Source organism: Providencia sp. PROV174, assembly GCF_028480685.1.
In the GTDB taxonomy this organism is placed as follows: domain Bacteria; phylum Pseudomonadota; class Gammaproteobacteria; order Enterobacterales; family Enterobacteriaceae; genus Providencia; species Providencia rettgeri.
In genome coordinates, this window is sequence record NZ_JAMPOT010000013.1 from 1 (window position 1) to 115,343 (window position 115,343).

General features: G+C 40.9%; 97 protein-coding genes, 2 tRNA genes and 1 other annotated feature (1 of these 100 running past the window's edge). Of the genes, 34 read left to right on the forward strand and 65 right to left on the reverse strand.

Annotation, left to right across the window (positions count from 1 at the left end):
• Positions 1-63 precede the first annotated feature (63 nt).
• Positions 64-969, reverse strand: coding sequence for a fructokinase (mak, locus tag PSE60_RS12480; protein ID WP_272665610.1), 906 nt, complete (start codon positions 967-969; stop codon positions 64-66).
• Between the two features lie 189 nt (positions 970-1,158).
• Between mak and rdgC the strand changes: the two genes are divergently transcribed.
• The gene (rdgC, locus tag PSE60_RS12485; RefSeq protein WP_004914657.1) at positions 1,159-2,064 is read left to right on the forward strand and encodes a recombination-associated protein RdgC; all 906 of its coding nucleotides are present in this window, start codon (positions 1,159-1,161) and stop codon (positions 2,062-2,064) included.
• 234 nt (positions 2,065-2,298) lie between these two features.
• Complete coding sequence (locus PSE60_RS12490; protein ID WP_272665611.1) at positions 2,299-2,814, forward strand: GNAT family N-acetyltransferase; 516 nt, start codon at positions 2,299-2,301, stop codon at positions 2,812-2,814.
• Between the two features lie 322 nt (positions 2,815-3,136).
• Here PSE60_RS12490 and yedF read toward each other — a convergent pair whose 3' ends face one another.
• The 4 genes from yedF to exbB all read right to left on the reverse strand — a co-directional run bounded on the left by yedF (position 3,137) and on the right by exbB (position 7,489).
• The gene (gene yedF / locus PSE60_RS12495) at positions 3,137-3,376 is read right to left on the reverse strand and encodes a sulfurtransferase-like selenium metabolism protein YedF (protein WP_004914660.1); all 240 of its coding nucleotides are present in this window, start codon (positions 3,374-3,376) and stop codon (positions 3,137-3,139) included.
• Entirely contained in the window at positions 3,373-4,587 is a 1,215-nt protein-coding gene (gene yedE, locus PSE60_RS12500) for a selenium metabolism membrane protein YedE/FdhT (protein ID WP_109911866.1), read from the reverse strand. The genes yedF and yedE overlap by 4 nt, the downstream gene beginning before the upstream one ends.
• Before the next feature lie 1,529 nt (positions 4,588-6,116).
• The gene (gene exbD / locus PSE60_RS12505; RefSeq protein ID WP_272665612.1) at positions 6,117-6,542 is read right to left on the reverse strand and encodes a TonB system transport protein ExbD; all 426 of its coding nucleotides are present in this window, start codon (positions 6,540-6,542) and stop codon (positions 6,117-6,119) included.
• A 5-nt stretch (positions 6,543-6,547) separates the two neighbouring features.
• Positions 6,548-7,489, reverse strand: coding sequence for a tonB-system energizer ExbB (gene exbB / locus PSE60_RS12510; RefSeq protein ID WP_210836653.1), 942 nt, complete (start codon positions 7,487-7,489; stop codon positions 6,548-6,550).
• Positions 7,490-7,903: 414 nt separating this feature from the next.
• On the opposite strand from exbB, the gene metC reads away from it, so the two are divergent.
• Positions 7,904-9,088: a cystathionine beta-lyase gene (gene metC / locus PSE60_RS12515; RefSeq protein WP_272665613.1), complete on the forward strand. Its 1,185-nt coding sequence runs from the start codon at positions 7,904-7,906 to the stop codon at positions 9,086-9,088.
• Positions 9,089-9,251: 163 nt separating this feature from the next.
• Positions 9,252-9,929, forward strand: coding sequence for a DedA family protein (locus PSE60_RS12520; protein ID WP_210836649.1), 678 nt, complete (start codon positions 9,252-9,254; stop codon positions 9,927-9,929).
• 39 nt (positions 9,930-9,968) lie between these two features.
• On the opposite strand, the gene PSE60_RS12525 is transcribed toward PSE60_RS12520, so the two are convergent.
• The 9 genes from PSE60_RS12525 to ribF form a co-directional block, all read right to left on the reverse strand.
• Entirely contained in the window at positions 9,969-10,994 is a 1,026-nt protein-coding gene (locus tag PSE60_RS12525) for a MerR family transcriptional regulator (RefSeq protein ID WP_272665614.1), read from the reverse strand.
• A 202-nt stretch (positions 10,995-11,196) separates the two neighbouring features.
• Positions 11,197-14,418 (reverse strand): carbamoyl-phosphate synthase large subunit, encoded by a 3,222-nt coding sequence (carB, locus tag PSE60_RS12530; protein ID WP_272665615.1) that lies wholly within the window; start codon positions 14,416-14,418, stop codon positions 11,197-11,199.
• A gap of 15 nt (positions 14,419-14,433) precedes the next feature.
• Positions 14,434-15,597 carry a glutamine-hydrolyzing carbamoyl-phosphate synthase small subunit gene (gene carA, locus PSE60_RS12535; RefSeq protein ID WP_272665616.1) on the reverse strand — a complete coding sequence of 388 codons (1,164 nt, stop codon included), beginning with the start codon at positions 15,595-15,597 and terminating at the stop codon, positions 14,434-14,436.
• 445 nt (positions 15,598-16,042) lie between these two features.
• Entirely contained in the window at positions 16,043-16,864 is an 822-nt protein-coding gene (dapB, locus tag PSE60_RS12540) for a 4-hydroxy-tetrahydrodipicolinate reductase (RefSeq protein WP_272665617.1), read from the reverse strand.
• A gap of 290 nt (positions 16,865-17,154) precedes the next feature.
• Positions 17,155-18,108, reverse strand: a complete 954-nt coding sequence (gene ispH / locus PSE60_RS12545) for a 4-hydroxy-3-methylbut-2-enyl diphosphate reductase (RefSeq protein WP_210836637.1) — start codon at positions 18,106-18,108, stop codon at positions 17,155-17,157.
• On the reverse strand, positions 18,089-18,559 hold the full coding sequence (fkpB, locus tag PSE60_RS12550) for an FKBP-type peptidyl-prolyl cis-trans isomerase (RefSeq protein WP_272665618.1): 471 nt from the start codon (positions 18,557-18,559) through the stop codon (positions 18,089-18,091). Before fkpB ends, ispH begins: the two co-directional genes overlap by 20 nt.
• 82 nt (positions 18,560-18,641) lie before the next feature.
• Complete coding sequence (gene lspA / locus PSE60_RS12555) at positions 18,642-19,145, reverse strand: signal peptidase II (protein ID WP_272665619.1); 504 nt, start codon at positions 19,143-19,145, stop codon at positions 18,642-18,644.
• Positions 19,145-21,955 carry an isoleucine--tRNA ligase gene (ileS, locus tag PSE60_RS12560; RefSeq protein ID WP_272665620.1) on the reverse strand — a complete coding sequence of 937 codons (2,811 nt, stop codon included), beginning with the start codon at positions 21,953-21,955 and terminating at the stop codon, positions 19,145-19,147. The genes lspA and ileS overlap by 1 nt, the downstream gene beginning before the upstream one ends.
• 28 nt (positions 21,956-21,983) lie before the next feature.
• The gene (gene ribF / locus PSE60_RS12565; RefSeq protein WP_210836632.1) at positions 21,984-22,922 is read right to left on the reverse strand and encodes a bifunctional riboflavin kinase/FAD synthetase; all 939 of its coding nucleotides are present in this window, start codon (positions 22,920-22,922) and stop codon (positions 21,984-21,986) included.
• Between the two features lie 589 nt (positions 22,923-23,511).
• Here ribF and rpsT point away from each other — a divergent pair.
• The gene (rpsT, locus tag PSE60_RS12570) at positions 23,512-23,772 is read left to right on the forward strand and encodes a 30S ribosomal protein S20 (RefSeq protein WP_004914688.1); all 261 of its coding nucleotides are present in this window, start codon (positions 23,512-23,514) and stop codon (positions 23,770-23,772) included.
• 54 nt (positions 23,773-23,826) lie between these two features.
• On the opposite strand, the gene nhaR is transcribed toward rpsT, so the two are convergent.
• Both nhaR and nhaA read right to left on the reverse strand, forming a co-directional pair.
• Entirely contained in the window at positions 23,827-24,747 is a 921-nt protein-coding gene (nhaR, locus tag PSE60_RS12575; RefSeq protein WP_004914690.1) for a transcriptional activator NhaR, read from the reverse strand.
• A 190-nt stretch (positions 24,748-24,937) separates the two neighbouring features.
• Positions 24,938-26,113, reverse strand: a complete 1,176-nt coding sequence (gene nhaA / locus PSE60_RS12580; RefSeq protein ID WP_210836629.1) for a Na+/H+ antiporter NhaA — start codon at positions 26,111-26,113, stop codon at positions 24,938-24,940.
• 391 nt (positions 26,114-26,504) lie between these two features.
• Between nhaA and PSE60_RS12585 the strand changes: the two genes are divergently transcribed.
• Positions 26,505-27,353: an EamA family transporter gene (locus PSE60_RS12585; RefSeq protein ID WP_272665621.1), complete on the forward strand. Its 849-nt coding sequence runs from the start codon at positions 26,505-26,507 to the stop codon at positions 27,351-27,353.
• Between the two features lie 122 nt (positions 27,354-27,475).
• Positions 27,476-28,876 (forward strand): amidohydrolase, encoded by a 1,401-nt coding sequence (locus PSE60_RS12590; RefSeq protein WP_272665622.1) that lies wholly within the window; start codon positions 27,476-27,478, stop codon positions 28,874-28,876.
• A 63-nt stretch (positions 28,877-28,939) separates the two neighbouring features.
• Here the strand turns inward: PSE60_RS12590 and dnaJ are convergent, their stop codons facing one another.
• Positions 28,940-30,076, reverse strand: a complete 1,137-nt coding sequence (gene dnaJ, locus PSE60_RS12595; RefSeq protein WP_272665623.1) for a molecular chaperone DnaJ — start codon at positions 30,074-30,076, stop codon at positions 28,940-28,942.
• Between the two features lie 110 nt (positions 30,077-30,186).
• Positions 30,187-32,097 (reverse strand): molecular chaperone DnaK, encoded by a 1,911-nt coding sequence (gene dnaK / locus PSE60_RS12600; RefSeq protein ID WP_272665624.1) that lies wholly within the window; start codon positions 32,095-32,097, stop codon positions 30,187-30,189.
• Between the two features lie 335 nt (positions 32,098-32,432).
• On the opposite strand from dnaK, the gene satP reads away from it, so the two are divergent.
• Positions 32,433-32,999 carry an acetate uptake transporter gene (gene satP, locus PSE60_RS12605; protein ID WP_272665625.1) on the forward strand — a complete coding sequence of 189 codons (567 nt, stop codon included), beginning with the start codon at positions 32,433-32,435 and terminating at the stop codon, positions 32,997-32,999.
• Between the two features lie 79 nt (positions 33,000-33,078).
• On the opposite strand, the gene mog is transcribed toward satP, so the two are convergent.
• Positions 33,079-33,660, reverse strand: a complete 582-nt coding sequence (gene mog, locus PSE60_RS12610) for a molybdopterin adenylyltransferase (RefSeq protein ID WP_004914701.1) — start codon at positions 33,658-33,660, stop codon at positions 33,079-33,081.
• Between the two features lie 191 nt (positions 33,661-33,851).
• Positions 33,852-34,805, reverse strand: a complete 954-nt coding sequence (gene tal / locus PSE60_RS12615) for a transaldolase (protein ID WP_210836618.1) — start codon at positions 34,803-34,805, stop codon at positions 33,852-33,854.
• Between the two features lie 384 nt (positions 34,806-35,189).
• Between tal and yaaA the strand changes: the two genes are divergently transcribed.
• Positions 35,190-35,966 (forward strand): peroxide stress protein YaaA, encoded by a 777-nt coding sequence (yaaA, locus tag PSE60_RS12620; protein ID WP_272665626.1) that lies wholly within the window; start codon positions 35,190-35,192, stop codon positions 35,964-35,966.
• Between the two features lie 191 nt (positions 35,967-36,157).
• A complete protein-coding gene (locus tag PSE60_RS12625; protein WP_004914707.1) occupies positions 36,158-37,147 on the forward strand; it encodes an aldo/keto reductase in 990 nt (329 codons plus the stop codon).
• A gap of 51 nt (positions 37,148-37,198) precedes the next feature.
• On the opposite strand, the gene PSE60_RS12630 is transcribed toward PSE60_RS12625, so the two are convergent.
• Genes PSE60_RS12630 through PSE60_RS12650 form a run of 5 tightly spaced genes read right to left on the reverse strand, consistent with a single transcriptional unit; the run spans position 37,199 to position 43,834 of the window.
• The gene (locus tag PSE60_RS12630; protein WP_272665627.1) at positions 37,199-37,621 is read right to left on the reverse strand and encodes a DUF411 domain-containing protein; all 423 of its coding nucleotides are present in this window, start codon (positions 37,619-37,621) and stop codon (positions 37,199-37,201) included.
• Positions 37,622-37,662: 41 nt separating this feature from the next.
• Positions 37,663-40,800, reverse strand: coding sequence for an efflux RND transporter permease subunit (locus PSE60_RS12635; protein WP_272665628.1), 3,138 nt, complete (start codon positions 40,798-40,800; stop codon positions 37,663-37,665).
• A gap of 3 nt (positions 40,801-40,803) precedes the next feature.
• Entirely contained in the window at positions 40,804-42,072 is a 1,269-nt protein-coding gene (locus PSE60_RS12640; RefSeq protein ID WP_272665629.1) for an efflux RND transporter periplasmic adaptor subunit, read from the reverse strand.
• A 17-nt stretch (positions 42,073-42,089) separates the two neighbouring features.
• The gene (locus PSE60_RS12645; RefSeq protein WP_272665630.1) at positions 42,090-42,431 is read right to left on the reverse strand and encodes a copper-binding protein; all 342 of its coding nucleotides are present in this window, start codon (positions 42,429-42,431) and stop codon (positions 42,090-42,092) included.
• A gap of 8 nt (positions 42,432-42,439) precedes the next feature.
• Positions 42,440-43,834 carry an efflux transporter outer membrane subunit gene (locus tag PSE60_RS12650; RefSeq protein ID WP_272665631.1) on the reverse strand — a complete coding sequence of 465 codons (1,395 nt, stop codon included), beginning with the start codon at positions 43,832-43,834 and terminating at the stop codon, positions 42,440-42,442.
• Positions 43,835-43,988: 154 nt separating this feature from the next.
• On the opposite strand from PSE60_RS12650, the gene PSE60_RS12655 reads away from it, so the two are divergent.
• From PSE60_RS12655 to PSE60_RS12675, 5 genes are all read left to right on the forward strand, one after another.
• Positions 43,989-44,672, forward strand: a complete 684-nt coding sequence (locus PSE60_RS12655; protein WP_210836600.1) for a heavy metal response regulator transcription factor — start codon at positions 43,989-43,991, stop codon at positions 44,670-44,672.
• The gene (locus PSE60_RS12660) at positions 44,665-46,050 is read left to right on the forward strand and encodes a Cu(+)/Ag(+) sensor histidine kinase (RefSeq protein WP_272665632.1); all 1,386 of its coding nucleotides are present in this window, start codon (positions 44,665-44,667) and stop codon (positions 46,048-46,050) included. Before PSE60_RS12655 ends, PSE60_RS12660 begins: the two co-directional genes overlap by 8 nt.
• A 113-nt stretch (positions 46,051-46,163) precedes the next feature.
• Complete coding sequence (locus PSE60_RS12665; RefSeq protein ID WP_272665633.1) at positions 46,164-46,631, forward strand: hypothetical protein; 468 nt, start codon at positions 46,164-46,166, stop codon at positions 46,629-46,631.
• 214 nt (positions 46,632-46,845) lie between these two features.
• A complete protein-coding gene (locus tag PSE60_RS12670) occupies positions 46,846-47,064 on the forward strand; it encodes a hypothetical protein (protein ID WP_272665634.1) in 219 nt (72 codons plus the stop codon).
• Between the two features lie 56 nt (positions 47,065-47,120).
• The gene (locus PSE60_RS12675) at positions 47,121-47,765 is read left to right on the forward strand and encodes a hypothetical protein (protein WP_272665635.1); all 645 of its coding nucleotides are present in this window, start codon (positions 47,121-47,123) and stop codon (positions 47,763-47,765) included.
• 126 nt (positions 47,766-47,891) lie between these two features.
• On the opposite strand, the gene thrC is transcribed toward PSE60_RS12675, so the two are convergent.
• The 4 genes from thrC to thrL all read right to left on the reverse strand — a co-directional run bounded on the left by thrC (position 47,892) and on the right by thrL (position 52,736).
• Positions 47,892-49,187 (reverse strand): threonine synthase, encoded by a 1,296-nt coding sequence (gene thrC / locus PSE60_RS12680; RefSeq protein WP_272665636.1) that lies wholly within the window; start codon positions 49,185-49,187, stop codon positions 47,892-47,894.
• A 3-nt stretch (positions 49,188-49,190) separates the two neighbouring features.
• Positions 49,191-50,120 (reverse strand): homoserine kinase, encoded by a 930-nt coding sequence (gene thrB, locus PSE60_RS12685; protein ID WP_210840276.1) that lies wholly within the window; start codon positions 50,118-50,120, stop codon positions 49,191-49,193.
• A 3-nt stretch (positions 50,121-50,123) separates the two neighbouring features.
• On the reverse strand, positions 50,124-52,583 hold the full coding sequence (thrA, locus tag PSE60_RS12690) for a bifunctional aspartate kinase/homoserine dehydrogenase I (RefSeq protein ID WP_272665637.1): 2,460 nt from the start codon (positions 52,581-52,583) through the stop codon (positions 50,124-50,126).
• A 24-nt stretch (positions 52,584-52,607) separates the two neighbouring features.
• Positions 52,608-52,729, reverse strand: a sequence feature (Thr leader region).
• Positions 52,668-52,736: a thr operon leader peptide gene (thrL, locus tag PSE60_RS20640; protein ID WP_071548816.1), complete on the reverse strand. Its 69-nt coding sequence runs from the start codon at positions 52,734-52,736 to the stop codon at positions 52,668-52,670. (Overlaps the previous feature by 62 nt.)
• 1,090 nt (positions 52,737-53,826) lie before the next feature.
• Between thrL and arcA the strand changes: the two genes are divergently transcribed.
• A complete protein-coding gene (arcA, locus tag PSE60_RS12695) occupies positions 53,827-54,543 on the forward strand; it encodes a two-component system response regulator ArcA (RefSeq protein WP_004905684.1) in 717 nt (238 codons plus the stop codon).
• A gap of 111 nt (positions 54,544-54,654) precedes the next feature.
• Here the strand turns inward: arcA and creA are convergent, their stop codons facing one another.
• On the reverse strand, positions 54,655-55,131 hold the full coding sequence (gene creA, locus PSE60_RS12700; RefSeq protein ID WP_004914737.1) for a protein CreA: 477 nt from the start codon (positions 55,129-55,131) through the stop codon (positions 54,655-54,657).
• 185 nt (positions 55,132-55,316) lie between these two features.
• Between creA and robA the strand changes: the two genes are divergently transcribed.
• Complete coding sequence (robA, locus tag PSE60_RS12705) at positions 55,317-56,231, forward strand: MDR efflux pump AcrAB transcriptional activator RobA (protein ID WP_004914738.1); 915 nt, start codon at positions 55,317-55,319, stop codon at positions 56,229-56,231.
• A gap of 43 nt (positions 56,232-56,274) precedes the next feature.
• Here the strand turns inward: robA and gpmB are convergent, their stop codons facing one another.
• On the reverse strand, positions 56,275-56,922 hold the full coding sequence (gene gpmB, locus PSE60_RS12710) for a 2,3-diphosphoglycerate-dependent phosphoglycerate mutase GpmB (RefSeq protein WP_102138956.1): 648 nt from the start codon (positions 56,920-56,922) through the stop codon (positions 56,275-56,277).
• Between the two features lie 52 nt (positions 56,923-56,974).
• Between gpmB and yjjX the strand changes: the two genes are divergently transcribed.
• Positions 56,975-57,511 (forward strand): inosine/xanthosine triphosphatase, encoded by a 537-nt coding sequence (yjjX, locus tag PSE60_RS12715; protein WP_004914743.1) that lies wholly within the window; start codon positions 56,975-56,977, stop codon positions 57,509-57,511.
• Positions 57,512-57,751: 240 nt separating this feature from the next.
• On the opposite strand, the gene trpR is transcribed toward yjjX, so the two are convergent.
• The gene (trpR, locus tag PSE60_RS12720; protein ID WP_004914745.1) at positions 57,752-58,069 is read right to left on the reverse strand and encodes a trp operon repressor; all 318 of its coding nucleotides are present in this window, start codon (positions 58,067-58,069) and stop codon (positions 57,752-57,754) included.
• A gap of 325 nt (positions 58,070-58,394) precedes the next feature.
• Positions 58,395-60,308, reverse strand: coding sequence for a murein transglycosylase (gene sltY / locus PSE60_RS12725; RefSeq protein ID WP_272665638.1), 1,914 nt, complete (start codon positions 60,306-60,308; stop codon positions 58,395-58,397).
• Positions 60,309-60,753: 445 nt separating this feature from the next.
• Here sltY and ettA point away from each other — a divergent pair, with 445 nt between their 5' ends.
• On the forward strand, positions 60,754-62,421 hold the full coding sequence (gene ettA / locus PSE60_RS12730) for an energy-dependent translational throttle protein EttA (RefSeq protein ID WP_004914750.1): 1,668 nt from the start codon (positions 60,754-60,756) through the stop codon (positions 62,419-62,421).
• A gap of 192 nt (positions 62,422-62,613) precedes the next feature.
• Here ettA and nadR read toward each other — a convergent pair whose 3' ends face one another.
• From nadR to serB, 3 genes are all read right to left on the reverse strand, one after another.
• Positions 62,614-63,849 (reverse strand): multifunctional transcriptional regulator/nicotinamide-nucleotide adenylyltransferase/ribosylnicotinamide kinase NadR, encoded by a 1,236-nt coding sequence (nadR, locus tag PSE60_RS12735; RefSeq protein ID WP_210838172.1) that lies wholly within the window; start codon positions 63,847-63,849, stop codon positions 62,614-62,616.
• 29 nt (positions 63,850-63,878) lie between these two features.
• Positions 63,879-65,264, reverse strand: coding sequence for a DNA repair protein RadA (gene radA / locus PSE60_RS12740; protein ID WP_004914753.1), 1,386 nt, complete (start codon positions 65,262-65,264; stop codon positions 63,879-63,881).
• A gap of 216 nt (positions 65,265-65,480) precedes the next feature.
• Complete coding sequence (gene serB, locus PSE60_RS12745; protein WP_272665639.1) at positions 65,481-66,458, reverse strand: phosphoserine phosphatase; 978 nt, start codon at positions 66,456-66,458, stop codon at positions 65,481-65,483.
• A 222-nt stretch (positions 66,459-66,680) separates the two neighbouring features.
• On the opposite strand from serB, the gene PSE60_RS12750 reads away from it, so the two are divergent.
• Positions 66,681-67,424: an AhpA/YtjB family protein gene (locus PSE60_RS12750; RefSeq protein ID WP_442959779.1), complete on the forward strand. Its 744-nt coding sequence runs from the start codon at positions 66,681-66,683 to the stop codon at positions 67,422-67,424.
• Positions 67,425-67,450: 26 nt separating this feature from the next.
• On the opposite strand, the gene PSE60_RS12755 is transcribed toward PSE60_RS12750, so the two are convergent.
• Positions 67,451-68,233: an energy transducer TonB gene (locus PSE60_RS12755; protein ID WP_210838162.1), complete on the reverse strand. Its 783-nt coding sequence runs from the start codon at positions 68,231-68,233 to the stop codon at positions 67,451-67,453.
• Between the two features lie 179 nt (positions 68,234-68,412).
• Between PSE60_RS12755 and PSE60_RS12760 the strand changes: the two genes are divergently transcribed.
• From PSE60_RS12760 to PSE60_RS12780, 5 genes are all read left to right on the forward strand, one after another.
• The gene (locus PSE60_RS12760) at positions 68,413-68,949 is read left to right on the forward strand and encodes an RNA polymerase sigma factor (RefSeq protein ID WP_096864546.1); all 537 of its coding nucleotides are present in this window, start codon (positions 68,413-68,415) and stop codon (positions 68,947-68,949) included.
• Positions 68,949-69,935: a FecR family protein gene (locus PSE60_RS12765; protein WP_272665640.1), complete on the forward strand. Its 987-nt coding sequence runs from the start codon at positions 68,949-68,951 to the stop codon at positions 69,933-69,935. The genes PSE60_RS12760 and PSE60_RS12765 overlap by 1 nt, the downstream gene beginning before the upstream one ends.
• Before the next feature lie 117 nt (positions 69,936-70,052).
• Complete coding sequence (locus PSE60_RS12770) at positions 70,053-72,824, forward strand: secretin and TonB N-terminal domain-containing protein (protein ID WP_272665641.1); 2,772 nt, start codon at positions 70,053-70,055, stop codon at positions 72,822-72,824.
• 69 nt (positions 72,825-72,893) lie between these two features.
• The gene (locus tag PSE60_RS12775) at positions 72,894-74,600 is read left to right on the forward strand and encodes an ABC transporter ATP-binding protein/permease (RefSeq protein ID WP_272665642.1); all 1,707 of its coding nucleotides are present in this window, start codon (positions 72,894-72,896) and stop codon (positions 74,598-74,600) included.
• A complete protein-coding gene (locus tag PSE60_RS12780) occupies positions 74,590-77,379 on the forward strand; it encodes a M16 family metallopeptidase (protein ID WP_272665643.1) in 2,790 nt (929 codons plus the stop codon). Before PSE60_RS12775 ends, PSE60_RS12780 begins: the two co-directional genes overlap by 11 nt.
• A gap of 71 nt (positions 77,380-77,450) precedes the next feature.
• Here the strand turns inward: PSE60_RS12780 and PSE60_RS12785 are convergent, their stop codons facing one another.
• Entirely contained in the window at positions 77,451-78,470 is a 1,020-nt protein-coding gene (locus tag PSE60_RS12785) for a hypothetical protein (RefSeq protein ID WP_209102715.1), read from the reverse strand.
• A 205-nt stretch (positions 78,471-78,675) separates the two neighbouring features.
• Between PSE60_RS12785 and PSE60_RS12790 the strand changes: the two genes are divergently transcribed.
• On the forward strand, positions 78,676-79,170 hold the full coding sequence (locus tag PSE60_RS12790) for a GNAT family N-acetyltransferase (protein WP_109911839.1): 495 nt from the start codon (positions 78,676-78,678) through the stop codon (positions 79,168-79,170).
• 59 nt (positions 79,171-79,229) lie between these two features.
• Here PSE60_RS12790 and deoD read toward each other — a convergent pair whose 3' ends face one another.
• The 10 genes from deoD to PSE60_RS12840 all read right to left on the reverse strand — a co-directional run bounded on the left by deoD (position 79,230) and on the right by PSE60_RS12840 (position 91,148).
• Positions 79,230-79,946, reverse strand: coding sequence for a purine-nucleoside phosphorylase (deoD, locus tag PSE60_RS12795; RefSeq protein WP_004914779.1), 717 nt, complete (start codon positions 79,944-79,946; stop codon positions 79,230-79,232).
• A gap of 245 nt (positions 79,947-80,191) precedes the next feature.
• Positions 80,192-81,415, reverse strand: a complete 1,224-nt coding sequence (gene deoB, locus PSE60_RS12800) for a phosphopentomutase (RefSeq protein WP_272665644.1) — start codon at positions 81,413-81,415, stop codon at positions 80,192-80,194.
• 52 nt (positions 81,416-81,467) lie between these two features.
• Positions 81,468-82,790 (reverse strand): thymidine phosphorylase, encoded by a 1,323-nt coding sequence (gene deoA / locus PSE60_RS12805; protein ID WP_272665645.1) that lies wholly within the window; start codon positions 82,788-82,790, stop codon positions 81,468-81,470.
• Positions 82,791-82,838: 48 nt separating this feature from the next.
• Complete coding sequence (gene deoC / locus PSE60_RS12810) at positions 82,839-83,618, reverse strand: deoxyribose-phosphate aldolase (protein ID WP_112307952.1); 780 nt, start codon at positions 83,616-83,618, stop codon at positions 82,839-82,841.
• Between the two features lie 473 nt (positions 83,619-84,091).
• The gene (locus tag PSE60_RS12815; RefSeq protein WP_272665677.1) at positions 84,092-85,375 is read right to left on the reverse strand and encodes a NupC/NupG family nucleoside CNT transporter; all 1,284 of its coding nucleotides are present in this window, start codon (positions 85,373-85,375) and stop codon (positions 84,092-84,094) included.
• Positions 85,376-85,680: 305 nt separating this feature from the next.
• Positions 85,681-86,466 (reverse strand): TatD family hydrolase, encoded by a 786-nt coding sequence (locus tag PSE60_RS12820; protein ID WP_272665646.1) that lies wholly within the window; start codon positions 86,464-86,466, stop codon positions 85,681-85,683.
• Positions 86,459-87,556: a patatin-like phospholipase family protein gene (locus tag PSE60_RS12825; RefSeq protein WP_272665648.1), complete on the reverse strand. Its 1,098-nt coding sequence runs from the start codon at positions 87,554-87,556 to the stop codon at positions 86,459-86,461. Before PSE60_RS12825 ends, PSE60_RS12820 begins: the two co-directional genes overlap by 8 nt.
• Positions 87,557-87,688: 132 nt before the next feature.
• Positions 87,689-88,099: a BON domain-containing protein gene (locus tag PSE60_RS12830; RefSeq protein ID WP_115166591.1), complete on the reverse strand. Its 411-nt coding sequence runs from the start codon at positions 88,097-88,099 to the stop codon at positions 87,689-87,691.
• Between the two features lie 192 nt (positions 88,100-88,291).
• A complete protein-coding gene (prfC, locus tag PSE60_RS12835; RefSeq protein ID WP_272665650.1) occupies positions 88,292-89,881 on the reverse strand; it encodes a peptide chain release factor 3 in 1,590 nt (529 codons plus the stop codon).
• 202 nt (positions 89,882-90,083) lie between these two features.
• Positions 90,084-91,148, reverse strand: a complete 1,065-nt coding sequence (locus tag PSE60_RS12840; RefSeq protein WP_004914795.1) for a tartrate dehydrogenase — start codon at positions 91,146-91,148, stop codon at positions 90,084-90,086.
• 102 nt (positions 91,149-91,250) lie between these two features.
• Here PSE60_RS12840 and PSE60_RS12845 point away from each other — a divergent pair, with 102 nt between their 5' ends.
• Complete coding sequence (locus PSE60_RS12845; protein WP_272665652.1) at positions 91,251-92,165, forward strand: LysR substrate-binding domain-containing protein; 915 nt, start codon at positions 91,251-91,253, stop codon at positions 92,163-92,165.
• 34 nt (positions 92,166-92,199) lie between these two features.
• Positions 92,200-93,105 (forward strand): helix-turn-helix domain-containing protein, encoded by a 906-nt coding sequence (locus PSE60_RS12850; protein WP_272665654.1) that lies wholly within the window; start codon positions 92,200-92,202, stop codon positions 93,103-93,105.
• A gap of 45 nt (positions 93,106-93,150) precedes the next feature.
• Here the strand turns inward: PSE60_RS12850 and PSE60_RS12855 are convergent, their stop codons facing one another.
• Genes PSE60_RS12855 through PSE60_RS12865 form a run of 3 tightly spaced genes read right to left on the reverse strand, consistent with a single transcriptional unit; the run spans position 93,151 to position 96,734 of the window.
• The gene (locus PSE60_RS12855; RefSeq protein ID WP_210837046.1) at positions 93,151-94,104 is read right to left on the reverse strand and encodes a PDR/VanB family oxidoreductase; all 954 of its coding nucleotides are present in this window, start codon (positions 94,102-94,104) and stop codon (positions 93,151-93,153) included.
• 16 nt (positions 94,105-94,120) lie between these two features.
• Entirely contained in the window at positions 94,121-95,569 is a 1,449-nt protein-coding gene (locus PSE60_RS12860) for an NAD-dependent succinate-semialdehyde dehydrogenase (RefSeq protein ID WP_272665656.1), read from the reverse strand.
• Positions 95,570-95,606: 37 nt separating this feature from the next.
• Positions 95,607-96,734: an aromatic ring-hydroxylating oxygenase subunit alpha gene (locus tag PSE60_RS12865; protein ID WP_210837044.1), complete on the reverse strand. Its 1,128-nt coding sequence runs from the start codon at positions 96,732-96,734 to the stop codon at positions 95,607-95,609.
• A 320-nt stretch (positions 96,735-97,054) separates the two neighbouring features.
• Here PSE60_RS12865 and PSE60_RS12870 point away from each other — a divergent pair, with 320 nt between their 5' ends.
• Positions 97,055-98,614, forward strand: coding sequence for a BCCT family transporter (locus tag PSE60_RS12870; RefSeq protein WP_210837043.1), 1,560 nt, complete (start codon positions 97,055-97,057; stop codon positions 98,612-98,614).
• A gap of 86 nt (positions 98,615-98,700) precedes the next feature.
• Here PSE60_RS12870 and rimI read toward each other — a convergent pair whose 3' ends face one another.
• Together rimI and PSE60_RS12880 are read right to left on the reverse strand one after the other, a co-directional pair.
• Entirely contained in the window at positions 98,701-99,153 is a 453-nt protein-coding gene (gene rimI / locus PSE60_RS12875) for a ribosomal protein S18-alanine N-acetyltransferase (RefSeq protein WP_196718586.1), read from the reverse strand.
• Positions 99,122-99,532: a DNA polymerase III subunit psi gene (locus PSE60_RS12880; RefSeq protein WP_210837042.1), complete on the reverse strand. Its 411-nt coding sequence runs from the start codon at positions 99,530-99,532 to the stop codon at positions 99,122-99,124. The genes rimI and PSE60_RS12880 overlap by 32 nt, the downstream gene beginning before the upstream one ends.
• A 133-nt stretch (positions 99,533-99,665) precedes the next feature.
• On the opposite strand from PSE60_RS12880, the gene rsmC reads away from it, so the two are divergent.
• The 3 genes from rsmC to PSE60_RS12895 all read left to right on the forward strand — a co-directional run bounded on the left by rsmC (position 99,666) and on the right by PSE60_RS12895 (position 101,093).
• Positions 99,666-100,679, forward strand: coding sequence for a 16S rRNA (guanine(1207)-N(2))-methyltransferase RsmC (gene rsmC / locus PSE60_RS12885; protein ID WP_272665660.1), 1,014 nt, complete (start codon positions 99,666-99,668; stop codon positions 100,677-100,679).
• A gap of 195 nt (positions 100,680-100,874) precedes the next feature.
• Positions 100,875-100,960 (forward strand) — tRNA-Leu (locus PSE60_RS12890).
• Between the two features lie 47 nt (positions 100,961-101,007).
• A tRNA-Leu gene (locus PSE60_RS12895) sits at positions 101,008-101,093 on the forward strand.
• A gap of 108 nt (positions 101,094-101,201) precedes the next feature.
• On the opposite strand, the gene PSE60_RS12900 is transcribed toward PSE60_RS12895, so the two are convergent.
• The 6 genes from PSE60_RS12900 to PSE60_RS12925 all read right to left on the reverse strand — a co-directional run bounded on the left by PSE60_RS12900 (position 101,202) and on the right by PSE60_RS12925 (position 107,636).
• Positions 101,202-101,456 (reverse strand): DUF1435 family protein, encoded by a 255-nt coding sequence (locus tag PSE60_RS12900; protein ID WP_272665662.1) that lies wholly within the window; start codon positions 101,454-101,456, stop codon positions 101,202-101,204.
• Between the two features lie 118 nt (positions 101,457-101,574).
• Positions 101,575-102,105 (reverse strand): GNAT family N-acetyltransferase, encoded by a 531-nt coding sequence (locus PSE60_RS12905; RefSeq protein ID WP_272665664.1) that lies wholly within the window; start codon positions 102,103-102,105, stop codon positions 101,575-101,577.
• A 203-nt stretch (positions 102,106-102,308) separates the two neighbouring features.
• Positions 102,309-103,748 carry an alkaline phosphatase gene (gene phoA / locus PSE60_RS12910; RefSeq protein ID WP_272665666.1) on the reverse strand — a complete coding sequence of 480 codons (1,440 nt, stop codon included), beginning with the start codon at positions 103,746-103,748 and terminating at the stop codon, positions 102,309-102,311.
• 181 nt (positions 103,749-103,929) lie between these two features.
• Positions 103,930-105,498, reverse strand: a complete 1,569-nt coding sequence (locus PSE60_RS12915) for an alpha/beta hydrolase-fold protein (protein WP_272665668.1) — start codon at positions 105,496-105,498, stop codon at positions 103,930-103,932.
• A 58-nt stretch (positions 105,499-105,556) separates the two neighbouring features.
• Positions 105,557-106,171 carry a DUF3156 family protein gene (locus tag PSE60_RS12920; protein WP_272665669.1) on the reverse strand — a complete coding sequence of 205 codons (615 nt, stop codon included), beginning with the start codon at positions 106,169-106,171 and terminating at the stop codon, positions 105,557-105,559.
• Positions 106,146-107,636, reverse strand: coding sequence for an APC family permease (locus tag PSE60_RS12925; RefSeq protein ID WP_198642066.1), 1,491 nt, complete (start codon positions 107,634-107,636; stop codon positions 106,146-106,148). Before PSE60_RS12925 ends, PSE60_RS12920 begins: the two co-directional genes overlap by 26 nt.
• Positions 107,637-108,033: 397 nt before the next feature.
• On the opposite strand from PSE60_RS12925, the gene PSE60_RS12930 reads away from it, so the two are divergent.
• Positions 108,034-108,696, forward strand: a complete 663-nt coding sequence (locus tag PSE60_RS12930; protein ID WP_210837032.1) for a helix-turn-helix domain-containing protein — start codon at positions 108,034-108,036, stop codon at positions 108,694-108,696.
• A gap of 8 nt (positions 108,697-108,704) precedes the next feature.
• Here the strand turns inward: PSE60_RS12930 and PSE60_RS12935 are convergent, their stop codons facing one another.
• The 5 genes from PSE60_RS12935 to PSE60_RS12955 form a co-directional block, all read right to left on the reverse strand.
• Positions 108,705-109,448, reverse strand: a complete 744-nt coding sequence (locus tag PSE60_RS12935; protein ID WP_272665670.1) for an SDR family oxidoreductase — start codon at positions 109,446-109,448, stop codon at positions 108,705-108,707.
• Between the two features lie 128 nt (positions 109,449-109,576).
• On the reverse strand, positions 109,577-111,070 hold the full coding sequence (locus PSE60_RS12940; protein ID WP_272665671.1) for an aldehyde dehydrogenase family protein: 1,494 nt from the start codon (positions 111,068-111,070) through the stop codon (positions 109,577-109,579).
• 28 nt (positions 111,071-111,098) lie between these two features.
• Positions 111,099-111,467 (reverse strand): cupin domain-containing protein, encoded by a 369-nt coding sequence (locus PSE60_RS12945; protein ID WP_096865186.1) that lies wholly within the window; start codon positions 111,465-111,467, stop codon positions 111,099-111,101.
• A 49-nt stretch (positions 111,468-111,516) separates the two neighbouring features.
• Complete coding sequence (locus PSE60_RS12950) at positions 111,517-112,821, reverse strand: NAD(P)/FAD-dependent oxidoreductase (RefSeq protein ID WP_272665672.1); 1,305 nt, start codon at positions 112,819-112,821, stop codon at positions 111,517-111,519.
• Positions 112,822-113,161: 340 nt separating this feature from the next.
• Positions 113,162-113,905 (reverse strand): helix-turn-helix transcriptional regulator, encoded by a 744-nt coding sequence (locus PSE60_RS12955; RefSeq protein ID WP_272665673.1) that lies wholly within the window; start codon positions 113,903-113,905, stop codon positions 113,162-113,164.
• Between the two features lie 265 nt (positions 113,906-114,170).
• On the opposite strand from PSE60_RS12955, the gene uriH reads away from it, so the two are divergent.
• Complete coding sequence (gene uriH, locus PSE60_RS12960; protein ID WP_272665674.1) at positions 114,171-115,115, forward strand: uridine-preferring nucleoside hydrolase UriH; 945 nt, start codon at positions 114,171-114,173, stop codon at positions 115,113-115,115.
• Between the two features lie 43 nt (positions 115,116-115,158).
• Here uriH and PSE60_RS12965 read toward each other — a convergent pair whose 3' ends face one another.
• Positions 115,159-115,343 carry the end of a glycosyltransferase gene (locus PSE60_RS12965; protein WP_004914830.1) on the reverse strand. The gene runs 802 nt beyond the window's last position, so the window shows 185 of its 987 coding nt (coding positions 803-987); its start codon lies off the right edge, out of view — the gene reads right to left on this strand; the stop codon is at positions 115,159-115,161.

The following is a 115,343-nucleotide window of genomic DNA, read 5'->3' on the forward strand; positions in this document are numbered from 1 at the left end:
GGGGAGCATACACAAGTATGTGACCCGAGTAGCCGAGCACAGCCAACAACGCTACAGCGTAAATTAGGACGAAAATAGCCAAGCGGCTCCGCGAACCCCACTCGAATCCCCATGCACCGCTTTACGAATTGGCGTATCACACTCCCTACCAAATACCCATTGGCGGATCCTTGCTGGCAACGCTTCATATAAGTAATCTACATTGCTCATTCCGCCCCCTAGCACTATCACGTCTGGGTCTAACATATTAATGGCTTGTCCGAGGGCTTTTGCGAGGCGATTGAGGTAATTTTCCAGTGCAATGGTGGCATGTTTATCACCTGATTGTGCTAATTCGACAATTTCCATCCCCGTTTTCTGGCTTCCTGACATTTTCGCGTAATCCGCCATAAATCCTGTACCTGAGACAAACAATTCCGTACAACCTGTCAGCCCGCAATAGCAGTTTTCTGTTACTAAAAATTGCCTATCTTGCTCATCTTGCCATGGTAGAGGGTTATGACCCCATTCCCCTGCAACCCCATTCCCCCCTGAGTGCACTTGCCCATTTATTGCAATTCCTGCACCACATCCAGTTCCGATAATTACGGCAAACACGACTTTCTCGCCAGCCCCTGCACCATCAACTGCCTCAGAGACGGCTAGGCAATTAGCGTCATTTGCCATTTTTACTTCACGATTTAATAAATGACTTAAATCGGCATCGAATGGTTTGCCATTAAGCCATGTGGAATTGGCGTTTTTAACTTTTCCAGTCACTGGAGACAAGGTTCCAGGGATCCCTATGCCAACACTGCCTGACAACCCTGTTGCCGTTTCTGCATCCGTCACTAAATTCACTATCGCTTTAAGTGTCGCATCATAATCACCACGGGGTGTTGGAATACGCTTACGAAACAAAGTATTACCACTGTCATTCAATGCAATAACTTCGATTTTGGTTCCACCAAGGTCAATACCTATTCTCATTATGATGCTCTCTACTATTCAGGGGTTCTATGGTTATCATGGCTTGATTTGAGGAGTATTATCAATAGTTAGCTAATGAAATGATAGCAGCCCTCAACAACAACGTATTTTTTTTCGCTTAATAACAGACAATTCGCTATCATAGCCCCCTGCTCTAACTGGCTATTTATCAACAAAGGTAGGTTTTTCATGTGGTTCAAGAATATATTGGTCTATCGCCTAAATCGGGATTTGGCACTCTCCGCAGATGATTTAGAGAAACAGCTTGCCGCCCTCGCCTATCATCCTTGTGGTAGCCAAGACATGATGCAAACTGGCTGGGTTTCCCCTATGAATGGTGGTGATGCCTTGACGCATGCTGCGGGTAATCAAATTCTTATTTGTGCTAAAAAAGAAGAAAAAATGCTGCCATCTCCTGTAATAAAGCAAGAACTACAGGATAAAATTGAAAAACTAGAAGCTGAACAAGGGCGTAAGTTAAAAAAAACCGAAAAAGACTCCTTAAAAGATGAAGTCGTCCATGCTTTACTCCCTCGCGCATTTAGTAAATTCAGTAAAACCTACATTTGGATTGATACTGTAAATCAATTAATTATTGTTGATGCCGCAAGTGCAAAACGCGCTGAAGACAATTTAGCCTTACTCCGCAAAAGCTTAGGTTCTTTACCTGTCGTTCCTCTGACTTTTAAAGACCCTATAGAGCTAACACTTACTGAGTGGATCCGCTCAGGCTCATTACCACAAGGCTTTGCTGTCATGGATGAAGCAGAGCTAAAAGCTATCTTAGAAGAAGGTGGTATTATCCGCTGTAAGAAGCAAGACCTAATTTCTGATGAAATCGCAAACCACATTGAAGCAGGCAAGCTCGTTACCAAACTGGCCTTAGATTGGGAAGAGCGTATCCAGTTCATGTTATCTGACGATGGTTCCCTGAAACGCCTTAAATTTAGTGATACATTAAAAGATCAAAATGATGACATCGCCAAAGAAGACTACGCTCAAAAATTTGATGCTGATTACGTCTTAATGACCGGTGAACTCAGTGCGTTAATCGCTCGCTTGATTGATGTCTTAGGTGGTGAAGCCGAACACTAAATTTGTTTCCATATCCTCTATTGCTCTCACAATGGCAACTCACACTTAAGTAAGTTGCCATCACTTTTTAGATCCCGCTTACATAGCCACAATTAAGTCATTGACTGGTTGTGAAATCTCTGGTTGATTGATTTATATCCATATCGCAAATTTCTGATATTTAATTATGTTTAACAATAATAAAAATAACCCATCACTGATGATTATGGTCAATATTCTGTCGAAGGAAATGTTATGAAAGAGCTCATCGAACCTGAATTGGATGAAAATTCACTGGTTACCCTACAAAAAGTCACTGCAGAAAATTTTTCTGAAATTTGCTTACTAAGTCATACACTTAGTGAAGCACAGCGTAATATGGTAGCAGATAACGCCTATTCCATAGTGGAAGCACAATTTTCTGATTGCGCATGGTATCGAGGCATTTACGCTGATGATGTCCCTGTTGGTTTTATCATGCTGCATTCAGGGCTAGATGACGATGAGTTAGAATATGACGGCATTATGCTTTGGCGCTTTATGATTGCAGAACCCTACCAAAAACTGGGGTTTGGCCGAGAAGCCTTAGTTCAAGTCATCCAGTATTTAAAAAGAAAAGGTTATCCACGCCTTTATAATAGCTGTGGTGAAGGGGAAGAAAGCCCATTTGAGTTCTACAAAAAGCTTGGTTTTGTTCCAACAGGCGCTTATATGGATGATGAATGTGAGCTGGTTTTAGATATTACTAATTGGCAAGAACAAGAAGAGTAACCGAACTACTACCTATACTAACCGTGTTCAATTTCCCGATTTACCGACCGCTTTAATATATGTAGGGTATCACCAAGATACCCTACATTATTTGGGGTGTAGCTAGGCGACAATTGAATAAGCTCTGGGTATCGTGTGACTAGAGCTTGTGAGAGCAGTCAACAACGCTACAGCACGAAGCATGACCAATACCAATACGCTAAATAGTTTGTGCTGTCGCAAGGCGGCAAATGCGTTAGACCCTAGGAGCATACACAAGTATGTGACTAGGGCTAACGCATGAAGCCAACACCTCGACAGTGCAAAATATGACGCGTATCTGTTATTTTTGGATAAGATAACGAATAGTCGGCCCATCTTGCTGAATATCCAACACAGTATAACCATAGTTTTTCGCATCCAGAGGAATATTATTGATCGACTGCGGGCAATCACTTACTACCTCTAATATTTCGCCTTTTTTCAGCGATGGCATTGCTTCTAATGTTGCCACCGCTGGGTATGGACAAGGTTCCCCGACCATATCTAACCGGTAATCAGGGATAATGTCTTTCTTACTCATACTACCTCCACGGATACATTAGATGCTTTTTGAGAACGTTTACGAAAAAAATGTTTTTCCCAGACCAACATCAGTACAAATGCGACCGCTAATAACCCATAAGTGACTAGTAATCCACCTTCTGGACCAAAAGTTTCGAGTAGATTAACTTTGTCAAAATCAGTCGCTAGCCAAGGGCCTAAGTCATCCCAGTAGTAAGCCAGTACTGTAGCACCAATAATATTACCAAAGCCTACCCACCAATAATGAACCTGGCCTTCTACGGCACGGTACATCCAGCCCGTTTCACAGCCACCAGCGAGTACAATACCGAAGCCAAACAGCAATCCACCAATAACAGCATTCGGCCCAGCCCATAAAATTTTTGGCGTTGCACCTAACTGCACATAGCTGAAAATACCAATCGCACTGACCGCCATACCAATAATGATAGCTTTCGCCATATGAGTACGTCCGGTGATCCACAGGTCACGAAATGCAGAGGTAAAACAAATTTGTGCTCTTTCAATCAGTAGCCCGAAACCAATACCACATAAAATGGCAAACCCCATCACTGGGGAGTCTAATAAGGTATAAAAGCCCCAAGCCAGTGCTAAAGTGAAAATCACCATTCCCAGTTTAAAGCGCCTTTTCGCCACATTATGATTTTGTGTTAACGGCGATGCGGTACTGACTTTTTTCAGTTTCACAGGAATGCGAAACATTGGCATTAGTGTGAATTTCGCACCAAAGTATGACCCTGCCGCAGTAGCAACAGCAAAATACCATGCGTGTAATGAAAATTGAGGGATACCAGTAAAGAATGCAGCTAAATTACATCCCATCGCCAAACGAGCACCAAATCCAGCGATAATACCGCCTAAAATAGCTTGAAAAATACGTATCCGATGCTGAGGCATTCGTAATTTAATGTTATTGGCCCATAATGCAGCGGCAAAACACCCGGCAAACATACCAATGATCATTACGCCATCAATGCGATCCAGTGGTGTGCCTTCAAAGCCAATAACTTTGAAATAGCCCCATGTCTCTGGCTCAGCACCAAACAACTGCATGATGTGCCCGCCCCAACGCGTAAACTCACCCGTGACAGCCCAGAATGTGCCCGTCAAGCCAAAGTAATAGGTTGATAAGATACCTGCTGCAATAACTGCAGGTAATGGTTTCCAAAAACCGATGAGATAGCGAGATTTAAAATCAGACCAAGTCATTGTTACTTCCAATTCATTCACGCCAGACCTTGGCAGAGAAATTCGCCGTTGTATAATTATCGTTATAAGTATTTATATCGACCCCCACAGCGAAGTGGCAACATCATACTCCGAAAAATTTTTTCGTGAAGTTATTTCATCATAAAACGAGAGACAGATTGATCTTGAGCACACTCAGATTTGAAGAAATAGACTGAAATAAAAAAAAAGCGCTATCTTAATGATAACGCTGGAAGTGTAGTCTTATTTTATCTATAGAAGAGTATAATATGAAATTGCCGTATTACGGCGACGCTTGCTATGCGTAGTCTGTAGTCAGCCCATTTGACTCCAGTAATAACACTTATCTCACGGTATAAATACGTTCACTTAGCTGACCTACCTGTTAAGTAATTATATCTATTTTTAATGCAAAGGCCTAAACGTTCACTAACTTTATATTATTCCCAAATTAGCATTGGCCTTATTGATTCCCTAGCATAAGTAAATTATAAAAATAGATAACGCAGTATAATAAAGTATTTAAAAGTGTTTCTAAATGTTATTGATTGCATTATAGCGCAACACTTTTGTTGCGCAAGTGTTTTTTCATTTTCATGATAAGATACAAAAAAATCAAATAAAACAATTAGAATCAAATGGATACATTAAAAAAGTCAAAATAGGGCAAAATATTTAACCTATAGTTAAGATATTACAAACAATTTACATTTTTTATAGAAAATAATTCATTTAAAATTTAAAAGTAAATTTAATATTAATTAATATATATCACATAGCTTTACAAATATATTTTCTGGAATAATAAAATCTTTTGAACATTAATAAAATTTACATATTTTTCAATTATAAATATTAATGATATTTACGTAATTAAAATTTATTAAACTACGAATTAAATATAAAAACAATCAGGGTCATGATAAATAATCACTTTTCTGATGAATCCTTCCCTTACAAAATAACCACCAACTTAATAAGGAATTAGGCCAAATAGGTTAAAAATGATCTCTATACAAACCCTTACTTATAATATGGTTTATTTTTCATTAAGTTTTACATCGCTATTGCATTACTTTTGATAAAATAATCAGCATTAATATGCTATTTAACTCGCATTTAAAAATTAAAAAACCAAGAAAATGAATCAATGTAACTAATAGATAAATAGTAAAAAAGGTAAAATCAATAGACATTACTGTGATAAGAAAGAAAAAACAAACAATGATTCATTATAAAAATTAATAAAATGCTTCATTGCTTATAGAAAATACAAGCAAAAATATCCTAAATAGAGTGAAACAATGAGTACAATAGCCACCCCAGCCTACTAAATTACAAATATAAAACGTCAAGTAAGAATAAAATTCTTAAAAAGAAATTTAATTAGCAAAATAAATGTGATGAGATAGACAAAAACGGAGTTAACGGGAAATTAGAACGCTACAGACTTACCTTAAGGCACAGTTAGATAATAAAAAACGCGTTTTACCCTTAATGATAAAACGCGTTTATACGATGTAATTCGCTTATTTTGAGGATGTTGCTTCCATACCCACTAAACCAATCTTCAAGTACCCTGATTGACGCAATGCATTCATTACATCCATCATAGTTTCATAATCAACACTCTTATCCGCTTGGAAAAAGATTGTCGTTTTCTTATTAGAACTTGTTGCTTGGTCAAGTGTAGAAGCAAGCTGTTCTTTTGTCACAGCTTGGTCACCAATAAAAAGCTGGTTGTCCGATTTCACCGTTAGAAATACGGGTTTTTCTGGACGCGGCTGCGGCTTCGCTGTCGAAGCGGGTAGGTCGACTTTAATATCAACTGTTGCCAATGGTGCCGCAACCATAAAGATAATCAATAAAACCAACATAACATCAATAAAAGGTGTTACGTTAATTTCATGCATTTCACCGCTATCGTCTTGTTCGTCACCTAAACGCATTGCCATAATAATTACCTTGCTTTGCTATTTGCCAGATCAAGATCACGCCCCAGTAACAATGCGGACTGAGCAGCGGCATCCCCTACTTGACCACGATAGTTGTTGATCATACGAGCAAAAATATTATAAATCACAACCGCAGGGATAGCGGCAATAAGACCAATTGCTGTCGCTAATAGTGCTTCTGCAATGCCTGGCGCAACAACAGCAAGGTTAGTTGTTTGTGAGTGGGCAATCCCGATAAAGCTATTCATGATCCCCCAAACAGTTCCAAATAAACCGACGAATGGAGAAATCGCACCAATAGTAGCCAAATAACCATTGCCACGGCCCATATAACGGCTAATAGCAGCAACTGCCCTTTCTAGACGGAATGCAGTACGCTCTTTTGTTCCTGATAAATCAGAGCTATTGGCTGATAACGCCCGCTCAGTAACGGCTTCATTTAATAACATACGAGTAATGCTATTTGCTTTGAAGCCTTCTGCGATACTGACTGCTTCATCGAGTGATTTCACCTCAGCAATCGCTTTCGCTTCTTCTTTTAAGCGACGGCGAGCAACTAAAATCTCTAAACCTTTTGAGAAAAACAGTGCCCATGTAATAACAGAAGCAATCACTAAACCAATCATAACGGTTTTAACCACGTTATCTGCATTTTGGTACATTCCCCAAACAGATAAGTCTTGATCAAAGCCCCCTGTTGGTGCTTCTGTTGCAATTTCAATATTTTCATTAACAACTGTTGTGTTCACTGTTTCGCCTTGTACAGGCACAGCGGGTACTGATGCAACTTCAGCACTTGGTGTTGTTGGTGGTGCAGCCGGATTTACTGCCGGTTGTGTTGATGGTGTATTTTGAGACGCAGCTGGTGTTGTTGCAGGTGTGGTTTCAGCGACTGCCGTACCCATCAAGCCGAACGCCAATAGAATAGAAGCTGTTAGTTTACGCATCAGTTGGCCTTTACTCTCTTTTTAGTGTTGTATAATAAAATTCATATCGATGATTGTGCCATTCATCGACTAACCTTTAAAAGCGAAATTTGACTCGCGCTGTCCGTCTCTTTTCAAAAAGACGGTGCTGATGATATCAAACACAGCGCGAATTGATAGTAATTATCATTAGTATTCGCGATTTTTTTATATTTTTTTGCGTTTAGACAAACATGCCCTTCTCTATTATGCGGTTATTTTCCTTAATAATTCATCGCTCAATTAAGTGATCATACGCAACCTGACAAAATGAAACTTACCTATGATTTGAAAGTTGAAGAATACTCAAGTTACATTTCTATCAGGATCATTTAACGTCTTAGTATAAATCACCTCTAAATTTAACCAGCTCACATTCTGTGTAGGGAAAAAATCATGGCAGACATAAAACCTGAAACACAATTAGTCCATATTGGGCGGAACCCTAAGTACACACAAAAAGGGGTAAACCCCGTTATTCAGCGAGCTTCTTCTATTATTTTTGATACGCTTGAAGAGAAACGACATGCAACTCGCCATCGTGCAAATAACGTACTATTTTATGGACGCCGTGGTACACAAACACATTTTGCTTTTCAAGAAGCCATGACAGAATTAGAAGCGGGTGCCGGTTGTGTCCTTTACCCTTCTGGTGCTGCCGCAATTACCAATGCCATTTTGTCCTTTATTTCTGCAGGCGAACATATCCTTGTTACCGGTTCAGCTTATGATCCAACCCAAAATTTTTGTGACAATATTCTCACTAAGTTAAATGTTCAAACCACGTATTTTGATCCCCTAATCGGAACGGGAATTGCTGATTTAATCCAATCCAATACACGTATTGTATTCTTAGAATCCCCCGGCTCCATCACCATGGAAGTTCATGACTTACCTGCAATCGTAAAAGCTATACGTGCTAAATCGCCTGAAATTGTAATTATGATCGATAACACTTGGGCTGCAGGCGTCTTACTTAAACCATTACTATTTGATGTTGACGTTTCAATCCAATCAGCAACTAAATATATCAATGGCCATTCCGACGGAATGCTCGGCCTTGCTGTGGCTAACCAACGCTGTATTGAAACATTACGTGAAAATTCCTATCTCTTAGGCCAAACAGCTGACCCAGACACTGTTTATATGGCTAATCGTGGCCTGCATACATTGCCGACTCGATTAAAACAGCATCAGATTAATAGCTTACAAGTTGCTAATTGGTTACAGCAACGCCCTGAAGTTGAACAGGTTTTTCACCCAGCACTTGAAAATTCTCCGGGTCATAAATTCTTTATTCGTGATTTTACAGGCTCGAATGGTCTGTTCTCTTTCCAACTAAAATCACGCTTAACCACGGAGCAATTTACCGCTTTTCTTGATAATTTTAATCATTTTAAAATGGGCTATTCATGGGGCGGTTTTGAATCGCTGATTTTGGGATACCAAAAAGAAGATTTGCTCAGTATGCGGCAGTATGATTTTTCACCAAAAGAAGGTACCTTCTTCCGAGTGCATATCGGTTTAGAGCACACCGATGATTTAATTCACGACTTACAATTAGCTTTTGAGCGAATTTAATTTGTAACTTAAATCAATATGTTAATTGCAGGATAATTATTAAATATTTCCTGCAATTTATCCACTCAATGATTAATTCATCAAACAAATCAAACTTGAGCCCTTTTTTTCCTGTAATATAGATGATAAAGAAATTCGCTTTTACGCAGATACAGGAATGATTATGGAAGTCCTACGCGAAATCGTACTGGCACTTTGGCACCACGATTTCCTTAAACTCTCCAACCCTGAAGTGCTTTGGGTTATATATACCGTACTTTTTGTTGTCATTGTTTTAGAAAATGGCGTTCTTCCCGCCGCTTTCCTACCCGGTGATACCTTGTTGATCCTTTCAGGTGCATTAATTGCCAAAGGAGTCTTACACTTTGTTCCCACAATACTCTTACTGACAACAGCAGCCAGTTTAGGTTGCTGGCTAGGCTTTCTACAAGGCCGATGGTTAAGTGAAACCAAGGTTGTGAAACGCTGGTTAGCGCAAATTCCTGAGGAATATCACACCAAAGCAAATAATATGTTTAATAAGCAAGGATTATACGCCCTACTTATTGGCCGCTTCCTTGCATTTGTCAGAACAATATTACCTTTGCTCGCTGGGTTATCTGAATTAAGTCACCGCCGTTTCCAATTTTTTAACTGGCTAAGTGGCTTGTTATGGGTTGGCTTAATAGTCACCTTGGGGTATGCCTTAAACCAAATTCCTTTTGTGAAAGAACATGAGCAAATTGTTATTAGTGCACTGATGATTATCCCTGTCATCTTACTAATTAGTGGGCTAATTGGTTCAATTGTAATGTATTGGAAACACCGAAAGGCACTCTCTGGTAACAAAGAAAAACCATAGTATGACCGAGTAATGGCCGCTAATTAGCGGCCATTTGGCTTATTTGTCCATCAAGATACTAATAGCAGAAAACAAGTACTGGCCAATTTCTACTGTCATCCATGTTCCTTGCGAAATCTTGGGTTCCTCTCGATAAATTGCCCGAATTCTCTCTTGTAGCTCAGGATCTCCCCCCGTAAACTGGTTGAACATCGTTAACCATGTTTTCGCTAATTGTTGTACTTCGGGTGAATCTGGGGATTTATGTGCTTTTAATGCATTATATAAACCCGCAATGAGTTCTGGCCATACCTGGCCTGAAGCAAAATAATGTTGCTGAACAAAAGCAAATTGCTCTGTGGTTAAATGAGGTTTAAACAGTGATAATTGGTACTCACTAAAACCCTCTGCAACAAATTGGATCATTGCAACAGAAATACCCGATGAATAGGCTAACGTGTTATCCGATAAATGAATTTGATTCAGCCGTGCAAAGAAATCCGGGTTGCCCCCAGTATCTCGTTCTAACGCCGTCATCCATTCATGTGCAATTTGTTGCACCTCGATAGATTGAGGTATAGCGCCTTGTTCCATCAGCTTGTTTACCGTTGCTACCCGCTGTTGCCACTCTTGATTTTTCAGCGTGTGCGCCGTATAGAGTGGCAATTGTTCCAACTCTTGAGGGGTAAAATATTTATCAAACATCGACATCATCTCCAATACAGAAAACCAATCAGCCTGAGTTAAAGTATTACCTGTTTGCATTTGCTTGTGTAATTGCTCTAATCGATAACGCAATGTCGCCATTTGCTCCATTTGTTCCGTTAATAATGCAATTCGTTCTTGCAACAAACTCGTCATATCCCCACTCTGGCCATCCAGTAATTCACCGATGTTTTTTAGTTTGACTCCAACCTGCCGTAGCAATTGAATTTGCGTTAAACGCTCTATGCATTGCATGTTGTAAAGCCGATAACCCGCATCGGTTCTTGCAGTTGGTACCAATAAGCCAATTTCTTCATAATGATGCAGTGTACGGATGGTTAATCCTGTTTTTTCCGCAATCTCACCAACTTGAAATAGCATAGGTTCCTCCTGTAATTGCGACCAAGGTTAGTGCCTCACGTTACGTGAGAGTCAATCTCAATTTTGCATTTTTTATTGGAATTATATTTTACCCACAATATCACCAGACAATTATTTTCTCGCTAGCGATAATTTAAAAGTAGCCATAAAAAAGCCCCAGTAAATTGAATACTGAGGCTTATATAAGTAATTTATTAAATAATTACTTTATTAATGCATGCATTTCTTGTACGGAGATTACCGTATCTGTTGGATCTGCACTGAGCGACATCGTGGTGGCAAAACCGCCATTCAACGTCGTGTCATAGTGAACCTTGTAACGCAATGCACTGCGGCGAATTAATTTTGAGTCTTCAATGGCTTGACGACCTGCTGTGGTATTCACGATGTAATCATATTCACCATTCTTAATTCTATCTTGAATGTGTGGGCGACCTTCATGAACTTTATTGACAAGGCGCGGGTTAATCCCAGCCTCTCCTAACACAATCGCTGTACCGTGAGTGGCATCTAACTCAAAGCCGTGCTTTAACAGCTTAGCGGCTAAATCAACCACACGTGTTTTATCCCCTTCACGCACGGATAACAGTGCACGGCCTGATTTTTTCATCGTCGAGCTACTGCCTAACATCGCTTTAGCAAATGCTTCTGCAAATGTCCGGCCGACTCCCATTACTTCACCTGTTGAACGCATTTCAGGCCCAAGAATTGGGTCAACCCCAGGGAATTTATTAAATGGTAATACGACCTCTTTTACAGAGTAGTATGGTGGAATAACTTCTTCCGTTACTCCTTGCTGTGTCAAGGTTTGCCCCACCATCACTCGCGCTGCAACCTTCGCTAATGGCACACCAGTTGCTTTAGAAACAAAAGGCACAGTCCTTGCCGCACGTGGGTTGACTTCAATTAAATAAACTTCGTTATTTTTGACGGCAAACTGCACGTTCATCAAGCCACGTACACGTAACTCGAAGGCAAGGTTGCGGACTTGTTCGCGCATCACATCTTGGATTTCTTGGCTAAGTGTATATGCAGGTAGTGAACATGCAGAGTCACCAGAGTGCACGCCAGCTTGCTCAATGTGCTCCATGATACCGCCAATCAGCACCATCTCTCCGTCACAAATTGCATCTACGTCAACTTCAACTGCGTCGTCTAAGAAGCGGTCAAGTAACACTGGCGCATCGTTAGAAACGCTTACCGCCGTTTGGAAATAACGACGCAAATCGATTTCATCATATACGATTTCCATTGCTCGACCACCTAACACATAGGATGGGCGAACAACCAGTGGATAACCAATAACAGCTGCTTTTTCAACTGCTTGCTCAATAGCAGTGACAGTTGCGTTCTGTGGCTGCTTTAAGTTCAAACGATTAACAGCCTGCTGGAAACGTTCACGGTCTTCTGCGCGGTCAATGGCATCTGGGCTCGTACCAATAACAGGAACACCTGCAGCTTCCAACGCTCTAGCTAATTTTAATGGTGTTTGACCACCATACTGCACAATCACACCTTTTGGCTGCTCGATACGTACAATTTCCAACACATCTTCAAGAGTGACAGGTTCGAAATAGAGGCGGTCTGACGTGTCGTAATCGGTTGAAACAGTTTCTGGGTTACAATTCACCATAATGGTTTCATAGCCGTCTTCACGTAACGCTAAAGATGCATGTACACAACAATAGTCAAATTCAATCCCTTGCCCAATTCGGTTTGGCCCACCGCCTAACACCATCACCTTCGGTTTAGCATTATTTGGGTTGGACTCACACTCATCTTCATAAGTGGAATACATATAAGCCGTGTCTGTTGCAAACTCTGCCGCACAAGTATCAACACGTTTATATACTGGATGTAAATCATAGCCTTGGCGTAGTTTGCGTAATTCTGCTTCAGAAACACCGACTAAACTTGCCAGACGTGCATCTGCGAAGCCTTTACGCTTAAGTACACGCAAGAAGTCCTTAGTGAGGCCATTGATACCTAATTCAGCCACTTCTTCTTCTAAACGCACCAGTTCTTCGATTTGCACTAAGAACCAGCGGTCAATATTGGTTAAATTGAAAACACCATCAACAGAAAGACCGGCACGGAATGCATCCGCGATAAACCAGATACGTTCTCCACCTGCATCTTTTAATTCACGACGGATGCGAGTTAGTGCTTCAGGGTCTTCTTGAGCCACTTTCGGATCGAAGCCTGTTGCGCCTACTTCTAAGCCACGTAATGCTTTTTGCATTGATTCTTGGAATGTGCGACCAATAGCCATCACTTCGCCGACAGATTTCATTTGCGTTGTTAGTCGGTCATTCGTGCCCGCAAATTTTTCAAAGTTAAAACGTGGAATTTTTGTCACAACATAGTCAATGGAAGGCTCAAATGATGCCGGAGTACGGCCACCAGTGATGTCATTCATTAACTCATCAAGGGTATAACCCACCGCTAATTTTGCCGCAATTTTTGCAATTGGGAAGCCAGTCGCTTTAGAAGCAAGTGCTGATGAGCGCGAAACCCGCGGGTTCATTTCAATAACAATTAAACGCCCATCTTTAGGGTTTACCGCAAATTGAACGTTAGAGCCGCCCGTTTCAACACCGATTTCACGTAATACTGCCATCGATGCATCACGCATGATTTGATATTCTTTATCGGTTAATGTCTGAGCAGGAGCTACAGTGATAGAATCACCCGTGTGGATCCCCATGGCATCGAAATTTTCAATTGAACAAACAATAATACAGTTGTCTTTTTTATCGCGGACAACTTCCATTTCGTATTCTTTCCAGCCAATTAACGATTCATCAATCAATAATTCATTAGTGGGGGACAAATCTAAACCGCGAGTACAGATTTCTTCAAACTCTTCACGGTTATAGGCAATACCACCACCGGTGCCTCCCATCGTAAATGATGGGCGAATAATACAGGGAAAGCCGACCGCATCTGCAACGGCATATGCCTCTTCCATATTATGTGCAATACCTGAGCGTGCAGTGCCCAAGCCGATTTTTTTCATTGCTTTATCAAAACGTTGGCGATCTTCAGCTTTATCGATTGCATCTGCCGTTGCCCCAATCATAGTGACACCGAACTCGGCTAAAACGCCTTTACGCTCTAATTCAAGCGCACAGTTCAGTGCGGTTTGGCCCCCCATGGTTGGTAATACTGCATCTGGGCGCTCTTTTTCGATGATTTTACGCACAACTTCCCAGTGAATCGGCTCGATGTAAGTTGCATCTGCCATTTCTGGGTCAGTCATTATTGTCGCAGGGTTCGAGTTAACTAAGATTACGCGGTAGCCTTCTTCACGCAGTGCTTTACATGCTTGAGCACCTGAGTAGTCAAATTCACATGCTTGGCCAATCACAATCGGGCCAGCACCTAAAATCAGAATGCTTTTTATATCAGTACGTTTTGCCATTTCTTTTGCTCCCGATTATTGTGCGTTTTGACGAGGTGTGTTCTGACGGTATTCATTAATTAATTCAATGAAATGGTCGAATAAATTTGCCGCATCATGTGGCCCTGAACTTGCTTCTGGGTGGCCTTGAAAACTGAATGCTGGTTTATCCGTACGGTGAATACCTTGCAATGTTCCATCAAACAGCGACTTGTGGGTCACTCGCAGTGTGTCGGGAAGTGTCGATTCATCAACAGCAAAACCATGGTTTTGCGCTGTGATCATCACCACATCTTTATCTAAATCTTTAACTGGATGGTTAGCACCATGATGGCCAAACTTCATTTTTATGGTATTAGCGCCACTTGCCAGGGCAAGTAACTGGTGCCCTAAACAGATACCAAATACTGGAATTTCTGTGGTTAAAAATGTTTCAATGGCCTTGATGGCGTAATCGCATGGGGCTGGGTCACCAGGGCCATTTGATAAGAAAATACCATCAGGATTCATCGCCAATACAGTTTCTGCGGGTGTTGTTGCTGGTACCACAGTTAAACGGCAGCCACGGTCAACTAACATACGTAAGATATTGCGCTTCGCACCGAAATCATAAGCGACAACATGTAAAGGGAGTTCATCCGCAGTTTTTGCGCCTTGCTGGCCATTTTCCAGCGTCCATGAACCTTGGGACCAGTTATAAATCTCTTTAGTGCAGACTTCTTTTGCTAAATCCAACCCATTCAAACCTGAAAAACTATGCGCTTTTTCCAATGCCAGTGCAACATCTGGGTTATCACCCGCAATGATACAACCGTTTTGAGCGCCTTTTTCTCTCAGTAAACGTGTCAATTTACGTGTATCGATATCTGCAATCGCCACCACATTATGGCGTTTTAGATATTCAGATAACCCTTCTTGCCCGCGGAAGTTACTGTATACCAATGGTAAGTCACGAATGATTAAGCCTTGTGCATGAACATTTGGAGATTCTTCGTCATCAGCATTAGTGCCGATATTACCAATATGGGGATAAGTGAGAGTAACAATTTGGCGGGAATAGGAAGGGTCTGTAATTATTTCTTGATATCCGGTCATCGACGTGTTGAAAACGACTTCTCCAACAGCAGCGCCTTCTGCACCGATAGCACGCCCGTGGAATTGGGTTCCGTCTTCCAGAACCAATATAGCTGACTTAATCAAAACACCCTCCGGAGAATAATAAATCACGTTTTTTGCATATTAATTCAGATTTTACGATCTAAATCAATGCCAAAATGAGTTTTTAAGCAAATTTTTGGCAAATTGCGCGCATTCTAATGATGAGATAGGGTCTTGTCTAGAAAAAAATGCATTTTTTTCACTTTTATCTTACTTTTTTACTCAACTACCTCACTTTTAGTTGGATGAGCAGTATAAATCATAGTAAAAATGAATTAGTAAACGGTTGCAAAGTAAGATAACTAGTTTATTGATAATAACTCAGCTAAAAGAAGGAGGAAAGGATAATTAACGAGCAAAATTGGAGATAAAAACAATAAAAACATAAGTTAATGTTGATTTGAATGCAAATAATTCAAATCAACATCAAATAAACAGTTATTAATTATAATTAATTGATTTATAATTAAAAAAACAAATAAAAATACTACAAATCATCAAGACTTAACACATCTTTCATATCATATAACCCACTATTTCTAGCGCAAACCCAACCTGATGCCTTAATTGCACCATTTGCAAAGGTCATGCGGCTAGAGGCTTTGTGAGTAATTTCAACTCGCTCTCCGATATCCGCAAACATGGCGGTATGTTCACCCACAATATCCCCAGCTCGGATAGTTGCAAAACCAATAGTTCCAGGTTCTCGCTCTCCGGTGTAGCCTTCACGGGTGTATACAGCACACTCTTTTAAATTTTTACCCAGCGCGCTAGCAATAGATTCCCCCATGGCTAAAGCAGTACCTGATGGCGCATCCACTTTATGGCGGTGATGAGCTTCAACAATTTCAATATCTGTGTAATTTCCCATTACTTTTGCTGCTTTTTCCAGTAATTTCAGTACTACATTGACGCCGACACTGAAATTTGCTGCAAAGACAATAGGAATAGATTTCGCAGCTTCGGCAATGGCTTGCTTCCCTTGCTCATCAAACCCTGTCGTACCAATGACCATGGCTTTTTGGTTGGCTTTACAAAATGCTAAGTAATGCAATGTGCCTTCTGGACGCGTAAAATCAATAACCACATCAAAATCATTAACAACCTGGTCAAGTGAATCAACAATAGAGATACCTAACTTACCGATACCTGCAAGTTCACCTGCATCGGTTCCGATAAGTGACGAGCCTTCACGCTCAATCGCTGCTCCCAATTGAATTCCATCTTGTTGTTGTGCGGCTTGGATTAGCTGGCGTCCCATACGTCCACCTGCACCAACTATTGCGACACGTACCACTGAATTTGCCATGGTTTATCCTTTTTTAATTAATGCAAATATATAAATTTGAACTGTTGTTTAGGATAAAAAGGCTATTTTTACCCACAGTTTAGAAATGATTGTGATACAGATTAACTATCCTGACTGTATTCTGCTAGCAAAAATGCAGAGTTATTAACAAAAGCGTAGAAAGCATAAAGATTATCAGTAAAAGTTTTAATTGAGAGAAAATGCGAAGGGAACAACTTGAATAAAAAGGTTAAAACAGCCGCAAAGATAGGAATGATAAAGCGGCTGTTCCTGTAATTAAAACCAAATGATTAATTAATCTCTTTGACCTCAACTCTTAATTCTTTAGGGACTTCAAAGACGATATTTTCTTCACGCCCTTGCAACTCAACAACCGAGTCGGCTCCTAACTCTTTAAGTCGATCAATGACTTGCCTAACTAAGATGTCTGGCGCTGATGCCCCCGCAGTTAAGCCAATAATGTTTTTATCTGCTAACCATTCCGTTTTAATATCTTCTGCACCATCAATTAAAAATGCAGGTTTTTGCATGCGCGAAGCTAATTCCGCTAGACGATTTGAGTTTGATGAGTTTTTAGAACCGACGACTAAAACAATATCAGCGCGTTCTGCAAGTTCTCTCGCTGCCTCTTGGCGGTTAGTCGTTGCATAGCAAATATCGTCTTTACGAGGCCCTACAATGCTTGGAAAGCGAGAGGTCAGTGCATCAATAACATCAGAGGTATCATCAACAGAAAGTGTTGTTTGTGTCATGAAAGAGAGATTATTTTCATCTTTCACTTTTAATTTCCAAACATCTTCAGGGCTTTCAACAAGATACATCCCGCCTTCAGGGTTACTGTATTGACCCATCGTGCCTTCGACTTCTGGATGCCCTGCATGCCCAATTAAAATGGCTTCTTTGCCTTTACGGCTCGCTCGTGCAACTTCCATATGAACTTTCGTCACCAAAGGACAAGTGGCATCAAATAACATCGTTAGATCGCGAGAACGCGCTTCTTGGCGAATGGCTTGAGAAACGCCATGCGCAGAAAAAATCAAGATTGACCCATCAGGTACTTCTGAGATTTCTTCAATAAAAATAGCACCACGTTGACGTAAATCATCAACAACATAACGGTTATGAACCACTTCGTGACGAACGTAAATCGGAGCACCATATAGTTCTAATGCCCTTTCTACGATGCTAATTGCGCGGTCTACGCCAGCACAAAACCCACGAGGGTTAGCCATTAATATTTGCATTGTGATTCTCCAATTGCGGGTCTACTTCAAGCACTTCGATATCAAAACTAATCTGCTGCTCAGCGAGAGGGTGGTTAAAATCAATAGTAATCGACTCACCTTCAATTGATTTTACTACACCTGGCATTTCACTGCCATTCATCGCGGTAAATAGCATTATCGTACCAATTTCAGGAATGCCTGTTTCTATAAAGTCACGCAATGAAAAATATTGAACTAAGTCAGGATTATGTTTCCCAAAAACAGTGTCTCCGGGCAGCGAAAAACTTTTCTTTTCACCTTCATTAAGGCCAATCAATTGAGCTTCAAGTTCTGGCGATAAGGAGTTATTCCCTAAAACAAACAACGCAGGCTTTCCTTGTGCATGCGAGGAATCAGCCGTAGAGCCATCTTCCAATTTCAGTGTGAAATGCAGTAAAACAGAGCTCTGCGCCTGTATTTGAGTAGACATAAACCAAACCTATTTATCATAAAATTCAGCCCAGAAAATCTGGGCTGTGAGTTATTACATTCTAACCTAGTGCGCTGCCATTTTATTTGGCTTTTTCTTGCTTAGACTTATCTGGCAAGAAACCTTCAATAATAACTAAAGCAGCACCGATACAAATCGCCATATCCGCTAAGTTAAATGTTGGCCAATGCCAATTACCAACGTAAAAATCAAGGTAATCGATAACGAAGCCATGGACTAAACGGTCGCTTAAATTACCGATAGCACCACCAATAATCAATGCATATGCAATGTTAGATAGGCGTTTTTGTGCACTTTGGCGATACATCATAACCATTAAGATAACGGAGATCCCAATTGCAATACCCGCAAAGAACCAACGTTGCCACCCGCCTTCATCAGCCAAGAAACTAAATGCCGCACCAAAATTTTGCGCGTACATTATGTTAAAAAATGGCATTATCGGATGCGGTTCGTACAAATTTAGGTCACTAAGCACTAATTGCTTAATGCCTAAATCCGCAACGATGATCACAATGGTTAACCATAACCAACGCAAACCGGTAGAACAAACTGGCGTCTTCATTAAGCAAACTTACGTGTTTCGCCGTTACCGGCTACGTTAGTGACACAGCGACCACAGATTTCAGGTTGCTCGCTTGAAGAACCGATATCGCTTGCATAGTGCCAGCAACGTGGGCATTTTTCACCCGCTGCTTTACTGAAAGCAATTTTCAGGCCTTTCAATTCACTTTCTTGTGCATCTGCTGGAGCTGTTGCAATATCAGCAACATGAGCTTGTGATGTCAGTAAAACAAAGCGTAATTCATCACCCAGGCTTTGCAGTTTTTCTGCCAAAGTTTTATCTGCATACAATGTCACTGCAGCTTCTAATGAGCCTCCGATGAGCTTATCAGTACGCGCTTGTTCTAAGACCTTATTCACTTCACCACGAACCGCCAATAGCTCAGTCCAGAAGCTGTTGTTCATTTCATTTGATTCATCTAAACCAAATAAACCGTCATACCATTCTTCGGTAAGAACAAATTGAGCGCGTTTTCCTGGTAACTCATTCCAAATTTCATCGGAAGTGAAGGACAGAACTGGAGCCATCCAACGCACTAGCGCTTCAACAATATGGAATAACGCAGTTTGGCAGCTACGACGCGCTAAGCTATCACTTTTCGCGGTATACTGACGGTCTTTGATGATATCCAGATAGAATGACCCCATTTCAATGGAGCAAAAATGCATTAATCTCTGGATAACAGACAAGAAGTCATATTCATCATAGGCTTTAGCAATTTCTTGCTGAGCTTCTAACGCACGACTTACCGCCCAACGGTCTAAAACCACCATATCTTCTGGTTTCACCATGTCGGTTTCAGGATTGAAACCACTCAGGTTAGCCAGTAAGAAACGTGCAGTATTACGAATACGGCGATATGAATCAGCAGCACGTTTTAAAATTTCATCTGAAACTGCGATTTCGCCAGTATAATCCGTTGATGCAACCCATAAACGTAAGATATCTGCACCCAGTTTATTCATTACATCTTGTGGGCTTACTGTGTTGCCTAAAGATTTAGACATTTTGCGGCCTTGGCCATCAACAGTAAAACCATGTGTCAACACTTGGCGATAAGGTGCTTTCCCTTTCATTGCTGTTGATAACATCAATGATGACATAAACCAGCCACGATGTTGATCCGACCCTTCAAGATACATATCCGCTGAATTACCATGGAATTCAGGACGAGCATCCACAACCGCAAAGTGCGTTGAGCCAGAATCAAACCACACGTCTAAGGTATCAGGTACTTTACGATATATTTCAGCTTCATCACCCAACAGCTCAGCAGGGTCAAGATCCCACCATGCTTGGATGCCATCCACTTCAACACGCTTAGCCACTTCTTCCATTAATTCTAATGTGCGAGGATGTAGCTCTTCAGTGTCTTTATGAACAAACAACGACATTGGGGTACCCCAAGTACGTTGACGAGAAATACACCAGTCAGGGCGGTTTTCAACCATAGATTCAATTCGTGCACGTCCCCAACCCGGGATCCATTGAACAATATCAATTTCTTTCAGAGATTGTTCACGTAAGCCGTTTTTATCCATGCCGATAAACCACTGTGGCGTAGCACGGAAGATAACTGGAGTCTTATGGCGCCAACAACATGGGTAGCTGTGTTGAATCGCTTGTTTGTACAGTAACGCGCCTTTTTCGTTCAATAATTCAACGATAAGATCGTTAGCTTTAAAAATAAATACGCCATCTAATGTTGGGTAAGTATTTGGTAAGAAGCAGCCATCTGGGCCCACAGGGTTAGCCGTTTCTAAGCCATATTTCTGGCCGACAATATAGTCTTCAGGACCGTGGCCTGGTGCGGTATGAACAGCCCCCGTACCTGCGTCTAATGTCACATGATCGCCCAAAATAGCAGGAACATCAAAGCCCATAAATGGGTGCTGGAAGCGCAACAATTCTAATGCTGAACCTTCGCATTCACCAAGAACTTCCCATACGGAGATACCCGCAGTTTTCATCACGTCTTCAACGAGGTCTGCGGCTAAAATGACTAACTCGCCATTTGCATCGACCAAGTTATATTTGAATTCAGGATTTAATGAAATTGCGCGGTTTGCTGGCAATGTCCAAGGTGTCGTTGTCCAAATAACCAGCGACGGAGTTTTGTCACTTACCACACCAAATTTTTCACACACGGCCTCGCTATCTACAGCTGGAAAGCGAACGTAGATAGACGGTGATGTTTTGTCGTAGTATTCAACTTCAGCTTCCGCTAATGAAGAACCGCAAGCTGTACACCAGTGAACAGGCTTTGCTCCTTTCACTAAATGGCCGTTTGCAATAGTTTTCGCCAACGCTCGAATAATGTGAGCCTCGGTTTTAAAATCCATTGTTAGATAAGGTTTATCCCACTCACCTAAAACACCAAGACGCATGAAATCAGCTTTTTGGCCTTCAATTTGCTCTTTAGCGTATTGGCGGCATTGTGCACGAAATTCAGCGGCGGAAACTTTTTCCCCTGGCTTACCAACGATTTGTTCAACTTTATGTTCAATCGGTAATCCATGGCAGTCCCAACCCGGGATGTATGGGGAATCATAACCCGCCAACCCTTTGGACTTAATAATAATATCTTTGAGAATTTTGTTAACTGAGTGACCAATATGAATACTGCCGTTAGCATACGGAGGGCCATCGTGCAGAATAAAAGTTTTCTTGCCCGATTTTGCTTTACGGATTGCCTGATACAAACCTTCTTTGTACCAGCGCTCTAACATCTGTGGTTCGCGTTTAGCGAGATCGCCACGCATTGGGAACCCTGTTTCTGGTAGATTCAGGGTATTTTTATAGTCACTCATCGATTCTCAGTTCCAATTTTCCGCTAAATTATCTGATTCCTATTGCAGTAAGATACTCTCTCGCTGCAATTACATCATTAGCAATTTGCTCCTTAAGCGCTTCCAACGAAGCAAACCGCTGCTCATCACGTAATTTCTTACGTAACACTACATCGATATGACGCCCATATAAATCCATATTTGCATCAATCAGATGAACTTCTAACTGTGTTCCTTTTCCAGATACAGTCGGACGTGTGCCAATATTTGCCACACCAGGTAGAGGCTTATCACCTAAACCGTAAACTTCTACAGCATACACACCAGTAACTGGTGTGACTAAACGTTTTAACGGTAGGTTTGCTGTTGGAAAACCTATTGTTCTGCCAAGTTGATTACCATGAACCACTCGCCCGCTAATACGATAAGAGTGCCCTAATAGGCTTTCCGCTAATTCAAGATTGTTTTCTTGAATCGCTTTTCGTATCGCTGTACTGCTAATACGAAGCCCTGAATCACAGAAGCTTTCTGTATCTGCAACTTCAAAACCAAATTCATCACCTGCTTGCTGTAAAAAAGCAAAGTCCCCCATGCGATTTTTCCCAAAGCGGAAATCATCGCCAATAGCGAGATACTTTACCCCAAGCTTACTGACAAGTAAGTCAGCAACAAACTCAGCGGGTGTTAATGATGCAAAGTGCTGGTTAAATTCAACACATAAGAGGTAATCAATACCACTGTCTGCAAGATATTTAACTTTGTCTCGCAAACGCGTCAAACGCGCAGGCGCTTTGTCACCAATAAAAAATTCAAGGGGCTGAGGCTCAAATATCATCACGACAGTTGGTAACCCTAACTGCGCTCCCTTAAGTTTCAAATTTTGAAGTAAAACCTGATGCCCACGATGGACACCATCAAAATTACCGATAGTCAGCACGCTACCATGATGGCACGCCCGGATATTCTGTATACCGCGAATTAGCTCCATAACAGGCTCAATACCGAGGAAATTGTAGGATTATACCTTGTACGACGCATAAGGTTAACCTTAGTTCGCAAAAGGTTTCATTAAACCCTATTTTTTTGATCTCTACACGATTTATTAACCACTATTTTTATGTAATTAGTGGGTTATTACGCTCCCCAAACAGAGCAATTGGATTCGAACATCAAAAACTTTGGGGTAACCAATGGATTATCAATACAACAAATTTGTTCCAAGGTCTCTAAAAATATTATATTTTTATGTTTTATACTTCAATGGTTATAACCAAACGGTCAAAAAGAACAAAAAACAGCCATAACATGCTTGATTTTCATACTACCCACTGATTGATAGACTAAAAAACATTTTTCATCTTAATTCTTTTTAAATTTCTGCCATCAATTACGCATTTTTTCACGCTAAGATCTGTATTCTTCTTATATTTGCTGATAGAATCTTGCACCATTCACAGCGCATGAGCATCGAAGTACACGATGTTTATTTGCACAAATCCATTGACAAATGAAGGGCGAAAGGGCATATTCCTCGACCTTTGAATTGTCCTCAATAGAATACATTTGGGAGTTGGACCTTGGCTAATATCAAATCAGCTAAGAAACGTGCCGTTCAGTCAGAGAAACGTCGTCAGCATAACGCTAGCCGTCGCTCTATGGTACGTACTTTTATCAAGAAAGTTTACCTTGCTATCGCTGCAGGCGATAAAGAAGCTGCTCAGAAAGCATTCAATGACATGCAACCTATTGTTGATCGCCATGCTACTAAAGGCCTGATCCACAAAAATAAAGCAGCACGTCATAAAGCTAACTTAGTTGCTCAAATCAAAGCAATGTAATTTTGCTTCTTGATTAGCTTAAAAAACCGGCTTATGCCGGTTTTTTATTTGTCGCTATTTTTTATCTAAGCTATCAAGCGGCACTGAAAATAAATCTGAAAAATCTTTATTACACACTCGCTGTACTGCTGGGTGCTGAATCATTCTCTCTGCAAAAATAACGTAATACTCTTCTTTTACGCTCTCTAAACGGCCTAACTCTACAATATCTTCGCCACCTAGAAGATCAGGTGTATACTGCGATGGAGCTACAAAAATCGCGTTATAATGCATACCAAATGCTTTCATAAGTGCCGCATCATCAAACTCACCTAACACTTCAACTTGTAGATTTTTATTTCGTATCCAAGCTAAGATATGCCTACCTAATAAATATCGCCGCCCAGGAATTAATAAACGACGTTCCTCTAAACACTCAGGAAATGGCTTTTTAGGGATCGGCTGACGGCAAAAGAAACTCATATTACACTCGCCCAATTTCACCGAAAACAAGCCTTCTTGCTGCGATGAGTCAACTGGGCAATCAGACAAAATCATGTCTAATTTATGTTGGCTGAGCTGTTCTAATAGCAATTCATGTGTTGATTCAAAACAACGCAAATGAATTTGTTCATGCTCTACAACTGTAGTTTCTAATATTTTACTAACTAACTGTTTTGATAGCGTATCCGCAACCCCGACATCAAACAGTAGATTGGATTCGCGGCTATAATTAACAATATCTAGCATTTCTTGGCTAAGCATGAACATTTTATCTGCATAGCGAAAAATTAATTGCCCAAGCTCAGATGGCACCAGACCTCGCCCCTGCCTTTTGAATAATTTTCCACCTAATCGTTCTTCCAATGCTTTTATTTGCCCTGTAATTGTCTGAGGAGTCAGGTAAAGCGCTTCTGCTGCTCCAACGACAGAGCCTTCTTTACATACATGCCAGAAGTAGTAAAGATGGTTAAAATTAAGATGTGAAACCCGCATATCGATTCCTTTTGTACCATCACTAGCTAGACAAACGACTATTGACCATACACATTTACCCGCAGCTCATATTTCTCAGAGCCTTTAAAATGAATACCGTAGTGTATTTAAAAACACACTACGGTATATCATAGATTATTAGTTCGGAAATTCTTACTAATAATTTACAAAATTAAATGTTGAGCTGGTACTAAGTTAGTTCTTTTTGTTTCGGTAACACAACTCTTAACATAAAGTAACCTAAAAATGCAGCTAACGTAGAGCCAAGCAAAATACCTAGGCGTGAATAGGTACTATACACCTCATCGAGTCCATCAAATGCGAGGCCGGTTATAAAAATAGACATAGTAAAACCGATCCCACACAATACAGAAACGGCAAAAACTTGTTTTAAGTTAATCGACTCAGGCAACTTTGCGAACCCAAGTTTTACCGAAATCCAACTAAACAGAAAAATCCCAATGGGTTTACCCAAAATTAGCCCTGCGGCAACGCCTAATGGCAGTGGGCTTAATAAACCTTCTAATGTTACACCTTGAAGCTGTACACCCGAATTAGCAAACGCAAAAATAGGTAGAATTAAGTAAACAACCCATGGGTGTAAAACGTGTTCCAATTCTTCTGAAGGCTTGGTCTGGTTAGTACCATGTAAAGGAATTAAGAAGCCAACAATGACCCCAGCTAATGTGGCATGAACCCCAGATTTCAAAATACACACCCATAATATTAACCCAATAACTAAGTAAGCAGCTGTATTCTCTACTCTACGCCAATTCATCATACAGAGAATGGCAATACACAGTGCTGAAAGCCCCAATGCAACCAAAGAAACAGAACTTGTGTAGAAAAAGGCAATAATCACGATAACACCAAGGTCATCAATAATAGCCAATGCTAATAAGAACACCTTAAGTTCTGTTGGCACCCGCTTACCTAATAACGCCATCACACCTAAAGCAAATGCAATATCTGTCGCTGCAGGTATTGCCCAGCCTTGCTGAGTAACTGCATCTCCTCCGTTGAATAACAGATAAATTAGTGCAGGGGCAATCATTCCCCCTAATGCCGCAATTGCTGGAAATATCGCTTTATCACGCCCCGCAAGGGATCCTTCCAATAACTCACGTTTTACTTCAAGGCCGACCACCAAAAAGAAAATCGCCATTAAGAAGTCATTAATCCATAATATCAGAGGCTTATCTAAACCAAATTCTGATATCTTAATTGATACAGGAATATCTAAAAATTGCTGATAAGCCCCTTGTAATGGCGAGTTAGCCATCATTAAAGCGACTATGGCAGCAATAATCAGGAGTAAGCCCCCTGCTGCTTCTAACCTTAAAAATTTACGAATAATTGCTGTCATATAGTTAACCCCAATATATTTTTGAATGTTAATACTATGCTAATCATTAATTCGTAAAAAGTCGTTTATTCATCAGAGACGAATCGGAATTATCGAGCAATTTAAGTTAAGCGTCACAGAGAATGATAAAGAAACGTTAATTTTACTATAGACAACTTTTATAAAAACAAATAACAAATTTTGTTAAAAATGGACTTTATAATTTCAATTTTTTATTACAGTACCCAACCTACATTTTTCAACCACCACAAAATAATTATGCATCTTCTTTTCTCGATACCTTTCATGAAGATTTTAAATGTGGGAGACTACTTGCAAGATATTTGCAAAGCGCTTCGCAAAAAAAATGCGATTAGATTGCCAATAAAAAACTCAAGATTACAATTCACTAATGACAACTCACGTACTCTTTGCCGTACTTTTTGCCGCTTTTTGCCATGCAAGCTGGAATGCCATTGTTAAATTTGGCAATGACCGCTTTTTCGGTTTAGTCATGATTTCTGTTTTTTCTGGCATCTTAACGCTACCAGCAATATTTTGGTTAGGCCTGCCATCACCAGAAGCCATCCATTGGCTAGCTTTATCGGTATTATTTCATATTGGCTATACCTATTTTTTAAGCCAGGCTTATACACATGGTGATTTAAGCCAGATATACCCCATATCACGAGGGTCTGCGCCATTAATGACTGCACTACTCGGTGCTTTGCTATTTAGTGAGCTAATTCCATTAATGGGCCTTATTGGTGTTTTATTTATCATTTCTGGCGTAGTGCTTATTGCCTTTGCAGGGAAGAAATTCACTTTAAATATCAAAGGAAAAGCTCTGGCTTTTGCCATATCAACTGCCTTTTTTACTGCCTGCTATACCTTATCTGATGGCTATGGTGCCAGAGCAAGTGAAGACCCTGTGGTGTATACACTTTGGTTATTTCTATTGAATGGGATTGTGTTAGCTGTACCTGGCTTTATCAAATATCGTGGTACCCTAGTTGTTGGAATTCAACAATACTGGCGCTCTGGGTTACTTGGTGGGTTAATGCAACTGATTAGCTATGGTATTGCCATATGGGCGATGAGCCAAGCCCCCATTGTCATGGTCGCTGCAATTAGAGAAACTAGTGTGCTATTCGCTATGTTCCTATCTATTGCTTTTCTTAAAGAAAAATTCAACGTCATGCGAGTCGTTGCCTGTGTTGTTATTGTTTTTGGTGTTTTATTAGCAAAATTAAGTCATTAATAAAATTATTATTATTTAAATGTTCAGTTACCAAGCAATCAATTTTGTTTTAATTAAAAATAGTATTATTTCTTTTTATTTACCTATAGTTTTTATATTTTCTCACCAGATATGAGGCCAAAATGTCGCTTTTAAAATCTTTACTAGCTATTTCCATTATTAGTGCTTCTTTTTCTAGCTTTGCAGCTACACCCGCTGACATCATAATTGTAGATGGCACCATCTTAACAATGAATGCTCAAAAACAGGTTATTGACCATGGTACGGTTGTCATCAAAGGCAATAAAATTATTGCCGTTGGTGGCCCTGAGCTTACTCAACGTTACCAAGCACCTAATGTACTAAATGTTGATGGTGATATTGTCATGCCAGGGCTAATTAATACGCATACACATGCATCTATGACCGTATTTCGTTCTTTAGCCGATGACGTACCAGACCGTTTACACCGTTATATCTTCCCATTAGAAAATAAAATGGTCTCCCGTGAAATGGTTCGAGTCGGAGCAAACCTTGCTAATGTAGAAATGATTAAAGGCGGTGTCACAACTTACGTTGATATGTATTATTTTGAAGATGAAGTGGCTAAAACCGTTGATAAAATTGGTTTAAGAGCTGTCCTTGGTGAATCTGTTATTCAATTTCCTGTCGCTGATGCAAAAAATGCAGATGAAGGCATCAATTATGCCGTAAACTTTATCAATCAATACAAAGATCACCCACGTATCACTCCTGCTTTTGCACCCCATGCACCCTATACTAACACAACAGAGCATTTACAAAAAATAGCAAAATTATCTCAAGAACTTGATGTTCCCGTGATGATCCATCTAGCAGAAACCGATCGTGAGCAAGAAGAGATCGCCAAACGCACTGGTGGCAAAAGCCCGGTTCAATATATGGCAGACATAGGTGCACTGAACAATAAAGTAATAGCTGCCCATGCCATTATGGTTGATGAAAAAGATATGGATTTGCTCAAACAATATGATGTTGGTGTTGCACATAATATCAGTGCGAATACTAAGTCAGCTAAGGGTGTTGCCCCTGTGACAACCATGCTTGAAAAAGGGATCCGTGTTGGCTTGGGAACAGATGGACCAATGTCGAGTAATACGTTAACGACGTTAAATGAGCTGAATTTAGTGGGTAAAATTCACAAACTAGCAAATAAAGATAGAGCGGCGATGCCACCAATTACTGTTGTTGATATGGCGACAATGGGCTCTGCGCGCGTGTTACACATGGAAGATAAACTGGGCTCTCTCGAACCTGGGAAATTAGCTGATCTTATTGTTATTGATACCAAATCACCAAATATGGTTCCTATGTATAGCCCATACGCTGCGCTGGTATATGGGGCTAATGGAGCCAATGTCCGCCATACCATAGTTGATGGCAAAGTATTGATGCAAGACCGTAAAATACTGACTGCTGATGAAAATTCAATTATCAAAGAAGCTCAAGATTTTGCCAATAAAGTCCGCGAAACCGTGGTTGCTAGCGGTGAAGTTGTAAAATAAGATAAAAAAATGGCTGACTTGGCAATATGCTCAGTCAGCCATTCTCGTTTAATTAGCCACTCATTATTTATTTGTTAAATCATCGAAGAATTTTTTCACACCATCTAAAAAGCTTTTAGAGCGTGGGCTGTTTTTCTCACCGCTCTTTCCACCTAATGATTCACCAAATTCTTTGAGTAACTCTTTTTGTTTCTCATTCAGCTTAACGGGTGTTTCAACAACAATATGGCACATTAAATCACCTTGCAGACCACCACGTACCGATTTCACACCTTTCCCTTTCATGCGGAAAATTTTACCAGTTTGAGTTTCTTCTGGGATTTTCAGTTTTACACGCCCATCGAGGGTTGGCACTTCAATTTCGCCGCCCAGTGCTGCATCAGCAAAGTTAATCGGCACCTCACAGTGCAGGTTATTACCATCACGCTCAAAAATATTATGAGGTAACACATGAACCTGAACGAATAAATCTCCTGCTGGTGCTCCGTTTTCTCCGGCCTCACCTTCCCCTGATAAACGAACACGGTCCCCCGTATCGACACCCGCTGGAATTTTAACTGACAGTGTTTTATATCTCTCAACACGGCCATGACCATGACATTTGTTGCATGGATCTTTGATTACTTTACCGCGACCATGGCAAGTTGGACAAGGCTGTTGTACAGAGAAAAAGCCTTGGCGCATATGGACTTGGCCCATACCGTGACAGGTTGAGCATGTATCCGCACTGGTTCCCGGTTTCGCACCATTACCATGACAAACGTCACAGGTTTCTAAGGTCGGAATACGGATTTCTTTGGTCACTCCACGGACAGCCTCTTCAAGAGTCAGTTCCATGTTGTACTGTAGGTCAGAACCACGGCTTGGGCGCTGCTGTCTGCGGCCGCCTCCAAAAATATCACCGAAGACGTCACCAAAGATATCACTAAAGTCAGCGCCACCACCAAAGCCACCGCCGCCGCCCATTCCGCCTTGTTCAAACGCAGCATGACCATATTGGTCATAAGCGGCGCGTTTTTGCTCGTCAGAAAGAACTTCGTAAGCTTCTTTAATTTCTTTAAATTTATCTTCCGAGTCTTTATCACCCTGATTACGGTCGGGGTGATGCTTCATCGCTAAACGCTTATAAGCACGCTTAATATCTTTCTCAGAAGCATTTCTTTCGAGGCCTAACACCTCATAAAAATCTCTTTTCGCCATTCTCATTACCCTTAACATGCGGAACGGGCGTAGAGTTCCCTCGACGCCCGTATCCGGTATCAGTAACCATTAACTATCATTTGCTACAGCTACTGCGCCCGCTAAGGGCTTTATTTTTTGTCTTTGTCGTTAACTTCTTCAAATTCAGCGTCAACAACATCATCATCTTTCTTCGCTTCTGCGCCAGCTGCACCGCCCGCTTGAGCTTGTTGCTGTGCAATTTCCAGAAGTTTTGCAGATGCAGTGACTAAAGCTTGGATTTTCGCTTCGATATCTGCTTTATCTTCACCTTTTGCTGCCACTTCTAACTCAGAAGTTGCTTTTTCGATATTCGCTTTATCTTCAGCTGGTAATTTATCACCGGCTTCTTCAATTTGTTTACGAGTACCGTGAACTAATTGGTCAGCTTGGTTACGAACCTGAACTAACTCTTCAAATTTACGGTCAGCTTCAGCGTTTGCTTCTGCGTCACGTACCATTTTTTCGATTTCCTCGTCATTCAGACCTGAAGAAGCCTTAATGGTGATGTTTTGCTCACGTCCGCTATTTTTATCTTTCGCAGAAACATGCAAGATACCATCCGCATCGATATCAAAAGTCACTTCGATTTGTGGCATACCACGTGGTGCAGCTTGAATACCATCTAAGTTAAACTGACCCAGTGATTTGTTGTCACTCGCACGTTTACGCTCACCCTGCAGAACATGGATAGTTACCGCAGCTTGATTGTCTTCCGCTGTTGAGAACACTTGGCTGTGTTTTGTTGGGATAGTGGTGTTCTTCGAAATTAACGAAGTCATCACACCGCCCATGGTTTCGATACCTAAAGACAGAGGCGTTACGTCAAGTAACAGAACGTCTTTAACATCGCCCGCTAAAACACCACCTTGTACTGCCGCACCCATTGCAACTGCTTCGTCTGGGTTCACGTCTTTACGTGGTTCTTTACCAAAGAAATCAGCAACAACTTTTTGAACCATTGGCATACGTGTTTGGCCACCAACTAAGATAACGTCGTTGATTTCGCTCACGCTTAAGCCTGCGTCTTGCAGAGCAACTTTAACTGGCTCCATTGAACGCTTAACTAAATCTTCTACCAGTGACTCTAATTTCGCACGAGTCACTTTAATATTCATGTGTTTAGGACCTGTTGCATCCGCTGTAATGTACGGCAGGTTAACGTCTGTTTGTTGTGCAGAAGACAGCTCAATTTTTGCTTTTTCTGCAGCTTCTTTCAGACGTTGCATCGCTAACGGGTCGTTACGTAGGTCAACACCTTGTTCTTTCTTAAACTCTTCAACTAAGTAGTTGATTAAACGAGTATCGAAGTCTTCACCACCTAAGTGAGTATCACCATTGGTTGCCAAAACTTCATAGGTTTTTTCGCCATCAACTTCATCAATTTCGATGATTGATAAGTCAAATGTACCACCACCTAAGTCATAAACCGCAATAGTACGGTTACCCACTTCTCTATCTAAACCATATGCTAATGCAGCAGCTGTTGGTTCGTTAATGATACGTTTTACTTCTAAACCAGCGATACGGCCCGCATCTTTAGTCGCTTGACGCTGAGCATCGTTAAAGTAAGCAGGTACAGTAATAACCGCTTCTGTTACAGGCTCACCTAAATAGTCTTCAGCTGTTTTCTTCATTTTTTTCAGAACTTCAGCTGAAACTTGTGGTGGAGCCATTTTTTGGCCTTTCACATCTAACCATGCATCGCCGTTATCAGCCGCAATGATTTTATATGGCATGATAGAAACGTCACGCTGAACTTCTTCGTCTTGGAAACGACGACCAATCAAACGTTTGATTGCAAATAAAGTATTTTCTGGGTTAGTCACAGCCTGACGTTTTGCTGGCTGACCAACTAAAATTTCACCATCTTGAGTGTACGCAATGATGGAAGGAGTCGTTCTATCACCTTCGCTGTTCTCTAGAACACGAGCTGTAGTACCATCCATAATTGCAACGCATGAGTTAGTTGTACCCAAGTCGATACCAATGATTTTACCCATCTAAAACGCCTCCAAAGGAATTCTTTTCACTATGATTTCGATATCAATCTATATGAGGCTCAATATTTCATTTTCAAGGGAGTTTTCACTCTGAGCCTAAATTATTTTTCAATACGCAATAATTTGGATTGATATCAGTTGATGCTTTTAAGATGGGGTCACAAATTCATTCATCAAGGGGGAGAATCAAAAAAAATTGCATTTATTGCAAAAAAACCTGTCTTGTGATCATGGTTTAAACAATCAAAACTGCGTATGATGCGCCGCCGCTGTTACTTTGGCAAAACTTTTTGTTTTTTATCTATTTGAATTTTATATATTTTACCAGAGGTTATATGCAGTCTAGCTCTCTTGCAAATCCAGGCCCACTTGGTTTACTAGGCTTTGGTATGACAACCATCCTGCTAAATATTCATAACGCAGGTTTTTTCCCTCTTTCATCCGTTATTTTAAGTATGGGCATTTTTTATGGTGGTATTGCTCAATTTATTGCGGGCCTGATTGAATACAAAAAAGGCAATACATTCGGTGCAACCGCATTTACTTCTTACGGAATGTTTTGGGTTGCATTAGTTGGTCTATTATTTTTACCTTCAATGGGATTAGCCGAAGCAACCTCACCTGAATTTTTAGGTATTTTCCTCGCTATTTGGGGAATTTTTACCTTTTTCATGTTCTTGGGAACATTCAAAGCTAATTTTGTTTTGCAATTTGTCTTTGGTAGCTTAACTGTATTATTCGCTTTATTAGCGATTGGTAATATCACGGGAAATGCGGTATTACTAAAATTTGCAGGTTTTGAAGGAATTATCTGTGGTGCTAGCGCATTTTATTTAGCGGTTGCGGAAATATTAAATGAGCAATATGGCAAAACAGTATTACCGATTGGCCAACGTGGTTAAGTTTGACTAACGTATGTGATTTTATGCATTAAATATTATTAATCAGGTGAGTCAATGCTCACCTGATTATATTGAAATACTACTCAGAACGAATTGCTGATTTAGGTCTAAATGCCTTCACAACCGTAGGATCTGTTTCCACATATGGGCCATCAAGCAATTGAATACAATAAGGAACACTGGCGAAAATACCAGAAACAACTACATTCCCTTCTTTGTCTTTTAAGCCTTCTAGTGTTTCCGCAATTGCTTTAGGCTGCCCTGGTAAATTTAAAATCAAGGCCTGATTGCGTATTACTCCAACTTGCCGTGATAATATCGCAGTAGGTACAAATTTTAGGCTAATTTGCCGCATTTGTTCACCAAACCCCGGCATCTCACGGTCTGCAATCGCAAGGGTTGCGTCAGGTGTGACATCGCGACGAGCGGGGCCTGTGCCCCCAGTAGTTAGGACTAAATGGCAAGCAAATTCATCCACCAGCTCACATAATGTTTGCTCTATCATGATTTGCTCATCAGGGATCAGGCGAGTTTCGATGCGAAAAGGTGTTGTCAGCGTTTTGGCTAACCACTCCTCTAATGCAGGAATGCCTTTATCTTCATAAATACCGCTCGAAGCACGATCAGAAACAGAAACCAGACCTATGCGCAATTCATCCATACAAACCTCAAAGAAATTATTCAATCAAAAACTGTTCACTTAAGAATAAACAGGAGCGATATCATATCATGATGAATGATTGCATGCAGTGCCGAGGTGTTTTTATCTTTAAATTGAGAACTAACTCAATGAAAAATGGATATAAAAAAACCCAACCAACCGGCTGGGTTTTAACGAAAAAAAGAAATAAATTACAGTAAATCTGCAATCATTTTTTCCAGTTTCTCTTGGTCTACTGCAAACTTACGAATACCGTCAGACAGTTTATCAACCGCCATTGGATCTTGATTGTGCTGCCAGTAGAACTCTGCTTCTGTCAACTTAGCGCCTGGCTCTTGAGTTTTACCTGCATCTGTCAGTTTACGTACTAATTCACCCTGTGATTCTGACAGCTCTTTCAATAACCCTGGAGAGATAGTTAAGCGGTCACAACCTGCTAGTTCAATGATTTCACCCACGTTACGGAAGCTTGCGCCCATAACCACCGTTTTATAACCGTGAGCTTTGTAGTAATTGTAGATTTCAGTAACAGAAACCACACCTGGATCTTCATGTGGCGCGAATTCTTTTTTATCTGTATTCGCTTTGTACCAGTCAAGAATACGGCCCACAAATGGAGAAATCAGGTATACACCCGCTTCCGCACAAGCACGTGCTTGAGCAAAAGAGAATAATAAAGTCAGGTTACAGTTAATGCCTTCTTTTTCCAGTTTCTCAGCAGCACGGATACCCTGCCAAGTCGAAGCCAGTTTAATCAGAATACGGTCATTACTGATGCCTGCATCGTTGTACATTTTGATTAAGTGACGCGCTTTAGCAATACAAGCTTCTTCATCATAAGAAAGGCGTGCATCAACTTCAGTAGAAATACGACCCGGAACTAATTTCAGAATTTCCAGACCGATATTAACAGCCAGCTTGTCACAAGCATCAACGATTTGTTGCTCGCGATTATTGCTTTGCTTACGTGCCCATTCTACCGCTTCATCAATTAATTTACGGTACTCAGGAATTTGTGCAGCATTTAAGATCAGCGATGGATTTGTGGTCGCGTCTTGTGGCTTGTAAAGCTTCATCGCTTCGATGTCGCCAGTATCAGCAACAACAGTTGTCAGACTACGTAATGAGGTTAGTTTATCGGTCATTTCTTTAATCTCGTTGTTATACCCGTCATATTCCAAGTTGTAGCGATGTTGGCTACTTACAATTCTTGCGAATGTAGTTGCGTTGGCTAACAAACTGCAACTTGAATTACTTTGCGTATTATAAAGGAATTGTGGCTATCGCCGCACCGTCTACAGATAATATCATGCATCCATATTGCTGCAAGCAAGTAAATCTAGTCAAAAGCAACTATTTGATTGGCAATCGATTTCGCTAACCAATTAGAAACTGAATCCTTTTAGCAAGTTATATTGTGCTGTTATTGTAATAAAGAATAATATTGGTTTGGCTTATCGTATCAATTAGCCAATTAGGCAGAATTTTTGCTAAAGTAAGCAGTATCATTCTTTATTAAGGGTCAAGTCATGCTTATTACAATTTCACCTGCAAAAACATTAGACTACGAAAGCCCACTTGCAACACAGCAATTTACTCAGCCTGAATTACTCTCTGAGTCTCAAAAATTAATTAATGTCTGTCGTAAGTTAACCCCCGCGGATATCGCCAGTTTAATGAAAATTAGTGACAAACTTGCAGGGCTCAATGCCGCTCGTTTTGCAGAGTGGCATGCGGACTTTACCCCAGAAAATGCACGCCAAGCGATCCTCGCCTTCAAAGGTGATGTATATACGGGTATGCAAGCAGAAACGTTTTCTCAAAACGATTTTGAGTTTGCTCAATCCCATTTACGTATATTATCAGGCCTTTATGGTGTTTTAAGACCGCTAGATTTAATGCAGCCTTATCGCTTAGAAATGGGAATTCGTTTAAAAAACACCCGTGGAAAAGATTTGTATGAGTTTTGGGGAGACATTATCACCAAGCAATTAAATCATGCATTAGCAGAGCAAAAAGACCAAGTATTGGTCAATCTTGCCTCAGATGAATATTTCAAATCAGTAAATACAAAAAAACTGGATGGCCAAATTATCAAGCCTATTTTTCTGGATGAAAAAAATGGTAAATATAAAGTTATCAGCTTTTATGCAAAAAAAGCTCGGGGTTTAATGAGCCGCTTTATCATCCAAAACAAATTAACGAAAACAGACCAACTAGCTGATTTTAATTTAGAAGGCTATCAATTTAATGAAAGCCAATCTAAAGGTAGCGAGTTAGTATTTACACGCCCAGAACAAGCTTAATGCACAAAACGTGGGAACTGACACACAACAGACACCCACGTATTTCAAAATACTTCATTCTTTTTTCGGGCTCAATCACAATTTACTCATAAACCTTCTCACTAAGCACGAATTAGCATTGATTCCTCAGCCTACTTTTTAGCTTTATGACAGTATAAATTGAGTTTTACCCACTATTTTGGAGGTGAAGTATGCCTTATGTCGCATCATCAAAACGCTATACTGAAATGGAATATCGTTTATGTGGCCGTAGCGGATTGCGCTTACCACTGATTTCATTAGGGTTATGGCACAACTTTGGCGATAACAAACCCTTTGATAATTGCCAAGCCATGCTTCGCCATGCTTTTGACCTTGGGATCACCCATTTCGATCTTGCGAATAATTATGGGCCACCGCCAGGATCTGCCGAAAGTACATTTGGTAGGATCATGCAACAGGATTTTCTACCTTATCGAGATGAAATGATCATTTCATCAAAAGCTGGTTTCACTATGTGGGATGGCCCTTATGGCGACTGGGGAAGTAAAAAATACTTGGTTGCAAGCCTAAATCAAAGTTTAAAACGCATGGGTTTAGATTATGTGGATATCTTTTATCATCATCGACCTGACCCCAATACTCCATTAGAAGAAACCATGGGAGCACTAGATCTCATTGTTCGCCAAGGAAAAGCGCTGTATGTGGGAATTTCTAATTACCCAACAAATTTAGCTAAAGAAGCTATTAATATTCTCAATGAATTAGGAACCCCTTGCCTGATTCACCAACCTAGATATTCCATGCTAGAACGCACTCCTGAAGAAGATTTACTCGATTTACTGGAAGAAGAAGGTGTCGGCTCTATCGCATACTCTCCGTTAGCAGGTGGGATTTTAACTGATCGCTATCTTAATGGTATTCCTGCGGATTCACGCGCTGCGGGTAACCCTTCTTTACCGCCAGAAAGACTCACATCCAACGTTTTATCAAAGGTTAAACAGCTGAACGAACTGGCGGTAAAAAGAGGACAGAAGCTAAATCAAATGGCCTTAGCATGGTTACTGAGACATGATAGGATCACTTCAGTGCTCATCGGCGCAAGCCGTATCAGCCAAATTGATGATGCGATGGGGATCCTAAAAAATCGTAATTTTACGCAAGAAGAGCTCAAAGCTATCGAATTAATATTAGAAAGCTAATGAAATACATAAGTTGCAGGAAATCCTGCAACTTAATGAAATACATATTAATTAACGATATTCACCATTTGCTTTAAACTGCACCACAGAATAAGGCTGAGTACGGCCATCTGGCTGCTCCATACCTAAGCTACCAATTGGCATACCCGGAACAGAAATTCCCACCACATCTGCCGGTAAAGCACCAATCGCATCAAGGCTACTCACAGGAACATGTCCAACAATCACTTTGCCTTTGTATTTAGCTATGTGGCAGCTGCGTAAGTTATAAGGGACCTTCAATTCATCATTGAGTTGATTTAATTCATCATAACTGATTTCGTTCACTTCAACGTTATATCCCGCTTTTTTGATCCCTTCGCCCCACAATTCACAGCAACCACAGTTTGCATCTTTATACAATTGCACGCTCTGGTTTTGAGAAAATGCAGAGAATGACAGTAATAACATTCCACTCAACATTAATTTTTTCATCTTTAATTTACCTTCAAAATAGTCATGGTGAATATTCATCATTATTTATTATGACGTAACTGGCAGATTAATTTATAAGCTGCAGGAATAATAAATAGGGATAATAACGGTGCGGTGATCATGCCGCCAATCATCGGTGCCGCGATACGGCTCATCACTTCGGAACCAACGCCTGTTCCAAGTAATATGGGTAATAAACCCGCTAAAATTACAGCAACCGTCATGGCTTTAGGACGAACACGCAAAACAGCCCCTTCATATAATGCACGGTCTAAATCTTTATCTGATAAGCTGCTTATTCCTTGCTGTTTTTCTTTATCTTCGATTGCATGGCGTAAATAAATCAACATAACCACACCAAATTCAGCTGCTACACCTGCTAATGCAATAAATCCAGTTCCTGTCGCAACCGATAAATTAAAGTTCATCCAGTAAAGGAACCAAATAGCCCCAACCAAAGCAAAAGGTAAGCTTAATAAAATCAGCAAAGCCTCACTAAATCGTCTGAATGCTAAATAAAGCAATACAAAAATAATCATGATGGTAGCGGGAACCATTAACATTAACTTTTGATTAGCCCTTTCAAGTAATTCAAATTGCCCTGTAAAGGAATAGCTAAGACCCGGCTTCATTTGGATGTTATCTTTTATTGCTGCATCAATATCTTTAATAACAGAGACCATATCGCGATCGCGTGCATCAATATAAATCCAGCTAGTCGGTCTTGCATTCTCCGTTTTCAACATTGGAGCGCCCATATTCACGGATACATCCGCAACATCACTAAGCACAATTTGCTGTTTACTCGGCGTTAAAATTGGCAACAATTTCATCGCAGATACACTATTTCGGTAATCTTGAGGATATCTTATGCTAATTGGATAACGCTCAATCCCTTCAACTGTTTCCCCAATCATTTCCCCGCCAGTCGCCATTGAAATATAAACTTGTACGTCACTGATGCTCATACCAAAACGCGCTGCTTTTTCTCTATCGATTTTGACATCAATATAGCGCCCACCAACTAATCGCTCGGCTAAAACAGAAACAACCCCGGGCACCGATTTTGTAACTTTTTCAATTTCTTGGGCTAATGCATCAATTTCTTCGAGATCTCTGCCCGATACTTTGATACCTATAGGGCTTTTAACTCCCGTAGACAACATATCAATACGATTGCGAATAGGTGGAACCCATAAGTTTGCAACTCCAGGTAAACGCACAGTTTCATCCAGCTCATCAATAATTTGTTCGAGAGTCATGCCGTCTCGCCACTGTGCTTGCGGCTTCAAACGTATCGTTGTTTCAATCATTTCCATCGGAGCTGAATCCGTAGCTGTTTCAGCTTTACCGACTTTTCCAAATACCGTATCCACCTCAGGAATAGTTTTGATTAACTTATCTGTATTTTGTAGTAAAAATGCCGCTTGTGCAGGAGAAACCCCCGGTAGCGTTGAAGGCATATAAAGTAAGTCACCTTCATTAATCGCAGGAAGAAATTCACCACCTAAATGTTTTAATGGCCATATCACGGTAAATAAAGATAAGAAACCAATTAACAAGGTTGTTTTTGGCCATGCCAATACCTTCGTTAAAATAGGGCTGTAGAGTGAAATCAACCAACGATTCAGTGGATTTTTATTTTCATTTGGAATATTACCGCGGATCCAATACCCCATTAGAATTGGAATAACAATTAATGCTAGCGCTGCAGCCCCCGCCATGGCATAGGTTTTTGTAAATGCGAGTGGACCGAATAAACGGCCTTCTTGCCCCTCCAACGTAAAGATAGGAATAAAAGACAATGTGATAATTAATAAGCTGATAAATAATGCGGGTCCAACCTCAACAGCAGAGTCCGTAATAACTTTCCAACGCTGGGCATTATCAATGACTTTACCTTCATTTTCATACTGCCACTTTTCTAATTTTTTATGCGCATTTTCTATCATAACAATGGCGGCATCCACCATGGCCCCAATCGCAATTGCAATGCCCCCTAATGACATTATATTTGCATTTATTCCTTGGTAGCGCATGACGATAAAGGCAATAAATAATCCAAGAGGCAAGGAAATAATAGCCACTAACGCAGAACGGAAATGCCATAAAAAAACAGCACATACTAATGCGACAACAATAAATTCTTCCAGTAACTTATAACTCAAATTATCAATCGCGTTATCAATAAGAATACTTCTATCATAAGTAGTGATAATTTCGATGCCTTCCGGCAAGCTAGCACTTAAATCTTCAAGCTTTTGTTTTACATCATGAATCACATTACGTGCATTTTCACCTGAACGAAGCAAAATAATACCACCCACAACCTCGCCTTCTCCATTTAGCTCAGCAACCCCACGGCGCATTTCGGGGCCTTCCTGTATTCGAGCAACATCTTGCAGGTAAATGGGTACGCCATTTTCTGGTGTTTTTAGGTAGATTTTATTAAAGTCATCAATAGATTGAAGGTAACCACTTGCTCTAACCATATATTCAGCTTCAGCAATTTCAATCGATGAACCACCCGCTTCTTGGTTAGCCATTTCAACTGCCTGCTTTATTTCAGGTAATGTCACTGAAAATTGGCTAAGCTTGAGTGGGTCAACTAAGATTTGGTAGGATTTAACCACACCACCGACGGTTGCAACTTCTGAAACATTCGGCAACGCCTTCAATTCATATTTCAAAAACCAATCTTGTAACGAACGCAGTTCCGCTAAATTATGCTTTCCCGTTTTATCCACTAAAGCATATTCAAAAATCCAACCAACACCTGTCGCATCAGGCCCAATGGATGCCACTGCACCTTTAGGTAATTGGTTTTGAACTTGGTTTAAATATTCTAAAACTCGTGAACGAGCCCAGTATAAATCGGTATTATCTTCAAAAATAACATAAACATATGAGTCACCAAAGGCAGAGAAACCACGCACCGTTTTTGCTCCCGGCACAGATAACATTGTCGTCGTTATCGGGTATGTGACTTGGTTTTCGACTAGTTGTGGCGCTTGCCCTGGATAAGTGGTTTTGATGATCACTTGTACATCAGATAAGTCAGGTAATGCATCAACAGGTGTACTGCGAATGCTCCAAATACCTGCAATAACTAAAAATACGACTCCCATTAGCACTAAAAACCGGTTAGCAACTGAGCGTCTTATAATCCATTCCAACATACTCTACTCCTGAGATTTATGTGATGAATGATTAGATGACACCGATGGTTCGGGAAGCGCTTCCATCTTGGCTAATGCCCCAGCAATATTCGCTTCAGAATCAATCAGGAAAATCCCCTGAGTCACTATATGCTCGCCCACTTGTAAGCCTTCAGATATTGCCGTCATTTGTTGGGATTCACTCAGCACTCGCACCCTTTTCGGAATAAATTCACCATTCTCACCAACAGCAATAACATGCTGTTCTTTCCCTGAATCCACAATGGCTTGTGAAGGGATCAATAAACTTTCCGTACCTTCTGCAATTAGATTTAAATACGCCGTCATGCCCGGTTTTAATAAATGGTTGGGATCCGCAATTTCCGTGCGAATATTAATGGTGCGGCTTGCTTGATCCGCACTGGGTAATATCAACCAGTTTTTCACTATAAATAACTGTGAAGGATAGGCAGGAATAGAAACTGTAAATTGTGTTTGTTGATTAAGTAATTCAGCGACAGACTGAGGAACTGATGCATTAATCCACAATGGATCAGTTCCTTGAATTTGTGCAATAACGACTTCTTTGGATACATTCATTCCTAAACGCAGATTAAGTGCAGTAATTACCCCAGAAATAGGGGCTTGAACAGTAAAACGTGTTTGCACTTTTCCTGTTTTAATAAACTGAGAAAGCGCGCCTTCTGGCATGCCATTTAAACGTAAACGCTCAATGACGCTATTAAGATCTTGTTGGCTCGCATTCATTTGCTTAAGTGCGAGGTATTCGCTTTGTGCTTCAACCCATGCTGGGATCGTTAGCTCAGCAATAGGAACGCCTTTTTGGATCCTCTCACCGACTGTGAATGGATAAACTTTTTCAACAAAACCATTTTCTCGTGCTTGTACGATAGCAAATTGGTGATCATTAAACACAATTTCAGCTGGAAATGTTAAGTCATAGTTTAGTTTTCCCCACTTTACATCCACCGTTTTAAGCCCTAAATTTTGTGTCTGTGTTGGGTTAATTGTTATCCCCTTGCTATCCGCTGAAGCCAAGTTTTCATCCGCATATTTAGGGACAAGGTCCATGTCCATAAAAGGAGATTTTCCTGGTTGATCAAATTTAGTATTGGGATACATTGGGTCATACCAATACAATACGGTGCGTTCTTGTTTTTCAACTGATTGGCTATTATTTTCTACAACGAAAAAATAACGATAAAATAAAATTGAAATAACGCTCGATAAAATAATTACCAATAGCAATTTGGTCAGGTTAACTAATGACATAACATCTCTCTATCTATTTAGTTTATCTTTTCGACGGATTTCAACATTGAAAGATTACCTTGTTGTACAAATGAAAATTTTAATTCATCATTTTCTTGTAAGCCGTTGATCATATTTTCATTTTCATAAGTAAAACGCATCGTCATTGGTGGCCAGCCAATGCTTTCAATTTCTTTATGATTTATCGTTAATTTCTTGTTCTCTTTATCAATCGAAATGAGCTTTCCTTCTGTATTGATTGTCGGTTCTGCGACTTTTTCTGGATAAATAGAGTGGTTATGTTCAGCGCCGTTTGCATAGCCAGTTGCTGTTAACATCGCCATTGAAATTGCAAAAAATACTGTATTTAATTTTTTCATTTTTACCTTCATGATTTTATTAGTCCGCCACCTAGTGCAGAGAATAAATTTATTTCATTCTTCTGCTGTTCTATTTTCAACATCAATAAATTTTGCTGTTCAGTAAATAAGCTACGCTGTGCTTCAAGAACATCGAGATAACTCAAACCACCATATCGATAACTGGCTTGTTTCTGTATTAAGACGTTTTGCAGCGTGTTGACATATTGCTCTTGGGATATAAGTTGTTTTTCTAAACTCGATTTGATCACTAAGGCATCTTTCACTTCACGAAATGCCACTTGAATATTTTTTTCATAATTAACAATCGCTTTATTTTTTCTAATATTTGCCAACTCTAAATTTCGGCTATTTGAGCCCCCAGTAAAAATAGGTAACGTGATTTTAGGAATAAAATTCCAAATACCATTTGAAGAATCAAATAGCCCAGTTAAGGACTCGTTATTATTTGCGATACCCGTATTAAAGGAAATTGAAGGAAAAAAAGCGGCTCTCGCTACACCAATATTGGCATTCTCAGAAATAATATTTTGTTCCGCAGCCATAATATCTGGGCGTTTTAATAATATTTCAGAAGGAATATTTGAAGGTGTTGTAATCAAGGGATAGTTCGGTTCGTAGTGCCCTAACTCTGAGTTTATCTTTGTTACATAATCATTCGCCAAAAAATTCAATAAATTTTCATTTTTAGCAATTTCACTTTCAATTTTTTCGATATTAATAAAAATAGACTGCACTTGTCCTTTAGCTTGTTCTAAATCTGATAACCCCGCTTTTCCAGCCGCCACTTTTTGCATTACTATCGATTGGCTATTGAGGTAACTTTGTTTCGTCTCTTGTGCAATTAATAATAGTTTTTGGTTATACACCACATCTAAATACGCTTCTGCTACCGTTTTGATTGTTATAATTTGTGTCGCACGCTTCATCTCTTGGGAAGCGATAAATTTTGCTTTATCTGCATCAGATAAATTTTTAATACGTCCAAAAAAATCCAGTTCATAGCTGATATCAATACCCGCACTATATTTCTTATTGAACGATGTGCCAGACTCTAATGATTGGCTATAGTCACCACTCATTGATGAACTAACTTGAGGATATTTTTCAGCTTCCGCTAGCCCAAAACGCACACGAGCTTCTTCTACATCTAACGCAGCAAGATATAAATCACTGTTTTTCTCAAGCGCAATTTCTATCACACTTTTCATTTGTGGATCTTGAATAAATTGGTCCCAACTAGGAATCGATAATTCTATTTGAGCCTGCTTTACTGCATCAGAAATATTGCTACTAAATTGATGAGGTACATTAAGATTAGGACGTTGATATTCAGGGGCTAGCGAAACACAACCCGTCAAAATTAAGGCATAAGCTATAATTAATATTTTTGGGGAATACATGGTATAGCCATGCCTCTAGTGATTAAAATTGAGACTATAGTAAAAAAGAACAGCTGTTAGATTCATGACATGAAAATGACAAATTTGTCATTTTACATTTCGTTATGGTAGTGCTTAGAATGGCAGTATTGTTTACCTGTCTGCTAGGTCTAAGATGAAATTACTTATTGTTGAAGATGAACATAAAACGAGAGAATACTTATCTAAAGGCTTAAGTGAGTCCGGGTTTATTGTTGATGCTATCGAAAATGGCATTACAGGCCTGCATATGGCCACAACTGAAGACTATGATTTAATTATTCTTGATGTGATGTTGCCGGATATTAACGGCTGGGAGATTGCAAAAAATTTGCGGAGTGCAGGAAAAAATACACCAATACTCATGCTTACTGCTTTAGGTAATGTTGAACATCGAGTCAAAGGGTTAGAGTTAGGTGCTGATGATTATCTCGTTAAACCATTTGATTTTTCTGAGCTACTTGCCCGAGTGAGAACGTTATTGCGCAGAGGCAATAACAGCATCCAAAAAACACAATTTACCATCGCTAATTTGCATGTTGATCTGATCAAACGGCGCGTTACCCGCGAAAATGATAAAATTATACTCACCAGTAAAGAGTTTTCTTTATTGGAATTTTTTATTCTTCATCAAGGTGAAGTTCTTTCTCGTTCTCTGATAGCCTCGAAAGTTTGGGACATGAATTTTGATAGTGATACCAATGTCATTGATGTTGCAGTTAAAAGGCTGAGGGCAAAAATAGATCAAGGCTATGAACCTAAATTGATTCATACCATTAGAGGAATGGGCTATTTACTTGAGATCCCTGAAAATGATTAAGTTATTTCGATCTCCTGTCTCTATTTCAATTCGTCTTATTGTTTTGATCAGTATTACCCTCTCCCTTGCTTTATTATTATTTAGCTCGATCATGATCAACTCAGTTATGTTACATTTCAAGCAACAAGATGAATATACACTTAACCAGTTGAACTTAACGATCCGTAGCTTGTTAAATGACAATGCAGATTCACAAAGTGAACAATATGCACGTATTAAAACCATTATTAATGAGCATCAAGATATCACTATTTATCTCATTGACAATCAAGGAAATGAATTAATATCACCCAATGCAACAGATAAGCTCATTACATACTTAAAAAATTATGATTCTCATAAAAATAGCCAAAAAGCAGAGCTTAAAAATTATCGCCTATCTGAAAGCTTCATTCGAGTCAGTTCCACTACAGAGTCTAAACAATATCGGTTAGTGACAGCACTATCATTGAATTTTCATCATGATTATCTGAGTTCATTAATAAATAATTTAATTGTTAGTGCTATTATATTGTGTTTATTTACTATTCTTGTCGTTTATTTCCTTGTAATTAAAGGATTAAAACCCCTTAAAGATGTCAGCGATGAAATCAAAAATGTGACTTCTGAAAACTTAAGCGTTCGTTTAAATCCTGACTCTGTGCCGAATGAATTAAAGCAATTAACCAAATCATTTAATCAGATGTTAGTAAAAATTGAAGATGTTTTCGTAAGGCAAACGAATTTCTCAGCAGATATTGCCCATGAAATGCGTACGCCAATCACTAATTTAATGACTGAAACTCAAATATCTCTGAGTAAAAATCGCAGTAAAGAAGAGCTCGTTGAAGTGTTATATTCTAATTTGGAGGAATATAACCGTCTATCACGAATGATATCTGATATGCTTTTTCTTGCTCAAGCAGATGATAATAGGCTGATCCCAGAGAAAAAAATGATTAATATTAAAGCTGAAATAGAGCTTATATTTGATTATTTTGAATATCTCGCAGAAGAGAATGAAATAAAACTCAAGCTAATTGGTGAAACAACCTCTATTATGGCCGATAAAGACATGTTAAGGAGAGCGATTACTAACTTAATCTCAAATGCTATCCGCTATACCCCAAAAGGCGATTCTGTCAGTATTAATATTTCGAATGTAAAAGAGGGAATTGAATTAATCATCAGCAACCCCGGTATAAAAATACCAGAAGAACATTTAGCAAAACTTTTTGATAGGTTTTATCGCGTGGATAAATCAAGACAACGAAAAAATGAAGGAAGCGGTATCGGATTAGCCATCGTCAAATCGATTATATCAGCACATAAAGGCAGGATCACTGTAACATCAGATGATTTTTCAACACGTTTCACTGTATTTTTACCTATTAAATAAAATTAAATTTTCACTATAAATGGCAATTTTGTCATTTTGTTGTCAGTATTCAGACAGAAAGAAAGCCTTATTATAGTTATAAGATAAATTATTTAACTTAATAAGGGTTCACAATGAAAAAAATTATTTTTGCTTTAGCAATTTCTGCTGTAACAACACATGTAACAGCAGCTCAAACAGAAAAAGAAATTCATTATAATGCAGCAACTGCTCTCAGTTTCACTGAAAATAATACCTCTTATTCCAATCTAAAATCGATTAATAACCATTTGAAGCAAGCGGGTATTTCGGTTAATAATATAATTAACTCACCTCAGTCATTCCTTCAATTAGATGAACATACTCAAGCTGCTACTGCATTGAATTTTACTCAAAACAATACATCTCCAGCAATGCTGAATATGATCAGCCGCCATCAAAATCAATCACCTAACTATAAAAAATCGGTAGTAAAAACAACTAAATTATTTTCCGATATGAATGAAAATGAGAAGGCTATTACTATGCTAAGCTTCAATAAAAATAGCTCTTCGGCACCAATTCAAAATGAAATTATGAAAATAGTAAAAGATAACAACTAATTAATTTTAAATAAAATTATTTAGTTTAATTAAATAAAACCAAAGTCTATTTTAATCAGAAAATCATTATAGTAAGTTTAAAGATTATTATAATGATTCACCCTATTACATTTTTTATTATCTAAATAAATAGATCCTTTATTGATTATTCGAATCTGTGAATTACAATTCACTTGCAGTTCACATTCATTTAAACTTTTCAATGAGGTTTTTTATGTATAAAACATCTATTATTATTGCATCGTTGCTATTTCCAATATTAGCATCAGCAACTTCTTTTGAATCTAAATTATTATCGATTTCTTCTATTGAATACTCATTACACTTACATAATGGCGGCAATGGTGGCAACGGAGGTAATGGTGGTAACGGCGGTAATGGTGGTAATGGCGGTAACGGAGGTCATGGTGGTAACGGCGGTAATGGGCATTAATTTATCTCAATACTAAATTCATCCCCCTTCTTTTTGGAGGGGGAAAGGAGAAATATATGAATCATAAGGTTTGCACTTCATTTATTCTGTTATTAATTAGTTCTTATTCCATCTCAAGTTATTCCCATTCCTTATTTAATACCCCATCTAAATGCTTATTAAAAAATGAACTCAATATTAATGAAATTAATAATAAAATATGTTCAATACTAAATGGCCAATATTATTTTTCTAAAATTTCTAGCTTTGCAAGCCATGGGCAAAACGGAAACCATGGCCAAGATGGAAGTCATGGTCAAGGTGGTCTAGGTGGCCAAGCTGGACAAGGTGGTGATGGGCAGAATGGGGGGAATGGCGGAACAGGTTCAAATAATGGCAATGGTAGCGATGGTGGGGATGCAGAGGTAGGAAGTAACGGTAATGGAGGTAATGGCGGAAATGGTAGCGTTACTGGTGGTGATGGTGGCCATGGGGGAAATGGCGATGGTGTGGGCAATGGAGGAAATGGAGGTAACGGCACCATGAATGGCAATGGTGGGAATGGAGGACACGGCGGTAATGGGGGGAATGGAGGCAATGGCGGAAATGGTTCCGGAGGTGGAAATGGCGGTAATGGTGGTAATGGCAGCCAAGGTGGTAAAGGGGGACGTGGTGGTTCAGATGGTGGTAGAGATGGCCTCGACGGCATTAGTACACTCTAATAGGCAAATTCATTAGCTGTGAATAAGTGATGTGGCAATATGAAACCATATAATTACCTTAACAAAAAATGGTCTTATCATTAAAAACGGAAGCTTCTGCTTCCGTTTTTCGTATCCACGTATTCTTTATTGTTTAGGTGCTAATTTCATTAAAAATGTGCGTAATTGGGTAAAGTCAGACGGTAAAAAGTGCGAAAGTAGCGGTAACTCCGCACGCTCCGCTAACTCTTTTGGTAACGGTATAGCCTTATTTAGGATCTCTTCAACACTTTCTTTAAATTTAGCCGGGTGTGCCGTGCCTAAAAATAGCCCGTATTCGCCTTCTTGTAACTGGTCACGCAGCACACGATAAGCAACTGCCGCGTGTGGCTCAGATAAATATCCTTTTTTATCTAATTCACGAACGGTTTCTTTAGTTACTTCGTCACTTACTGCACCATAACCCAGCTCATCAAGCGACCAACCTTTACGGCGGAATAACTCCTCAATACGAGGCCAGTTGTTCGGCTGACTAACATCCATAGCATTCGATAATGTAGCCACAGTTTGCTTTGGTTTCCATTGCCCATCAACAAGGTAACGCGGCACAGTATCATTTACGTTAGTTGCTGCAATAAAGCGTTTGACAGGTAAACCCAATGATTTAGCTAATAAACCTGCAGTAAGATCCCCAAAGTTCCCACTCGGAACCGAGATCACTAGTTGATCGCGTTTTTCTGCTGGGATCTGTGCAACCGCTTCAAAGTAATAGCAGATCTGTGCAAGTAAGCGACTGATATTGATCGAGTTCGCTGAGTTTAAGTACAGCGCCTTTTTCAACTCTTCATCATCAAATGACTGTTTCACTAATGCCTGACACGCATCGAAGTCATCTTTAATCGCAACCGTATGAATATTTTCACCCAGTGTACAAAAAAGTTTTTCTTGCAGTGGACTGATTTTCCCTTCTGGATAGAGAATAACAACTTGCACGTTATTAAGACGATAGAATGCGTGAGCAACTGCCGCTCCGGTATCCCCTGAAGTTGCCGTCAAAATGGTCACAGGTTGCTCACCAGCAACTTGACCTAACGCCTGAGCCATAAAGCGGCCACCGAAGTCTTTAAATGCGAGCGTTGGCCCATGATATAGCTCCAACGTTGCGACATCATCTTCAACTTTAGAAACTGGCGCAGGGAAAGCAAATGCGGCTTTAACTCTCGCTGCTAGCTCTTCTGATGGAATTTCATCACCAATAAAAGCACTTAAAATACGGCTGCTACGTGTGACAAAATCTAATTTTAATAATTCGTCGATTTCAGCCGCACTAAATTCAGGCAGATCTTGGGGAAAGAATAGGCCTTGTTGCTTCCCTAACCCTTGCTTAACCGCTTGCGCAAAACTTACTTGTTCATTGTTATCTTTTAAATTATACAGTTTCATTATTTACCCTATTGTCCTTGCCCCGGCCAGATCCAAACGGCAGATATGCACAAAGCCTTCATCATTCTGAATATAATGTTGTTGCAAGTAGCTCGCCATGTTTTCAGCGATATGTTTCTCATCACAAATAGCAAACAGTGTTGGCCCTGAGCCAGAGATACCACACGCCAATGCACCTATTTCTTTTGCATTCTGGCGTGCTGCCGCAAAACCCGGTAATAGTTGTGTACGATAAGGCTCAGCAACAACATCTTGGATCATCGTTGCTGCAAGTAACGGCTGGTTTGTATGACATGCATGAATGAACCCTGATAAGTATCGACCATGGTTTACAATGTCGTGACGTGGGTAGCTATCAGGCAGGATTGCACGCGCTTCCGCGGTTGATACTTTAATTCCTGGATAGGCCATTACCCAATACCAATTTTCAAATGCAGGTACAGGCTGTGAAATAATACCATTTTGCTCGATAATCAGTTGTAAGCCGCCTAAAAAACACGGTGCAACGTTATCGTAATGCACACTACCAGAAATACGCCCTTCCAATTCCCCCATCATGCCAAGCAGTTGGGTATCATCAAATGGTTTCTCTGCAAATTCGTTTAGCGCCATCAATGCGGCGACAACAGAGCAGGCACTAGAACCAAGCCCTGAACCAATTGGCATATTTTTTTCAAGCGTCATCGCAACATTTAATGGCTGACCAAGACGCTCACAAAACAGCTGCCAACATTGGTAAACAATATTATGTTCATTTTTTTTCGGCAGCTTAGCAACGAATTTTCCTTGATTCGTCAGGGAAAAAGTATCCGCCGCTTCAACTGTTACACAATCACCTAATAATGAACCGTCTGCAGGTGAAACTGCTGCCCCTAGGACATCAAACCCGACGCTCACATTACCAATTGAAGCCGGTGCATAAACTTTAATCACTTATTAAACTCCCAATTTCCATGAAAGGGTGCGCAGCATATCCGCAAATACACCAGCCGCAGTAACATCATTACCTGCGCCATAACCTCTTAATACTAAAGGAATTGGTTGGTAATAGCGTGTATAGAAAGCCAGTGCATTTTCACCATTTTTAACCTTGAAGAGTGGGTCATTGCCATCTACGGCAACGATTTTCACTTGGCAGCGCCCTTCTTCAATCAGCCCAACATAGCGTAACACTTTTTCTTCCGCTTCTGCGGCTTTTATGCGCTGTGCAAATTGTGCATCCAGTTGTGGTAAACGTGCCATAAACTCAGGAACAGAACCATTGCTATCAAAATCAACAGGTAAAACAGGTTCAATTTCAATATCTTGCAATTCTAAATTATAACCCGCTTCACGCGCTAAAATTAATAATTTACGCGCCACATCCATACCGGATAAATCATCACGAGGGTCTGGTTCCGTAAAACCTTTTTCTTTAGCGAGTGTTGTAGCTTCGGATAAAGACATGCCTTCGTCTAACTTACCAAAGATGAATGATAAAGAACCGGATAAAATTCCGCTGAAATGAACCAGTTCATCTCCTGCATTCAATAAATTTTGCAGGTTCTCAATAACCGGCAAGCCCGCGCCTACGTTAGTGTCATAGAGGAATTTACGTTTCGATGTTTCACTTGCTACACGTAACTGATGGTAGTAATCCATCGACAAAGTATTGGCTTTTTTATTCGGTGTGACCACATTAAAACCATCTTTCAAGAAATTGACATACTGCTCTGCAATTTCCTGATTTGATGTACAGTCAATAATGACAGGGTTCAAGAAATGGTATTCACGCTCTAAGCGAATTAAACGGCTTAAACTAAATGGCTCTTTCGCTTCCGCTAGCTCCGCTTTCCAGTTATCTAAATCAATCCCTTGCATATCCGTTAACATTGCCCGTGAATTAGCAATACCACATACACGTAAATCAATATGCTTTTGTTTTAACCATTGTTGCTGGCGATGAATTTGCTCAATTAATGCATTACCAACGCCACCAACACCAATGATAAAGGCTTCAATAACCTGTTCAGCATTAAATAGCATTTGGTGACATAAGCGTACCGCTGTTGTCGCAGACTCATTGGCAATAACGGCGGAAATAGAGCGTTCGGAAGACCCCTGTGCGATAGCGACAATGTTAATGTTACCGCGAGTTAAAGCGGAGAAGAAACGCGCTGAAATGCCTTTCAGCGTGCGCATACCGTCACCCACAACTGAAATAATCGCCAACTGCTCCATCACATCCAGAGGATCAAGTACGCCATCTTTCAGCTCTAGGTAAAACTCTTCTTCCAGTGCGGCACGTGCTCTCACTAATTCATTTTGCGGGACACAAAAGCTAATACTATATTCTGATGAAGACTGTGTGATCAGGACGACCGAGATCCCTTTACGAGACATGACTGAAAAAATGCGTGCAGCCATACCCACCATTCCCTTCATACCGGGGCCAGATACGTTAATCATCGCCATGTTATTCAGGTTGGTGATCCCTTTCACTGGTGTGCTATCGTCAGTTTGGCCATCACCAATTAAAGTCCCCGGAGCGCTTAAGTTAGTGGTATTTTTTATCAGGCAAGGGATTTGGAATTGAGCAATTGGGGCGATGGTGCGGGGGTGGAGAACTTTGGCACCAAAGTAGGATAACTCCATAGCCTCCTGATATGACATACCTTTCAACAGACGTGCATCGGGTACTAAACGCGGGTCACAAGTATAAACCCCATCAACATCAGTCCAGATTTCACAACAATCAGCCCGTAAGCATGCCGCTAAAACTGCAGCTGAATAATCAGACCCATTACGACCTAATACCACTAATTCACCTTTGTCATTACCTGCGGTGAAGCCCGCCATTAAGACAAAATGATCTTTCGGTATATTTAAATCAGCAATTCGTTTTGTTGACTCATTTATATCAACGGTAGACTCAAGGTAATGGCCTTTCGCGAGTAAGCTCTCTACTGGGTTAATTACAGTCACATTACGGCCGCGTGCTTTTAGCACCGACTCCATAATGGCGATAGAAAGTTTCTCACCACGGCAGATAATTGCTGCGTTAATGCTGTCCGGACATTGTCCGAGAAGAGTAATACCATGCAGTACTTGTTTGATTTGTGCGAATTCTTGCTCTGTCAGTTTTTTTAATCGGTCATACTCAAAACCGGGTTGTTTTTCTTTTAATCCTTTTAAAAGGTTAGCAAAAATCATTTCAGCATCATTAACATGCGTGATGACATCTTGTCCTGCAACCGTTTTTTCAATCATAGCAACCAGATGGTTAGTGATTTTTGCTGGCGCGGATAACACCAAAGCCACTTGTCCATCTGCTAGTTTACTTTCAGCGATGTCAGCAACATTCAGTACTCGTTCGTCATTTGCAACCGAAGTACCGCCAAATTTAAGCACACGCATGGTATTTCTCTCCTGAATTAACACCAAAAAAAAGCCCGCATCGGTTAAGTATGCGGGCTTTTTCATTTTTATTTTTTGGATGCGTCAGCCCGCCCCGTTTCCTGTGGTTACGGTGGTGGTGGTAATAATAATAGTCAGGCTGATATTACGCATAGATTCTGTCTGTCTCTTAGATTCTTTTAAGTTTCTCCCTATACGGTTAAAGCAATTGGTATATTTTGTCAAATTTATTTGCAAAACATCCCTTTTAAAACTCTTTTTTTATTTGATAAATTATCTATCAGCGCGAAAAACACATTCACAAAAAGATACCTATCACCCCAATAATGGTGTTAAAAACCAAAAAAACTTAAATTTTAAGTTAAATAATTTTTTACCTAATAAGAAATGAAATTGTCTATTAAATAGACAAGGCAGATAGCTTTTAGCGATTTCTTGTGAAGAAAATCAAAATGAAAAAATGAACAACAATGACCCACTTAATCGATGCATTTAGCAGCTATATTTTTTATCATTTACCCCATGTTCATCAATACATGAGCACCAATGACAACAGATTACACAAGTAAGTATTGATACTTAATTTTATGATTTTTTCATTCGTTTAAATTATAAACAAATGCTATGGAATTGTTAAAATACAGTCACATCAAAACAAAATAAGTATTTCTCCTAACTAAATGAAACAAAAAATTACAAATTAAATATTTACACTCCGTTATCTCTAGCAAGATAAATTTTTAACCTTTTTCTGTAGCAAAATAACATTTCAAAATTGGAGGTAAGTCACAAATTAAACATTATTTATAATGGTATATTTAACTCATTGAAGACTATATTCATTGATACCAAGCCGAAGCATACCCTATGCATCAACTACTCCCCTTTTTTAGACGCTATCTGATTCCTAAACACCGCATTAATTTATATAATTATCTACCTAACAATTTTTGTTAACGTGCTACAATTGATTTTGATATGTATCAACAAAAGTTAGTTTTTTAGGTGGTAAATGCAGTATTAGCTGTTATATTGCTGTTAACAGTACAATATTGGGAAAGTGCTTATATTTTGACTTGCAGTTAAAGTCTTTTGCCTAAAATGGCAACATAATGTCACTGTTGAATTTCATAACAAATTTATACTCATAAACGTTTTTTTCCAGAGAACAATATCAATAACCACCTAACTGGAAACGGCTTGTGAGTTCAGTATTTTTATTTTAATACTTTAGGTAGCAACTATGCAGACCCCACACATTTTGATTGTTGAAGATGAAATTGTCACACGCAATACGCTTAAAAGCATCTTTGAAGCGGAAGGCTATGTGGTTCATGAGGCAACTGATGGCGAAGAGATGAATAACGTTCTCTCTGAGCACGACATCAATTTAGTCATCATGGATATTAATTTACCAGGTAAAAACGGTTTATTACTTGCTCGTGAACTTCGTGAGCAAGAAAGCATTGCGTTAATGTTCCTAACAGGACGTGATAACGAAGTCGATAAAATCCTTGGCCTTGAAATTGGTGCTGATGACTATATCACTAAACCATTTAACCCACGCGAACTGACTATTCGTGCACGCAATTTACTGTCCCGTACAATGAATTTAGCGGGTGGTACGGAAGAGCGTCGTTTAGTGGAAAGCTATAAGTTTAATGGTTGGGAATTAGACATCAACAGCCGTTCATTAGTCAGCCCTGCGGGTGAGCACTACAAATTACCCCGTAGTGAATTCCGTGCGATGCTGCATTTCTGTGAAAACCCAGGAAAAATTCAGACTCGTGCAGACCTGCTGAAAAAAATGACTGGCCGTGAATTAAAACCACACGACAGAACTGTTGACGTCACGATCCGTCGTATTCGTAAACATTTTGAATCGACACCTGACACACCAGAAATTATCGCTACCATCCACGGTGAAGGCTATCGTTTCTGTGGTGACTTAGACGAATAATTAGAAAGCTAATTATTTACTAGTTATCGAAATCCGTTGTCTTTCGGGCAACGGATTTTTTATTTGCGAGTGATTTTTATTGCGAGTATAGCGGCTCAACTGTTTTTGTGATCACCAAGGCATAATCGGTACTGCACTTAGCGCATTCTTTGGTGAACCATCGATCATCTTATCTGAATAAGTCAAATAAATTAATGCATTACGTTTTGGATCGTAAAAGCGTACAACTTGCAATTTCTTGAAAACTAAAGATGTTCGTTTTTGAAAAACAACCTGCCCTTTCGTTGGTTTGCGTTTGACACGGTCATTTAACTCAATCGGCCCAACTTGCTGGCATGAAATTGCAGCATCAGAAGTATCTTCTGCTAAACCTAAGCCACCTTTGATTCCCCCTGTTTTTGAACGGCTTAAATAACAAGTCACATTCTCAACATCGGGGTCATCAAATGCTTCAACGACAATTTTATGGTCAGGGCCGAAAATTTTAAAAACAGTATCGACTGAACCAATTTCTTCAGCAAATGTGATGCCCGGCAACACTGATAATAATGCTGCAAGTACGATATTTTTTAATCTGGAACGACGCATACTGAATTCCCTATTCAACTAAAAATCGGTAAAACTTCGTAGTAAAACGAGACTTATTATTCACTTTCTTAACTAATTATCAAATACAACTCATTTACTATAAACGAAAAAGATAACTTGATATAGAATAGCAATTCATTGATAGATTATATCTGTTCTATAAGTCGCATTGGCTGGGGATATACATGGATCAAACTAATATTATTCGCGACTTGCTTCGCTGGATAGATGACAACCTAGACAAACCACTCTCACTGGATAATGTTGCAGCAAAAGCTGGCTACTCTAAATGGCATTTACAACGAATGTTCAAAGAGGTGACTGACCAAGCGATTGGTGCTTATATTCGAGCCAGAAGGCTTTCTCGTGCAGCTGTGGCATTGCGGCTAACCAGCCGACCAATTCTTGATATTGCGTTACAGTATCGTTTTGATTCGCAACAAACTTTTACTCGAGCCTTTAAAAAGCAATTTAACCTAACCCCTGCTTTTTACCGCCGAAGTGAAGAATGGTGTGCAGCAGGAATTTGCCCACCGATTATTTTAGATAATCACACGAATATTGAACATGAATTCTTGCAAATGCCAGCGCAAGAGCTGGTTGGCTTGGAACAAAGTTGTTCTTATGCGTTAGAAGAGTGGTCAACGGCCTGTTCGCAAATGCGCCAGACATTTTGGCACTACTATTTGGATAATACGACGACTATTGCGTCAGAAGTTTTTGGCTTGCACCATGCCATTCATAATCCAGAAAAAGAAGATGAACAAACGGTGTTTTATACCACTGCGGTAAGACCCGAAGATGCAAGTTTTAACACTGACCAATACACAAGTTTAACGTTGCCAAGTGGTCATTATGTTAAATTTTCGTTCAACGGCACACCAACTCGAGATGCATTACAAGAGTTTTTATACCAAATTTATGGTGTATATCTGCCTAAGCTGAATTTAACGCGTCGTCCTGGTTATGACATCGAACATTATCGATTAAAAAATATCGATTTACGTCATATCACCCCAGAAAATGATGACCCAAAAACACATATCGATACCTTTGATTATTATGTCCCAATCAAAACAGGTTCGACCGCAACACCTTAAAGTAGAGGAGTTTCAGTTTGTTGAAACTCCTTTTTCTAAATCGTTAACCTTGCTGTTCATCGAGAGCAGGCTGCGACAAGTGTGTCACCTCACCAGCTGTTTCAACTATCCAGCCATTCGCTAACCATGGGCTGTTTTGGTAATCAACACGAGATAGTGAACAATTACGTAAACGTAAGCGACGTTCTGAATAGGCAGGAACCCCCATAATACGGCTAATTAACGTACTTAACGCAATGCCATGACTAACAATCAGTGGGCGACTCCCTTCAGGCAAATCTAAACAACTATTTAGTGCTGCAAACATGCGTGTATATAGCTCCTCCATCGATTCACCCTCTGGAATTCGTCCTCCACGAGTGCCATCAATTAAGCTTTTACGCCACTGTTCTTCCTCTGGCGTTAACGACTCTATTGCTCTTTGTTCAAGAACGCCCATATTTAGTTCACGTAGACGCGGTTCTGTGGTAATTTCACACCCGCATACACTTGCAATTATTTGTGCAGTTTCCAGTGTGCGTCCCATATCACTAGTGATAATATGGGTAATGCCTTCTGACTTTATCCTCTCAGCCACCTGCCTTGCTTGCAGTCGTCCAGTGGCGGTCAGAGGGCTATCGGATTGTCCCTGGATGCGACGAGCTAAATTCCATTCAGTTTCGCCATGGCGAACAAGATAAACCTGTAACATAGATGTGTTCCGTTATTACTTTTCGAAGTATGTGTTCAAAGGAAAATAATTAATGTACCAAGTTATAGCTGCAACGACTAATCCTGCCAAAATTAAAGCGATCCATCTTGCTTTCGATGCTGTTTTTGGGGCTGGCAGTTATCAAATTGAAGATATTAATGTCGATAGCAGCGTTCCACAGCAACCTATCGGTAATAATGAAACCCGTACTGGGGCTAGACAGCGCGTCATGGCCTCTCGACAAGTTCGCCCTGAAGCGGATTTTTGGGTTGGTATTGAAGCGGGTATCGAAGACGATATGACATTTGCTTGGATAGTGATTGAGCATAAGCAAATACGCGGTGAATCTCGCTCTGCCAGTATTATGATCCCAGAAAAAATTCTGGCGGGTATTCGTGAAGGCCGTGAACTCGGTGATGAAATGGCCTTTTTAACAGGCATCGATAATATCAAACAACAAGGTGGTGCCATTGGTTTTTTCACTGACGGGGTATTAACTCGCACCAGTGTTTACCAACAAGCCTTGATATTGGCCTTGGTTCCCATTAAGCATGAAATTTATAAAGAGCTAAACCAAGTAGAAGATTAATTATACTTAAAATAATTAAAATTGCATGTGCGATTAAACACCACTCTTTTCACACTAAAGTATGGGAAACCATACTTTTTTTGTGTCTATTTATTTGAAATATGACGCGTATTTATATTCTAAATAATTCGTGCTATGACTAGGCGACCAACGAGGATAGCTCGGGGAGCATACATAAGTATGTGACCCGAGTAGCCGAGAGCAGTCAACAACGTCACAGTACGAAGTATGACGAATATTTTAGAGGAGTTGTTGCTCCAACCACTCCTTCACAGGAATAGGCGCTGATTTCAAACTATTCGAACCTCGAGTGATAGTCGCAATTCCCACGCCGAGCTCATTTTTCAGTTCTCTTTGGCTCATTTCGCCGCGCATCAGTTCTTGCACAATTTTAACGCGAGTCGCTAACGCTGTACGCTCATCTGGCGTGAGTAATAACTGAAGAACTGGCAAATGAATATCTTGTTCAAATGCCAATTGTAATAAATTCACAAAGCGCAGCCAGTCAGCGTTCTCATCGGCTGTTAGAGCCGGATCTTGGTGTTGATTTGCTGTCATCGTTTATCCACTCATACTATTTAACTAGTACAAATAATAACACACTCTTATTAGAAATCATCAACCAAACGCTTTTCAAGCTTCAATAATACAAAAAATAACCAAATTTCATTTAGTTAGCTAATAACGCTTTAGATAGTTTGAATAATATCTAATCGACCGATGTGGAAAGTTAGAAATAAACATTTCCCATACCCACCAACACGCTAAAGCATTCGTGCTGTAGCAAGGCGGCAAAAGAGCTAGGCCCTAGGAGCATACATAAGTATGTGACTAGGGCTAGCGAGTGCAGCCAACACCGCTACAGTGCGAAGGATGACGCGAATTAGTATTTCATATTCCACTCATTAGAAAGCAGCACCTTACTATTTTTCTGCCCCATAAAGTGCCGATAGAATAAGTCATATGACAACACGTTTTTCACATAGCCGCGAGTTTCTGAGAACGGGATACTTTCCACAAATGCGACTGCATCAATACGCCCACCACTATTGCCTAACCAACGAGTCACACGAGATGGGCCTGCATTATAAGCTGCACTAGCTAAAATGCGGTTATTACCAAACTGCTGATAAACATCTTCCAGATATGCTGTTCCCAGCTCAATATTGGTCGTGGGATTAGTTAATTGACTAGCATTTACGTAGTTAATACCTTGTTTTTGCGCGGTATGTTTTGCTGTTGCTGGCATCAATTGCATCAAACCTGTTGCTCCGACAGGTGAACGAGCTTGTGGATTCCACGCACTTTCTTGGCGAGCGATTGCCATTGCATAGCTCTTTTGAATATCTTTCGATTTGGTATATAAATTGAATTCTTTATCCCACGCTAATGGGAAACGTTCTTCTAGGTGATCCCAAAGTTTAGCGGTGATAGTCGCCTGCACGCTGAGATCAGCCCACTGATTATCAAACGCATAACGCGCTAATTGCTCTTGCTGGTTGGCAGGTAGCGATGCCACTAAACTCACCCATTCCGAACGAGCAAGGTTGTCTAGCTCCCAATACATTAACTCTCTAACACGCTGAACTTCTGGGAGTTGACTGACACTTGAGTCTGGCTTAACCGCCGCTTTAACATACACAGGGTAATCAACTTCTAAGACCTGTGCTGCAACCATTGGGTAGAAACCGCGTTTTTCTGTTAATTGGCGAAGTAACGCCTCACCTTCTGCTTTTTTACCTGCATCAATTAACGTGATAGCCTGCCAATATTGCCATTCTTCTTTATTTTTCACTTCCGCTGGTAAGCGATTTAACCATGAAGCGACACCTTTCTTATCGCCAGCCCCTAATGCCAAACGAACACGACGCTCTTTCAATGAAGATGAATTGCTTTCTTGAATGGTCTCATCACGCCATTGGGCCTGCTCAGGGGTCACATCTCCCATATATTGCCAAGCAATACTGTCTTTAAGTAATTGCTTTTCTGCCATGTTCATTTTTTGTGCAGAACTTATGCTATTAAGTACCGTACGAGCCGCATCAGGAGATTGACGTGCATAACGACTAAAAGCCGCGATGGTGGCTTGGCGAGTAAAATCCGTTGGCGTCATCGTTTTGGCGAATGTCACGACTGAGGCCGGGTCATTTTGTAATTTCACTAACGCATCACCAATCGTTTTATAACTTGGTGGCAAGCGTTTAGCTAAATAACTCGCAATCGAGGTATTGCCCTCTTTTATGGCTAAATTAATGCGCTCAAGAGTCATTTCAGGGGTTAAATAACCCGCTTTTTCCCATTCATTAAATAACTTATCACAAGCACTCGGCATTGAACGGCCATTTAGCCAGGCTTTTTCTGCCCCTTGCCAAGCAACTTGTTTATTTCCCACAGCCCAATTAGCAAAATAAAAATTACATTGTGCTTCTGCGGGTTTAGGAGCTTCAGGGCTAAACTCCAGCAATGATTTCCACTCTTGACGACGAGCTAACTCATTCACAAATCGAGTTTTTAAATTTTTAGCAACGGGTAGTGTCGGGTAAGTATTAATAAACTCCTGAACTTGGCGAGGTGATACAATATCTAAGTCTTGAGTTAGCTCACGATAAGCGAGATAAGGGTAAAGTGGATAATCATGCAAGGTCGGTAGCAAGCGCTCGACTTCATCCATTTTATTGGCATCCCATGCAACCTTAATTGCTTGATAACGCTCCCGCTGTGCCTGTAAGGAATCCGCCCATACAGTGCTGGAAACCAGCAACATTGTTACAGGTACTGCCGATAACCAACCTTTCATATTCACTCGCTCCATCGCTAAACTAAAGTCAAAATACAGGAAAACCTTAACCTATATATACCCCAAATAATTCGAGTTGCAGGTAGGCGACAAGCGAAGATAGACGGAGAGCATAGATAAACTATGTGGCTCGACTAGCCTAGCGCTACAACTTGAAGGATTACACGTATATTAAACATATATCAATAATGTTAATGCTACCGAAAGTTTTTATTTAGTAACAGCGGAGAGTTCTTGAATTTTTCGACTTTACAGTCTTTTACTTTATATTTATTAGGTTTTTACTCTCGAGTTAACGCAGATAGCCTAGACCATCACATACGCAATCAGGTATAGTTCATACCAAAATATTTATTGTTGTTTATCCAATCGCAGTAGGTCATGTATTCCTACTGCATAGAAACAGAAAATTAAAATTCCCTTTATAAATCAAAAGGTAAATAAATTGGCTCAATACGTTTATAGTATGTATCGGGTTGGAAAAATTGTTCCACCGAAACGTCATATTTTAAAAAATATCTCTCTGAGCTTCTTTCCGGGGGCTAAGATCGGTGTTTTAGGTCTTAATGGTGCAGGTAAATCAACATTACTGCGTATTATGGCGGGTATTGATACCGATATCGAAGGTGAAGCACGCCCACAACCTGGTTTGAAAATCGGTTATCTTCCGCAAGAACCTAAGTTAAATCTTGAGCATACTGTCCGTGAAGCCGTTGAAGAAGCGGTTAGCGAAGTGAAAAATGCATTAACTCGTTTAGACGAAGTTTATGCGGCTTATGCGGAAGAAGGTGCAGACTTCGATAAACTCGCGAAAGAGCAAGGCGAGTTAGAAGCGATTATTTCAGCGCAAGATGGTCATAATTTAGATAACCAATTAGAGCGTGCGGCGGATGCACTTCGCCTGCCAGCTTGGGATGCTAAAATTGAAAACCTCTCTGGGGGTGAACGCCGTCGTGTGGCAATTTGCCGCTTACTGCTCGAAAAACCCGATATGCTACTGCTCGATGAGCCAACCAACCACTTAGATGCTGAGTCTGTTGCTTGGTTAGAGCGTTTCTTACACGACTACGAAGGGACTGTTGTGGCTATCACGCATGACCGTTACTTCTTAGATAACGTTGCGGGTTGGATCCTCGAACTTGACCGTGGTGAAGGTATTCCTTGGGAAGGTAACTACTCTTCTTGGCTTGAGCAAAAAGATGAGCGTTTGGCACAAGAAGCCTCTACAGAAGCCGCTCGCCGTAAGTCTATCGAGAAAGAACTTGAGTGGATCCGCCAAAATCCAAAAGGCCGTCAAGCTAAAGGTAAAGCGCGTTTGGCTCGCTTTGAAGAACTCAATAGCGTTGAATATCAAAAACGTAACGAAACTAGCGAACTGTTTATTCCACCTGGACCGCGTTTAGGGGATAAAGTTATCGAGGTTGAAAACCTAAGTAAATCTTATGGTGACCGCGTTCTGATTGATAACCTGAATTTTTCAATTCCAAAAGGGGCAATAGTCGGGATTATCGGCCCTAACGGTGCGGGTAAATCCACCCTGTTCCGTATGATTTCAGGCCAAGAGCAACCGGATTCAGGCTCAATCACGTTAGGTGATACCGTAAAAATTGCTTCTGTTGACCAGTTCCGTGATGCGATGGATGACAGCAAAACTGTCTGGGAAGAAATTTCTAACGGCCAAGATATCATGCGTATTGGTAACTTTGAAATTCCAAGCCGTGCCTATGTGGGCCGCTTTAACTTTAAAGGCGTTGATCAAGGTAAACGCGTTGGTGAGTTATCAGGTGGTGAACGCGGCCGTTTACACTTAGCTAAACTACTGCAAGTGGGCGGTAACGTACTGTTACTCGATGAACCAACCAACGACCTCGACGTAGAAACTTTACGTGCGTTGGAAAACGCCCTGTTAGAATTCCCGGGCTGCGCCATGGTTATTTCCCATGACCGTTGGTTCCTTGACCGTATTGCAACTCATATTATTGATTACCAAGACGAAGGTAATATTACGTTCTTCGAAGGTAACTTCTCTGAATATGAAGATTACAAAAAACGGACGTTAGGCGCGGAAGCACTGCAGCCGCATCGGATGAAGTATAAGCGTATGACCAAATAAATCCCTGTCATAATTTCGGATTATAGCGGTGTTGGCTGCGCTCGTGAGCCCTAGTCACATACTAATGTATGCTCCTAGGGACTCACTCCCTTGCCGCCTACCTATAATCCAAATTATTTAAGGGATAGATAGCGTAATAGAGTGTAGTAAAATAAAAATGGCACCTAATGATGCCGTTTTTATTGGATAATTTTATAAATCATCTAGCATCAATAACTGCTGAACGAGGGTGACACACTCTAAGAAACGCGTATCGTAATCAGAGGATTCCACACGTACAAATTCAATATTGTTTTTCTTAAGCATTTCAATCAATAAGTCTTGGAAAGCTTTTCGGTCCTTATCGCTCCCCAAGCTTCTTAAACCATCTGCCACCCAAGGGGTGTTATTCTCTAAAACTATTACCAAATCGAATCGGTATTCGTCTATCAATGCCTGAACAAATGGATGCTCTTTGCCTTCATAGCGCAAACAAAAGGCTTGAGTCGTGACAAAGTCGGTATCAATAAATGCGACTTTATTTGCATATTTCACTGCGAAATCAATGTACTGCGCATGCCCTAATGCAATTTTGTCGTAGTCAGAATATTGCAAAGCCATCTCATCACCACCTAAGTGGCTAAACACATAATCACGGCCATATTCCCATGCGCTGGATGTATTGAAAATATTCGCTAACTTATTGACTAACGTCGATTTACCACTTGACTCCCCACCAAGAATGGCGACTTTACGCACAAAGAAGGGTTTGACTTCCGTTGGGATATATTCCCAATAACGAAACGGCGCTTGGCGAATTTGGTTACCGCTAATATTCATAAACGTACGTTCAGGGTCAATCAAAATAGTTTCGATACCTAAGTATTTTTTATAGCGCGGAGCGTCATTCGCTTCCCCTGAATAAATAAAACTTGGGTTAATATTATGCTTTTTCAAAAAGCCTTTCATTCCGTCACTCCACACTTCCCAACCGTGTGGATACGGCTCTATGCCATTTTCATCAAATGAGTGAATATGAATATTTTTTTGATATTTAAAGGTTTGTAATAACCACCGTAAACGGTCACTTACTGTGGGCTGTTGAGACATAGAACTGTTAACAAACAAGTCCTTATCACGGGGCTCATCATGGCAGAGAATAACGTGAAGTTCATCCACTTGGCTGCACGCCCGTTGAATCAAATAAATATGCCCAGTATGTAATGGATAAAATTTGCCGAACACTACCCCAATCGTTTTTTGTTGGTTGGGGTATTCAAGACCTAAAAAGCGATGAAGGGCGGCAATCTTTTGTGCGCTGGGGCTTTTAATTTTGTCGTTAATCAACTGGCTGAGATAGCCTTTGGTCATATCTGTCGCATCCGCAACTTGCTGGAGTGTGTAACCCGCCCGTTTAATTGCGTTTTTAAGATAGTCAAATTCAGCCATGTATTTTCCTTTTACCCTAAATTAAAAGCTTATAACTCATCCAAAATACTTAATGCGTCTGCTAATTTCTTCACACCATACACTTTCATGTCGGGTGGTGATTTTTTGGGCATATTCGCATGAGGCACGATAGCGCGTTTAAAACCATGTTTTGCTGCTTCAGAGATACGTTCTTGCCCACTTGGAACTGGACGAATTTCCCCTGCGAGCCCAACTTCACCAAATACCACCAGATCGCGAGGTAATGGGCGGTCACGGAAACTGGAAACGAGGGAAAGCAACAATGCTAAGTCAGCACTAGTTTCTGTGACTTTAACGCCTCCCACGACGTTAACAAAAACGTCTTGGTCTGACATTTGTAAACCGCCGTGGCGGTGTAATACGGCCAATAAAATGGCTAAACGGTTTTGTTCAAGCCCGACCGCAACACGCCGTGGATTCGACATCATAGAATGGTCAACGAGCGCTTGGATTTCCACCAGCAGCGGTCTTGTCCCCTCCCAAACTACCATTACCGAGCTACCTGATGTGATTTCATCACCACGGCTTAAGAAGATTGCTGAGGGGTTACTCACTTCTTTGAGCCCTTGTTCTGTCATGGCAAACACGCCTAATTCATTGACCGCCCCGAAACGGTTCTTATGGCTACGTAAGGTACGGAAACGGTTATCCGCATCACCATCTAGCATAATAGAGCAGTCAATACAATGTTCGAGGACTTTTGGCCCTGCCAATGAGCCATCTTTGGTGACATGACCGACCATAATGATGGCCACTCCGCGCGTTTTCGCAAAACGGGTAAGATAAGCCGCGGTTTCCCTCACTTGTGCCACGCTACCCGGTGATGATTGAATATCGGCCATATGCATCACTTGGATAGAGTCAATCACCATCAGTTTGGGCTGTTCTTGCTCCGCAGTTAAGCAAATTTGCTCAATACTGGTTTCTGACAACATATTGAGTGAGTCAGTCGGTAGCCCTAAACGGTGGGCTCGCATCGCCACTTGTTGAAGAGACTCTTCCCCTGTCACATACAAGGTTTTCATTTCACGCGATAACAAGCACATGGTTTGTAGCAATAAGGTACTTTTACCCGCTCCCGGGTTCCCTCCAATGAGGATGGCGCTACCAGGTACGACTCCGCCACCGAGCACACGGTCAAACTCTTTAAACCCTGTAGTAAAACGAGGCAGTTCTTCGAGGCTGATTTCAGATAATTTCTGAACCTTACTGACCCCAGCCGCATTTCCTGCATAGCCCGTTAATCGGTCAGTACGCGATGAAGAGCTTGTTGAGGCCAGACGCACTTCCGTAATGGTATTCCATGCATGGCACGCACTGCATTGCCCTTGCCAACGTGGATAATCTGCCCCGCAATCATTACAGACAAACGCTCTTTTAACCCCTTTTGCCACAGCAAACTCCTCTTAAAATTATTCTGTATTACAACCGACGAACCACAGCACACTAAATTTTCTTAAAATTTTGAATACTAATTTAGCTTAATATTCTAAATGGATGGTGTTGTAGCAAGGCGGCAAGTAAAGCTAAGCTCTAGGAGCATACATCAGTATGTGACTAGGGTGATTAAGTGCGGCCAACACCGCCACAGCACGAAATATGAAGAATATTTAGCGTTCTTCGTGTTTGAGGCCCCCGCTCAACACACACATCACCCCCATCAGATCTGCATGACGAATAGCGACCTTCGCCCTTGCATACACCTTTGGTTTCGCATGATACGCAATACCCAGCCCCGCTTTACGGATCATCTTCAGGTCATTTGCGCCGTCACCGATGGCAACAGTTTGCTCAATTGGAATTTCCAGTTTTTCAGCCAATTTAACCAAGGTTTGCGCTTTATATTTCGCATCTACAATTGGGCCTTTAACTTTGCCCGTTAACTTGCCATTTTTGACTTCAAGTTGATTAGCAACCGCCGCCACAAGTTTCAAACGCTGTTGCAAGTTATTAGCAAAGAAAGTAAAGCCACCAGATGCTATCGCAATGTGCCAATTCATCGCTTGTAACTTACGTACGAGGTTCGTTAAGCCCGGCATTAAAGGCAATGTTTCCATCACTTGGGCAAGAATAGCGGCATCAGCGCCTTCAAGTAAGCTAACTCTTGCTCGTAAACTTTCCGTAAAATCGAGTTCCCCTAGCATGGCTCGCTCAGTCACTTCTGCAACCTGCTCTCCCACCCCTGCTAAGCGGGCAATTTCATCGATACATTCAATCTGAATGGCTGTCGAGTCCATATCCATCAGTAATAGGCCCGGTGAACGCAAACGTGGTATTTGCCCTAATGGCACCACATCTAATAAACATTCGTCAGCGAGTTTTTTAATTCGAGGTGTAATACTCCCGGCAATTCTGACCACTTGGTAGTCATCAATACGCCACGAGGAGACAATTACGATAGCGATCCCTAATCGCTGTTGGAAATTACTGATCCGCGCTTTATCTAAGCCGCGGCCATATAGTAACCACCCACTGTCACCTGCACGATAATCCAATGGCATCACTTCTTCACCACTTAACGACAATGGCAACCCCGGCCATTTTTGGATTTCGTCGGGTAGATAACAATAGGTCAAACTCGTTGACATGAAAATTAGCTCCTGTAATCGAAAAAACTTTTTTATAATGATAAGTTGCGAGCAGCCGAACGAAGCCACTATACTCAATTTTAAGGCTTTGTGACCTTATGTGTTTACTGCTAAAACTGAAGATAATCCCATACTACCTGAAGTATAACGACATTTTTATACTCAAAATAAGTCGAGAGCACCAATAAAGCAATGAAACTTACCTTTAGGCTCCACAAAACAGTGATTATCGTTATCTGCGTTGCGCTGGTAACCTTACTGATGCATGGTATTTCTTATTTAGGAAATAGCCAAAACCAAGGCAGAATTGAGCAATTTAAACAATTGACTTATGTTCTTGCTGAACAAGTCGCCTTCAGCTTATCTGATTATATTGTTCCAGGCAGTAAAGATTTTAACTTAGAGCGCATTAATGCCAATTTAAATAACGTGGTGAAAGATAGGTATATTTTAGATGCCAGTATTTATACCGCTAGCGGCACATTGGTCACTCAAGTCGGAGAGCCTACCACGGTAAAAGAACGGCTCGCCATAGATGACAGCTCATCACTACAAAACTTTCAATACCAGCTTGTTGTTCCCATCCAAGGTACAAAAGAGCCAAAAGGCTATTTACGCTTGACGATTGATACAGAGCTCCTTTCAGCCGAAATTCAACAAGCAGATAACAGTACCAATGTATTACGAATTTTTATTCTACTTTCTTTGTGTATTGGTTTCGTTTTAGCGAATACATTACTGCGTTTAAAGAAAAAGAAAGGCCACAAGCAAGCGCCTCCACTTGTCGTTAATACAGAGGAAAATCAAGATGATAATGGAGATGACAACAGTAATGAAGATGGCAAGCAAGAGAACAAAGGGACACCAGCTGCTAAGCCAGCACGTTTGAAACGAAAGAAAGAACCTCGACCTTATCGCCCTAAACGGCCTGCCCCAAAAAATAAGCCAAACTCATCTGATAAATAGCCCTAAAAAGGGCTATTGAGTTGAATTTAAATAGAGGTTGTGTCGAACACGATTGGCGCAATAAACTCGACCCGGCCATCGACTAGTAATGTCTCTGGTGGCACAGGAAAAGGCGCAGCACGTGAAATGGTTGCCAATGCTTCTTTATCCAGTATTTTCGTACCGGATGAATTCAATAAACTGGCAGCAATAACCTCACCTTTCTTGTCCAAAACCACACGAATATGAGAGACCCCAGTTGAGCGGAAACGCAGTGCTGCACGTGGATAGCGTTTGGTTTTGGCTATCCGCTGATGAACCTCACTTTGCCAACCTTGGTGCCCACTCACTGCCGCAGACGCATTACTGGAAAAATTCGCACTACTACTGGATTCGCTCCCTGATGCAGGGGCGGAAGTTACCGTCGACTCCTGCATGGTAACAGGTGCTTCTTCGATGACTTTTTTCTCTTGTGGAATTTTCTTTTTCGGTGGTCGTTTTTTCTCACTGACTTTCGTCAATGTGCCATTATCTACGATCGCAGTTTCAGGTAATTTATCCACCTTTTCAACAACTTCAGGCAATGATTCCTCACGTGTCGTCATTTGTTGTTTAGGGGCATGATTGATTTCAGGCTCAGCCTGCTGTTCAAGCTGATAAACACCCAGCTGCAACGAGATAGCGGGTGGTAATACCCCAGTCTTAGGAATTGAAGAGGTAAACCATCCGATAAAAATGATTGCCAGTGTTCCATGGAAAAGACAACTTAAAACCAAACCGCCTAGTGGACGGAAAATCGGGCGCTCTAACTGACCCGTCATACTGCTCATATTCTGCCTCACGACTTTATTTTTTGCAGATTATAGGCATAATACAAACAAAAATGATATTCATTATTATTAGTAAAAACATAATTATTAAAATAACTTATTGATTTAAATAATAAAGTAATCTGAGCAGATTATTAATCAGCACAACTGTGCTCTTTTATGACATTAACACCAGTAAAATGACTATTGATAAATCTCTTGCCCGTAAAATTAGCGGTGCGTATCAGTCAACATATAGCCAACTTGTGCGCTTTTTCCGCAATCGGCTAGATAACAGCAATGATGCTGATGATTTATCACAGGATGTGTTTACACTATGGCTAAACCGTAAAGAACAAACACCTGTAAAAGAGAGCCGCGCTTATCTGTTTAAAATTGCGAATCATGTTTTGATTGACCATTGGCGACGTAACCAACGCCAAACTAAATCAGAGACATCCATTGATGACGTTACTCATGAGCCACATTTTGAACAGAGCCAAGCTGATCCTAGTGAAATCTTGGAACATCAGCAACGGATCCAACGGCTGAGCGAAGCACTTGAAACGTTACCCCCCCGTCGACGAGAAGCATTTTTGCTGTATCGTTTTGATGGCTTATCTCAAAGTGAGATTGCTGAGCGAATGGAAATTTCAATCAGTATGGTGGAAAAACATATTGCAGCAGCACTTGTTCACTGTAAAAAACACCTTGATAATCAGGGCAATAATTCGTAATGACACACGACTCTTTGCAAACATCAGATGATGAAAGCCGCATTGATGAAGAAGCCGCGCTGTGGTTTACCCGCATGCATAGCCAACGCATTAATGCCCTTGAAACTGAGCAATTCAAACAATGGGTTGCAGCATCACCTGAACATGCAAAAGCGTATGATGCCATTGCTGAGCTATGGCGTGATTTTGATGATATGCCGCGCCCTGCTAGCACAATACTTCCGAAAGAAAAACGCCCTTTTTTTCGCTTATGGCGCCCTTTGGGCAATACCTTAGCGGCATTTTTTATTTCAGCTATTTTGTTTTTGCCTTACAGCCACTTGCCTGCGATGTTACTCAATAATATGACGTTAGTGGCAACGGATACGCCTAAAGAAGTCACATTGCCCGATGGTTCCCAGCTGTTTCTTAACCGCAATACCCGTATTCATGTCGCCTATGAAACTCCAGTGCGTAACCTGTACCTAGAACAGGGGAATGTTTACTTTAAAGTCAAATCCAACCCTTATCGCCCTTTTGTTGTTCAAGCTGATAACCGGCGAATTCAAGTGGTAGGAACCGAATTTGAAGTTAACAAAGTGGCTCAGCAAGTTGCTGTGAATGTCAGCCAAGGCATTGTCAGCTTTGAAGATGCCGCAAGCAAACAACCCGTTTTCCTACTTGCTGGTGACAGTACAGTCAGTCAGTCGCCGAACAGCCCAATCGCTCGCCAACACATCAACCCGCTAGATGTGGCTCGTTGGCGTTTTGGTGAGTTTGTTTTTGTTGATAAACCACTTTCAGAAGTCCTCGACGAACTTAAAAACTACTCATCGATAAATATCGAGCTTTCTCCCGCTCAATTAGCGAAGAGTAAAATCTCAGGTCGCATCAATACCCATCAGCCAGAACAGTTTTTTCAGGCCCTTCCTTCATTACTTCCGGTACAAGTCGTCTATCGCGATAAAAATAACGTATTGATTATCCAAAACAAAAAAAATAAATAAAAAATATTTTCATTTGCAGGTGAGGATAATTCTCATTTCACCCTCTTCTTAACTAGTCATCATTTTGCTGACCTATTTTCGCACGCTTTTTGTGCAGCTTAAGAATAAGGGATAACCATGTCTATTCAGTTTACTCAAAGCCGATTAAGGCCGCTCGCCCTTGCTATTGCAGTGAGTAGCGCCATTGTTTGTCAGTCTGCATCAGCACAAGAACTCGCATTTTCACTACCAGAACAATCACTGGATAAATCCGTTGCTGAAATTAGCCGCCAAGGGCAAATCCAATTGATTTATGATAAAGGTCAGTTAAATGGCTTACGCGCCCCTGCCTTGTCTGGCAACTACTCCGCACAAACCGCATTACAAAAAATACTCATCGGTAGCGGCTTAGAGTTAGTCAATGAAAATGGTGTTTTCGTTATTCGTCAGCAAAATTTAAGCCAAGGCACATTGGTATTACCGGAAACTCAAGTCTCTGGCGTTGTTCAGAATCACCCCGCAACAGATGTTATGTCTGCACCACAATATGTGACGTCTGAAGAGATTAGCCAGAAAAATACCGGTGATGGCAATATCACCGATTTAATGAAAACTAACCCTGCTGTCCAATTTGCAAACAATGACAGTAACTCGATGAACCAAGGGGAAATCAAGCCTTCCCGCATTTCAATCCACGGCTCAAGCAGCTACCAAAATGCATACCGCCTTGATGGTGTTAGTTTTAATAATGATTTTGACCCCGCAGATAGTGGTCTCGGCGAAACATCGACCCGTCTGAGCAGTAGCGACCAAGGGATCTACATCGATAGCCGCCTGATCGACAGCATGACAGTGTATGACAATAATATTCCTGTCGAATTTGGTGGGTTTACAGGGGGAACTGTTGAAGTCAATAGCCGTCGCTGGCAAGGGGAAAATAGCGCCCATGCCTATTACCGCTTAACTCGCTCCGGTTGGAATAACCTGTTCCATGATTCTACCCAAGGTATTGATACCACTAAAAATGATACGGCTAACCCTGCGCGTTTCCAAAACCGCTACGATAAAAATGACTTTGGTGGCTGGTTTGAATTAGGGGTGAGTGAAAATTCAGGGCTCGTATTCTCTGCCTCACGTCGTAGTTCGACTATTCCGATGACAGTGACGGGAGGGGAAGCCTTTGTACTGGAAAATAACCAAGTCGAGCCGATCACCTCTGATTCAGGTAAGAAAAATCAGCGCCGTACCTCAGATAATTACTTTTTAAAATATTCATTGGATCTATCCGATAAGAGCTCGTTAGATTTATCGGCTAATTACGCCAATTACGATAGCCGCCTTTTTTCGTCTTCAATCAGCAACTCGGGCTATGATTCAACCCACAATGGGTTAGGTTTTACCGCTGTATTCAAACACCAGCTAGATTTAGGTCAATTGGAAGTTACTGCCAATACACAAGATTTAAAAGATGACCGAAAGAATGACCAAAAATATTCCCTAACGATCAGGGCATTCGACGACAATTGGAACATGATTGAACGCAATAGCGGCGGTCTTGGCGACTTAGAATCCAAGCAAAAAAACCACGGGCTAAAAACCGTGATGCGTTTTAATTCCCAAGAGGATGCACTTGGATTAACACACCAACCAACACTCGGCGCTGAAGCAAGTTACACCAAAGGTACCTACGTTCGCGATCAAGACTATTTCCGTTACACCTACACTGGCGACATCATTAATGATGATTTATACGATGGTTACTTAAGTAATGTGACTCGGTTTAAAAAAGGCTCTTACTCTGCGGATTACACTAATTACGCCATCTTCCTTGATGACAGTATCCAATATGGCAAATTGAATCTACGCCCTGGAGTACGTTTGGATCGTGATGATTTTGTTAATCGTACAAATATCGCCCCACGTTTAAGTGGAACCTACGATGTCTTTGGTGATGGCACAACCCAGTTAATAGCGGGAGCTAACCGTTATTATGGCCGCTCAATGCTCACTTATGCATTATACGGTGCACAAAACGATGGTATGCAAAACTGCTTGGGTTATAGCAAAGATTTCGCGTGTTCACTTAACCCTGACAATAACAATTGGGATAATCAAAAAGACTATGAAGGGTTAGATTCGCTCAAAACCCCCTATAACGATGAACTCACTTTAGCACTGCAACAAGAAGTTCTTTCTACCACATGGCGCTTACAATATGTGCATCGTGAAGGCTACGACGAAGTCAGAAACCGCACTAAATACGATAACCCACGAGATCCTAGTACTCGTAGTATTCGCACCTTTGATAACGGCGGACGCAGTTCTCACGATACCGTAACCTTATCAGTGAAAAATAGCCAACCATGGGAATGGGCTGAAGCTTCTCATGTCATGAATGCCTCATTCACTTGGCAACAAAGTGAAAGTAATACACCAAAAGATGCTGGCTATAGCGCTTACGATCCGGCCAATAAAGTTAATCTCAACAAAGTCTGGTATGACGGTAAAGTCATTGATGCGTCAAAATTGCCTTCAACCAGTTTTAACTCGCCAATTAAGCTCAACCTCGAAATCACTAGTGTATGGGATGAATACGATGTTACTTGGTATAACCGCCTTCAATGGTGGGGAGCCCGTAACCAAGCCGTTCGCTATGATAATTCTTACTATAGCGACCCTGAAGTTGGTCAATTACGTAAGTACACCAAACAAAACTTTGCCAGCAAATATACGTGGGATACTCGCCTAGGCTGGAAACCTGAATTCGCTCACGGTTTTGGCTTCTCAGTCGAAGTGAACAATATCCTTAACAATAAAAATGTTGCTGACCGCTTTGTCTTTGAAGACCGAGTATTGAAGTCCTACGACCCGGGCCGTCAGTTCTGGTTACAAGTCAATTACGACCTGTAATCCACCAGCAATGTGAGAAATTTAAAAAATATAAGCCATTAAAATAAAACAACAAATGAATAAAACGTCATGAAGACACTGAAACAATTTTTCTATTTAGTAAAACCTTTTTGGGGGCAGCGTGCTGCCCTTTTGTGCTGGATACTGCTGTTTGCCTCACTCGGGCTCACGTTGTCCTCAGTTTGGTTCAACGTCAAAATGAACATGTGGAATGGGGATTTTTATAACGCCCTACAAAAACTCGACGGCCAAGCGCTGTATGGCTTATTGCAATACTTTGTGATTTTAGTCAGCGGGCTAATTTTTGTCGTTGTTATGGGTAATTACCTAAAACAAATGCTGATTATCCGCTGGCGTAAAGGCATGACGGAGCAAATACTTAGCCGTTGGTTATCCCCAAATAGCAAACATTACCTATTAAGGCTGACATCACAAGAGCCAGATAACCCAGACCAACGTATTGCCGAAGATATTCGTTTACTGATTGAATCGACATTAAATTTAGTGGTGACATTCCTCCACTCAATGTTAACTCTGATTTCATTTGCGACCATCCTTTGGACACTTTCCGGTAGCCTGTCGTTTAACTTTGCCGATAGCGACTGGACCATTCCTGGGTATATGTTCTGGGCTTGTATTATTTATACCCTCATTGGTATTGCACTTACCCAATGGATTGGTTTCCCACTTCGCCGTTTGCATATGGATAAACAGCGCCGCGAAGCGGATTACCGTAGCTCGCTAATTAATTGCCGCCAACATGGTGATGCCATTGCAGGGCAGCGTGGTGAAACTCAAGATAGAAAAGAACTGATGAGGCGCTTTGGTGAAATTATTAGCAACTGGAACCGCTTGATCCGTTGTGAGCGGAACCTCTCTTTCTACACAGTGGGTTACCAACAAGTTACCGCCTTAGCGCCTGTATTACTCGCATTGCCTAAATTCCTTGCGGGTGAAATCATGTTGGGTGGCTTAATGCAATTGCGCCAAGCCTTTACCAGTGTTGCCACTTCACTCGGTTGGTTTATTTTTGCCTATAAAGAAATCGCCGCATGGCAAGCTACAGTCTCTCGTTTATACAACTTTGTGGTTTTATTGGAAAACGATAACAAAGCGGTGGTTACTATCGACGAAAAATCACCACCTTTGGTCGCTAAATTATCCGTTTCTACCGCAGACAACCGCTGCTTAATTAATTCCGTGAATATAACCGCCAAACAAGGCGAATTAACCTTGATTAGTGGCCGTTCTGGTGTTGGTAAATCCACCTTATTACGCACGCTAAGTGGGCATTGGCCTTTCTTCAACGGCACTATCAGCCGAACAGAAAAAGTGATGTGGATCCCACAACGCCTCTATTTACCAATTAGTCGGCTTGATAGCTTATTGGCTTATCCCAAAGCAACATCCCAATTTAGTCAGCAAGATTTTCAATATGCATTGATGTTAGTCGGGTTAGAAAAGCTGCATCACCAACTCGCACTCGAAACTGATTGGAACAACCGCCTATCTGGTGGAGAACAGCAGCGCATTATGTTTGCGCGTTTATTGCTCAACCGACCAAAACTACTGTTATTGGATGAAACCACCTCTGCCCTTGATGAAAACAGCGCATTAGAACTCCTCGCTCTATTGAAAGCTGAGTTACATGACAGTGCCATTATTTTGGTTAGCCATCAGAGCTTCGTTGCTCAATTTGCGGAACAACAAATATTGCTCGTTGAACCTGCGAGTGAAAAATCCTTAAATACAGGAACGCCTGAATATGCTTCGTAAAATTACCTTCGCCACACTGGTAAGCATTCTGCTCGGTGGCTGCGCAGGCAGCACATCTGTGAGCCAAAATTCAACCTCACTGTTACCCGTGCGTGGTGACCTGCAACACTATCAACTCGAAAATGGACTGCAAGTTTACCTTCTACAACGCAATCAACCTGGAGTTGAACTGCGTTTGTTGGTCAGTAGCGGTTCACTGCAAGAAAATGAACAGCAACTTGGCCTCGCGCACTTTACTGAACATATGGCGTTTAAAGGCACCAAACATTTTCCGGGAACTACAGGGTTCAAACAGCTTGAACACCAAGGACTTAAACTCGGTAGCCATGTTAATGCGATCACCAGTTTAAATTCCACACTATATAAATTATCACTCCCTGAAGCCACGACAGCACAAGTCACCACGGGCTTACAAGTGATGGCTGATTGGGCGTCAAATATGACCTTTGACCAAGATGCCTTTGAAAAAGAACGCCCTGTCATTGTTGAAGAGTGGCGCTTACGCCAAGGAATGGGCTATCGCATCAATGATAGTTTAGAAAAATTACGTTACCACGGTAGCCGATACGTCGATCGCAACCCGATAGGTTCATTAGATGTGGTACGCAATGCCCCGATTGAGCAAGCAAAAAACTATTATCAAACATGGTATCAACCTCAGCGAATGTCACTATTAATTATTGGTGATTTTAATAGTTCATCTGTACGCAATCAGGTTGATAATTTATTTGCGCTCCCTAAACCCGAAAAAGTGGCAGAAGATAACCCACAGTGGAAACAATTTGCCCATTCAACCAATATGTTAGTGCAAGGCGTGTTTGATAAAGAGCAAGGGGCGCGTTATGTGCAATTTGCCTTACAAAAGGATGTTAATGCACCGCTAAATACGCGCTTAGGGCAGTCCGAAGATTTACTCGATAACCTCTGGTTAGCCATTTTAAACCAGCGTTTCTCCGTCATGGTAGATAACGGCGTTTTACCGTCAATTAGCATCAATGAACAAGGGGCAATGTTAGATAACCAGCGCTTACAACAGTTGATGATCATCCACCCCAAAGGCAATGATTACCAAGGTGCGACTGAGATTTTATTTACAGAGCTGCAACGCCTTGCTACTGAGCCAGTTACCCAAGAAGAACTGGATTCTGCAAAGCAAACCATGTTGAAAAAATTTAGCCTGCAAGCCGCTTCAGAACAACGCTATAGTAATGAATATTTAGCGGGGCAACTCACTACAGCACTTGAGTATGACATGCCGATGTGGAATAAGCGCCAGCAGTTAGATAACAGCTACCAGTTGATAAAATCTGTCAAACCACAGGATTTACAACAGCATGTCGCTAAATTCCTACAAACCGCCTCCCCGCGTTTAGCATTAATTGGGCCAGATACAGATGCCGCGACAATGGATAAGTCTGCATTTAATCAACAATGGCTTAAAATACGCCAAAGCACACCAGGGCCATTTACGCTGCGCTCCAAAGCGATTCAACTACAGCTACCTCAAGTTCCCAAAGGGGATATTGTTGAGCAATCTAAGCTACCGGTTGAAAAAACAGAGCATTGGATATTAAGCAATGGTATTCAAGTAATTGTTAAAACAGATAAAAACCTGAAAGATGATATTCAATTTAACTTGCAATTACCCGGTGGTCGCTCGTTAGAAACACAACAAACGGCAGGTTTAACCGATTGGGCATTAAAACTTCCTGAAAGCAGCGGTTATGGGAACTACAGCGCTCGCGATCTGGCTTTACTGGCAAAACAAAACCAAATTAGCGTTCGCCCATACAGTGAATTACTCACACATGGTTTTCGTGGAAAAACCCCTGTCGATAACCTCGAAACGGCTCTACAACTACTCAACTTGAAGCTAACAGCGCCGCAATTTAGTGGTGAAAAGTTAGAGCAACAAAAACAATCCTTTGCTTTAAACTTATCCAAAACCCCCGTAGAACGCACGTTCCTCGATAATATCAATAAAGAAAGCTATACCCATGGTGAATTTTTAGTGATCAATCCACAGGGTAGCTGGCAACAATTTACGGCTCAACAGTTGCAGCAAGCCAACCGCCAATTACTCACGTCAACAGCAGATATGACACTGGTCATTACAGGTGCAATGAATAGTCGTGAGCTAAAACCGCTGTTAGAGCAATGGGTTGCATCACTGCCGCAAAGTAACCAAAAACTGGTATCTCGCAACCAAGGGATTATGCCTAAAATGGCCAGTTTTAATAAAACTTATCCCATCAGTAGTAGTGATAAAAGCATGGTCAGCATTCAATTCGCCTCACCCGCCGTGTGGAACCAACAAGATAGCTTAGCAATTCAACTTATTGATACCATTGTGAGCCAACGTCTGCGCGGCGAATTACGTGAAAAAGCCAGCGGGATCTATGCATTAGGTTTTTCACAGATGTTAGCGAAAAAACCGCAACCTTATTACCTCGCTCGCTTGAATTTCACCACGTCACCTGAGCGCGCTGAAGAAATGACGCAAATCGCCCAAAAAACGATTGGGCAAATTCGTCAAACAGGTGTGAGTGAAAAAGAGTTAACTGAAGCAAAAAATATTTGGCTCACTGAAAATTCACAAGTGACGGATAGTTCAAGCTATTGGACCGAAGCTTTGGCACAAATTACTGCAGATGATGGGCAATATCAGCGTTTAAATCAAGAGCAAGATATTATTCGCCAACTCACGGTTGAGGATATTAACCGCTTGGCTCGTCAGTATTTAGGGCAGAATTCAAAAGTGTTTATGATGACGCCTTAATTACTAAATCAAGGTTAGAAAGCCAACAATATATTGTTGGCTTTTCTATCCCGAACTATCATTATTGCTATTCAAAAACGAAAAAATTTTTTCATCTCTAAATAAACTTCTTTTGCTTTTTTTATAAAGAAAAATAATTTCCATTCAATAGCATTTAATAATCGCTCCCGTAAGCTTTTAGGTTTCATTTTGATATCATCGAATATATGGATAGGCTTGACTATTTCAGTATCTATTTTTATATAATCAGCAAGATTACTCTCAATTCTACCTAACGTTGCCTGTGATAAGATATCAAATCCATATTCGAATAGGGAATTTAGTTTTTTAATAAATATCTCTGGTTTCTCATTTTCCTTCAATTTTAAAATATTATCTTTAAAGTGAATAAATAGTTCATCGGGAACATCCTTTAATCTACTCATTTTAGAAATGGTTTTAGTTAATTCCTTATATAACTCATCAGCAACATCAATCGGTTCTGGTGTTGTTATAGTTGCTTGTGATGGTAGCGGAGGAAAAGATTCTAAATTAGTACATTGCGTATCTTTAGCTATCCCCATTGGTTCTTCTAAATAGTTAACAATAAATTTATTTGTAACATATTCTTTATCTAAAAAAAGCTCATAAAAATCATAAAGTTTAATAACAATGTCATCCGATGATTTCGTTTTTTTCATTTCGCTAATTATTTCTTTAATTAAATCAACATCTCTCTCATCTACTTTATTATTTTTCAATAAGCTATAGAAGCTTTTTTCCATTTCATTTGGAATGGCAATCGCTTCCATTAATGGTGGCCATTCCGGCTTCTCAATGACTCTTATTCTATATTCGTTTCTTTCAAGTCCAACTTGGGGTAGATTACTACCTTTCAATACACCGTGAAGAGGGGCCTCTGCATATTTAATCTCATCAATATTATTTTTATTCTTTCCTCTTAGATTTATAGGCGATAACGTTCGAGTCTGCTTAATATTTTTTATTTGCTTAGTAACATATTTTTTAATTTTTTTTGGGGCATTTTTTATATGCTCCTTGCTCGCTGTTAAGTTAACTAAAATGTTTTTCCTACCCATTGATTCAAGCATAATAATTCCTCTGAATAAATTACTGAACGCTATATAGCCAAAATCGTATATCTATTTATTATGTTGTGATATCAGATAGCGATTTTGTCTATTTTTAGTCACTCAATTTGTAATGCCTTTCATGACGTTGATGACTATCGATTGACAGGTCATCGTTTTAATGTGATTAATATTCTTATAATAAATAACGATAAAGAGACTCGATGTGAACAACGTAACCATCCGCAGAGCAACACTGGACGATGTGTCTGCAATCACCCAAATGCACGCTGACTATTCCGCGTATGCGAATACTTTACAACTGCCATACCCAACAACAAATACGTGGGAAGCTCGCCTAAGTGCTAATGACCCGCTAGTCACACAGTTTGTGGCCACTATTGATGATGTCGTTGTCGGGTTACTCGTTATTCATCAACCAAGCCAAATACGTCGCCGCCATGTGGCTACCTTCGGGATTACCGTTAGTGAAGCCCACCAAGGCAAAGGTATTGGCTCACAACTGATGCGAGTGATGGTGGATTACTGTGACAACTGGCTGAATGTCCATCGCATAGAATTAGAAGTATTCGCCGCAAATGGTAGTGGCGTCGGGCTGTATGAAAAGTTTGGTTTTGAACTAGAAGGCCGCATGAAAGATTATGCATTTCGTGATGGGCAATATGTTGATGCGGTGATGATGAGTAGGATCAAAAAATAGCGATAAAAAAATGCCACACAATAGGTGGCATTTTAGCGCATCATGAAAACGTCTAACGACTATTTGTCACCTAACAACACGGAATCCAGTGCAATTTCAATCATCTCATTGAACGTGGTTTGACGTTCTTCTGACGTGGTTTGTTCGCCAGTTTTGATGTGGTCAGAAACGGTACAAATCGTTAACGCGCGAGCACCAAACTCAGCGGCAACACCATAGATACCCGCAGCTTCCATCTCAACACCCAGAATGCCGTATTTTTCCATCACTTTGAACATATCAGGATCTGGTGAGTAAAATAGGTCTGCTGAGAACAAGTTACCCACACGTACATTCACGTTTCTTGCTTTTGCTGCTTCAACCGCATTATGGACTAAGTCATAGTCTGCAATCGCTGCAAAATCATTTTCTTTAAAACGTTGACGGTTAACACGTGAATCAGTACAAGCGCCCATACCAATCACAACATCACGCAATTTGACATCATCCATTACTGCGCCACATGAACCCACACGAATAATCACTTTTACACCAAAATCAGTGATCAGTTCTTTCGCGTAAATGGAGCATGAAGGGATCCCCATACCGTGACCCATAACAGAAATTTTACGACCTTTATAAGTCCCTGTAAAACCTAACATGCCACGCACATTATTGACTTGGCGAACATCCTGAAGGAAGGTTTCAGCGATGTATTTTGCACGTAATGGGTCGCCTGGCATCAGAACGACATCAGCGAAATCACCCATTTCTGCATTAATATGTGGAGTTGCCATGATTATTTCCCTTTAAATGATTAAATATTTTTAAGTTAATGAGGTGGCTTTCCCACCTTATTATTAAAAAAAGATGACGGCAAAGCCTTGCCCATTACCTTTAATTGCGCACAATTACCCTAAATAATTTGAGTTGTCGCTAGGCGGCAAAGAAAATCATCCCTATGAGCATACATAAGTATGTGATTAGGGGGATTTTATGCAGCCAACACCGCGACAGCTCAAAGAATGACGGGTAATGGGTGTTAGAGCATTGGTTTACCATACTCCATCGGCGACAAATCAAAGTACTTAGCAACTGTCTGCCCTATGTCCGCGAACGTTTCACGGTGACCTAATGAACCTGGTTTCACTTTTGGTCCATAAATCAGCACTGGGATGTGCTCACGGGTATGGTCTGTACCTGGCCAAGTTGGGTCACAACCGTGGTCAGCCGTTAAAATCAGAATGTCATCTTCTTTCACTAATTTCATTAGTTCAGGTAAACGACGGTCGAACAATTCTAATGCTGCGGCATAACCAGCCACATCACGGCGGTGGCCGTATGCTGAGTCAAAGTCCACAAAGTTAGTGAAAACGATGGTGTTATCACCCGCCAGTTTCATTTCTTCTACCGTTGCATCGAACAGTGCATCAATGCCTGTGGCTTTAATTTTCTTAGTGATACCAACATGTGCGTAAATATCAGCAATTTTACCGATAGAAACCACTTCACCTTGTTTTTCATCAACCAGTTTTTTCAACACAGTCGGTGCCGGTGGCTCTACCGCTAAGTCATGACGGTTACCTGTACGTGTGAAGTTACCCGCTTTGTCACCAACAAATGGACGCGCGATAACACGACCAATGTTATAACCACCTTTGGTTAACTCTTCACGTGCGATTTCGCACAGCTCATACAGTTTATCTAAGCCATAAGTTTCTTCGTGACACGCAATTTGGAATACGGAGTCAGCAGAGGTATAGAAAATCGGTTTACCGGTTTTCATGTGCTCTTCACCCAGTTGATCGAGGATAACTGTACCGGATGAATGGCAGTTACCTAAATAGCCCGGCAAATTTGCTTTCTCGACTAAAGTATCCAGCAGTTCTTGTGGGAAGCTGTTTTCTTCATCAGAGAAATAACCCCAATCAAATAGGACAGGCACACCCGCAATTTCCCAGTGACCTGACGGAGTATCTTTACCCGAAGAAATTTCGCTCGCATAAGCGTATGCGCCAATAATTTCTGCATTAGGATCAAGGCCCGCAGGGAATGAACCGCTTGATTCCTCTCCTGCTTTACCTAAACCTAATTTTGTTAAATTCGGTAAATGCAGAGGCCCTTTACGACCAATATCCGCTTCGCCGCGTGCGCAAGCATCTGCAATGTGACCCAACGTATTTGAGCCTTCATCACCAAATTTATGTGCATCGTGTGCAGCACCGATCCCAAAGGAATCCAAAACCATAATAAATGTGCGTTTCATATTTTTCTCCTGCGGTATTTTTAAATACGATATACCACTAAAATCTTGTGTATTACTCGCTGATTTGGCGATAAACCATTGGTGTTGCTTCAGGTGCTTTATCTCCAATCACCATCGCTTCACGCACTTCCTTCGCTGCTTCTTCCCACGCTTTTTCACTATTTGCATGGATAATTGCCAGTGGCGTTTGGGTATCCACTTTGGCACCTAACGCAGCGATATCACTCAAACCAACACTATAATCAATTGGGTCTGTCGCTTTACGACGACCACCACCTAAAGTCACGACAGACATTCCCAGCGCACGGGTATCCATTTGCGTGATAATGCCGTCTTTTGGTGCATAAACCGCTTTGCTCAGTACCGCAGTTGGCAAGTATTTGTTGTAATTTTCAACAAAATCAGCAGGCCCTTTTTGCGCTGCAACCATACGGCCAAACACTTCAGCCGCTTTACCATTGTCTAATACTGCCTGTAATTTTTGACGTGCTTCTTCGCGGTTTGCGGCTAATGAACCAGACACTAACATTTCTACGCATAATGCCATGGTGACTTCATAAAGACGTGGATTACGATATTCACCTGTCAAAAATTGTACAGCTTCACGTACTTCAACAGCGTTACCGGCACTGGATGCCAACACTTCATTCATGTCAGTCAATAATGCGGTGGTTTTACAACCTGCCCCATTCGCAACTTTAACAATAGACTCAGCTAACTGTTCTGACTTCTCATAAGTTGGCATAAATGCACCTGAGCCAACTTTAACGTCCATCACTAGAGCATCAAGGCCTTCAGCCAATTTTTTACCTAAGATCGAAGCTGTAATTAACGGAATGGAATCCACTGTTGCTGTGATATCACGGGTTGCATAAAAACGTTTGTCTGCAGGTGCTAATGAATTGGTTTGCCCAATAATTGCTACCCCGACATCTCTAATAATGTCACGGAAACGAACATCATCTGGGAAAATATCGAAATTAGGGATCGCTTCGAGTTTATCTAATGTGCCACCGGTGTGGCCTAAACCACGACCTGAGATCATCGGTACATAGCCACCACACGCTGCGACCATTGGGCCGAGCATTAATGAAGTGACATCACCCACACCGCCAGTTGAATGTTTATCAACTAATGGGCCATTGAGATTGAGTGATTTCCAGTTCAGAACAGTTCCTGAATCACGCATGGCTAGCGTTAATGCAACACGCTCAGGCATGGTCATATCATTAAAATAGATAGTCATTGCCAATGCAGCAATTTGACCTTCTGAAACTGAGTTATCGCGAACACCATTGATAAAGAAACGAATCTCTTCTTCGCTTAATGGCTTACCATCACGTTTTTTACGGATAATTTCTTGTGCCAGAAACACAATATGCTCCTTTAAAGTCGAATTTATCGGCTAACGATATTGCGAAAATTAATAGCTGCTGCTTGATTTTTTAACGTCAAAACCCAGCGTATTTAATAAATTTGCTAATAAGCTAGAAGCACCAAAACGGAAATGGCGGCTATCTGCCCAATCATCACCTAAAATTCGACCAGCTAACGCTAAGTATTCTGCCGCTTCTTCTGCGGTACGTACGCCACCAGCGGGTTTAAAACCTACTGTTTTTTTCACGCCCATATCATGGATAACTTGCATCATGATTTCTGCGCTTTCTAATGTTGCATTAACAGGCACTTTACCTGTTGACGTTTTAATAAAATCTGCGCCCGCTTTAATGGAAATTTCAGAAGCTTTACGGATTAATGCTGCATCTTTTAACTCACCTGTTTCAATGATCACTTTCAACAACACATTGGCTGCTGCGCAAGCATCTTTACAGGCTTTCACTAAGTCAAAACCAATTTGCTCATTACCGGCAATCAATGCGCGATAAGGGAATACCACGTCAACTTCGTCCGCACCGTAAGCAATCGCCGCTTTAGTTTCAGCTAATGCGATATCAATATCATCGTTACCGTGAGGGAAATTTGTGACCGTTGCAATTCGTACATCTGGAGTGCCTTGCTCACGTAATGTTTTACGTGCGATTGGAATAAAACGAGGATAAATACAGATTGCTGCCGTATTGCCTGCAGGGCTTTTCGCCTGATGGCACAGCGCGATGACTTTCGCATCAGTATCGTCATCATTTAAAGTGGTTAAATCCATAAGGGACAGCGCGCGTTGTGCGGCCGCTTTTAAATCAGTCATATAACTCTCCAACGTTGTTAATTCTTCAGAACGACACGTTCTTTGTTGGCGAGCGGGCTTGGTTCCTTAAAGATGCTAGTCGGATGCTTTCCGAACTGAGCAGCTGAGATCCTTCTCACCGCATCATGCCCTAGAGTCCTAGACTCTGAGAACTAGCAGTTCCATAGCAGCTTACTAATGCCTATTTGACCATGGAATGATGCCATTTTATGTGCTACAAATCACATTAATCGACTGAATGTTACATTATTAAAATATAAAATGTGATCTACATCTAATTATACCTTCTCTCGCCATCCATTTTTCTCTCAAATGGCTTTTCAATGTATTCTTTATCATTAATTGACTAAGTTAAGAATAGTTGAAAATTTACGATTGATATAAAAAGTCACAAAAGAATATAGCGAATCAAAATGAAAACGGAAGGATTATTCCCCTTCCGTCTAATTGAATTGGTTGATAGCCAATATAATTTAAATGACTGCCGCTGCGCCTAGCGTCAAGAAAAAGCCAGCAATCGTTGCACTCATTAAGTTAGACAGGGTACCGGCCATAACCGCTTTCATACCTAAACGAGCAACATCACCACGGCGATTTGGCGCCATTCCGCCTAAACCACCGAGTAAGATAGCGACGGATGAAAGGTTAGCAAAACCACATAATGCAAATGAAATAATCGCTTTAGTATGGTCAGAAAGTACTTGTTTACCTGCCGCCAGTACTTCAGCATCCGCTTTCATATATTCACCAAAGTTCATGAATGCAACAAACTCATTCACGACAATTTTTTGGCCGATGAAAGAACCGGCAATTGTCGCTTCACTCCACGGCACACCAATTAAGTATGCGATTGGGGCAAATAACCAACCTAACAATAGTTCCAGTGACAGCTGCGGATAATCAAACCAGCCACCAATGCCACCTAAGATACCATTGATCAATGCAATTAAAGCGATAAACGCCAATAACATTGCACCCACGTTCAGCGCTAGTTGCATCCCGGATGATGCCCCAGAAGCGGCCGCATCAATGATATTGGCAGGGCGTTCATCTTCAGCGACTAAATCTGTCGCATCAACCCTATCTTTTACATCTTCTGTTTCTGGAACCATCAGCTTGGCAAATAACAAACCACCTGGAGCGGCCATAAAGGAAGCAGCAATCAGGTATTCCATCGGTACACCCATTTGTGCATAACCCGCCAAAACTGAACCCGCGACAGACGCTAAACCACCACACATAATGGCAAATAACTCTGATGTCGTCATTGTTGCAATGTAAGGACGAACAACCAATGGCGCTTCCGTTTGCCCAACAAAGATATTTGCTGTCGCAGATAACGATTCTGTTCTTGAGGTTCCCAATATTTTTTGTAGGCCACCACCAAGTATTTTAATCACTAACTGCATGATCCCTAAGTAGTAAAGGACAGCAATCAATGAAGAGAAGAAAACAATGATTGGCAAAACGCGGAAAGCAAAAATAAAACCACCGCCACCAAACAGCTCAAACATTTTATCGGAAACTAGGCCACCAAAGATGAAGCTCATCCCATCTTGGCCATATCCAATAACTTTAGAAACCGCGTCAGACATCCCTTGGAGCACACTACGCCCCGCTGGAACATAAAGAACAAATGCACCAATGGCTAATTGAATTAAAAATGCGCCGCCAACTGTGCGTAGCCTAATTGCTCGGCGATTGCTGGAAAATAGAATAGCTATCGCGATAAGTACCGCCATTCCGATAATACTCATAATGAGCTGCATGGAAGGATCCCTGTTCACTTTATTTTAGGTTGATATATAAGGAAACGTGTAAGTCGCCTTGACTCTTAATTTGATGATTATACCTAGTCATCACCAATAACCCGCAATACTCATCACAAATACATACTGCAATAAACAACAAAAATTCACACAATGTGACAAAAATCACAAAATCAACTCAGTTTAGTCTGGAAAGGCACTAAAGTCCCAATTAATCACAATAAAAACCAAATAGATTTAAATAGCTAATTAATGAAATTATATAAATATTATTTATGATTATGTATGCAGTTTTACTGGGAAAGATTAAATAACGACAAACTATTGTTGTAAAGTTGTTGGGCTATTTCTGCAGGGGATTCGTGGCGAAGCTCACATAATGAACGAAAAACCCACTCAATACGTTCAGGTCGATTTGGCTCGCCTTGAAAACCTGAAACAGGCATATCGGGGGCATCCGTTTCGAATAATAATGAAGTCAACGGAAGTTGTGACATCACATAGCGAGTTTTATTCGCTCTTTCATAGGTAATTGTCCCACCGACACCAATATAATAACCAAGTTTAACAAAGGCTTGTGCCTGAGATAGGCTACCAGCAAAGCCATGTACGACTCCACGGGCAGGAACATCAAAACGACGTAGCATCGCCGCTAGTGGGTCATGACTTTTACGTGAATGCAAAATAACTGGCAAATCAAACTGTTTCGCTAGCTTCAATTGTGCGGACAACACCACTTGCTGGCGTTCAAACTGAGGGTTTTGCATATAGAGGTCGAGCCCAATTTCCCCTATCGCTACACACTTTTTATTTTTTTGGTTAAGATAATCAACCAAAATATCAATGTGTTTCTCTTGAAATTGGCTCAAATATAACGGATGAAACCCCATGGCGGCATGTAACTGCGGATATTGCTGTGCCAGTTGCCAAACTCGTGCAAAATTATCCACACTCACGGTAGGAATAACAATATCACTCACGCCACTTTGTTGAGCAAGCTGCAAACTTTCAGTGAAGGAGTCACTAAAAGGTGGAAAATCAAAATGGCAATGGGTATCGATAAATTGATGTTTAGCCATCACGATTTTCATTTGTTGATATTGCGGCTAGAGGTATTGAGGCGGCAGGCTCCGTCACCAATTCCGGAATAAGTTCATTTGGTACTTGTGGCTCAAGCTGAATATCGAGTGGGTTAGACTCAATCTTCTGTGCCAAAGTATGGCTAAAGCGATTTGTGTTGTGGTCAAAGGCATCACCCAGTGCTGCAATAAAATAGCGGCCACACCGGCGCCCCGTATGGTAATCTTGATTAAGCGAAGACACCTTACTGCCCAGCGCACTGCTTTTCAGTGGAACAGGTGGATAAATCTCAAAGACCTGTACATCTTTTGGTGGATTTTCAATAAATTCTTGTGTTCTACGGTAGCTTTTCAGATGAACTTTTAGCATCGCGGCCATACGTTGTAGGCCATTCTTATCCCCTTCCAGCCACCGAGTCATTCTTTTCACCCATTCAGGGGTAAAATACATTTGGGAAGGAACGGTACGGATCACCACAATAGTCTCTGCACCGCGGCGGTATGCCTCTTCAACTGGGATAGCAGCACTAATGCCACCATCTTGGTAAAGCGTGCCATCAAATTCAACACCTTCCCGATAAAAACCCGGAATAGCGCTGGATGCACGAATAATATCGAGCCAGTTGTCGGCATCCGGCTTTAGAAAAGCAGCCGAAAAATCATCACTGCGGCTTGCTCCCATATAGAATTCACGACCTGAATTTAATAAATCGAGCCCTGCTTGTATACGTAATGGGAATTCTTTTGCTGTGGTGTCGACGAGCCAATCTAAATCAATCAGATGGCCTCCACGGATAAAACGTAGTGGATTAAAAAATGCCGAATTGGTCGTATAGCGAGTGATCACACGGCGCGCATAACCCGCTTGCCCACAAATATACGCAGACAGGTTTTGAGCCCCTGCTGAAGTACCTATCATCAGATCAAAAGGGTTGAAGTCAGAAATAAGAAACTCATCCAGTACACCCGCAGTAAAAATCCCTCGTTGACCGCCACCTTCACAAATCAGGGCAGTTTTTCCCGAGTTGATATTATCAAAGAATGCTAGCGGCTCAATCGTGCCGAGTGTAACTGAAACGTGTTTTCCCATAATGCCTCTGGATGACAGAAGTTCATTTTAAATAGCTCAAAAACAGAATGAGCTTCCTTTTGAAAGCCCATTCTATCGAGATTGTACAATAAATATTCAGCAATATGAGCTATTGAGACATTTATTTATAGATTAGTTAGCAATCACTAAACCATTTTGCACTGATTTCACCCCGTTAACTTGGGATGCAACTTGGGTAATTTTATCCATCTGATCGGCTGATTTTACGAAACCGGATAAGTAAACAACACCATTGACGGTTTTGACTGATACGCTGTTACTTGAAATGCCTTTCGTACCCAGTAATTTTCCTTTTACATCCGCAGTAATCGCTGAGTCATCAATGTACTCACCGGTATTTTTAGCGCCACTCGAAATGGCATTTCCAGTATCTTTACCGGCCATTTCCACTGTCTTAGATGCACTGTCCCACGTTTCTGAAGCTTGTTTTTTCAAAGCACTATCCGATGATGAGCTACAAGCTGCGAGCGCCCAGCTCAACCCAATAACTCCTAACACGCTCAATAGTTTTGCTTTTTTCATAAAAACCTTCCTTTCACTGCAATGGACAACGAATAATATAGCCTAAGTAAAAAAATATAAAAAATAAAGAGAAAGGTAATAAAGACAGAATATTCTTGATGATAAGCACCAAAAAACAGGAAAAGTAGCTTTAAATGAAGTTCGAAATAAGATGACCCACTGACTATTGTTAGTCGTGGGTCATCAACGCAATTAGTGTTCGCGTGTTTTACGGAATTTAACGTCAGGGTAACGTTCACTGGTGAGGTTAAGATTTACCATAGTCGGTGCGATATAAGATAAGTTATCGCCACCATCAAGGGCTAAGTTTTGCTCATTTTTGCGTTTAAACTCTTCGAATTTCTTCGCATCATCACACTCAACCCAACGCGCAGTAGAAACGTTAACGGCTTCATAAATAGCTTCAACGTTATATTCGCTTTTCAAACGCGAAACTACCACGTCAAACTGCAGCACCCCTACCGCACCAACAATTAAATCATTGTTAGTTAACGGGCGGAAAACCTGTACCGCTCCCTCTTCAGATAACTGAACGAGGCCTTTTAACAGTTGTTTTTGTTTCAATGGGTCACGTAAACGAATACGGCGGAATAATTCAGGGGCAAAGTTAGGAATCCCCGTAAACTTGAGTTCTTCACCTTGCGTGAAGGTATCACCGATTTGAATCGTGCCATGGTTATGTAACCCAATGATATCCCCTGCATAGGCGTTTTCGACCTGAGAGCGATCCCCCGCCATAAAGGTTAAAGCATCAGAAATGACCACGTCTTTTTTGATACGCACTTGACGTAGTTTCATGCCTTTTTCATAAGTACCTGAAACAATACGCATAAATGCAACACGGTCACGGTGTTTCGGGTCCATATTCGCTTGGATTTTAAATACGAAACCGGTGAACTTTTCTTCTGTCGCATTAACTTGGCGTAAATCTGTTTGGCGAGGTTGCGGCTGTGGAGCCCATTCCACTAGGCCATCTAACATATGGTCAACACCAAAGTTACCTAACGCAGTGCCGAAAAAGACAGGGGTTAATTCACCCTGTAAGAATGCTTCATGGTCAAATTCATGGGATGCCCCTTGAACCAATTCCAACTCATCGCGTAACTGCGCGGCTAATTCCTCACCAACAGCTGCATCGAGATCGGGGTTGTTTAACCCTTTAATTATACGGACTTCTTGAATCGTATGCCCTTGGCCTGTTTGGTATAGGATTGTTTCATCACGTAATAAATGATAAACACCCTTGAATAATTTACCGCAACCGATAGGCCATGTGATTGGACAACAAGCAATTTTCAGCTCATTTTCCACTTCATCCATTAATTCCATCGGGTCACGAATATCACGGTCCAATTTATTCATGAAAGTTAAAATTGGGGTGTCACGTAGACGGGTGACTTCCATCAGTTTACGTGTCCGGTCTTCAACCCCTTTACCTGAGTCAATCACCATCAAGCAGCAGTCAACTGCCGTTAATGTACGATAAGTATCTTCAGAGAAGTCTTCGTGACCTGGGGTATCCAGTAAGTTAACAAGACAATCATTATAAGGAAACTGCATGACAGAGGTAGTAATCGAAATACCACGCTGCTTTTCCATTTCCATCCAGTCAGATTTAGCGTGTTGATTAGAGCCACGGCCTTTTACCGTACCTGCACGCTGAATAGCATGCCCGAACAATAACACTTTTTCAGTGATTGTGGTTTTACCCGCATCGGGGTGGGATATGATAGCAAACGTTCTGCGTGTGCTAACTTCATGGAGAAAGTTCTGATCTGTCATTTAACCGTTCTTTTCGTTTATATACAGATTTGTATAAGCATTCGAAGAGGCTCAATGTGGCTCTTGGCGTCGCAAATCCGTCTTGTTAATCAAAATTGGCGGATATTTTCGCAGATCTTGGGGGTATTAACAATCAAAGCATCGAGGAACAGGCAAAACAGTCCCCCGATGGCTCACTAAATTGACTCAATAAACACCGCCTTTAGGCACTGACTAAACGGGTAATTTCATCCCCTAGCGCCTGTGTACTGGCATTACCTCCCATATCGCGAGTCAAATGTTGACGTTGTTTAATCGCTGTTTCTACTGCGGACATGATAGAATCATGCATCTCGGGGCACCCCAAATGCTGCATCATCATGGCGGCTGCCCAAATCGTACCAATCGGGTTGGCAATATTTTGCCCTGCGATATCAGGTGCTGACCCGTGAACAGGCTCAAACATCGATGGGAATTGTTTTTCTGGGTTAATATTGGCCGATGGCGCAATCGCAATAGTTCCGGTACAAGCAGGCCCTAAATCAGACAAAATATCACCAAACAGGTTTGACCCAACAATCACATCGTAGAACTCTGGCATTCTCACTAAGTTTGCTGCAAAAATATCAATATGGAATTGGTCAACTTTGATATCTGGGTATTGCTTCGCCATTTCGGCTACACGGCTATCCCAATAAGGCATTGAATGAAATAGCCCGTTAGATTTCGTCGCTGAACTTAAATGTTTTTTCTCGCGTGACTGCGCCAAATCAAAAGCATATTTTAAGATACGGTCGGTACCTTTACGGGTAAAAATACTTTGTTGCAATACCATTTCTTCATCAGTACCTTCGTACTGAATACCACCAATCGCAGAGTATTCCCCTTCAACGTTTTCACGCACGACATAAAAATCAATATCTCCCGGTTTTTTATCTGCTAGTGGGCATTTAATGCCATCAAATAAGCGTACAGGGCGTAAGTTAACATATTGGTTAAAAGCGCGGCGGATGGGTAATAGCAGCCCCCATAATGAAATATGATCAGGAACACCAGGGAACCCTACCGCGCCGAGGAAAATCGCATCAAATTTTTGCAACTGTTCTAAGCCATCTTCAGGCATCATGCGCCCAGTACGGTGATAGGTTTCGCACGACCAATCAAAATGGGTAAAGTTAAGTTTTACATTGTGTTTATTGGCTGCTGCTACTAATACTTTTAATCCTTCAGGGATCACTTCGGTACCAATACCATCACCAGGAATAACCGCTATATTAAATTGTGACATTGTGAAAACCTCTGATAAATGAATTATGTCTGTTTGTTCTCCAGTTTAGGGGTTGCTGTGATAAAGTATAGATATGAAGTGTAATCCTTAGGTTTACAAACTATGAACAAGCTTCCTTCGTTAGAGGATATCCGCGTTTTTGTCACAGTTGCCCGTTTGATGAGTTTCTCTCAAGCGGCTTCACAGCTGTTGGTGTCCCCAGCTTATGTTTCTAAACGCATTAAATTGCTAGAAGAAAATTTAGGACAAACTTTATTTTTTAGGACTGCTCGCTCAATTAAGCTAACTCATGAAGGGCAAATTATTTTACGTAGCAGTGAAGTGATGCTAGCTGAATTGGAACAGATGCAACAGCAACTCAACGCCTGTCGCGAAGAGATCCGCGGCTCACTGCGTATCAGTTGTAGCACAGGGTTTGGCAGTACTTATATTAACCCGTTTATCCTCACACTACGGGGGAATTATCCTTTATTAGGCATTGATCTCACTTTAACCGATAAGTCTGTCGATATTATTAGTGAAAACATTGATGTTGATATCTGTATTGGCGGTGCAATAGCAGAGCAATTTATTGCTAGGCGAATTGCACAAAACCAACGAATTCTGTGCGCTTCGCCAACCTATTTAGCAACACACGGCTATCCAAAATATCCACAAGAGCTAGAACAAAAACACTTTTGTATTGCGATTAAAGAGCGCAACCAAGCCCCCGCAGTATGGAAGCTTGAACAACAGCAAGAAAGTATGACGGTCACCCCCAATAGCAAATTAACCGTCAACAATGGTGAAGTCGCCAAACAGTGGTGTTTAAGTGGTGAAGGGATCCTATTGCGCTCCCAATGGAGTGTGCAGCCTGAGTTACAGTCTGGTCAATTAGTACGAGTATTACCGCAATGGCATCAAACCGCAGATGTTTATGCTGTATATTCGAGAAGTCTCCGAACGAGTGCTAATCTTAGAGTCTTTATCGAAAATCTAGAGCAATACCTTGCGACTCACTTATCACATGGTTTTTAGTTAACCCCATAAGTTATAAGGTAAACATGAATTGATGACAGAAACAGAGACATTCAAAGAACGTTTGTTGAAATTGCTAAAACAGAAAAAAATGAGTCAATTAAAGGCAGCTGAAGCCCTTGGTGTTTCGCGAACGGCGGTTAATAAGTGGACAAAAGGCGGTATGATTGATGAAGATAATCTTGAAAAGCTCGCCACGTTATTAGATGTCGACAAAATATGGTTGAAATACGGTGAATATACCAATAACCAAGTTACTGTTAGCAATTCAGGTGTCATGCGCAACATCAACGAAGTCCACCTTCAAGAATCGGCAGATATCGTGACATGGGAGTGGGACTTATTAACTGGGGAATTGAACTACTCGGACAACGTTGAAGCCGTATATGGCATCAAAATTACCAGTAATGACGATTTCTGGGCCTTAATGAGCCACGACTCTAAAGAAAAATTGGTCAATGGATATTCCAAAATTATCCGTGAAGGTGGTGCCCATGAAATGGATTTTAAAATTAACTGGGAAGGCGATTACCGCTGGATCACCTCCCGAGCGACAGGAGTCAAAGGTCCTAATGGTAAAGTGACAAAGCTGGTTGGGATCAGCTTAGACAACACAGAACGTAAAAATACCGAACTACGCCTGCGTAAAGTCAAATGTTATTTTGATGTTTTATTATCTCATTTCAATCATTTAGTTGTATTCACAGATAAGGCAGGTGAAATATTAGCCAGCAACTTACACAACCAATCGACTGAAATAGATTACCTTGAACTACAACGTTTATTGTATCAATTAGTGATAAACCATAAGCCTTGGTTAGATGAAGTATTTCGCACTGGACGGGGGCAAATCGTTTTTCAAGATAAGCAAATTACAGCTTATCAACACTTTAATGATGAAAAACAACCTTTTTTAATGTTTGAATTAAAAGATATTTAAAATCAGTATCTTGCCCCACTTATGGCTAAAGCGGGGCAGCTTTGGTTATAAATCAAGAACTAATCGTTTAGATTTAGCTCGCGACACACACAACATCATCGTTTTTTGTTCAGCTTTTTCATCATCATCAAGGTAGTGGTCACGGTGGTCCGCCTCTCCCTCAAGTATCGCCGTCTCACAAGTCCCACAAACCCCATTACGGCATAAACATTCCACGTTAATGCGCTTATCAGCTTCGATTACCTGTAAAATAGACTCATCTCTACCCACTTCCAAACTAAAGCCTGAACGTTGAAAATAGACCTCAAATGAATCCCCTTCACTGGCAATTTCGCCAAAATTTTCAAAATGAACCTGTGATTCACCAAGGTGCTGATGGCCCTTTTCAATCACCTCATTAATTAATGATTGAGGGCCACATACATACAGATGGCTATTACTCGCTTGTGCTTTAACCAATTGTTCGACAGACATTCGCTGCCCTTGGCTGCTGTCGTAAAGAAATAAACGCGAGCCAATACGCTGTTGTAAATGTTCAAGAAATGCCGCTGTTGCGCTATCACGAAAACAGTAATGAAGCTCAAAATCCATTTCATTTTCTTCTAACTCATAGAGATAAGAAAGAAAAGGCGTGATCCCAATCCCACCTGCGATCAAAATATGCTTACATTGGTTATCCGCAGCTAATGAGAAAAAATTCTGCGCTGGGGACAAATATAAACTATCCCCAGCAGATAGGTGCTCATGCATAAATGCCGAACCGCCTTTCGAATTTTCATCACGTAAGACTGAAATGCAATAGCTTCCACATTGCTGTGGGTCACTGATTAATGAATATGCACGTTGCAAACCAGCCTGCTCACCCATATGAACGGTGACATGACTACCTGCGCTAAAAGGCATTAGCGCGCCCTCTTGTGCAACAAACTCGAACATTTTGATATTTGGGCTAATTTGCTCAATTCGACTGACATTGACTGCAATTTTTTGTTGGTTCATCACAGTGACCCTCTCATTATTCAATATCTAAACACAGATACTTAGTACTTAAATAATCCTCAATGCCATATCGAGAGCCTTCTTTTCCTAAACCTGATTGTTTTACTCCTCCAAAAGGAGCAACTTCATTAGAAATTAAGCCTGTATTGATACCTACCATGCCACTTTGCAGTTTTTCAGCAACGCGGTAAACACGGCTAACATCACGAGAAAAGAAATAAGCCGCTAAGCCATAAATCGTATTATTGGCACGAGTAATTACTTCATTTTCATCACTAAAACGAATTAATGTTGCAATGGGACCAAAGATTTCTTCATGAACAATCCTCATTGAGTCATCAACATCAACAAGGACTTTTGGATTAAAGAAATTGCCATACTCCGCCACTTCGCTGCCTAAGGTTAATTGATGTGCCCCTTTCGCGAGTGCATCCTGTAGCAACTCATTCATACCATCAATGGCACGTGTCGTGATCATAGGCCCAATATCCGTTCCTATTTCAAGGCCATTACCGACTTGCAATTTGGCGACTTCTGCAACGAACTTGGATTGAAATTCATCGAAAATAGCATCTTGAAGATAAAAACGGTTCACACAAACACAGGTTTGCCCGCCATTACGAAACTTAGCTTGCACCGCACTTTTTACCGCTTTATCAATATCTGCATCTTCAAAAACAATAAAAGGCGCATTTCCCCCCAGTTCGAGTGACGTTTTCTTAATTGTCGATGCACACTGCTCAGACAATACTCGACCAACTTGCGTTGAACCGGTGAATGAAAACTTGCTGATAAGCTCATGTTTAGTTAGACGTTCACCTAGAACACGAGAATCCCCAGTAATGATGTTAAATATCCCTGCGGGAATACCTGCTTCATCTGCCAATTGAGCGAGGGCGAGTGCCGTAAAAGGCGTTTCAGTCGCTGGCTTGATGATGATACTACAACCCGCAGCCAGTGCTGGAGCCGCTTTACGGGTGATCATCGCTGCAGGAAAATTCCACGGAGTAATCGCACTGCAAACACCGATCGGCTGCTTGATTGTCGAAAGACGGTTACTTCCCACCGTTTGAGGGATGGTTTCCCCATAAACACGTTTTCCCTCTTCTGCAAACCATTCAATAAAAGAAGCGGCATAACGAATTTCACCTTTTGCTTCGTGCAATGGCTTGCCTTGTTCTAGGGTCATCAAGCGCCCCAAATCGTCAACATTGGCCTCTATCAATTCAAACCAACGACGTAGAATGACAGAACGTGCTTTGGCGGTCAGTTGGCTCCAACCATCCATTGCGGCATGCGCTTGTTCAATAGCGTCATCCACTTGTGCAGCCGACAGGCTGGGAATCGTTCCCAGCACAGATTGGTCAACAGGATTAGTCACAGGGATTTTCTTATCTGAATCAACCCATTGCCCATTGATGTAGCATGACTGACGAAATAGCGCAGGGTGAGTTAAATGATGCATTTGTGACTTCTCCTTTTATTTTTCATGAATAGCGTGATTACTCAGTATGTGCGCCGGCGACAATTTTATGGAAATGGGCGACGCCATGTTCGCTAATTCCACTACGCTGCCTGTCAGCCATAATGCGTCCTTGGCCTCGGTAGCCCCGTGATCGCAATCCTTTTTGTACACTTTCTACCAAGCGAAGATCTTCTGGACGGAATACAGTGCGATACCATTCAACTAGGTTTTTCTGATACTCGGTAAGCTCTTCATTGAGGAAATAAATATCATAGTGCTGCAAGGTTTCCCCTGCATTAACAGGGAATTCATAGATAACCGTCATGAAATCCCCGCCTGGAGGCATATTAAACATGGTGCTAGGCCAAATCCAGAAGCCAAAGAAACGCGGGTCGAGTACAGATTCATCGAACTGATAAGATGATTCGGAAGGTTTTGCCTTGCCAATTTGAACAGTCCAATTATCCAATAATTGGTGTTCGTATACGTTGACATCAACGGAACTTGCAAAGCTCACATGGTTAGTTGGGCAGTGATAACACTCAATATAGTTATCAACGATGGTTTTCCAATTGGCTGGTGTATGACTAACAAAACGAGCGGCCAGTTTTAAATCGCTGATCACCGCACACGCTTCTTGCATTTTTTCGGCTAAGCCAGGAAGTTGCTCTTCAATAGGTTGAGGTTCACCAGCCGTCATATTTACATAGATAAACCCTGCATGCTCAATAACATGGAAGCTACTCAGTGACATTGCATCTGCTTCAAAATTGTTCACATTCTCACAATTGGTCGCATGTGCTAGTTGACCATCTAGCTTGAATGCCCACGCATGGTAAGGGCAAGTAATCACATTTTTGACTTTACCACTTTCACCGCTGATCAACTGGTGTCCACGGTGTGGACAGACATTATAAAAACCACGCAATACATCATCACGACCACGAACAATCACGAGGCTTTCGCCAATGAGCTCACGAGTGATATACGAATTTTTTTCTTTTACCTCACTAACATGAGCGACACAAACCCATGAATTAGCAAATATTTTTTCTTTTTCATACTCAAAAACATCATTAGACGTGTAATAACGAGCAGGGATTGTCCATGCGTTATCAATATCAAGGTGATCATTAATCGAAATGACTTTAGCTGCATTGCTCATAATTGCCCTCACTTATGTAAACTTATAGTTAACATCTTTTTCAGGAATGTTAATGCAGATCGCATTAATGATCAAATGAAATATTGACAAAAATTTAATCAATAACATTTATTTGTTTTATAACAATGAGTTGAATTAACAATAATTATTGCAACTGTTAATAATTAGTTAATTACTTGTTGACTACGTAATCTTTGCATGGCTATTCTCTGTAAACCAAAAGTAGCATTTAACAAAAAAGTATCCTTAAAAACAAAACGAGTATTCCCTGCAAACCAACTCTCATAAAAGAAAAATAAGTGAGCAACTGGAGAAGAGGTATGATGAATCACAAAAAATCCGTATTTTACGTGTCGCTAGCCTTTAGTCTGGCGTTAATCAGCTTTGGTGCATTTATTCCTGATAAACTGGAAGCTTTTTCACATTCCGCCTTAAGTTTTATCTATAACAACCTAGGTTGGTTTATCCTCGGTTCCGTTTTTATCTTTTTCAGCTTCTGTATGTTTCTTGGATTTTCCAAATTTGGTCACATACGTCTTGGTGATGACAATGATAAGCCGGAATACAGCACAGTCACTTGGATTGCGATGTTATTCAGTGCCTCAATTGGTATCAGTTTGATGTTCTGGGGAGTGGCAGAGCCTGTTTCCTATTATATCAGCCCACCCGTTGGTCAAGGTTCAACAGAACAGTCGGCCAAAGCGGCCATGCAATATGTCTATCTGCACTGGGGGGTTTCCGCATGGGCGTGTTATGCACTCGTCGGTGTGGCTTTGGGCTATTTCCAATTTAGGAAAAAGCTCCCGTCATCACTCAGTTCTGTTTTCTATCCCTTAATTGGGGATCGGATCTACGGGTCTGTCGGGAAATGGATCAATGTATTGGTGATGTTATCCGTCGTTATTGGTATCGCCACATCATTAGGCTTTGGTACACTACAAGTTAACAGTGGTATGAATTACTTATGGGGATTGCCCATTAGTATTTATGTACAAATTGGTTTAATTGCTATCATTACTGTTGTTTATGTTGCTTCGACAATTTCCGGGTTACAAGGCGCAATCAAACACCTATCAAACTTAAATATCATACTTGCTCTAGGATTGATGGCATTCATCTTTCTCTCTGGCCCCACCCAAACTATCTTAAAAGTTTTATTCCAAGGTATTGGTGACTACGTCCAAAATTTTGTCAGCATGTCATTTCGCACTGAACCCTATAATGACGGTACTTGGATTGCTAACTGGACATTGTTTTACTTTGGCTGGTGGATTGCATGGGCGCCGTTAGTTGGGAGCTTTGTCGCTCGTATATCGAAAGGAAGAACAATTAAAGAGTTTATGATTGGCGCGGTGTTTATTCCTGTATTAAGTGCTTTTGCTTGGTTTGCGGTCATGGGTGGGTCAGCAATCCATCTTATTCAAAATCTAGGCCAAACAGCACTGGCTGATGCCGTAAAAACCGATGTCACATCTGCATTGTTTAAGTTCTTGGACTATTTCCCTGCATCAACATTTATTAGTGTTTTAGCCATTGTCTTAGTGCTGATTTTCTTTATTACTTCTGCTAACTCAGCGGTATTTGTACTGGGAATGGTCAGCGAAAATGGGAACCCGAATCCTTCTCATGTCACTAAAACCATTTGGGGAATCATTATTGCAGCAATCGCGATCGTGCTCATTATGACTGGTGGATTATCTGGTTTGCAATCTGCACTGGTTGCTATGGCGGTGCCATTATCCATCATGATGCTAATTATGTGTTATTCCACCTATAAAGGCCTCAATGAAGAAATCAACGCACAAGCTGCGGCAAAAAAAGAGTTAAAAGATAATATCCAAATAATTAGTAAACCTATTCTTCCTGAAATTGAAAAATAATCGTCACTAAAAGCACAAACCCCAGTATGTCTGACAACATATTGGGGTTTTAATTATATTAGTAATAAATTATTTGTTACTTAAATTTATTCATCGGAAAATAGAGTTAAAGCAAGTACTAAAGCATCTTCTCGGCCTTTTTTGGCAGGGTAGTAATCTTTACGTACCGTTACTTGGTGAAAACCTAGCTTATCGTATAAATGCAAAGCTGATGCATTTGATTCCCTCACTTCTAACCATAATGTGAGAATGCCTTTCTTTATGAGTTCCTTGATAAGCTCTTCTAGCAATAAACGGCCATACCCTTTCCCTTGGTAATCAGGGTGAATAGCAATATTGAATAGGGTCGCCTCATCAAGAACACATTGTGTTATCGCATAACCAATAATTTGATTATTAACAGAAATCTTCAAGTTATGGTACTTTTCCCCTTGATTTCCATAAAAAACTCTCTCAGTCCACGGAAAATCATGGCTTAACTTCTCAATTAAGTACGCAGTTGCGAGATCAGATTGCTTTAGTGTTGAAATTTTCATCATATTGATAAATTTGTTTCCATAGTGCCCGTTTAGCGCCACAGCTTGTACTTAGCTCAGACAAAACAGGTGAAGTAAACATGACTTTTGAACCTTCAGGCTGGATTTCATCACCTAATACCCAACATGGTGTTATTATTGGTGTTGGGATTAAACCTAATTGCTCTGAATTGACACAAACCACATCGTCCTGTGCAATATTCATGGAAAGAAAAATATCTTTTAGCAATTGGCTATTTAAATCAAGGTTCTCATCAGTAATAATAATAAGCTTAGTCGACGCTGGGATCCTTACACCACGTTCACCACGTAACACGGCAGGATTTCTCACCATCCATTGAGTGATCCCCATTTGTTCTAAAAGCCTGTCACGTCGTGTCATTTGATTTTCCAGTCGCAATTTTACAACCACATCTTATCAAAGGGGATTAATAGCGCCAACAGAGCAATGCTATTTCTCTTATCTTTGGTAAGATGTCATCGGTTTTTTTATTATTTTAGGAGATTGACAGAATATGTCATTACTGACACCTGCCAGCGAAGTTATTCAACGCCATCTCGAACATTTTACAGATCGTCATGTCATTTTGGCTGGTGACATTCAGGATGAGCTTGCTGCAACCATAGAAGCAGCTAGTGTTCGCGTCATCACCAACCAGTATCATCACTGGCAACGCTTACAACCGTTAATGGGTGATATGGCGTTATTCTCTGCCACAACCCCAGCAGAATTTATCCAGCCTTGCGATACTCTCATTTATTTTTGGCAAAAAAACAAGCAAGAAGCCTGCTTCCAACTCGATGACCTTTGTACTCACCTTGCTGCGGGTAGCCAAATTTTTATCGTCGGTGAGAATCGCAGTGGTGTTAAAAGCGCCGAATCCATTATGGAAGGGATCGCTAGCTTACAAAAAATCGACTCTGCACGCCGCTGTGGCTTGTACTATGGTGAATTAGAACAACCCACAACCTTTGATATTGCTCGCTGGTGGCGTCATTATCAAATTGATAATGTTAGAATTAATGCATTACCTGGGGTATTTAGCCATAATGAGCTTGATATCGGTAGTGATCTACTGTTGTCGACGCTAACTGATCCAATGAGCGGTGATCTGCTTGATCTCGCCTGTGGTAATGGCGTGATCGCTACAGTGATCGGCACACAAAACTCAGAGATCAAGCTCACTTTAAGTGATGTCAGTGCGTCTGCACTTGATTCCGCAGCATCTACTCTTGAGGCCAATAAACTGGTCGGCAGAGTCATCGCAAGTGATGCTTACTCGGATATTAACGATAAGTTTGATTGGATTATTTCAAATCCACCATTCCATGATGGCCTAAACACCAGTTATCGTGCGGTTGAAAATATGATTTACCAAGCCCCTAAATACCTGAAAAAAGGTGGACGTTTGCGCATCGTGGCTAATGCCTTCTTACCATACCCTGATTTACTTGATAAAGCTTTTGGTAGTCACGAAGTACTTGCCAAAACGGGAAAATTCAAAGTTTACCAAGCAGTTAAGCGTTAATTTAATCGCTAATAATTTAGATTAAAGCACAATTGATCGTGCTACTCATTGGCTGGTGATCCTTTACCGGCCATTTTTTCATCAATCGAAAATACTTCATAAAAAAATTATTGACGTTCGTCGAAATTAGCCTAAAATCCGCACCACATTATTGCTGGTTAGAAGCATTGATGAATCAAAGTTTAGTTAGGTATTGCGAGGGTGGCGGAATTGGTAGACGCGCTAGCTTCAGGTGTTAGTGTCCTATGGACGTGGGGGTTCAAGTCCCCCCTTTCGCACCACTAACTTTGTATAAACCACAATAATTTAGTATTGACAAGACAGTATTGCGAGGGTGGCGGAATTGGTAGACGCGCTAGCTTCAGGTGTTAGTGTCCTTCGGACGTGGGGGTTCAAGTCCCCCCTTTCGCACCACTGGTCAGTCATTGTTTATAATACTCTGCCCATTTGACCTTCCTTGTACGACTAGCACTGCCCTAATTCTCTATTTTGTTCTATTTAATCACTGATTAGATGATAGCACTACCTTTGTAGAACAAAGGCCATCATAAAACATGTGAGTGAAATAACTGCGGGGATAATCAATAAACGACGAGAACCGCGATTAAATAGCATCCCAGCGGTTGCTACCATCATGGTAATCATAATGATTTTTAGATTATCTAAGCCCATATTATTGAGTATATAAGCAATGCTCAGCAATATCACAGCAAAAACACCCCAAAGGCCAGCGCCTATACGCCTTAAACCTGTGGTTTTTGATATGCTAGTTGGCATAGTGACCTCAACACCCTTAAATGATAATGATTATCAATCATATCTAGTTTCTAGTAAATTTCAATGCTTTTTTATTTCACCACGCTATAAATTAACACTTATTTTACAAAATACAAACTTACGGAAATAGATAAATAAAATGAATATCTTCGGGCTCCAATGCAAACAATTCAGGGTCAGGTTGGGCAATTAAGGAACAACTGAGATGTTGATAAAAATGCACAGTATTTTCTGAAGGTGTCGCAGAAATATATAACCCTTTTGCCCCTTTTTGTTTCGCCATTTCAACACATTGTTGGAATAACATCCCTGCTAAACCTTTACCTCGGTACGAATGGCTCACATGCAGGAAAGACAACTGCAGTAAATTTTTTTGCTCGCCGCGCCACACATTATCTAAACTTGCGGCCGCAATTAGCTTGCCCTGCTCAAAAACCCCAAGAAATACCGCTCCTTGGTCATAGCTTTCCAACAAATGAGGGGTATAAGCTTCAGGTTCGCCTTCTGGCCAACCTTTCATATCAAACCGCTGTTTGGATAGCACCAACTCACCATTTTGATATAGATAAAGGTTTTCAATTAATTCAGTGCGGTCGATAGACCAAACAGATGGGATTTCCTCTCGTTGCAGTTCGCGAACTTCTCTCATTATGTCATTCTCATTATTCGTGCCTATGAATAAGCACATTTATTGTTATTTAATAAATCAATTTATCAAGATAATGAATAAAAAAAGAAGTGCAAATGTTTAGTACATTTATTGAGGAATGGTTGAAAAATAAGAAAAAAAGCTAGAAATAAAAAAACTCCCCGCAACATCCTATTGCGGAGAATTTTTACTACAGGGTTGGTTTATTGCTTCAATCCCATTGCATCGCGCATGGTAAAGAACAAATCAGTTTGGTCAGTCAGACCCATTACGTTTGCCGCATGTGGACCATAAGCTGCCACACGTAACTGAGCACCTGTGTGCTCTTGAGAATCATCTTCTTCAGAGTTACCGTAATTTACCACCATCACAGAACCGTCTTTAGTAATCAACGCTTGCGTTAAACCCGTTGACTTAGTGCCTTCTGGAATAATTTGGCTTGAATGTGAATGGTCAGCAGTCACGATAACTAATGTATCACCATGTTTTTTAGCGAAATCTAAGCCGACTTGTACAGCTTGGTCGAGAGCGACAGTTTCACCAATTTGACCACATGGATTTGCTTTATGGTCTTGCTTATCGATAGAAGCGCTTTCAACCTGCAAGAAGAAACCATTTGGGTTGACTTCTAACAGCTCAATCGCTTTTTTCGTCATTTGAGCCAATGTTGGTGCATTCGGGTCTAACTTAGCATTCGGTTTACATTCTAACGGCGCATTGTTGATATTACCGTAATGAACCGCTTTCGGGCCTTCCCATGCAACAGTCATGTTGCCATCATGGAATAAGCCCAGAACAGGTTTATCTTGATTTGCAACAGTAATGCTGTCTAATGACTTAGCGTCACGCACGATATTATACCCACGCTCAATCGCCTGTTGCTCCAACGTTTTACCTTTGTAGTCACCCGCCTTTGCTTCTTGCTTGAAGCTCTTAGCTCCACCACCAAGTGTGACGTCTGGGCGAGTTACCAACAGTTGCTCTGAAATTGAACCACGACCGCCATTTTCTAGCGCGTTAGCCGCACATTTTTCTGCGGTTTCCTCTGGGCCATAACATTTACGCGCACTCACATGTGAAAACTGCGCAGCTGGCGTAGCGTCTTGAATCTCAGAAGTTGTGACGTTACCCGTCGCTTTACCATTACGTTTAGCTATCTCAATTAATGTCTCATGGTCGTTACCAAATACATCAATCCCTAATGCACCATTGTAGGTTTTTACACCAGAAGACCACGCCGTGGCAGACGCTGCAGAGTCAGTCACATAGTCTGGTTTTTGTGTTTTCTTATCTAACGCATAATGGGTATATTGGCCTGTAATTGGTAGGGCATCGATACCTTTAAAGAACCCTGAAGCACCTTCTGCATAGTTACGAGCAACGGTTATCTCTGAGTCACCCATACCATCACCAATAAACAAAATCACATTTTTGGCTTGGCCATTGTGAAGTGCCGCTTTCATGATATCAGTTTGCTCTGTCGCTAAACGACGCGCACCACCAAATTTTGTGATATCACCTTGCGCCGCACGGTTTTCTGACACCGCATCATTTTTATCAGCCGCGTAGGCAGGGATTGCACTTCCTAAAATTAAAGTACTTACCGTGACAGCTAAAAGGGATTTCATAAAATTACCAGTCATAACTGTTTCCTTGCCAATCAATAATGAAAAGAGAAAATGTGTATTTCAAATAATGACAGGCATGCTAAAGGAGCTAGATGACAGTTGAATGACGCTTTTATGGCGAAATGAAGATGTTTGTCATAAATGTGAAAAAGCAGCTAAATATAAGCTGCTTTTTGTGAATTAGCGTTATGGCAATTTACCATTGTGACACAAGTTGATTTGTTCCCTCATAAAGCGTTTCACACCAAGAAACGTAGTCGTGCCCGCTAGGTAACTCAATGGCATCCACTTGATAACCTTTGTGTTTTAGTACATCCAGTAATCGGTAGTGGTTTTGAATAATCCCCCCCCAACTGCCACGTTGCTCGAATAAGCCAGCCTCAAGAAAAAAACGGATCGGTTGCGTTGGCATGATTTCGATTTCACGAATTAACCACTCAGGGTCTTTATCTTTTGGAGCCCACCAATAAGATCCTGACATACTGATGACATTACCGAAGATTTCAGGATGTTGTAATGCATTCCATGTCGCGCCAATCCCACCATAACTGGAACCTGCAATAATCGTATGGCTTGCAGGCGCTTGAATTCCCATTTGCGCTAATTGCGGCATGAGCTCATCCGCCAGCAACTTAGGAAAGCCATTATTAGGTGGAAGCTCATCCCCACGACGCTCTGAGTTTATGCTATCAACAAATACAATATTCATCGCTGGAAAACGCCCCTGATTCATCCACTTATCAAAGAATTTCTCCATTTGATAGTTTTGCAGGTAAATTTGCCCATCCAATAGCAACAATAACGCCGGTGTTTCCATTGGTACATTAGGTTGATAAACCGTTATTTTTCTTTCGTTTTTTAATATTTGACTCACCAACGTAAAAGTCTCTAAACGGCCTTTAATCTGCCGATTTTCTATATCAGGGAAGTGACACTGGCGTATGTTCGGTACCAATGATAACAACGAAAAACGGTTATATTTATCGACATTTAGGGAAGGAATAACATGAGAATTATATGGGTCAGACTGCGCTGTAACTAAAATGGCTTTACGTTGAGCAAAACCGCCTTCCGGTACAGAAGGGATATCAGGTGCAATTTTATATTGCGATAACGTATCATTAGGGATAATAAAAGAACGATACCAAATATCCGTTCCCGCCAAGTGGGCCATTCTTTCGTGATTACCTGACGGCGCACCTAGAATATAGGCGTTTGCTTTCGCACCACGCCAAAGGAATGTCACCCGTTTTTGTCTATTTGAAAAATCTTCAACCAATGGCGTTCCTTGCGCGGCGACGGCTTGCCAAAATGCGCTTGTATCACCATTTTGATAATATTCATCAAGTAAACTTTGCAGCTTGGGGCTAACGGGCTCATTATCCTTTTTAATGGCTAAAGGCTGGTACTGGGTGACATCAAACTTTAATTGCCAGGGCTTACCCGGCTCACCATTCAACGCTAAATAATAAACCCCATTTTTTGATACTAAATAATCCGCACTATGAGGTTCTTGAACTGAACCGTACTCTTGCAATGCACGCACTGGCTGTTTATTGGAATCCAATAACAGAACCTTGGAAAGACCCTCACCGCGTTGTTTTATAAAATCTTGCTGCGATACTTCAAAAGATAAGCAGCTATGACCTTCGCTATCATGTACCCCTTCAGCAAAGGAAAGCTCAGATAAACGCATACAGTCAGCGTGTGTTGCCATCACCGCAGAAGAAAACAACATACAACCTAAAAGAGGCAAAGATTTCACATCAAATTCCAGCGAGTCAATTGATAATAATTATTACTATCAAAAAACTCTTTTAAACTCAATGGCTCACAGCACGTTTTTCCACCAGTTGGTTAATTAACTGCAGTGCGCTCAATAAATAATAGCGTTGTTTTTTTATTAATCTCAAATAACGGCGAGTCGCGGGAATGCGGCTCACCATTTCTGATGCCGTGTAAGGCTCAATTTCACAACGCCAACGACCTCGGCTAAACTCTATCTCGCAATGATTAAATTCCAGCTCTTCTAATGTTTGCCTAATAATCGGGTACTCATTCAGCCATTCAATAACTTTCTGCCCATCCATCTGTTTCGAAACAAAATGGACATGCTTCTTCTTTATAGTTCCACGGGTTTTTACTTCAATTTTTGCATTGATACTATCTACACATTGGCCAGATACCGTAAAACGGCTATACACGATAAAAGCGAGAAACAATTTTCTTGTCCGTTCAGTCACCTCAATCGTTAATTCAGGTTGAAGCTGCACATGGAGCACTCCGGGCGCCCCCCACTCACATGGATAAGGCGCCATGTCCTTCTCAACACAATTAAGTGTCAATCCTGTTTGATATCCGGCAGGCAAACGTTGCTGGGTAAGTTTACCAATTGTCTTCCGCAAAGACGGTTTAGGCGAGGTTACGTAATGGCTCAAGTTGGCCTCCTTCCATTTCTTCATCAGCGAAGGAATTAGATAAAACGTATTCAACATCCACAGGTTTAAATGGGTTCACTTTCTGTACGAAAACGGTCCAAATTAATGCATATCCTGCTGTTAAACCTAACATAATAGCAAAGGGAATATAGATATCCGATTTATTCATGCCTGGTGGAGTGATGTACACAATCGCTAAAATAATCCCGACACTCGAAATAATTTGCGGTATAGGGAAAAAAGGCGAACGATAGGCGCGATGTAAGTCAGGTCGACGAATACGCAATAACACCACTGAAATCGTTACCAGCAAGTAAGCCGTGCCCCAAGAACACACCGCCGCCAGTACCAATGGAATGATACGGTCAAGGTCGCCTTGAATCGCAAAAGCGTGCAAACATGGGATCATTACAGCCACTAAAATACCGAATACTGGAGTTTTGAAACGTGGATGTAAATAAGCAAAGATGCGTGGTAATGCCCCATCAAGTGCCATTCCATAAAGAATGCGAGGAACCGCTGCCATTAACGTATTGATGGTCGCTCCACCAGCCAGTAATAACGCGATACCTATCCAGTATTTACCAAACTCCCCCATGACAATTTCAGCGAATGCAGGGATTGCCATCGGTGTTTCAAGTAAACGCGTACCTGTCTGCGGGTCAACGACCACATTTTCCACTTGGTTCGCTAGTGCAGCACCGAATAACACCATACAGAGTGCGACACAAAATAAACCCGTTGTCATCGCACGGGGAATCACTTTCGCGGAATTTTTAATTTCAGGTGCCATTGGGGTCACTAGCTCACAACCCACAAACATGAACATTGCCATACCAACAAAGCTCAGTATTAGTGTTGGGTCCGTATTGAGTGGCTGACCAAACCAGCCGTCCATATCCACATGAAATGGCAATAACAGCCCACTCACACTAAAAATCACTAACGTGGACCACATGGCAAATGTCAGTACAACCTCGACCTTACCAAAGGCTTCAATACCAAATGCGTTTAAGATACCAAACGTGACAACCAGCCCAACACCAACCATCCAAGATGAGTTACTGGTCTCTAAGACCGTGTTGAGATGTTCAAAATTAACGAGAGCCATAATCCCTGACAGAATAGTTTCGGCAGTTCCTGCAAACACATGCACAATCAAGTAAGCCGAAAGCGCACCTGTTATCGCCCAAAAACGCCCCATCCCACAAGAGATATAGTCATATACTGAGCCTGACGTTGGTAAAATTGCCGCAGCCTCCGAAAATGTGGTTAGCTGAGCTTGCATCATAATGAAACTAAGTAGTACCGCTAAAGCAAACGTATCGCCACCTATACCGAATCCACTCGTGACGGTTAAAATAACAGGACTGGCCATAATCAAGCCAGCAGAACTCGCCAAGGTGGTCGGAAAGCCAACTTTCCCTTTTTCTAAATGTGTCGATAATTTTGAGGATAAATTCATCTTGCTTCCCTCTCGCTCTCTATCCAACCATTGATGTGAATTTTTTGTAAAAATAAAGTAACTTCATATCCACTATAGAAATAAGCTTAAATCGGCTGCTATCGTTCTAAAGGACGATACCCAGAGAGAGGGGAAATAAAGTATAGCTCGCGAAAAGTACCCATATTTTTAAGAACAAAAAAAATAATTAAAGCAATATCAACATGTAGCAAACAAATCACTTGTTAATATATTAATAAATATCTGTCTAAAGATACCAAAAAGCAGAAAACCAATATTCATGAGGTATTCATGAGTTTTAAATACTGCTATCAACTTCACGTTATTAACATGTTTATTTTATGTTAAATTAATTAAGAGGCATGATAATAATTCGATTAGTACACAAGGGAATATGATGAATTCACCATTATTCGAGCCTCATCAACAAACATTGATTGATTGCTGCCTAAATACCATTGCACATATTATTCCGGTTTCTGCATTGGTGTATTACCTCGTGAATGATCACTGCCAACCAGACAACTACGTTCTTCACGGGATACCGGCAAAAATGCACGAAGAATATCTCGCTTATTTTCACCAATTGGATCCTTTACACCCTGACCATTTTCGCAGCGATGATTTACGCTTAGTGAGAATGGATCCTGAAATACGCCAGCAAAATCAAGCTTTTTTCCATGATTTTATGCGGCCAAATAACATGACTGATATGGCTGAAATATTTATTCGTCGTAAAAATAAAATTATTGCGGGGATTTCAGTGCTGCGAGACAGTCCATTTAGCCAACAAGAAATCATGCGATTAAACACTATCTTACCTGTCGCTGAGCTGATGACATTTGATGTACTACCTGATTCATTAGTGGCTTATACCCCCAAAGAACAAGAAATTATCCATTTAGTACGAGAAGGTGCGAGCAATAAACGAATTGCACTATTACTGGGGGTTTCGCTATCAACAGTGAAGACTCACTTACGCAATATCTTCACTAAAGCAAATGTGACTAACCGAACCGAGCTTGTTTCATCCGGGTTTATCATTCACCAAGAAAAATGACAATAAATCTAACGGCCACCCGCCGCATCAATAATTGAACCTGTGACATAAGAAGATGCACCACTTAACAGCCATACGATGATTTCAGCAATCTCATGTGGTTCCCCTCCTCTTTTCATCGGTATTTGTGAAGCAACTCGGTCAACTCGAGCTTCCTCACCGCCATCTTTGTGCATTTGAGTATAAATATAGCCGGGTCGAACGCCATTAACACGTATTCCTAATCCTGCAAGCTCAAGTGACAACCCTTTTGTGATCGAATCTACTGCGCCTTTAGAGGCGGCATAATCAATATATTCCCCTGCTGCACCTAAACGCGCAGCCGCAGATGAAACATTCACAATGGCTTTATCTTTGAATTGATTAAAATGGTAGGCATGTTTAATAAACTCTCGACAACAAATCAGTAATCCTGTCACATTCGTGGCCAACACCTGATTAATACGCGCTGCAGTCAGCATTTCTGTACGGCACTGCTGAAATAAAATTCCAGCATTATTCACTAAGTAATCTAAATCGCCATACTGTTCTTTGATGATTGTAAATAATTTAACAGCGTCATTTTCATCACTGATATCACATTGCAACGCATTCGCCATCCCCCCCGCCGATTGAATCTCTTGTACAACTTCATCAGCCGCTTGTTGGTCGCTTTTATAGTTAATCAGTACATGCATTCCAAGACTGCCCAATTGAATCGCTGTGGCTCTCCCAATCCCTCGGCTGCCACCTGTAATCAACACTTTCTTCATACTGTTACCTATAATGGATAATAACGAGCTTTCATCATAACCACGAATAAGCCATGGTATCTATAAAATACAAAAAAAACCCGGCACGATGGCCGGGAAATGTTGATTAATTGAATATAAATTGAACACTAATAACGCACCATGACAGATTTTAACTCTGTGTAATACTCAATAAAGGCACTACCAAATTCACGACCAATACCTGATGACTTAATGCCACCAAATGGCACTGCAGGATCAAGGAAAGTATGCATATTCACCCATACAGTTCCCGCTTCAATGCGTGAAATCATGCGCATTGCTTTACTAAGATCATTTGTCCATAAACTCGCAGCTAAACCAAACGGAGTACTATTCATCATATCAATAAGTTCTTCTTCATCATCGTAACTCAAGAAAGTCCCTATTGGTCCAAATGTTTCCTCTTTCATTAACACATCATCTGGACTACTAGCACGAATAATGGTTGGAGGCACAAAATACCCAGCACCTGCAATGGGTTGGCCACCATAAATAATTTCACTGCCCTCTTGGCGAGCTTTTTCAAACAAACCTAAGATTTTTTCATAATGCGCTTTATTGGCCAGCGGCCCCATTTCGGTTGTTTCATCCAATGGAGAACCGACTTTCATCGCAGACAAACGCGTTTTTAGTTGCGCTAATACTTCATCCATCAATTTAGATGGAATATAGAACCGCTCAGCAGCTGCGCAAATTTGCCCTTGATTTAGATATCCCGCTTCAATAATCCCATTAACAATTTTTTCAACCGGGAGGTCAGCTAAGAACGCAGCACCATTTTTCCCACCAAGCTCCAGTGTTACTCGGGTTAACTTACCTTCCATCGCTGAACGCCCTACCGCCAGCCCAGTTGGTACAGACCCCGTAAATGTCACTTTAGAACAAAGTGGATGATGAATCAGTGCCGGCCCAACTTCACGACCACCACCATTCACGATATTAATTACACCGTCAGGAATTCCCGCCTCTTTTGCCAATTCCACCACTCTTAGCATAGTTAGTGGGGTAAATTCACTTGGTTTCAACACAATCGTACAGCCACATGTTAAAGCAGCCGCTAATTTCCAAATGGAAATCATGATAGAAAAGTTCCAAGGAATAATACCAGCGACAACACCAACAGGTTCACGTTGGGTAAATGCAGAATATTTCTCACCATTAAAAGAAGGCAATGAAACATTCAATGTTTCACCGCTGATTTTCGTCGCCCAACCGGCAAAATAACGCAAAAACTGCGCAGATGACCCCACTTCAAGAAAACGAGATAATTGAATGGTTTTACCTGAACATAACGTCTCTAACTGGGCTAATTCTTCAAGGTGCTTTTCAAGCAAGTCAGCAAGGCGGTTTAAGCAATTCCCTCTTTCCATTGGTGTCGTGTTTGCCCAAACCCCTTTAAATGCAGTATGAGCCGCATTCATTGCGGCATCAACTTCCGCTAAAGTTCCTTCTTTTACTTTAGCAATAACCTGTTCAGTGGCTGGGTTAACAACATCAAAAAAAGTATCGCCCTTGCCAGAAACCGGTAACCCGTTGATAAAATGACCGTGCTGACGCTTCAAAAACTCACTGACTTCTGGTAATAGGGTTAACTCGCTCATTGTTATCACTCCACTCAATAGAAATTAATTAGGCATTTACACAAGCTAAGTAATGTTTTACGAAGCGTGGTGTATCAATTTCCCATAAAACCTCGGTACCTTTCGCGGCAAACCAGGTATCGCCTTTATGGTATTCAACCGTTACACCGGTTTTTACATCCGTTAACTTCACCGAACCTTCGTGGACTGTCGCCATTTCATCAAATGGATATACCATTTTGAACTTGCCTTTAGTACAAGCAAAAATACCGCAAGTCAGGTTATCCGTTGGTTCACCGTGGATCATGGCAACACTCGCTTGAGGATCGCCTTCAACAACCACAGAGCCTAAATTTGTCACGCTACCAATATTCAATAACTCTGGCAGTGGTTTGTTTAACAGTAATGGACTAATCATAATTTTTACCTTTAATCGATTTAAATAAACTAGTTAGGTGGATAGCGAATTAGCGACGACCTTGCCAATAACCGGATGTCTGATGCATTATTTTTGCCAACGAAACAATCACATTACGTAAACTATCTTTACCAATAATATTGGCGTGCGGGATAGAACTCATTAAGTCATAACGATGAGAACCTTCCACCATTCCTTCAGCAAGAACTTTGCACACAATCTGGCTTGGCGTAACACCAAAACCTGAATAGCCCTGTGCATAAAACACATTTTTGTGTTGTGGTAATGAACCAATTTGTGGAAATAAATTTGCACTACATGCCATTGGTCCACCCCAAGCTAATTCAATTTTGACATCTTTGAGATAGGGAAAGACTTTTAGCATTAGGTTACGATTCCATGCTTTAAGATCAGATGGAATGTATTCAAGAAAATGAGTGGAACTACCAAATAGTAGGCGATTCTCATTCGTCACCCGGTAGTAATCTATTACAGGACGAATATCACTATAAGCACCACGGATTGGGCTAATTCGCTCGATTAATTCTTCAGGCAGCTCTTCCGTCATTAATTGATATGCGTAAGTATTAATAGTTTTAGGGTAAATTGTCGGCTCAAGGCCATTTAAAAATGAATCGCAAGCCCACAGCATTTTCTGTGCTTTAACCGTTCCCATCGCAGTTCTGACTTTGATGGTATTACCATACTCCACATTTAATACTTGGCTATTTTCAAATATTTTAGCGCCATATATTTCACTAATCGCTTTCGCTTCACCCAATAATAAATTCAATGAATGAACATGACCGCCACCCATGTGTTTGATCCCACAGGTATAAGCATCAGAACCAATAATCTGTTTTAGTTCTGAGCCACTGTAAAATTCAATTTCCTCATCAGGATCAACTGACTTGAAATCTTTTAGCCAACTGTGTAGGGTCTTTTCTTGGCGCTTATTGCTTCCTAAGTATGCGTAACCACGGCAAAAATCTGCATCAATATCATATTTAGCGATGCGATCACGCATGATCCCTGCACCCATATTGCTGAGTTTAAAAATCGTTTCTAAACCCTCTGGCCCGACATATTTTTTAATTGCATCGATGTCATGGCCAATGCCTGCCATTACTTGCCCGCCATTGCGCCCTGAACCACCGTAGCCAAGGTGCCGTCCTTCCAAAATAGCGATATTGGTAATCCCTTTCTCACACAGCTCAAGCGCAGTGTGGATCCCAGAAAAACCACCACCAATAATCACCACATCAACATCAAGATCTTCCTTTAGCGTAGGAAAACGTAAGTCATACTTTTTAGTTGCAGCATAGTAAGTCAATGATTCTACTTGGTTATTCATTATGGATACCCTATTTAGTATCTTTCGATAACTCGATTATCTTAACCTTACATTAACAATTACATAGCCCTTTAGGGACATTCGAAACATAAAGTTAACAATTGTGACGCAAGTAGAATATTTAAATAATAATAAAATTTCAAAAAAAATAAAAAATAATCTAAAAATCAAACAATTAATAAACCATTCTTATGTTAATAATAATGATTATTAATTTAATTTTAGTTCATACAAATCATCTAGACAAAAATAAAAAAAATAATGCAGTAATAAAAAAGATAACAAGCCATAAAATGCTATTAAATCACTAAGTTAAAATAAATATAAAAACACATTATACTTAGCTTAACCTATTCATTAACAAGTTAAATAATTCAACCTGTGAATTAATACTTAGTTTTTGATAGATATTTTTACGATGATTTTTCACTGTTCCTAAACTAATGAAAAGCATCTGTGCAATTTGTGGTGAACCTTTACCTGCTAAGATTAATTCGACAACTTCACACTCTCTTGGTGTCAGCCCAAATCGTGTTTGCATATCAGTATGTTGATAGTGGTTCGACACCGAAGAAGGAGAAACGTCTTTATGAAGTCTGACCATACTACGAATGATATCGAAGGCGTCTTTAAGTGGCGCTTGCGTATATTTGCCTGAGAAAAAAGGCCTATCTTCATTACCAAAAAAAATGCCTAATTGCCTGTCAGTTGAAATATCTAATAGCAACCCAGCTTCATCACACCACCCTGTCTTACGATAAAAATTGAGATAATAATCTGTATGGTAAAACCCTTTAGGAGCGAGTTCTTTTAATGTTAATACTTTGGAAGCCCCTCCCTTTTGGATTTCTTGGTAGAATGGGTCCATTAAATAAGCACCTCGTTGATAGATTCTATTAATACTATCGCTATTGCGGCGCTCTACTTTAGAAAGAAATCGGGGTGGAGCTCCTTTTTCAAAGGAGTAAACAATCGCATTATCGAATGCAATAAATGAAGATAACCATGATAATAAATTAGGATAAAATTGGTTAGTTGCAACAGAATCAATGACATCAGGTAGTTTTTCCAGATAGCTCTCCATTCTGCCTCCACAATTATTAACTAATTAATAAAACCCCTCTAGGCGGTTTCATTTATATTGCTTAAAACTTCATAAAGAACACATTATCTTTATAAACTCAACACGATTGTTATTAATATGTTAATCACATCACTCTCTATTAGTAACCCTAATGAATAATTTCATTACATTAGTATTCATAAAAATAGAACTTACATCACATAAAAATAAATTCATCCATATATTATGTTAATTAAAAGTAAATAACCTAATAAAAGGAGAAATAATGTCTAGCAATAAAATTATTATCGATTGTGACCCTGGCCATGATGATGCAATGGCAATTTTCTTAGCATTAGGCAATTCAAATGTAGAGTTACTTGCGGTAACGACGGTTGTCGGAAACCAAACTTTAGACAAAGTTACTTATAATGCACGCGCAATTATGGAATTCGTTAGTGCAAATGATATCCCTATCGCTGCTGGTTGCTCTAGGCCACTAGTGAGAACAATACAAACTGCCCCAGAAGTTCATGGAACAACAGGACTGGACGGCACTCACCTCCCTGAGCCCAAATTACCTATTGACCAACGCCACGCTGTGGACTTAATTATTGATACGCTCAAATCACATCCCCCTAAAACAGTTACTCTCGTCCCTATTGGAGGACTCACAAATATTGCTTTAGCCGTGAGAAAAGCACCTGAAATTGTAGAATTAGTAAAAGAAATTGTTTTAATGGGAGGAGGCTACCATACAGGAAACCGTACTGCAGTCGCTGAATTCAATATCCTTATAGACCCTGAAGCTGCTCATATCGTGTTTAATGAAACTTGGCCTATCACTATGATTGGGTTGGACCTTACACACCAAGCAAGGCCAGACAACCAAATAATGGAAGCAATTGCAGCGTTAAATACACCTGTAAGTGATTTTGTTGTTGAATCTCTAAATTACTACACGGCAGGTTACCGTAGACGTAATGGCTATACTGACCATGCCCCTGTTCACGACCTATGCGCTGTTGCTTATGTTATCGACCCATCCATAATGGAAACGATTAAGGCTCCAATTGATATCGAGCTACAAGGCGTTCTAACAACAGGTATGACAGTGACTGACTTTCGCCACCCAGCTAAAGCAGATTGCCATACACAAGTCGCCACAACATTAAATAACCCTCAGTTATGGGATATGTTTATTGCATCTCTAAAGCAACTAGAAAAATAAAAACAAAAAGGTAGCTTATAAAAACAGCTACCTTTTCAGAAGATTATGATTTGATAATTTCTTTTAACTTAGTGTAGCGTCTAATTAATCGCCATTTTAATTTTACTGTTGTTGCATGCGCCCACACTATTTGCCAATAACCCTTATCAAAAAATAGTTGTACCATTTCCTTCTGTACATCAGGTGATTTAATGGCTAATAGCGCTTGAATCACCCCTAACCCCTCCT

Bases quoted from the DNA above. Each gene is read 5' to 3' on its own strand.
- ispH (WP_210836637.1), bottom strand. From the start codon at position 18,108: ATGCAAATATTAATGGCTAACCCTCGTGGGTTTTGTGCTGGCGTAGAC.
- PSE60_RS12900 (WP_272665662.1), bottom strand. From the start codon at position 101,456: ATGCCAACTAGCATATCAAAAACCACAGGTTTAAGGCGTATAGGCGCT.
- PSE60_RS12905 (WP_272665664.1), bottom strand. From the start codon at position 102,105: ATGAGAGAAGTTCGCGAACTGCAACGAGAGGAAATCCCATCTGTTTGG.
- PSE60_RS12755 (WP_210838162.1), bottom strand. From the start codon at position 68,233: ATGAGCAGTATGACGGGTCAGTTAGAGCGCCCGATTTTCCGTCCACTA.
- dnaJ (WP_272665623.1), bottom strand. From the start codon at position 30,076: ATGGCGAAAAGAGATTTTTATGAGGTGTTAGGCCTCGAAAGAAATGCT.
- dapB (WP_272665617.1), bottom strand. From the start codon at position 16,864: ATGGCAAATTCAGTGGTACGTGTCGCAATAGTTGGTGCAGGTGGACGT.
- creA (WP_004914737.1), bottom strand. From the start codon at position 55,131: ATGCGTCGTTCCAGATTAAAAAATATCGTACTTGCAGCATTATTATCA.
- PSE60_RS12645 (WP_272665630.1), bottom strand. From the start codon at position 42,431: ATGAAAAAATTAAATACAGTATTTTTTGCAATTTCAATGGCGATGTTA.
- ribF (WP_210836632.1), bottom strand. From the start codon at position 22,922: ATGGAGCTAATTCGCGGTATACAGAATATCCGGGCGTGCCATCATGGT.
- PSE60_RS12945 (WP_096865186.1), bottom strand. From the start codon at position 111,467: ATGATTAGTCCATTACTGTTAAACAAACCACTGCCAGAGTTATTGAAT.
- fkpB (WP_272665618.1), bottom strand. From the start codon at position 18,559: ATGTCTACTCAAATACAGGCGCAGAGCTCTGTTTTACTGCATTTCACA.
- PSE60_RS12635 (WP_272665628.1), bottom strand. From the start codon at position 40,800: ATGTTGGAATGGATTATAAGACGCTCAGTTGCTAACCGGTTTTTAGTG.
- PSE60_RS12815 (WP_272665677.1), bottom strand. From the start codon at position 85,375: ATGAGTATTATCGGAATGGCGGTACTTATCGCGATAGCTATTCTATTT.
- metC (WP_272665613.1), top strand. From the start codon at position 7,904: ATGGCAGACATAAAACCTGAAACACAATTAGTCCATATTGGGCGGAAC.
- uriH (WP_272665674.1), top strand. From the start codon at position 114,171: ATGTCTAGCAATAAAATTATTATCGATTGTGACCCTGGCCATGATGAT.
- PSE60_RS12590 (WP_272665622.1), top strand. From the start codon at position 27,476: ATGTCGCTTTTAAAATCTTTACTAGCTATTTCCATTATTAGTGCTTCT.
- PSE60_RS12765 (WP_272665640.1), top strand. From the start codon at position 68,949: ATGACACACGACTCTTTGCAAACATCAGATGATGAAAGCCGCATTGAT.
- PSE60_RS12650 (WP_272665631.1), bottom strand. From the start codon at position 43,834: ATGTATTCCCCAAAAATATTAATTATAGCTTATGCCTTAATTTTGACG.
- PSE60_RS12655 (WP_210836600.1), top strand. From the start codon at position 43,989: ATGAAATTACTTATTGTTGAAGATGAACATAAAACGAGAGAATACTTA.
- PSE60_RS12785 (WP_209102715.1), bottom strand. From the start codon at position 78,470: ATGCTTGAATCAATGGGTAGGAAAAACATTTTAGTTAACTTAACAGCG.
- mak (WP_272665610.1), bottom strand. From the start codon at position 969: ATGAGAATAGGTATTGACCTTGGTGGAACCAAAATCGAAGTTATTGCA.
- PSE60_RS12940 (WP_272665671.1), bottom strand. From the start codon at position 111,070: ATGAGCGAGTTAACCCTATTACCAGAAGTCAGTGAGTTTTTGAAGCGT.
- PSE60_RS12850 (WP_272665654.1), top strand. From the start codon at position 92,200: ATGACAGAAACAGAGACATTCAAAGAACGTTTGTTGAAATTGCTAAAA.
- PSE60_RS12830 (WP_115166591.1), bottom strand. From the start codon at position 88,099: ATGAAAAAAGCAAAACTATTGAGCGTGTTAGGAGTTATTGGGTTGAGC.
- yjjX (WP_004914743.1), top strand. From the start codon at position 56,975: ATGTACCAAGTTATAGCTGCAACGACTAATCCTGCCAAAATTAAAGCG.
- trpR (WP_004914745.1), bottom strand. From the start codon at position 58,069: ATGACAGCAAATCAACACCAAGATCCGGCTCTAACAGCCGATGAGAAC.
- PSE60_RS12640 (WP_272665629.1), bottom strand. From the start codon at position 42,072: ATGTCATTAGTTAACCTGACCAAATTGCTATTGGTAATTATTTTATCG.
- nhaR (WP_004914690.1), bottom strand. From the start codon at position 24,747: ATGCGGGTTTCACATCTTAATTTTAACCATCTTTACTACTTCTGGCAT.
- thrA (WP_272665637.1), bottom strand. From the start codon at position 52,583: ATGCGTGTGCTTAAATTTGGCGGTACTTCGGTTGCAAATGACGAACGA.
- yedE (WP_109911866.1), bottom strand. From the start codon at position 4,587: ATGACTTGGTCTGATTTTAAATCTCGCTATCTCATCGGTTTTTGGAAA.
- PSE60_RS12675 (WP_272665635.1), top strand. From the start codon at position 47,121: ATGAATCATAAGGTTTGCACTTCATTTATTCTGTTATTAATTAGTTCT.
- PSE60_RS12665 (WP_272665633.1), top strand. From the start codon at position 46,164: ATGAAAAAAATTATTTTTGCTTTAGCAATTTCTGCTGTAACAACACAT.
- PSE60_RS12955 (WP_272665673.1), bottom strand. From the start codon at position 113,905: ATGGAGAGCTATCTGGAAAAACTACCTGATGTCATTGATTCTGTTGCA.
- rsmC (WP_272665660.1), top strand. From the start codon at position 99,666: ATGTCATTACTGACACCTGCCAGCGAAGTTATTCAACGCCATCTCGAA.
- arcA (WP_004905684.1), top strand. From the start codon at position 53,827: ATGCAGACCCCACACATTTTGATTGTTGAAGATGAAATTGTCACACGC.
- PSE60_RS12825 (WP_272665648.1), bottom strand. From the start codon at position 87,556: ATGGGAAAACACGTTTCAGTTACACTCGGCACGATTGAGCCGCTAGCA.
- PSE60_RS12930 (WP_210837032.1), top strand. From the start codon at position 108,034: ATGAATTCACCATTATTCGAGCCTCATCAACAAACATTGATTGATTGC.
- carB (WP_272665615.1), bottom strand. From the start codon at position 14,418: ATGGCAAAACGTACTGATATAAAAAGCATTCTGATTTTAGGTGCTGGC.
- PSE60_RS12840 (WP_004914795.1), bottom strand. From the start codon at position 91,148: ATGTCACAATTTAATATAGCGGTTATTCCTGGTGATGGTATTGGTACC.
- lspA (WP_272665619.1), bottom strand. From the start codon at position 19,145: ATGAAGACGCCAGTTTGTTCTACCGGTTTGCGTTGGTTATGGTTAACC.
- thrC (WP_272665636.1), bottom strand. From the start codon at position 49,187: ATGAAACTGTATAATTTAAAAGATAACAATGAACAAGTAAGTTTTGCG.
- deoC (WP_112307952.1), bottom strand. From the start codon at position 83,618: ATGACTGATTTAAAAGCGGCCGCACAACGCGCGCTGTCCCTTATGGAT.
- PSE60_RS12520 (WP_210836649.1), top strand. From the start codon at position 9,252: ATGGAAGTCCTACGCGAAATCGTACTGGCACTTTGGCACCACGATTTC.
- prfC (WP_272665650.1), bottom strand. From the start codon at position 89,881: ATGACAGATCAGAACTTTCTCCATGAAGTTAGCACACGCAGAACGTTT.
- PSE60_RS12670 (WP_272665634.1), top strand. From the start codon at position 46,846: ATGTATAAAACATCTATTATTATTGCATCGTTGCTATTTCCAATATTA.
- PSE60_RS12625 (WP_004914707.1), top strand. From the start codon at position 36,158: ATGCCTTATGTCGCATCATCAAAACGCTATACTGAAATGGAATATCGT.
- PSE60_RS12780 (WP_272665643.1), top strand. From the start codon at position 74,590: ATGCTTCGTAAAATTACCTTCGCCACACTGGTAAGCATTCTGCTCGGT.
- PSE60_RS12845 (WP_272665652.1), top strand. From the start codon at position 91,251: ATGAACAAGCTTCCTTCGTTAGAGGATATCCGCGTTTTTGTCACAGTT.
- ileS (WP_272665620.1), bottom strand. From the start codon at position 21,955: ATGAGTGACTATAAAAATACCCTGAATCTACCAGAAACAGGGTTCCCA.
- PSE60_RS12855 (WP_210837046.1), bottom strand. From the start codon at position 94,104: ATGAACCAACAAAAAATTGCAGTCAATGTCAGTCGAATTGAGCAAATT.
- serB (WP_272665639.1), bottom strand. From the start codon at position 66,458: ATGTCAACGAGTTTGACCTATTGTTATCTACCCGACGAAATCCAAAAA.
- tal (WP_210836618.1), bottom strand. From the start codon at position 34,805: ATGACCGATAAACTAACCTCATTACGTAGTCTGACAACTGTTGTTGCT.
- rimI (WP_196718586.1), bottom strand. From the start codon at position 99,153: ATGATGAAAATTTCAACACTAAAGCAATCTGATCTCGCAACTGCGTAC.
- nadR (WP_210838172.1), bottom strand. From the start codon at position 63,849: ATGGCTGAATTTGACTATCTTAAAAACGCAATTAAACGGGCGGGTTAC.
- dnaK (WP_272665624.1), bottom strand. From the start codon at position 32,097: ATGGGTAAAATCATTGGTATCGACTTGGGTACAACTAACTCATGCGTT.
- exbD (WP_272665612.1), bottom strand. From the start codon at position 6,542: ATGGCAATGCGTTTAGGTGACGAACAAGACGATAGCGGTGAAATGCAT.
- deoD (WP_004914779.1), bottom strand. From the start codon at position 79,946: ATGGCAACTCCACATATTAATGCAGAAATGGGTGATTTCGCTGATGTC.
- PSE60_RS12950 (WP_272665672.1), bottom strand. From the start codon at position 112,821: ATGAATAACCAAGTAGAATCATTGACTTACTATGCTGCAACTAAAAAG.
- PSE60_RS12935 (WP_272665670.1), bottom strand. From the start codon at position 109,448: ATGAAGAAAGTGTTGATTACAGGTGGCAGCCGAGGGATTGGGAGAGCC.
- PSE60_RS12775 (WP_272665642.1), top strand. From the start codon at position 72,894: ATGAAGACACTGAAACAATTTTTCTATTTAGTAAAACCTTTTTGGGGG.
- PSE60_RS12490 (WP_272665611.1), top strand. From the start codon at position 2,299: ATGAAAGAGCTCATCGAACCTGAATTGGATGAAAATTCACTGGTTACC.
- PSE60_RS12770 (WP_272665641.1), top strand. From the start codon at position 70,053: ATGTCTATTCAGTTTACTCAAAGCCGATTAAGGCCGCTCGCCCTTGCT.
- sltY (WP_272665638.1), bottom strand. From the start codon at position 60,308: ATGAAAGGTTGGTTATCGGCAGTACCTGTAACAATGTTGCTGGTTTCC.
- nhaA (WP_210836629.1), bottom strand. From the start codon at position 26,113: ATGACAGCAATTATTCGTAAATTTTTAAGGTTAGAAGCAGCAGGGGGC.
- PSE60_RS12630 (WP_272665627.1), bottom strand. From the start codon at position 37,621: ATGAAAAAATTAATGTTGAGTGGAATGTTATTACTGTCATTCTCTGCA.
- PSE60_RS12860 (WP_272665656.1), bottom strand. From the start codon at position 95,569: ATGCATCATTTAACTCACCCTGCGCTATTTCGTCAGTCATGCTACATC.
- PSE60_RS12870 (WP_210837043.1), top strand. From the start codon at position 97,055: ATGATGAATCACAAAAAATCCGTATTTTACGTGTCGCTAGCCTTTAGT.
- PSE60_RS12660 (WP_272665632.1), top strand. From the start codon at position 44,665: ATGATTAAGTTATTTCGATCTCCTGTCTCTATTTCAATTCGTCTTATT.
- PSE60_RS12585 (WP_272665621.1), top strand. From the start codon at position 26,505: ATGACAACTCACGTACTCTTTGCCGTACTTTTTGCCGCTTTTTGCCAT.
- PSE60_RS12865 (WP_210837044.1), bottom strand. From the start codon at position 96,734: ATGAGCAATGCAGCTAAAGTCATTTCGATTAATGATCACCTTGATATT.
- robA (WP_004914738.1), top strand. From the start codon at position 55,317: ATGGATCAAACTAATATTATTCGCGACTTGCTTCGCTGGATAGATGAC.
- PSE60_RS12820 (WP_272665646.1), bottom strand. From the start codon at position 86,466: ATGGCTAAACATCAATTTATCGATACCCATTGCCATTTTGATTTTCCA.
- PSE60_RS12760 (WP_096864546.1), top strand. From the start codon at position 68,413: ATGACTATTGATAAATCTCTTGCCCGTAAAATTAGCGGTGCGTATCAG.
- yaaA (WP_272665626.1), top strand. From the start codon at position 35,190: ATGCTTATTACAATTTCACCTGCAAAAACATTAGACTACGAAAGCCCA.
- mog (WP_004914701.1), bottom strand. From the start codon at position 33,660: ATGGATGAATTGCGCATAGGTCTGGTTTCTGTTTCTGATCGTGCTTCG.
- PSE60_RS12525 (WP_272665614.1), bottom strand. From the start codon at position 10,994: ATGCTATTTCAAGTTGGTGAGATTGCGGAAAAAACAGGATTAACCATC.
- rdgC (WP_004914657.1), top strand. From the start codon at position 1,159: ATGTGGTTCAAGAATATATTGGTCTATCGCCTAAATCGGGATTTGGCA.
- exbB (WP_210836653.1), bottom strand. From the start codon at position 7,489: ATGCGTAAACTAACAGCTTCTATTCTATTGGCGTTCGGCTTGATGGGT.
- phoA (WP_272665666.1), bottom strand. From the start codon at position 103,748: ATGACTGGTAATTTTATGAAATCCCTTTTAGCTGTCACGGTAAGTACT.
- PSE60_RS12925 (WP_198642066.1), bottom strand. From the start codon at position 107,636: ATGAATTTATCCTCAAAATTATCGACACATTTAGAAAAAGGGAAAGTT.
- gpmB (WP_102138956.1), bottom strand. From the start codon at position 56,922: ATGTTACAGGTTTATCTTGTTCGCCATGGCGAAACTGAATGGAATTTA.
- PSE60_RS12880 (WP_210837042.1), bottom strand. From the start codon at position 99,532: ATGACACGACGTGACAGGCTTTTAGAACAAATGGGGATCACTCAATGG.
- satP (WP_272665625.1), top strand. From the start codon at position 32,433: ATGCAGTCTAGCTCTCTTGCAAATCCAGGCCCACTTGGTTTACTAGGC.
- deoB (WP_272665644.1), bottom strand. From the start codon at position 81,415: ATGAAACGCACATTTATTATGGTTTTGGATTCCTTTGGGATCGGTGCT.
- yedF (WP_004914660.1), bottom strand. From the start codon at position 3,376: ATGAGTAAGAAAGACATTATCCCTGATTACCGGTTAGATATGGTCGGG.